The organism is Nonomuraea rubra (genome assembly GCF_014207985.1).
Lineage (GTDB): Bacteria > Actinomycetota > Actinomycetes > Streptosporangiales > Streptosporangiaceae > Nonomuraea > Nonomuraea rubra.
In genome coordinates this window covers 1709805-1823994 of record NZ_JACHMI010000001.1, presented here as the reverse complement: position 1 = coordinate 1823994, position 114190 = coordinate 1709805, and the positions used below count along the sequence as shown (strand labels likewise).

At 69.6% G+C, this 114190-nt stretch carries 105 protein-coding genes, 1 tRNA gene and 1 pseudogene (2 of these 107 only partly in view); 48 read left to right on the top strand and 59 right to left on the bottom strand.

What is annotated here, in order from left to right:
* The 10 genes from HD593_RS08525 to HD593_RS08480 all read left to right on the top strand — a co-directional run.
* Window positions 1–554, top strand: the 3' portion of a protein-coding gene (locus HD593_RS08525) for a hypothetical protein (RefSeq protein ID WP_185101648.1). It extends 274 nt beyond the left edge of the window; the window shows 554 of its 828 coding nt (coding positions 275–828); its start codon lies off the left edge, out of view; it ends in the stop codon at window positions 552–554.
* Between the two features lie 290 nt (window positions 555–844).
* The gene (locus HD593_RS08520) at window positions 845–1273 is read left to right on the top strand and encodes a pilin (RefSeq protein WP_221524661.1); all 429 of its coding nucleotides are present in this window, start codon (window positions 845–847) and stop codon (window positions 1271–1273) included.
* 230 nt (window positions 1274–1503) lie between these two features.
* Window positions 1504–3042: a TrbL/VirB6 family protein gene (locus tag HD593_RS08515; RefSeq protein ID WP_185101647.1), complete on the top strand. Its 1539-nt coding sequence runs from the start codon at window positions 1504–1506 to the stop codon at window positions 3040–3042.
* Entirely contained in the window at window positions 3039–3995 is a 957-nt protein-coding gene (locus HD593_RS08510) for a PrgI family protein (RefSeq protein WP_185101646.1), read from the top strand. The genes HD593_RS08515 and HD593_RS08510 overlap by 4 nt, the downstream gene beginning before the upstream one ends.
* The gene (locus HD593_RS64250) at window positions 3992–5848 is read left to right on the top strand and encodes a VirB4 family type IV secretion system protein (RefSeq protein WP_312903395.1); all 1857 of its coding nucleotides are present in this window, start codon (window positions 3992–3994) and stop codon (window positions 5846–5848) included. Before HD593_RS08510 ends, HD593_RS64250 begins: the two co-directional genes overlap by 4 nt.
* Complete coding sequence (locus tag HD593_RS08500) at window positions 5845–7893, top strand: type IV secretory system conjugative DNA transfer family protein (protein WP_185101644.1); 2049 nt, start codon at window positions 5845–5847, stop codon at window positions 7891–7893. The genes HD593_RS64250 and HD593_RS08500 overlap by 4 nt, the downstream gene beginning before the upstream one ends.
* On the top strand, window positions 7890–8393 hold the full coding sequence (locus HD593_RS08495) for a type IV secretory system conjugative DNA transfer family protein (protein WP_185101643.1): 504 nt from the start codon (window positions 7890–7892) through the stop codon (window positions 8391–8393). The genes HD593_RS08500 and HD593_RS08495 overlap by 4 nt, the downstream gene beginning before the upstream one ends.
* 43 nt (window positions 8394–8436) lie before the next feature.
* Complete coding sequence (locus HD593_RS08490) at window positions 8437–9468, top strand: replication-relaxation family protein (RefSeq protein WP_185101642.1); 1032 nt, start codon at window positions 8437–8439, stop codon at window positions 9466–9468.
* On the top strand, window positions 9465–10511 hold the full coding sequence (locus HD593_RS61175; protein ID WP_185101641.1) for a C40 family peptidase: 1047 nt from the start codon (window positions 9465–9467) through the stop codon (window positions 10509–10511). The genes HD593_RS08490 and HD593_RS61175 overlap by 4 nt, the downstream gene beginning before the upstream one ends.
* 254 nt (window positions 10512–10765) lie before the next feature.
* Window positions 10766–11488: a GIY-YIG nuclease family protein gene (locus HD593_RS08480; RefSeq protein ID WP_185101640.1), complete on the top strand. Its 723-nt coding sequence runs from the start codon at window positions 10766–10768 to the stop codon at window positions 11486–11488.
* Between the two features lie 87 nt (window positions 11489–11575).
* Here HD593_RS08480 and HD593_RS08475 read toward each other — a convergent pair whose 3' ends face one another.
* From HD593_RS08475 to HD593_RS08450, 6 genes are all read right to left on the bottom strand, one after another.
* Window positions 11576–12046 carry a hypothetical protein gene (locus tag HD593_RS08475; RefSeq protein WP_185101639.1) on the bottom strand — a complete coding sequence of 157 codons (471 nt, stop codon included), beginning with the start codon at window positions 12044–12046 and terminating at the stop codon, window positions 11576–11578.
* Window positions 12043–12552, bottom strand: a complete 510-nt coding sequence (locus HD593_RS08470; protein WP_185101638.1) for a hypothetical protein — start codon at window positions 12550–12552, stop codon at window positions 12043–12045. The genes HD593_RS08475 and HD593_RS08470 overlap by 4 nt, the downstream gene beginning before the upstream one ends.
* A 68-nt stretch (window positions 12553–12620) precedes the next feature.
* Window positions 12621–13196 carry a hypothetical protein gene (locus HD593_RS08465; RefSeq protein ID WP_185101637.1) on the bottom strand — a complete coding sequence of 192 codons (576 nt, stop codon included), beginning with the start codon at window positions 13194–13196 and terminating at the stop codon, window positions 12621–12623.
* Window positions 13197–13296: 100 nt separating this feature from the next.
* Window positions 13297–13749 carry a hypothetical protein gene (locus tag HD593_RS08460; RefSeq protein WP_185101636.1) on the bottom strand — a complete coding sequence of 151 codons (453 nt, stop codon included), beginning with the start codon at window positions 13747–13749 and terminating at the stop codon, window positions 13297–13299.
* Window positions 13750–13929: 180 nt separating this feature from the next.
* A complete protein-coding gene (locus HD593_RS08455) occupies window positions 13930–14934 on the bottom strand; it encodes a DUF932 domain-containing protein (RefSeq protein ID WP_185101635.1) in 1005 nt (334 codons plus the stop codon).
* 249 nt (window positions 14935–15183) lie between these two features.
* Window positions 15184–16359: a hypothetical protein gene (locus tag HD593_RS08450; protein WP_185101634.1), complete on the bottom strand. Its 1176-nt coding sequence runs from the start codon at window positions 16357–16359 to the stop codon at window positions 15184–15186.
* Window positions 16360–16805: 446 nt separating this feature from the next.
* On the opposite strand from HD593_RS08450, the gene HD593_RS08445 reads away from it, so the two are divergent.
* The gene (locus tag HD593_RS08445) at window positions 16806–17549 is read left to right on the top strand and encodes a hypothetical protein (RefSeq protein ID WP_185101633.1); all 744 of its coding nucleotides are present in this window, start codon (window positions 16806–16808) and stop codon (window positions 17547–17549) included.
* 707 nt (window positions 17550–18256) lie between these two features.
* Here HD593_RS08445 and HD593_RS08440 read toward each other — a convergent pair.
* Window positions 18257–19831, bottom strand: a complete 1575-nt coding sequence (locus HD593_RS08440) for an ATP-binding protein (protein ID WP_185101632.1) — start codon at window positions 19829–19831, stop codon at window positions 18257–18259.
* 265 nt (window positions 19832–20096) lie between these two features.
* On the opposite strand from HD593_RS08440, the gene HD593_RS08435 reads away from it, so the two are divergent.
* Window positions 20097–20489: a hypothetical protein gene (locus HD593_RS08435; protein WP_185101631.1), complete on the top strand. Its 393-nt coding sequence runs from the start codon at window positions 20097–20099 to the stop codon at window positions 20487–20489.
* A gap of 57 nt (window positions 20490–20546) precedes the next feature.
* Here the strand turns inward: HD593_RS08435 and HD593_RS08430 are convergent, their stop codons facing one another.
* Window positions 20547–21278: an AfsR/SARP family transcriptional regulator gene (locus HD593_RS08430; RefSeq protein ID WP_185101630.1), complete on the bottom strand. Its 732-nt coding sequence runs from the start codon at window positions 21276–21278 to the stop codon at window positions 20547–20549.
* 1290 nt (window positions 21279–22568) lie between these two features.
* Between HD593_RS08430 and HD593_RS64245 the strand changes: the two genes are divergently transcribed.
* Both HD593_RS64245 and HD593_RS08420 read left to right on the top strand, forming a co-directional pair.
* Entirely contained in the window at window positions 22569–23570 is a 1002-nt protein-coding gene (locus HD593_RS64245) for a LuxR C-terminal-related transcriptional regulator (protein WP_221524660.1), read from the top strand.
* A gap of 18 nt (window positions 23571–23588) precedes the next feature.
* Entirely contained in the window at window positions 23589–25421 is a 1833-nt protein-coding gene (locus HD593_RS08420; protein WP_185101628.1) for a S9 family peptidase, read from the top strand.
* 47 nt (window positions 25422–25468) lie between these two features.
* Here HD593_RS08420 and HD593_RS65015 read toward each other — a convergent pair.
* The 12 genes and pseudogenes from HD593_RS65015 to HD593_RS08365 all read right to left on the bottom strand — a co-directional run.
* A pseudogene (locus HD593_RS65015) lies at window positions 25469–25635 on the bottom strand (IS5/IS1182 family transposase); the annotation flags it as partial.
* 431 nt (window positions 25636–26066) lie between these two features.
* On the bottom strand, window positions 26067–27209 hold the full coding sequence (locus HD593_RS08415) for a pentapeptide repeat-containing protein (protein WP_185101627.1): 1143 nt from the start codon (window positions 27207–27209) through the stop codon (window positions 26067–26069).
* A 238-nt stretch (window positions 27210–27447) separates the two neighbouring features.
* A complete protein-coding gene (locus HD593_RS08410) occupies window positions 27448–27756 on the bottom strand; it encodes a hypothetical protein (RefSeq protein WP_185101626.1) in 309 nt (102 codons plus the stop codon).
* Window positions 27757–28036: 280 nt separating this feature from the next.
* Entirely contained in the window at window positions 28037–28639 is a 603-nt protein-coding gene (locus HD593_RS08405; protein WP_185101625.1) for a YdcF family protein, read from the bottom strand.
* Between the two features lie 300 nt (window positions 28640–28939).
* Window positions 28940–30082 (bottom strand): hypothetical protein, encoded by a 1143-nt coding sequence (locus HD593_RS08400; protein ID WP_185101624.1) that lies wholly within the window; start codon window positions 30080–30082, stop codon window positions 28940–28942.
* A gap of 19 nt (window positions 30083–30101) precedes the next feature.
* On the bottom strand, window positions 30102–32153 hold the full coding sequence (fxlM, locus tag HD593_RS08395; RefSeq protein ID WP_185101623.1) for a methyltransferase, FxLD system: 2052 nt from the start codon (window positions 32151–32153) through the stop codon (window positions 30102–30104).
* A 49-nt stretch (window positions 32154–32202) separates the two neighbouring features.
* The gene (locus HD593_RS08390) at window positions 32203–33267 is read right to left on the bottom strand and encodes a lanthionine synthetase C family protein (protein ID WP_185101622.1); all 1065 of its coding nucleotides are present in this window, start codon (window positions 33265–33267) and stop codon (window positions 32203–32205) included.
* A complete protein-coding gene (locus HD593_RS08385) occupies window positions 33264–35306 on the bottom strand; it encodes a lantibiotic dehydratase family protein (protein WP_246547731.1) in 2043 nt (680 codons plus the stop codon). Before HD593_RS08385 ends, HD593_RS08390 begins: the two co-directional genes overlap by 4 nt.
* Before the next feature lie 77 nt (window positions 35307–35383).
* Complete coding sequence (locus HD593_RS08380) at window positions 35384–35572, bottom strand: FxLD family lanthipeptide (protein WP_185101621.1); 189 nt, start codon at window positions 35570–35572, stop codon at window positions 35384–35386.
* Between the two features lie 234 nt (window positions 35573–35806).
* A complete protein-coding gene (locus HD593_RS08375; protein ID WP_185101620.1) occupies window positions 35807–36130 on the bottom strand; it encodes a hypothetical protein in 324 nt (107 codons plus the stop codon).
* A gap of 101 nt (window positions 36131–36231) precedes the next feature.
* Window positions 36232–36738, bottom strand: coding sequence for a hypothetical protein (locus HD593_RS08370; RefSeq protein WP_185101619.1), 507 nt, complete (start codon window positions 36736–36738; stop codon window positions 36232–36234).
* On the bottom strand, window positions 36735–37526 hold the full coding sequence (locus HD593_RS08365; RefSeq protein WP_185101618.1) for a TauD/TfdA family dioxygenase: 792 nt from the start codon (window positions 37524–37526) through the stop codon (window positions 36735–36737). Before HD593_RS08365 ends, HD593_RS08370 begins: the two co-directional genes overlap by 4 nt.
* A gap of 167 nt (window positions 37527–37693) precedes the next feature.
* Between HD593_RS08365 and HD593_RS08360 the strand changes: the two genes are divergently transcribed.
* Both HD593_RS08360 and HD593_RS08355 read left to right on the top strand, forming a co-directional pair.
* Window positions 37694–38107, top strand: coding sequence for an NUDIX hydrolase (locus HD593_RS08360; protein ID WP_185101617.1), 414 nt, complete (start codon window positions 37694–37696; stop codon window positions 38105–38107).
* A gap of 5 nt (window positions 38108–38112) precedes the next feature.
* Window positions 38113–39354 (top strand): helix-turn-helix domain-containing protein, encoded by a 1242-nt coding sequence (locus HD593_RS08355; protein WP_185101616.1) that lies wholly within the window; start codon window positions 38113–38115, stop codon window positions 39352–39354.
* Here the strand turns inward: HD593_RS08355 and HD593_RS08350 are convergent, their stop codons facing one another.
* Together HD593_RS08350 and HD593_RS08345 are read right to left on the bottom strand one after the other, a co-directional pair.
* On the bottom strand, window positions 39355–39840 hold the full coding sequence (locus HD593_RS08350; protein ID WP_185101615.1) for a DUF5615 family PIN-like protein: 486 nt from the start codon (window positions 39838–39840) through the stop codon (window positions 39355–39357). It lies immediately after the preceding gene.
* Between the two features lie 8 nt (window positions 39841–39848).
* Window positions 39849–40475: a DUF433 domain-containing protein gene (locus HD593_RS08345; RefSeq protein ID WP_185101614.1), complete on the bottom strand. Its 627-nt coding sequence runs from the start codon at window positions 40473–40475 to the stop codon at window positions 39849–39851.
* A gap of 356 nt (window positions 40476–40831) precedes the next feature.
* Between HD593_RS08345 and HD593_RS08340 the strand changes: the two genes are divergently transcribed.
* Together HD593_RS08340 and HD593_RS08335 are read left to right on the top strand one after the other, a co-directional pair.
* The gene (locus tag HD593_RS08340) at window positions 40832–41185 is read left to right on the top strand and encodes a PPC domain-containing DNA-binding protein (RefSeq protein ID WP_221524658.1); all 354 of its coding nucleotides are present in this window, start codon (window positions 40832–40834) and stop codon (window positions 41183–41185) included.
* A gap of 892 nt (window positions 41186–42077) precedes the next feature.
* Window positions 42078–42905: a hypothetical protein gene (locus tag HD593_RS08335; RefSeq protein ID WP_185101613.1), complete on the top strand. Its 828-nt coding sequence runs from the start codon at window positions 42078–42080 to the stop codon at window positions 42903–42905.
* Window positions 42906–43318: 413 nt separating this feature from the next.
* Here the strand turns inward: HD593_RS08335 and HD593_RS08330 are convergent, their stop codons facing one another.
* Window positions 43319–44173: a hypothetical protein gene (locus HD593_RS08330; RefSeq protein WP_221524657.1), complete on the bottom strand. Its 855-nt coding sequence runs from the start codon at window positions 44171–44173 to the stop codon at window positions 43319–43321.
* 318 nt (window positions 44174–44491) lie between these two features.
* On the opposite strand from HD593_RS08330, the gene hsdR reads away from it, so the two are divergent.
* From hsdR to HD593_RS08310, 4 genes are all read left to right on the top strand, one after another.
* Entirely contained in the window at window positions 44492–46951 is a 2460-nt protein-coding gene (gene hsdR, locus HD593_RS08325; protein WP_185101612.1) for an EcoAI/FtnUII family type I restriction enzme subunit R, read from the top strand.
* A gap of 86 nt (window positions 46952–47037) precedes the next feature.
* Complete coding sequence (locus tag HD593_RS08320) at window positions 47038–47511, top strand: type IV toxin-antitoxin system AbiEi family antitoxin domain-containing protein (RefSeq protein WP_185101611.1); 474 nt, start codon at window positions 47038–47040, stop codon at window positions 47509–47511.
* A 5-nt stretch (window positions 47512–47516) separates the two neighbouring features.
* A complete protein-coding gene (locus HD593_RS08315; RefSeq protein WP_185101610.1) occupies window positions 47517–48992 on the top strand; it encodes an HsdM family class I SAM-dependent methyltransferase in 1476 nt (491 codons plus the stop codon).
* Window positions 48992–50128, top strand: a complete 1137-nt coding sequence (locus tag HD593_RS08310; RefSeq protein WP_185101609.1) for a restriction endonuclease subunit S — start codon at window positions 48992–48994, stop codon at window positions 50126–50128. The genes HD593_RS08315 and HD593_RS08310 overlap by 1 nt, the downstream gene beginning before the upstream one ends.
* Window positions 50129–50226: 98 nt before the next feature.
* Here the strand turns inward: HD593_RS08310 and HD593_RS08305 are convergent, their stop codons facing one another.
* The 4 genes from HD593_RS08305 to HD593_RS60180 all read right to left on the bottom strand — a co-directional run bounded on the left by HD593_RS08305 (window position 50227) and on the right by HD593_RS60180 (window position 54431).
* On the bottom strand, window positions 50227–50385 hold the full coding sequence (locus HD593_RS08305) for a DUF397 domain-containing protein (RefSeq protein WP_185101608.1): 159 nt from the start codon (window positions 50383–50385) through the stop codon (window positions 50227–50229).
* 226 nt (window positions 50386–50611) lie between these two features.
* Window positions 50612–51265, bottom strand: coding sequence for a JAB domain-containing protein (locus HD593_RS08300; protein WP_185101607.1), 654 nt, complete (start codon window positions 51263–51265; stop codon window positions 50612–50614).
* Window positions 51266–51341: 76 nt separating this feature from the next.
* Entirely contained in the window at window positions 51342–53036 is a 1695-nt protein-coding gene (locus tag HD593_RS08295; RefSeq protein ID WP_185101606.1) for a DUF262 domain-containing protein, read from the bottom strand.
* Window positions 53037–53243: 207 nt separating this feature from the next.
* A complete protein-coding gene (locus HD593_RS60180) occupies window positions 53244–54431 on the bottom strand; it encodes a hypothetical protein (protein WP_221524656.1) in 1188 nt (395 codons plus the stop codon).
* Window positions 54432–54983: 552 nt separating this feature from the next.
* Between HD593_RS60180 and HD593_RS08285 the strand changes: the two genes are divergently transcribed.
* On the top strand, window positions 54984–55838 hold the full coding sequence (locus HD593_RS08285; protein ID WP_185101605.1) for a hypothetical protein: 855 nt from the start codon (window positions 54984–54986) through the stop codon (window positions 55836–55838).
* Here HD593_RS08285 and HD593_RS08280 read toward each other — a convergent pair.
* Window positions 55765–57288 carry a hypothetical protein gene (locus HD593_RS08280; RefSeq protein WP_185101604.1) on the bottom strand — a complete coding sequence of 508 codons (1524 nt, stop codon included), beginning with the start codon at window positions 57286–57288 and terminating at the stop codon, window positions 55765–55767. The two genes, HD593_RS08285 and HD593_RS08280, sit on opposite strands and share 74 nt — an antisense overlap.
* A gap of 463 nt (window positions 57289–57751) precedes the next feature.
* Here HD593_RS08280 and HD593_RS08275 point away from each other — a divergent pair, with 463 nt between their 5' ends.
* The 3 genes from HD593_RS08275 to HD593_RS08265 all read left to right on the top strand — a co-directional run bounded on the left by HD593_RS08275 (window position 57752) and on the right by HD593_RS08265 (window position 61826).
* Window positions 57752–58408 carry a hypothetical protein gene (locus HD593_RS08275; RefSeq protein ID WP_185101603.1) on the top strand — a complete coding sequence of 219 codons (657 nt, stop codon included), beginning with the start codon at window positions 57752–57754 and terminating at the stop codon, window positions 58406–58408.
* 151 nt (window positions 58409–58559) lie between these two features.
* Window positions 58560–58910 carry a hypothetical protein gene (locus HD593_RS08270; protein WP_185101602.1) on the top strand — a complete coding sequence of 117 codons (351 nt, stop codon included), beginning with the start codon at window positions 58560–58562 and terminating at the stop codon, window positions 58908–58910.
* Between the two features lie 1350 nt (window positions 58911–60260).
* Window positions 60261–61826, top strand: coding sequence for a site-specific integrase (locus HD593_RS08265; RefSeq protein WP_185101601.1), 1566 nt, complete (start codon window positions 60261–60263; stop codon window positions 61824–61826).
* A gap of 208 nt (window positions 61827–62034) precedes the next feature.
* On the opposite strand, the gene HD593_RS08260 is transcribed toward HD593_RS08265, so the two are convergent.
* Window positions 62035–62108, bottom strand: a tRNA-Arg gene (locus tag HD593_RS08260).
* A 54-nt stretch (window positions 62109–62162) separates the two neighbouring features.
* Entirely contained in the window at window positions 62163–62663 is a 501-nt protein-coding gene (locus tag HD593_RS60175) for a ZIP family metal transporter (protein ID WP_221524655.1), read from the bottom strand.
* A 65-nt stretch (window positions 62664–62728) separates the two neighbouring features.
* On the opposite strand from HD593_RS60175, the gene HD593_RS60170 reads away from it, so the two are divergent.
* From HD593_RS60170 to HD593_RS08245, 3 genes are all read left to right on the top strand, one after another.
* Window positions 62729–62992: a hypothetical protein gene (locus HD593_RS60170; RefSeq protein WP_221524654.1), complete on the top strand. Its 264-nt coding sequence runs from the start codon at window positions 62729–62731 to the stop codon at window positions 62990–62992.
* Window positions 62993–63067: 75 nt separating this feature from the next.
* On the top strand, window positions 63068–63925 hold the full coding sequence (locus HD593_RS08250) for a phosphotransferase (protein ID WP_185101600.1): 858 nt from the start codon (window positions 63068–63070) through the stop codon (window positions 63923–63925).
* Window positions 63909–64877 carry a cobalamin biosynthesis protein gene (locus tag HD593_RS08245; RefSeq protein ID WP_185101599.1) on the top strand — a complete coding sequence of 323 codons (969 nt, stop codon included), beginning with the start codon at window positions 63909–63911 and terminating at the stop codon, window positions 64875–64877. Before HD593_RS08250 ends, HD593_RS08245 begins: the two co-directional genes overlap by 17 nt.
* A gap of 51 nt (window positions 64878–64928) precedes the next feature.
* Here the strand turns inward: HD593_RS08245 and HD593_RS08240 are convergent, their stop codons facing one another.
* The 3 genes from HD593_RS08240 to HD593_RS08230 form a co-directional block, all read right to left on the bottom strand.
* The gene (locus HD593_RS08240) at window positions 64929–65162 is read right to left on the bottom strand and encodes a hypothetical protein (protein ID WP_185101598.1); all 234 of its coding nucleotides are present in this window, start codon (window positions 65160–65162) and stop codon (window positions 64929–64931) included.
* Window positions 65163–65254: 92 nt separating this feature from the next.
* Window positions 65255–66052, bottom strand: coding sequence for an exodeoxyribonuclease III (locus tag HD593_RS08235; protein WP_185101597.1), 798 nt, complete (start codon window positions 66050–66052; stop codon window positions 65255–65257).
* 81 nt (window positions 66053–66133) lie between these two features.
* On the bottom strand, window positions 66134–66907 hold the full coding sequence (locus HD593_RS08230; RefSeq protein ID WP_185101596.1) for a hypothetical protein: 774 nt from the start codon (window positions 66905–66907) through the stop codon (window positions 66134–66136).
* Between the two features lie 211 nt (window positions 66908–67118).
* On the opposite strand from HD593_RS08230, the gene HD593_RS08225 reads away from it, so the two are divergent.
* Complete coding sequence (locus HD593_RS08225) at window positions 67119–67847, top strand: AfsR/SARP family transcriptional regulator (RefSeq protein ID WP_185101595.1); 729 nt, start codon at window positions 67119–67121, stop codon at window positions 67845–67847.
* 31 nt (window positions 67848–67878) lie between these two features.
* Here the strand turns inward: HD593_RS08225 and HD593_RS08220 are convergent, their stop codons facing one another.
* The 3 genes from HD593_RS08220 to HD593_RS63265 are packed head-to-tail and all read right to left on the bottom strand — an operon-like array spanning window position 67879 to window position 74438.
* The gene (locus HD593_RS08220) at window positions 67879–70926 is read right to left on the bottom strand and encodes an AfsR/SARP family transcriptional regulator (RefSeq protein ID WP_185101594.1); all 3048 of its coding nucleotides are present in this window, start codon (window positions 70924–70926) and stop codon (window positions 67879–67881) included.
* 19 nt (window positions 70927–70945) lie between these two features.
* Complete coding sequence (locus HD593_RS08215; RefSeq protein WP_185101593.1) at window positions 70946–71917, bottom strand: inositol-3-phosphate synthase; 972 nt, start codon at window positions 71915–71917, stop codon at window positions 70946–70948.
* Between the two features lie 7 nt (window positions 71918–71924).
* Window positions 71925–74438: an ATP-binding protein gene (locus HD593_RS63265; RefSeq protein WP_185101592.1), complete on the bottom strand. Its 2514-nt coding sequence runs from the start codon at window positions 74436–74438 to the stop codon at window positions 71925–71927.
* 92 nt (window positions 74439–74530) lie between these two features.
* Here HD593_RS63265 and HD593_RS08205 point away from each other — a divergent pair, with 92 nt between their 5' ends.
* Complete coding sequence (locus tag HD593_RS08205; RefSeq protein ID WP_221524653.1) at window positions 74531–75655, top strand: MFS transporter; 1125 nt, start codon at window positions 74531–74533, stop codon at window positions 75653–75655.
* Here the strand turns inward: HD593_RS08205 and HD593_RS08200 are convergent.
* A complete protein-coding gene (locus HD593_RS08200) occupies window positions 75618–76250 on the bottom strand; it encodes a hypothetical protein (RefSeq protein WP_185101590.1) in 633 nt (210 codons plus the stop codon). The genes HD593_RS08205 and HD593_RS08200 overlap by 38 nt on opposite strands.
* 18 nt (window positions 76251–76268) lie before the next feature.
* On the opposite strand from HD593_RS08200, the gene HD593_RS08195 reads away from it, so the two are divergent.
* Window positions 76269–76436, top strand: a complete 168-nt coding sequence (locus HD593_RS08195; RefSeq protein WP_185101589.1) for a hypothetical protein — start codon at window positions 76269–76271, stop codon at window positions 76434–76436.
* On the opposite strand, the gene HD593_RS08190 is transcribed toward HD593_RS08195, so the two are convergent.
* Window positions 76412–77971, bottom strand: a complete 1560-nt coding sequence (locus HD593_RS08190; protein ID WP_185101588.1) for an ABC transporter substrate-binding protein — start codon at window positions 77969–77971, stop codon at window positions 76412–76414. The genes HD593_RS08195 and HD593_RS08190 overlap by 25 nt on opposite strands.
* A 175-nt stretch (window positions 77972–78146) precedes the next feature.
* Here HD593_RS08190 and HD593_RS08185 point away from each other — a divergent pair, with 175 nt between their 5' ends.
* The gene (locus tag HD593_RS08185) at window positions 78147–80048 is read left to right on the top strand and encodes a sensor histidine kinase (RefSeq protein WP_246546387.1); all 1902 of its coding nucleotides are present in this window, start codon (window positions 78147–78149) and stop codon (window positions 80046–80048) included.
* A complete protein-coding gene (locus HD593_RS08180; RefSeq protein ID WP_043630385.1) occupies window positions 80041–80397 on the top strand; it encodes a DUF742 domain-containing protein in 357 nt (118 codons plus the stop codon). The genes HD593_RS08185 and HD593_RS08180 overlap by 8 nt, the downstream gene beginning before the upstream one ends.
* Here HD593_RS08180 and HD593_RS08175 read toward each other — a convergent pair.
* On the bottom strand, window positions 80375–81769 hold the full coding sequence (locus HD593_RS08175; RefSeq protein ID WP_185101587.1) for an MFS transporter: 1395 nt from the start codon (window positions 81767–81769) through the stop codon (window positions 80375–80377). The genes HD593_RS08180 and HD593_RS08175 overlap by 23 nt on opposite strands.
* A 73-nt stretch (window positions 81770–81842) precedes the next feature.
* Here HD593_RS08175 and HD593_RS08170 point away from each other — a divergent pair, with 73 nt between their 5' ends.
* Entirely contained in the window at window positions 81843–82325 is a 483-nt protein-coding gene (locus HD593_RS08170) for a MarR family winged helix-turn-helix transcriptional regulator (RefSeq protein WP_185101586.1), read from the top strand.
* Here the strand turns inward: HD593_RS08170 and HD593_RS08165 are convergent.
* Genes HD593_RS08165 through HD593_RS08135 form a run of 7 tightly spaced genes read right to left on the bottom strand, consistent with a single transcriptional unit; the run spans window position 82292 to window position 90207 of the window.
* Window positions 82292–83167 (bottom strand): ABC transporter ATP-binding protein, encoded by an 876-nt coding sequence (locus HD593_RS08165; RefSeq protein ID WP_185101585.1) that lies wholly within the window; start codon window positions 83165–83167, stop codon window positions 82292–82294. The genes HD593_RS08170 and HD593_RS08165 overlap by 34 nt on opposite strands.
* Window positions 83164–83922, bottom strand: a complete 759-nt coding sequence (locus tag HD593_RS08160) for an ATP-binding cassette domain-containing protein (protein WP_221524652.1) — start codon at window positions 83920–83922, stop codon at window positions 83164–83166. The genes HD593_RS08165 and HD593_RS08160 overlap by 4 nt, the downstream gene beginning before the upstream one ends.
* Window positions 83919–84824 (bottom strand): ABC transporter permease, encoded by a 906-nt coding sequence (locus HD593_RS08155; RefSeq protein ID WP_185101584.1) that lies wholly within the window; start codon window positions 84822–84824, stop codon window positions 83919–83921. The genes HD593_RS08160 and HD593_RS08155 overlap by 4 nt, the downstream gene beginning before the upstream one ends.
* Window positions 84821–85837, bottom strand: coding sequence for an ABC transporter permease (locus HD593_RS08150; RefSeq protein WP_185101583.1), 1017 nt, complete (start codon window positions 85835–85837; stop codon window positions 84821–84823). Before HD593_RS08150 ends, HD593_RS08155 begins: the two co-directional genes overlap by 4 nt.
* A 3-nt stretch (window positions 85838–85840) precedes the next feature.
* Complete coding sequence (locus HD593_RS08145) at window positions 85841–87457, bottom strand: ABC transporter substrate-binding protein (RefSeq protein WP_185101582.1); 1617 nt, start codon at window positions 87455–87457, stop codon at window positions 85841–85843.
* A 22-nt stretch (window positions 87458–87479) separates the two neighbouring features.
* Window positions 87480–89159, bottom strand: coding sequence for a hydantoinase/oxoprolinase N-terminal domain-containing protein (locus HD593_RS08140; protein WP_185101581.1), 1680 nt, complete (start codon window positions 89157–89159; stop codon window positions 87480–87482).
* A complete protein-coding gene (locus tag HD593_RS08135) occupies window positions 89152–90207 on the bottom strand; it encodes a DUF917 domain-containing protein (RefSeq protein ID WP_185101580.1) in 1056 nt (351 codons plus the stop codon). Before HD593_RS08135 ends, HD593_RS08140 begins: the two co-directional genes overlap by 8 nt.
* Before the next feature lie 103 nt (window positions 90208–90310).
* Here HD593_RS08135 and HD593_RS08130 point away from each other — a divergent pair, with 103 nt between their 5' ends.
* The gene (locus tag HD593_RS08130) at window positions 90311–90745 is read left to right on the top strand and encodes an RpiB/LacA/LacB family sugar-phosphate isomerase (protein ID WP_185101579.1); all 435 of its coding nucleotides are present in this window, start codon (window positions 90311–90313) and stop codon (window positions 90743–90745) included.
* 66 nt (window positions 90746–90811) lie between these two features.
* On the opposite strand, the gene HD593_RS08125 is transcribed toward HD593_RS08130, so the two are convergent.
* On the bottom strand, window positions 90812–91369 hold the full coding sequence (locus HD593_RS08125; protein WP_185101578.1) for a TetR/AcrR family transcriptional regulator: 558 nt from the start codon (window positions 91367–91369) through the stop codon (window positions 90812–90814).
* 74 nt (window positions 91370–91443) lie between these two features.
* On the opposite strand from HD593_RS08125, the gene HD593_RS08120 reads away from it, so the two are divergent.
* From HD593_RS08120 to HD593_RS08095, 6 genes are all read left to right on the top strand, one after another.
* The gene (locus HD593_RS08120; protein ID WP_185101577.1) at window positions 91444–91848 is read left to right on the top strand and encodes an organic hydroperoxide resistance protein; all 405 of its coding nucleotides are present in this window, start codon (window positions 91444–91446) and stop codon (window positions 91846–91848) included.
* Window positions 91849–91911: 63 nt separating this feature from the next.
* Window positions 91912–93078, top strand: coding sequence for an amidohydrolase (locus HD593_RS08115; RefSeq protein WP_185101576.1), 1167 nt, complete (start codon window positions 91912–91914; stop codon window positions 93076–93078).
* Window positions 93079–93105: 27 nt separating this feature from the next.
* Window positions 93106–95604 carry a Tex family protein gene (locus HD593_RS08110; protein WP_185101575.1) on the top strand — a complete coding sequence of 833 codons (2499 nt, stop codon included), beginning with the start codon at window positions 93106–93108 and terminating at the stop codon, window positions 95602–95604.
* Between the two features lie 311 nt (window positions 95605–95915).
* Window positions 95916–97175, top strand: a complete 1260-nt coding sequence (locus HD593_RS08105) for a carotenoid oxygenase family protein (protein ID WP_185101574.1) — start codon at window positions 95916–95918, stop codon at window positions 97173–97175.
* Window positions 97176–97207: 32 nt separating this feature from the next.
* The gene (locus HD593_RS08100) at window positions 97208–98089 is read left to right on the top strand and encodes a GntR family transcriptional regulator (protein ID WP_185101573.1); all 882 of its coding nucleotides are present in this window, start codon (window positions 97208–97210) and stop codon (window positions 98087–98089) included.
* A 38-nt stretch (window positions 98090–98127) separates the two neighbouring features.
* Complete coding sequence (locus HD593_RS08095; RefSeq protein WP_185101572.1) at window positions 98128–99117, top strand: hypothetical protein; 990 nt, start codon at window positions 98128–98130, stop codon at window positions 99115–99117.
* On the opposite strand, the gene HD593_RS08090 is transcribed toward HD593_RS08095, so the two are convergent.
* Window positions 99114–99875, bottom strand: coding sequence for a DNA-formamidopyrimidine glycosylase family protein (locus HD593_RS08090; RefSeq protein WP_185101571.1), 762 nt, complete (start codon window positions 99873–99875; stop codon window positions 99114–99116). The two genes, HD593_RS08095 and HD593_RS08090, sit on opposite strands and share 4 nt — an antisense overlap.
* A 10-nt stretch (window positions 99876–99885) precedes the next feature.
* On the bottom strand, window positions 99886–100584 hold the full coding sequence (locus tag HD593_RS08085) for a TetR/AcrR family transcriptional regulator (protein WP_185101570.1): 699 nt from the start codon (window positions 100582–100584) through the stop codon (window positions 99886–99888).
* Window positions 100585–100685: 101 nt separating this feature from the next.
* Here HD593_RS08085 and HD593_RS08080 point away from each other — a divergent pair, with 101 nt between their 5' ends.
* The 3 genes from HD593_RS08080 to HD593_RS63260 all read left to right on the top strand — a co-directional run bounded on the left by HD593_RS08080 (window position 100686) and on the right by HD593_RS63260 (window position 103843).
* Window positions 100686–101906: a saccharopine dehydrogenase family protein gene (locus HD593_RS08080; RefSeq protein ID WP_185101569.1), complete on the top strand. Its 1221-nt coding sequence runs from the start codon at window positions 100686–100688 to the stop codon at window positions 101904–101906.
* Between the two features lie 75 nt (window positions 101907–101981).
* A complete protein-coding gene (gene ilvD / locus HD593_RS08075; protein WP_185101568.1) occupies window positions 101982–103631 on the top strand; it encodes a dihydroxy-acid dehydratase in 1650 nt (549 codons plus the stop codon).
* A gap of 83 nt (window positions 103632–103714) precedes the next feature.
* Window positions 103715–103843, top strand: coding sequence for a hypothetical protein (locus tag HD593_RS63260; RefSeq protein ID WP_281402447.1), 129 nt, complete (start codon window positions 103715–103717; stop codon window positions 103841–103843).
* Window positions 103844–103903: 60 nt separating this feature from the next.
* Here the strand turns inward: HD593_RS63260 and HD593_RS08070 are convergent, their stop codons facing one another.
* The 7 genes from HD593_RS08070 to HD593_RS08040 all read right to left on the bottom strand — a co-directional run bounded on the left by HD593_RS08070 (window position 103904) and on the right by HD593_RS08040 (window position 109354).
* Complete coding sequence (locus HD593_RS08070) at window positions 103904–104293, bottom strand: hypothetical protein (protein ID WP_185101567.1); 390 nt, start codon at window positions 104291–104293, stop codon at window positions 103904–103906.
* Between the two features lie 160 nt (window positions 104294–104453).
* Complete coding sequence (locus tag HD593_RS08065; RefSeq protein ID WP_185101566.1) at window positions 104454–105347, bottom strand: sigma-70 family RNA polymerase sigma factor; 894 nt, start codon at window positions 105345–105347, stop codon at window positions 104454–104456.
* 9 nt (window positions 105348–105356) lie between these two features.
* Window positions 105357–105743 (bottom strand): STAS domain-containing protein, encoded by a 387-nt coding sequence (locus HD593_RS08060; protein ID WP_168010020.1) that lies wholly within the window; start codon window positions 105741–105743, stop codon window positions 105357–105359.
* A 41-nt stretch (window positions 105744–105784) separates the two neighbouring features.
* Window positions 105785–106762, bottom strand: coding sequence for a phosphotriesterase family protein (locus tag HD593_RS08055; RefSeq protein ID WP_185101565.1), 978 nt, complete (start codon window positions 106760–106762; stop codon window positions 105785–105787).
* A gap of 59 nt (window positions 106763–106821) precedes the next feature.
* Window positions 106822–108102 carry an APC family permease gene (locus tag HD593_RS08050; protein WP_312903394.1) on the bottom strand — a complete coding sequence of 427 codons (1281 nt, stop codon included), beginning with the start codon at window positions 108100–108102 and terminating at the stop codon, window positions 106822–106824.
* Window positions 108103–108198: 96 nt separating this feature from the next.
* Window positions 108199–108660, bottom strand: coding sequence for a universal stress protein (locus tag HD593_RS08045; RefSeq protein ID WP_185101564.1), 462 nt, complete (start codon window positions 108658–108660; stop codon window positions 108199–108201).
* Window positions 108661–108733: 73 nt separating this feature from the next.
* Entirely contained in the window at window positions 108734–109354 is a 621-nt protein-coding gene (locus HD593_RS08040) for a DUF998 domain-containing protein (RefSeq protein WP_185101563.1), read from the bottom strand.
* A 215-nt stretch (window positions 109355–109569) separates the two neighbouring features.
* Here HD593_RS08040 and HD593_RS08035 point away from each other — a divergent pair, with 215 nt between their 5' ends.
* Together HD593_RS08035 and HD593_RS08030 are read left to right on the top strand one after the other, a co-directional pair.
* Entirely contained in the window at window positions 109570–109926 is a 357-nt protein-coding gene (locus HD593_RS08035) for a MerR family transcriptional regulator (RefSeq protein ID WP_185101562.1), read from the top strand.
* Entirely contained in the window at window positions 109923–110897 is a 975-nt protein-coding gene (locus HD593_RS08030) for an aldo/keto reductase (RefSeq protein WP_185101561.1), read from the top strand. The genes HD593_RS08035 and HD593_RS08030 overlap by 4 nt, the downstream gene beginning before the upstream one ends.
* Here HD593_RS08030 and HD593_RS08025 read toward each other — a convergent pair.
* Window positions 110894–111814 (bottom strand): sensor histidine kinase, encoded by a 921-nt coding sequence (locus HD593_RS08025; RefSeq protein WP_185101560.1) that lies wholly within the window; start codon window positions 111812–111814, stop codon window positions 110894–110896. The two genes, HD593_RS08030 and HD593_RS08025, sit on opposite strands and share 4 nt — an antisense overlap.
* A gap of 180 nt (window positions 111815–111994) precedes the next feature.
* Between HD593_RS08025 and HD593_RS08020 the strand changes: the two genes are divergently transcribed.
* A complete protein-coding gene (locus tag HD593_RS08020) occupies window positions 111995–112546 on the top strand; it encodes a DUF1707 SHOCT-like domain-containing protein (RefSeq protein ID WP_246546384.1) in 552 nt (183 codons plus the stop codon).
* Here the strand turns inward: HD593_RS08020 and HD593_RS08015 are convergent.
* Both HD593_RS08015 and HD593_RS08010 read right to left on the bottom strand, forming a co-directional pair.
* Window positions 112516–113628, bottom strand: a complete 1113-nt coding sequence (locus HD593_RS08015) for an aromatic ring-hydroxylating oxygenase subunit alpha (protein ID WP_185101559.1) — start codon at window positions 113626–113628, stop codon at window positions 112516–112518. The two genes, HD593_RS08020 and HD593_RS08015, sit on opposite strands and share 31 nt — an antisense overlap.
* 62 nt (window positions 113629–113690) lie before the next feature.
* Window positions 113691–114190 carry the 3' portion of an FAD-dependent oxidoreductase gene (locus HD593_RS08010; protein ID WP_185101558.1) on the bottom strand. 592 nt of this gene lie beyond the right edge of the window, so the window shows 500 of its 1092 coding nt (coding positions 593–1092); the start codon falls outside the window, past its right edge — the gene reads right to left on this strand; the stop codon is at window positions 113691–113693.

Here is a 114190-nt window from a genome sequence, read left to right as displayed (position 1 = left end):
ACGTGTGGCGGCACCTGATCCACGAGGCACGCGATCGCCGAGGCGCATGGATGGTCGCCGCCGTCACCCTGGCGATCCCGATGCTGCGCCGTCTCATCATCGCGCTCGTCGGCGTGATCCCGGCCCAGCGGGTTGACCGCGAGGACCTGGAGTCCGAGGTCCTGACGGCCTACCTGGAAGCCCTCCATGAGGTGAATCTGGCCTGGTCACATCCGCTGCTCCGGCTCTCGCGGCTGACCCACGCCACCGTTCTTCGTGCGCACGCCGCCGATCACCCCAGTCTGCTGGCCGATCCCGACCTCACCGACCGGGCCGACAGCGGCATGCAGACCCTGGCCTACCCGGCTGGTCATCCCGATCAGCTTCTCGATCAAGCCGTCGCTCAAGGGATCATCACTGCGGCGGAGGCCCAGCTGATCGTCTGCACCCGGCTGGAGGGCATCCCGCTCAGTTCCTACTGCCGCCGCGACGGGCTGCTCTACTGCACCGCGATCAAGCGCCGCCAACGCGCCGAAACCGCTCTCCACCAGGCAATCCAACGCGGCGACCTGTAGCGATCGCAACCGGCGCGGCCAGCAAAGGGTTCACAAAATCCGCTGGCCCTCATGTCCTAACTCGGCCGTTCACCCAGGTCTTTTAGCAGGTGAGAAGGCAGCGCGGAGGGCGCCGGCCCGGCAGCGAGACCCGTACCTGGTCACCGGTCCCTGTCACCCGGCCCAGCCCATCCAGCCCCGCCCACTGAAGGAGGACGCCCACCCGGTCTCGCAACCGGCCGGCACCTCCGCGCCGCCCTCACCACCCGCCGTCATCCGACCCGCACCCGCCACCGTCTGGGAGGCAGCACATGACATCCCGCCAGCGCCGCACCACCGCATCGTCCCAAGCCCACAGCCTCAAGATCGTGCTCATCGCCTTGACCATCCTCGGCGGCATCGTCCTGGGCACCCTGCTCGAATACGCCCTGGCCCACGCCGTCACCGCCGCAAGCTCCGTGCCCGCCGCCATCACTGCTCCCGTCACGGGCGCGGTTCTGGCCGCGCCGGCCTCGCTGAATGCGGTGATCGACAACCTGCGCAACGTCATCGTCGGCCTGCTGGTCGCCCTGGCCACCCTGTTCCTGACCGTCGGCGGGGTCCGCTACATCCTGGCCGGCGGCGACCCGGGCGAGGTCGAGGCGGCCAAGAAGACCCTGCGCTACGCCGCGCTCGGCTACGGCATCGCCGTGCTCGCACCGCTGCTGGTCAGCGTGCTCAAGGGCATCGTGGGTTCCTGACCGTGACCCGCCACCCGCCGCCTTGTCCGCCCACGGCGAGCACGCTCCTGACCGTCCAGCGCTGCCTGGCGCACATCCTCGCCATCATCGCCATCACGCTCACCGTCACCGCCACTCAAGCCACCGCCGAGCCAGATCCGCCACCAGCGCCCTCACCAACCTCGAACCCGCAGCCCACATCGCCCGCCACACCTGCTGCGAGATCGACGCCGTCGACGCCGACCGGGCCAATGCTCACGCCACCACCGCACCCGCAGCCGAGTTCAAGGCCCACCACTCCGGCATCGGAACCGCAGCCTGCCTCCGAGCCGACGCCGCAGCCGGACGGCGGGGCGGAGGAGTGCGGCTGGCTGGACTTCGGCTGCAAGATCAACCGGGCGCTGAACGGCTGGTTCAACTCGATCGTCACCGAGGCGATCCAGCCGGCCTTCCAGACCGTGGGCACGCTGCTGCTATCCGCGCCGCCGCCGGACATGGTGGAACGGGTGCAGGAGCTGTCCGCGCACGTGCGGGTGGTGGCCAACGCGCTGCTGGTGCTGTTCGTGCTGGCAGGCGGAGTGATTGTGATGGCGTACGGCAGCGTGCAGACCTCCACTACCGCCGCCGAGGTCGCACCCCGTCTGGTGGTCGCCGCCATCACGCTCAACTTCTCGCTCACCCTCTGCCAGTACGCCATCGAGCTGGCCAACGGCCTGGTCGCCGCACTGCTCGGCGACGGCGTCGACGCGGGCCGGGCGGGCGACCTGATCGCCAACAAGCTCGCCAACCCGGTCGGCCAGCTGGCGGCTCCGCAGATGTTCTTCATCTGGATGGTCGCGATCGCGGTGGTGATGGGCCTCATCCTGGCCTTCATCGCGGTCGTACGGATCGCGCTGCTGCTGTTCCTGATGATCGCGGCGCCGCTCGCGCTGCTGTGTCACGCGCTGCCGCAAACCGAGCACATCGCCCGGCTGTGGTGGCGCGCCTTCACCGGCGTCCTGGTCATGCAGGTACTGCAGGCACTCGTGCTGATTCTGGCGTTCAAGGTGTACTTCACCGACGCCACCGACGCCTTCACCACCGGCCCCGACCAGCCGGTCCTGGCAGCGGTGAAACCGATCGTCATGCGCGTCATCGACACCCTGGTGCTGATCGGCCTGCTGTTCATCCTGATCAAGATTCCCGGCTGGGTGGCCCGCTCCGTCTGGCAGCCCGCCCAACCCCAGCTGCTCAATCGCCTGGTCAAGGCGCTGATTGTCTACAAGACCCTCGGCCTGGCCAAGACCGCGCTGGGAAAGGGCGGCCGAGCCGCCCGTACCACTGCCAAGGCCAAGACCGCGCACCGGCCCGGCCGACCGCCCGGCACCCCTGGCAGCAGACGGCGGGGCCCTGCAGGGCCCCGGCCGCGTGGCGGACCAGGCGCACAGCCCACCGGCGCACCCACCACGACAGGAGGAACACCACCGGTGAACACACCCAACCCGGTCGGACCACGCGCACACCAGCAGCTCCAGTTGCCGCTCAACCTCTCGCCCACCACCACGGGCCCGGGATCGCGGCGGCCAGGCACATCCACCGCGCGGGGACGCCAGCTCGCCCTGCCGTTTCCGGTCACCCGCGTGCCCCGCCCACCCGCGCCCTCTGTCCCGGCCACGTCGACGGGCCCGTGGATCCGCCCGAAACCGCCCTGGACCCAGCCGATGCTGCCCGGCATGCCCACCCGGCCGCCCCGGCCCCGGCAACTCCAGCTCCGCCTTGATCCTCCGCCCCGCCGGAAGGACGGCCAGTGAACGAGCCCGAACCGCTGATCACGAACATACCCGCCGACCTCAACCGCCCTGACAAGATCGCCTACGGGCTGAACCTCCGCCAGATCCTCATCATCGCCCTGACCGGTGGCATCGCCGCCGCCGTCTACTACCTGTTCCACCATCTCCTGCCGATCGTCATCCTCGCCGCCATCGTCCTGCCGCTGCTGGCCCTCGGCCTGGCCATCGCGCTCGGCCGCCGTGACGGGCTCAGCCTCGACCGCTTCACCCTGGCCGCCCTGCTCCACACCCGCGCCAGCAAACGACTGGTAGCCGCGCCCGAGGGAATCATCGAACCGCCCCAGTGGTGCCGGTTGCGCGGAACGCTGCCTGCCCCGCTCCGCCTGCCGGTGCGGGCGATCCGCACCGACGGTGCTCTCGAGCTCGCCGACGGAGGCGTAGCTGTCCTGGTCGAGACGAGCACCCTGTCCTTCCATCTACGCACTACCGGCGAGCAGGCGGCCCTGGTGGGGGCGTTCGGCCGGTGGCTGAACTCGCTGGAGGCACCCGTGCAGATCCTCGCCCGGGCTCGCCCCGCCGACCTGTCCGGCTTGGCCCAGACCGTCGAGCAACAAGCGCAGGTGCTGCCGCACCCTGCGCTGGCCCACGCCGCCCGCGAGCACGCCGAGTATCTGGCCGAGCTGAACAGCTCCAGCAAGCTGCTGTGCCGGCAGGTGCTCGTCGTGCTCCGCGAGCACCCGGCCAGCAACAAGGGACGCCGCTCGGTACGCCGGGACACCTGCGCCGCCGTCGTCCTGCGGCACGCCGCCGAAGCCGAGCGCAGCCTGGCCGCGCTCGGCGTGGCCGCCCGGGTGCTCGACGCCGATGCGGCCAGCCAAGCACTGGCCGAATGCCTCGACCCCGGTGGCCGGCACCCCGCTGGCCAGGTCCTGCCCGACGAACTGATCACCTCAACCACGGGGAGTACGCCGTGAAGCTACGCCGCCGCCAGCGCGACCACCAGCCCAGCGTCCTCGCCCATCCGGGGTCGGCGCACGTCGGCGTCAGAACCCTGACCTTGCCCAGCGCCGTCTGCGCGTCGTTCGCCATCACCGGCTATCCGCGCGAGGTCGGCGCGGGGTGGCTGGAACCCTTGCTGACCTACCCCGGCCACCTGGACGTGTCCCTGCACATCGAACCGATCCCGCAGCAGGTCGCCGCGATGCGGCTGCGCCGGCAGCTCGCCCGTCTGGAATCGGCCAGCCGCTCCGACGCCGCTCAGGGCCGACTGCAAGATTTCGCCGCCGAAGCCGCCGCCGACGACGCCACCCAGTTGGCCGACCAGCTGGCCCGAGGCCACGGCCGCCTGTTCAAGGTCGGCCTCTACCTGACGGTCACCGCTCCATCGGAGCCAGAGCTGGCCGCCGAGGTGGAGCGGGTCCGGGCGCTGGCGTCGTCCCTGCTGCTCGATGCCCAACCGGCGACGTTTCGGGTCTTGCAGGGGTGGACGACCAGCCTCCCGTTGGGGGTTGATTCCCTGCGCGTGACGCGGACGTTCGACACCACCGCGCTGGCGGCGGCCTTCCCGTTCGCCTCCCCCGACCTCCCGGCGGACGCCGGTGAGAGCGCAGTGCTGTACGGGTTGAGCGCCACCGGCTCCGGCGTCATTGTGTGGGATCGCTTCGCCCAGGACAACCACAACTCCGTCGTCCTGGCCCGTTCCGGCGCGGGCAAGAGCTTCTTCACCAAACTCGAAGCCCTGCGCCTGCTCTATCAGGGAGTCGAGGTCGCCGTCGTCGACCCCGAAGACGAATACGCCCGCCTGGCGCACGCCGTCGGCGGCACGCACCTGCGGCTCGGCGCCTCTGGAGTGCGGTGGAACCCGCTCGATCTGCCCGTCAGCCACGGAGCACGTGATGACGTGCTGTCCCGGCGGTCCATGTTCCTTCAAACCCTCATCGCCACCATGCTCGGCGGCACTCCGCTCACCCCGCAGGCGCGAGCGACCCTGGATGCCGCGATCATCGCCACTTACGAGGCCGCCGGGATCACCCGCGATCCCACCACCTGGACGCGTCCGGCGCCGCTTCTCGCTGATCTGGTCACCACGCTTACCGGAAAGACGAGCGGTCAGACGGGGACGGACCTGGCCGCGCAGCTCGCCCCGTACGTCACCGGCTCCTACCGGGAGCTGTTCGACGGCCCCACCACCACCCACCCGGCCGGGCATCTGACCGTCTTCTCCCTGCGGAACCTGCCCGAGGAGATGAAGGCAGTCGGCACCCTGCTCGCTCTCGATGCGATCTGGCGGCGCATTGCCAACCCGCACGACCGCCGAAAGCGCCTTGTCGTCGTGGACGAGGCATGGCTGCTGATGAAGGAACCGGAAGGCGCCCGCTTCCTGTTCCGAATGGCCAAGGCGGCGCGCAAGCACTGGGCCGGACTCGCCGTCGTCACCCAGGACGCCGCAGACCTGCTCGGCTCCGAGCTCGGCCAGGCGATCGTGGCCAACGCCGCCAGCCAGGTCCTGCTCCGCCAAGCACCGCAAGCCATCGGCGCGGTCGGGGACGCCTTCGACCTGACCGACGGCGAACGCCAGTTCCTGCTCGCCGCCGAAAGAGGCGAAGCGCTCCTGGTCGCCGACCCCGCCAACCGGATCGCCCTGAGCATCGTCGCTTCACCTGCCGAGGCGGCGCTAGCGACAACAGACCCAAAGATCCTCGCCCAACTCGACCAGCACGATCCACACCACCCGCTCCCAGCACCAGCAGCGCAACCGCCAGGCCCGCCAGGCTTCACCGAGAACACCGGCGGCCCAGACGAGGACGAGGAAGGCGACCCGCTATGACCGCCACCCCATCGGCCCTCCAGGAGGGGCCGTGCCTGCTGTGCGACATCGACGACCACAATGTCCAGACCGCCCTCGACTTTCTCGCCGAGTTGCCCACCCGCCTGCCTGAACTCGCCCTTACCTACGGGCCTAGCCTCGCAGCGGCCGCTTCCGCACTATGGGCGGTGACGGCTGCCGTACGCTACGTGCTCGGCTGGCTCCAGCAGGCCGGCATGACGCCCGACGCCCGCCTGATCGAAATCTCCAGCCCGCCGCGCAGCGATCCGGAAGGCGCCGTGGTGTTGTGGCGGCAGCTCGTCGGCCTGCTCCGGCCCGCGTGGAAACGCGCCTTGGCCGGCCAGCCGCACCTGGTGTGGGAGTATTGCGGCAGCGACGCGGGCGTCCGGATCCGGCTGTGGGTGCCCGGCACCATCCCGCCGGGCATCGTGGAGAAGGCCGTCCAAGCCGCCTGGCCGGGAGCCACCACCACGACCGGCCCCGCCAGCTCGCCCCTGCCGGTGGAAGCCGAGGTCGCGGGCGGTCGGCTGATGCTGGCCGCGCCCGAGCATCTCCCGCTCAAGACCGACCACGATCACGACCCCGTCCGCTCGCTGCTGGAAGCCATGGGCGGACTGCGCGAGGGCGAGCACGCCGTGGTGCAGGTGCTGGCCCGTCCGACGACAGGCAGGCGGCTGCGGCACGCCTACCGGGCAGCCGCTCACCTGCGCGGCGGAGGGAGCCGCCGCCTCTTCGGCCGCGTCTTCGACGAGGTCCTCCCCTTGCCCGACGCTCGCGATCACCACCGTCCCGGCGACCTGGCCCGCGACTTCCCCGAACGCGCCGAACAAGTCCGCGCCATCCTCGCCAAGGCGGGCCAGTCGCGCTACACCGTGGCCCTTCGCTACGCCGTCGCCACCAGCCGCGAACCCCTCTCCACGGCGCCAGTCCGCCGGGAGCCTGCTGATCTGGCTCGTGGCTGGCTGCGCGGCCATGCGCACGCGTTGGCCGGCGTCTTCGCCTTGTACACCGACAGTCACCAGTACCTGCGCCGAGCCCGTCTCTGGCGCGCCCGACGCGTGGTCACCTCGCGGCGCCTGGACTCCGGCTACCTGCTGTCGGTGGCCGAACTGGCCGCGCTCGCCCACCTGCCGTGGGACATCGACGCCCCCGGCATCACCCGCGCCGGAGCCCGCCCGGTAGCGCCGTCCCCGGCCGTACCCCGCACCACGGCGGGCGGAACCGCCCGCATCCTGGGCGACGCCGACAGCGGCCCACCGCGCCCCGTAGCGCTACCCGTGGCCGACGCACGCCACCACACCCATGTCCTCGGCGGCACCGGCGTCGGCAAATCCACCCTGCTCGCCAACATGGTCCTGGCTGACGCGGCAGCGGGCCGAGGCGCCCTGGTCATCGACCCGAAGGGTGACCTGGTCACCGACATCCTCAACCGGCTCCCGCAACGAGCGGTCGGCAAGACGGTCGTGTTCGACCCGCAAGACCCCGCGCCGCCGCCCTCGATCAACATCCTCGCCGGGCGCGATCCGGCCTTCGCCGTCGACTCCGTCGTCACCATCTTTCACCGCTGCTTCTCCTCCGCCTGGGGGCCGCGGGTGGATGACCTGCTCCGCTCCACCTGCCTGACCTTGACCAGCGTCCTAGGCCGCAAGGCCACCCTGGCCGACGTGCCCCGGCTGCTGACCGATGCGGCGTTCCGTGCCCGCACCACGGCTGAGCTGCGTGATGAGCTGCTGGCCGGCTTCTGGGACTCCTACGAAGCCCTCACCCCAGCCGGGCAGGCGACCGTCATCGGCCCGGTGATGAACAAGCTCCGCGCTGTCCTGCTCCGCCCGTTCGTGCGGCAGGCGCTGCCAGCCCGGACACCACCGTGCCCATTGGCCGGCTCCTCGACCGAGGCGGCCTCATCCTGGCCCGCCTGCCCAAAGGCATCTTGGGCGATGACGCCGCCCGGCTGTTCGGCTCCATCCTGCTCGCGCACACCTGGCAAGCCGCTACCCGCCGCTCCACCCTGGCCGAGCCGGACAGGCCGGATGCCTCGCTCGTGATCGATGAGTGCCACAACTTCCTGAACCTGCCTGGCCACGTCAATGACGTGCTCGCCGAGGCACGCGGCTACCGCCTCTCCCTCGTACTGGCCCACCAGCACCTCGACCAGCTCCCTGCCGACCTTCGCGAAGCGCTCTCAGCCGACGCCCGCAACAAGATCTACTTCAACGCCTCTCCCAAGGACGCGAACGAGTTGAAGCACCACACCGCCCCGCTGATCAGCCCGCACGACCTCACCCACCTCGGCGCCTACCAAGCCGCCGCCCGCCTCATCATCGACGGCCAGCAGACCTCCGCCTTCACCCTGCGCACCCGGCCCCTTCCTGCCCTGGTCGAGGGCCGCGCAGAAGCGGTCCGCCAAGCATCTTGCCAGCGGTTCACGGGAACGGTGGTTGCCCGGCGAGCAGGCCAGGCACCCGAATCAACCGCAGGCAGAGCGTCCGGCCATGCCTCTCGTGAGGGTGACCCCGGCGCGCCCTCAGCCTCCAGCCGCTCTTGATCCGATCCCACGCCCTTGTCCGACCACGTCACGGAGGTTCGCCATGTCCGATAAGCCCTGCGGTTGCTCGTGCACCTGCCAGCCGGCCCAGCAGCCCGCCACCCGCCGAGCGGCAGCTCGCAAGCTGCCCCGGTTCGCGATCCAGCCCATCCCGGCAGCCCAGCCCAGGCTCGATCACACCGCGTTGATGACGCTCTCCGCGCGGCTGACGGAGCGCGACTACCAGATCCTCGACCATCTGCACCGCCACCGCGTCCTGACCACCCACCAGCTGCAGCGCATGTTCTTCACCATCGCCCAAGCCACCCGCGCCCGCATGACCATCCTGTTCCAGCTCAACGCCGTCACCCGCTTCCGCCCCTGGGCCGGATACGGCGCAGGCTCGGCTCCCATCCACTGGGCCCTCGGCAAGGCCGGAGCCGCCGCCCTGGCCGCCCGCCACGGCATCCCTCTCAAAGAACTCGGCTACAACCCCGACATCCCCGTCGCCGTCTCCTCACGCCTGAACCACCAGGTCGGCGTCAACGACTTCTTCTCCCACCTGCACAGCCTCGCCCGCCACACCCCGCACGCCGCCCTGCGAGCCTGGCTGTCAGAAAAGCAGTGCGCCGAAAGGTGGGGTGACCTGGCCCGCCCTGACGCCTACGGCTGCTGGTCGGAGAGCGGCCACCAGATCGACTTCTTCCTCGAACACGACACTGGCACCGAAACCCTCAAACGTGTCGCCGACAAGCTCCACGACTACCGCGACCTCGCCGATGCCACCGGCATCACCACCCCGCTGCTGTTCTGGCTGCCCAATCCCACCCGCGAGACCAACCTGCGCAAACTCCTCACCAGCAGCGACCTTCCGATCGCCACCGCCGTGCACACCACCCACGGCGACGGACCCGCCGGACCCGTCTGGCTGCCCATCCCCACCGAGCCGGGACAGGCACGCCTGCGGCTGGCCGACCTCGACAACGGCTGGCCACATCTCACCCTCGGCCAAGACCCCGAACAGAACACCGCCACCGACGACAACGACGACGAGTTCCTCGACCGCATCTTCCAGGACGAGACCGAGAGCAGGTGAAGGCCGCCGCGGCCGGCGCCGCCCTCCTGCTGCTCCTCATCTGCGCGTTCATCGCGGCCGCCACCAGCATCCTCACCGGCTCCGGGACACCCGGCGGCCTGGCCTGCGCAATCACACCCGCGACGACCAGCAGCCCAACGAGCAGCACAGCGGGCGGGTCGGTCGCGGCCGACGCATCGACCAGCGTGGCCTCCACGTTGGCCTTGGACGTCGAGCAGCAGACGCACACCGCCCTCATCGTCCAGGTCGCTTTGGAGCGCGGCCTGCCCGCGCGGGCAGCCGTCATCGCGGTCGCCACCGCTCTGCAGGAGTCGCAGCTGCGTAACCTGCGCTACGGCCACCTCGACAGCCTGGGCCTGTTCCAGCAGCGCCCCTCGCAGGGCTGGGGAACCACGGAGCAGATCCTCGATCCCCGGTACGCCACCAGCACCTTCTACGAGCGCCTGGCCAAGGTGCCCCGCTGGGAGCAGCTCCCGCTCACCCGAGCTGCCCAAGCCGTCCAACGCTCAGCCTTCCCCGACGCCTACGCGCAGTGGGAGCCCCTCGCCCAGCACACCGTCGATACCCTGACCGGGGCCTGCGTCCCGCTCGTGCCGGGCGAGCAGGTCGCCGCCATCCTCACGTATGCGCACGCCCAACTCGACAAACGGTACATATGGGGCGCCGAAGGCCCCGACGCGTTCGACTGCTCCGGCTTGACCATGCGCGCCTACCAAGCAGCCGGCATCACCATCCCCCGCGTCGCCGCCGACCAATGGAGACACGGACCACCCATCCCAGCCGGTCAAGAGCAACCAGGCGACCTCGCCTTCTTCAACATGCAAGCCGACGGCCCCGGACACGTCGGCATCGTCCTCGGAGGCGGCCAGATGATCCACGCCCCCAACCGCCGAACCGTGGTAAAGATCGACAGTTATCAACGGCGGGACTTGATCGGTTCACCCGTCCCACCGCCCACGCCGTCACCGGCCAACCCGATCCCCGCTAACCCACCGCCACACCCGCTGCAACGCCACTACGGCACCGCTCAGCACCGACCCTGAGGAACACCCTGCGGCCGCCGTACGGCCCCCACAGGCTTGGGGGACGCCCCACCGCATCCCCGGCCGCAGCCACGACTGATCACGCGACTGACAGCCTAACCACGACCGTCACAGCGCCAGCCAGAACGCCACCAGCATGGCACCTATCCGGCGGTGAGCTGCTCGTTTCTTCCTGAAACCCGCAGTCACGCAGAGGCATGTATCCGATACTGTCCGGGAGATCTCCGTAGGTTCGCAGGTAAAGGAGGCACCTCGTGTGCGCGATGCGGTTTGCCCCGTCCCAGCTCGTGGTCAGCCTCTCCCACGACCTCAACAACCCGATCAAGATCCGCGCCAAGCACAAGGTCGCCGGCATGCTCCTGCTCGACCGCGACCACGCCAACCGCCTCGAAAAAGGCTGGAACGTCCCCGGCGCCTACATCCTGCTCGACCGGCCCAACCCGCAGGGGCGGTGGGGAGCCTACGTCGGCAAAGCCACCAACCCCGGACTACGCCATCGCGTGCTGCAGCAGCTCAAGGACCGCGCGCACTGGTATCGGGCGTTGCTCATCCGCTACGAGTCCAACGAGGACGAGACGCTCAACAGCAGCGAGGCCGGGTGGCTGGAAGGACAGCTCTACGACCATCTCGCCAAGGCCGGACAAGTCGACCTGCACAACCGCAACCGGCCGGACGACCCCACCCTGTCAGACGACGACGAGACCAGCCTCATCGACTACCTACTGCCCATCGAGTCCGTACTCCGGCTCATCGGGCACACCCTCCACCCCCGCCCAGCAGGCGCCCCCGACGGCGGCGGACCTCTCGCCAGAGAAATCAGGCCCAGGCCCGAGGCGAGCAAGCCCCCCTCCCGCCTCAGCCCGGTCGGATCGGCCCCCGACGCCAGCCCGCCGTTGGGCCCGCCAAAGGATGTCAAGAAGATCATCGCGCAGATCAAGGCGGGCACCTTCGTCTATCAGGGACCGCTCAGCCGCTAACGTCATGAGACCCGGTGGCGGAGGAGGTGTGCCCCGGCCAGCGCACTTTCTCTGTGCTGGACGGGGCGCACCCCCTACGCCACCGGATCAGGCGCTACCGAACATATCCTCGTCCGCCGTGTCCCCCTCCCTTTCTCCCTCCGCCTCGTCCTCGTCGTCCTCCTCTTTGTCGTCGAAGATCCGGCAGGCGAGCTCCTCCTCTTCCGTAAGGACCACGGCGAACAGCTCCTCAACCTCAAGGGCCAGAGCTTTGCACAGGCGGTGCCAGCCGTCGATGATCAGCATGCCGCCGTTCGGTACCGTGGCCATGATCAACGGCTCGGACAGGTCCACCTGGGTCGCGTGCTCGGCGTCGATGGCGATCAACTGAATCATGGCCGCCCACCGCTCAGGGACGATCCATCCATCCGGGGCCCGGCCTTGAGTGAGCTTCTTGGCCTTGGTGATGTCCCAGCGCCAGCCGAGCATCTGGAAGACCTCCACACCTGTGCTATCCGACCGGTCCGATCTGGACGTGGCGTCGCCGGTGCGGTGGGGGTTGGGGTGGGGGTGGGTCATGCCGTGGCCTCCTGCCCGGGAGAAGCGTCGGGGGTCTGCTGGTGGGAGCAGGCCGGCGCGAGTGTCTCGGCTTGGGTGAGGAAGGCGCGGGCGGCGTTCTGCCGGATGAGCGCCAGGCTGCGCTCGAGCTGGTCGAGGGCGGCGCCGCGCTCGCTGTCCGCCCCGGATGCCGGTGCCTGCGTCGCGGGTTCGGGTGGGGTGGGGTCGGTGGCGTAGGGGGCGATCCAGGAGATGAACCTGGCGATGGTCTGGGACCGGCGCAAGCCGCCGCTGTCGGCGTACTCGATGTGCCGGGCCACCAGCAGCCACCAGGTACACACGGTGTGCGCGTGCAGGGTGTCGTAGATCTGCTCGGCGCTCAGCCGCTCGCCCCGGCCCAGACGCCGGAAGGTGTCCTCGGTGTGATGCTGGCGGGCGCTGCGGGCCTGCTCGATGATCGCCTCCAGCGAAGCCGGGACCGCTGGGGTCGGCGTGCCGGTGGCGGGGGGCTGCTGAGCGTCGTTCATGACGGTGCTGTCCTTTCCTGCGGGGTTCGCGCCAGCGCCGGGATGCGCTCGCGTGGTCGGCTGCTCGGTCACGGCGCCACCACCGTCGGTGCGGGCGGGGTGGGGTGGACCGGTCGAGGGTGATCGTGTTCTGCGGGTGTGGCGGAGGGGGCCGCCGGATGGGCTGCCTGGTGGATGAGGTGCTGGGTGAGCAGGTGGCCGCTGTCGTTGAGGAAGTCGCGGGCGGCCATGCGGGCGGCGTGGGCGAGGGCGTGATCGAACAGCGTGCCCGGCCGGGCGGCCGGAGGTTCGGCGGTGAGGTAGTGGCGGGCCCAGGAGCGCACCCGCCGCAGGGCGTGATCGGAGCTCAGTTGCTTGCTGGTGATCTCCTCCTGCACCAGGTCCCACCAGGCGCGTGCTGCCTGGGCGTGGGCGGTGACGAACAGCTGCTCGCCGGTCAGCCGTTGGCCGTTCTGCAAGGCGAAGATCGCTTTGGCTGCCGCGGTGTAGCAGGTGTGACGGACAGTGGTGATCTTCTCGGTGGTCAGCTGATCGCATGAGGGCCACGCTTGTTCGTGATGGCCGGTGGTGGTGTCCCGCGCGGCGGTGATGCTGACCGGGCGACGGGGTGGCGGCAGGGTGCCGGGCTGGCAGGGGTCATCCATCGGTGGTCGTCCTTTCGCTGAGTTGCAGGGATGGGTGAGGGGTGGGTCATGGGGTGAGCGCCCGGCTGGCGGCTCGACGCCGCGCCCGCCGGGCGCGGCGTCACGGACGGCGGCCCTCGGCCGGGGCCTGTTCGGTCGCGGGCGTGATCCCTTCGGCCGGGCGGGTGTCGTGATCGGAGAGGAGAGCGAGCGCGTCGGCGAGTTTCTCGGTCGCGTCGAGAAAGGCGCGCGCGCCGCCCCGGCGGGCCTCGGCCATCGCCAGGACGAACAAGCCGCCGTTGTTCACCGGGCGGGCGTTGATCAGCAGGTCCTGGGCGCGTTGCCGCACGGTGAGCAACGCGGTCGCACCGTCCACGGTGTCCTCGCGGCCGTGGGTCAGGTCGGTGACCTGCTGCCACCACGACATCCGCTGGTAGGCGTAGGCGATCCGGGCCAGGTCCTTGTCGTGCAACGTGCCCTCGTCGTCCAGGGTGGCGATGCGGTTGAGCGCCTGGCTCAGTTCCCAGCGGGCGGCGTTGGCGTAGTGAACGGCTAGATCTTCGAGTCGTCCCATGACGGTCTCCTTCGGTGAGCGGTTGATGACGTACGCGGCGTGAGGCCTGGCGTGGCCCGCCCGGCAGCCCGGGGCCGGGCGCAGCCGAGGTCACGCCGGACGGTCTGTGCGGCGGGTTCGGGGGTGGTGTCCGGTACGGCCCCCGGGCTGGGGCCTGTACCGGATGCCACGGGCTGTGGGTCAGGCGGTGGACAGGAGCCGGAACGCGCGGGTCTTGATCTTGGCGTGCTCGTGGTCGTCGAGCAGGGCCCGCTCCGCGCGCACGGCCGCCACGTCCCGGCTGCCGAACACGGGGCTGCGGTGGTCCAGCCGCTCGGTCACCGCGTTGTAGGCGGCCCAGCGGGTGTTGCGGATCGGCTCTTGGGTGGGCGCGTGGGCGAACAGGTGCTCCAGCTGGCGCAGGGTCAGTTCGCGGTTCTTGCGCGCCAGATCCTTCGCGCCCGGCGGGATCGGGTACAGGACGTTGGTGAACTGACGGAACTCGGAAAATGTCATCGGGGTCGCGAGGAGCTTCTCGGCTTCGGCGGCGAACGCCTGACCGTGCCGCCAGGTCAGCTTCAGCGCGTCGCGGGCCTCGGCGATGCGCCCGGCCATCCGGCCGGTGTGCCGGACGGTGAACTTCGAGGCGTGGTTGGCCAGCGCCGCCCGTTCGGTGTTCGCACAGACGACCCGGACCGGGGTCGCCACGGTCACGAACGACCCCCACCCGTCATGCCGGGAGAACGCCGCCAGGTACAGGTCCACCTGATCGAACCCGCCCACCATGAGCGGCTCGGGCAGCCGCATGGTGACGAAGATGCGCCGCCCGTTGTTCAGCGACCCGCCGGTGTCGAACACCGCCCCCGACTCATCCACCAGGGTCTGCAGGAACGCGGTCACCTCCTCGTTCTGCAACACCTCGTACTCCTTGCCGACACGGCCGAGCCGTTCCGGCACCCCGGTGACCGGGTTGGTGCGCACCACCAGGAAGTCCTCATCCGTGGTGACCGGCTGTCCGGTGACGGGGTCGGTCACCTGACCGACCGGCACCTTGCGCACGTTCCATCCAGCGAGCTGGGCGTTGACCAGCAGGTCCTCGGCGGTCATCGGGCCAGGCGCGGTGTAGCCGAGCCCGTGCCAGCCGGGCTTACCGGCGGCGGCGAACCCGGCCGAACCGTTGGCGAAGATCTCGATTTCGTGAGCCATGACAGGGCCTTTCTGATGTGTGGGCAGGCGAAACAGACGCGATGACGAACAGATGTGGGGGTTGGCCCCTCAGCGTCAGGGCCAGTGGAGCGGGGATCGATGGAGGTGGCCCGGGGTGGCCGGACGGTGTTACCGCCCGGCGTGTGAGCTGGGGGTGGGCCGTGGGTTGCGGTGGGCGTCGGTAGGGCGACCGGCCGGGCTACGGGGTCCGGGGCGGGCCGACATGGGATAGCCCGCCCTGACCCTCGTTCAGCCGGTGTAGGTGTCCGCCGCGCTGGCCTCGGACGGGGCGCCGGTCGGGGCGTCGGTGGGGGTGAGGGCGAACCGGCGGGGCCGCTCACAGGTCAGCACCGCCAGGCCGAGGTTGACCAGCCGGTCCAACGCGTTGGCCACCGCACCGGATGAGGCGTCCAGCACCTTGCCGATCTCGTACGGGGTGAAGTCCTTGCCCGGGTACTCGATCAGGTGCGCGTACACCCGATCCCGCAGCGCCCCCGGCCGCACCCCACCGGGGGCGCTGCCACTGGTTCCCGGACGGACGGCGGTCCCACCTCGGGCCGGGGCGGGGTCGGTGCCGGTCAGCACCGCGCGCGCGTTACGGTGCGCCGTAGCGACCTTCGCCATCGCCATCTCCAGGCACCCCAACGCCATCACGGCGTTGCCGTCATCCTGTGCCGAGATCACCCCGCCGAACAATTCGATCAGTTCCGTCAGGTCCGCCCGCGCCCGCACCCATGCCGGATCATCGGCCACCGACTCCGACACCACCTCGGACATGTCGGCGTCGGGAACCGAGCTGTCTCCGCCGCCCAGCTGATCCGGACCGTGACCGGCCGGGTCGTCGACGCTCAGACCCTCCGGCTGGCCACCCGGCGCCTCGGCCAGGCCCGCCTCGCCGGTCGGCTCGTCCGCCATGGCCGGGTCGGCCGACACAATGGCGGAGGGGACCACCTCCTCATCCGAGGCGAGTACCACGTCGGCGTTCGGGGTTTCCGCCTCCGGCACGGTGATCGCGCCGGGCGCGCCATCCGACGGCTCCAGGACCGGGCCCAACGCGTCAGCGGCGCCGGTCGGTACGGAGGTGTCAGCGATGATCGGGAACCACCGGTCAGCGGCGCGGCCCCGCGTCTGACCGTCGCTCACGCCCGGCTCACGGCGGGCGCGCCCCTCGGCCTCGAACTGGTTGAGGATCTTGCCCGCCACCATCCGGCTCAGCCCGGCCGCCGCCCCGATCACCGTGGCCGACGAACCCGGCTCGGCGTTCAGCGCCACCCACACCGCCGCCACGCGCCCGTCCGCGTCCAGGGCATTGCCGGTGTCCGGGGCGGCGGCGTCGGGGCCGTCAGGGGCCGCCAGGGGCGCGGCGTCGGCGGGAATGACGGCGGCGGTTTCCGCGTCAGCGGGGGCGGTGTCGGTAGCGGTCATTTCCGCGATGTGAATAGCCATTTCGTGACGCCCTTTCCGGTCGCTACACCGGCCCCGTCCGGCCGGTGTTTTTTCGTTTGCGTCACGACCATCCCTCGCACATAACGCAGACAGCAAGTCGACCGGCCAACAAATTTAGTCACCCCAACGGCTGGAGAGGCTAACCTAACAAACCAACCGGCGACCTGGCGAAACACCTCACAGGAAACTCACGGGATTGGCTTGACATCCGGCGCACGTCCAGCTCTTCACCTATTTCACCGGACGACGGCGAACGGTACCCGATTACCCGAATATCGCGCGAAAGAATCTGCGAGGTTAATACGCATCCCGGTTGACAAACATACGCGGGTCGAGCGTCCATTGAATTAGGCGGTAAACACCGCCGACACGGCACCGGAATAAACGCCGGGGACATCGAAAGGCACACCCACATGACACACCGCATGACACTCGCCACCACGGCCGCCCGCCGCCGCATGGTCAGCCCCGCGCACGCCCGCGCGCTAGCCAACTACGGCCCCGGATGGGCGATCATGTGGGACGACCGCCACGCGCAACCCGTCATCGTCCGCGCCGAACGCGGCGACGACGGCAGCCTCCTCGAGATCTGCACCTACGAGGACATGTTCACCCTCGGAGGCAAGTGCGACCCCGGCGAAGACACCTCCACCTGCCCGGCATGCACGCCGGGCGCACCGCCCGACTTCTACCTGATCGCCGCCCACATGACCGACATCCTCGGCGACTACTACCACGACCGCGCCGACATCGCCGCGTGCATGCCCCTCACGCTGCCCTACACCCGCGCCCTGACCCAACACGGCTACCAACGCCACGCCCAGGGCAACCGGCACCACCGCAACGAAAACCGGCCATGCGACACCTTCGACCAGCTCTACCGCTCACCGGACCACCACCTCGTCCAACTGATCATCACGCTGCCCCCGGCCGATGCCGCCACCGATGCCGCCCCCCTCGCGCCACCGCTCACGATCGAATGGACCTACCTCGGCCACACCGGCCCCGATGGCACCTACCCCGTCACCGACATCCCCGCTGACACCCCGCCCGCCGACGTAGCCGAACTGATCGCCGCCCACGTCGCCCTCCACCCACCCACCACCACGCCGGACGGCACGAACGACACGAACACGCCTGACAGCGCCGACATGCCCGCCACCGCGTAAGCCCGCGTAAGTCCGCCCCGGTAACCCCACGGCTCCGGTACCGCCCCCATGGCGGCACTGGGGCCGTACGCGTCCCCCCCGGCGGTCAGCCAACCGTCAGCGACCGCGTGTCCGGCCGCACCATCCCCGCGCCGCCAGCCCGACACCCGCCTCGACGGGTCCCCGGCCACGCATCGCACCCGTCACCCGCTCCACCCAGGCCGGCTCACGGCCAGCCGCGAGCCGGGCGAGGGGTCGGCAGTCCAGGAAGATCCAAGGGATACAAGGCGGCCGGCGAGCAGGACACGAGCATGGTCAGCCCCTCAACGCATGCGCACACATATTCAAAGGACTCGTCTTTAGACGAGTCGGGCCGTCCAGCGCACTGTCCGAAACCGGGAAGACCTGCGAAAACAACACCTGCGCGGGGTAGCGGCCTTAATCGCGAGAGGGAACACCACCCCTATTTCCAGGAGGGAGATCTGCCCCCATCTGACAGACCTCCGCTGCCGCCCATGCCCGCACAGTGCACCCGGGGAACCGAGGTTGACACGGCCTTCTGCGTGGCCCCAGGCGAGTTCGCCTCGCCGCCGACGCGAGGCGACCCCCCTCCAGGTCCTGAGTCCAGCACCACTGCCCCCGGATGGGCGGACTGGTATCAACGCCCACCTGCACCCCAGGTGTCAAGCCGGTACACCCCCGCCCATCACACGCGGGCACCTCACCGTTCAGGCGGCAACAGCAGCGGCCAGCACCGCTGCGGCAGGCTTCGACCGGACCCGGCGGCGACGACGCCCTCGCTCCGGCTCGCCCCGGCCAGCCGGGCGAACCTGTTTCCCGACATGCGCCGCTGAACAAGATCGGTCCCGACGCTTGCCCCACGGCCACAACGACCATCCATTCGGCCACTGACGCGCCCGCGTCACATCAGCGGCAGCAACAGCCCACGTGCCCGTCCCCGACCGATCAGCGGCCAACACCCCTGGCAGCGGCGCAACCGCCGCCACGATGCCGCTCAGCCCCATACCGGCACCCCCACACACCCCATCGCCGCCGGGGCCTGTCGTACACTCCGAGCCCAATCGTGGCGCGCCACCTACCCCCGCCCCACCCACATCAGGTCCTCCCACCAACAGCTCGGCCACCAGCGGCAGCACCGGGCCAGGTTCTGACACTCCACCCTCAGCCAGGCCCGGCACAGCCGATCCGGACCCCGGCAACAGCCCGGTCACGTTCGGCCCTGCTGGGATGGATAGCAGGGCCTGACGGAGTTCCTGCGGCCCAGCCGCACTGATCACCACCTGCTTGCCGCGCATCGCGATCCACCGGCACCGCACCACCAGGAACGCCCAGCCCGGCCAGTCCTCGCGCAGCCCAGCCAGCTCCTGCCGCGCCCACGACTCCTGACCGAACGCCGACACCTGACCCGCCGCCTGCCCCGACACCCCTCCCGCAAGCGGCCGGAAGGGTCCGGGCCAACCACCCTCCTCCCAATCCGGGTCCGGTGCGTTGCCCGCTCCACCGGCCGATACCGGCGGACCACCCACCCCTCCACCCAGGTCCTCACCGGAGATTCCTCCACAGCCCACCGGCGACAAGCCGCCACAGACCACCACGAGTCCCGCTTCCTCGGTGACCGTCCCGCAGGCCACCGGCATTGCCTCGACCCCACCGTCCGGCTCCGACTCTCCCGCACCAGCACCGGCCGCATCACCCACTTCTACCGCCGTGGTCGCCGCACTCGCCTCCTCGGGGAGGGCCAGCTCAACCCACACCGCATGCCCGGTACTCGCATCACCTGCCACCCCGAATCGGACCGCCAGCTCAGCCACCCCGACCAGCCCCCGCCCATGCTCGGCCAGCTCCGGCACTGAACCCGGCGTCCGAGCGAAGTCCGGAACCGAACCCCCGCCCAGGTCATTGACCACGATCCGGGCCACGCCCACGCCGCGCAGGACCTCCACCACAAAGAACCCCCGTGCCTGCCCCGAACAGGAGTGACCCGAAAGCGAGTGCTGCAGCGCGTTTGCGACCAGCTCGGCCGTCACCCACTCCGCGTCCTGCCTCCGGCCGGTGTCCGCCAGCAGCTGGCCCACCATGCGGCGCGCGGGCGCCGACTGATCGTCCCGTCCCGGGAACGCCTGCCGCCAGGCCATCCCGCCCCACACCGTCCGGGAGCGGAAGGTCGACATCACCAGCCCCGGCGCCAGATCCGGGAACTCCTCCCCACCCGGCTGCCCGTGCGTCCGCGGCGCGAGGAGCTGCCTCGGCTCGCCCGAGAGGTGCTGCGTTCGGTTATCCATGCTGGCGGGTCCCTTCGGGTCACGTCCCCGGCACGTCCGGGAGCGACCAGCACGATCACTCACCTCGCCGCCCGAATCACACCCCCAACCCGCAACCCCGCCCCCACCCCGCCCCGACCTGCGGCCATGCCCCGCACCACCCACCGACGGCCCTCATGTCCGTCCGATCGATCCCCCCACGGGAGACTGGAGCCCCTCCCGAGAGTCCGCCTACCGTCCCTGGACCATGCGCCGCCCGCGCGCCACAGGAAGGGGACGTCAACGCATGTCCGGAAGCGGATACCAGACGCTGCTCGACTGCCGCCGCCGCAGCCGCTACCTGCGCCAGCACGGTTTCACCATCGACCAGATCGCCATCGTCCTGCACCTTGACCATCCCGCCACCCCACTCCGGCTCTACCGCCACGCCGTCGGCCTCACCGCTGCGCAGGTGGTCAACGCCTTCCACCGGCTCGCCAACACCGCTGGAGCGGGACTGCGCGAATCGCGCCTCTACGAGTACGAGAACTGGCCGAAGACAGGCCGGCGCCCCTCCCCTTACACCCTGCGCCTCTTGGCCCGCATCTACGGCACCCAACCTGTCTGCCTGCTCACCCCCGCCATGCTGGCCACCTATGCCCTTCGTGACCAGTACGAGCTACGCCGAACAGACGCATGAGCCCCCGCAGGGCCAGGGCTCCTCTGTCGCCTGGTTTTCACCCACAGGACTGGCTGGCTAACGCACCCATCGCTCATAAACCTGCCGCGCCTGCGGGCTCGGCACCGCGTCGATCTCCGCCAGCCGCTCCCTCAACAGCTCGAACGAACGCCGTACCGCGGGCAGGCGCCCGAGTTCGCCTTGAACCGTCATCAGCAGACACCACAACGTCTCGCTGTACGGATCGATGCACTCGACCGCCAGCCTCAGTACGTCCACGGCCCGCCCTGGATCGTCGGCTCGCATCAGCTCGGCCAGCCGCTCGGCGGCGTCCGCCGCCTGCCGCTGGGCAGCCTGCCGCAATGGGAGCACCCATAGATCGTCACACCCGGCCAGCAGCGGCCCTCGGTACAAGGCCAGCACCTCGTGCAACGCCGCCGCCCGCACGGTGTCCTCGGCCGCGATCGAGGCCCGCTTGCACGCGTTCTCGAACCGCCAGAAGTCCGTATCGAAGGATGCCGCGGGCAGTAGTCGCCGCTCCCCGGACTTGAGCACGAACCGTACGCCGGCCGCGCAACCAACCGCCTGCCGCATCGCCCGGTTGATCTCCCGTACCGCCGAATCCAACCGGCGCCCGCCGACTTCCCCCGGCCACAGCGTCTCGGCGATCGCCTCCGCCGAAACGCCATCCCGTGACACCGCAAGCAACGCCAGCAACTCCCGGGCCTCGGCACGAGCGAAACAGATCTCCGCCCCGCCGTACGACAGCCGCGGCACCCCCAGCACCTCGACCTTCGCCTTACCCGCCACCGCTACGAACCCCGACCCCAGCCCGGCTGAAGCGCTCGATTTGAAGGGCGCCTCAGCCTCCGTATCTGCAACCGCCGGGCGGAAGCCGGGCTGGTCAGGCTGAGACGTAGTCGCCACCACGTGCTCACTACGGTCAGGCTCGGCAACCGACTCCGCCATCTCGCAGGTGACGGCAGGCGCCTGCACCCCAGCGGATGACGGGACAACCGCCGAGGATGCTTCAGCGTCCTCACAGTTGCGATCATCGATCCCGCGTGGACAAGCAGCACCGCCAGACAGGCCCGCAGCAAACGAGCGCGCGCCCGCCTGCGCCGGCCAGGGCCGTAGCCGACCGATGAGCGCAGTGGTCAGGACCATGAGCATGAGCCCGAACGCCAGCGCGCCGCTCAGCGGGCCCATCGCCTCAGGGAGATGCTGCGACCGCGGCCTCATCGCATCGACCAGTGCGGGCGCAGGGGAACCCGCTGCGGGCAAAGGAGAAGGTGTCGGGGCCGTTGCCAAGGGCGTTTCCGATGGAGCCGATGATGGGGGAACCGTCTTGGACGATGGCTTCCTACCGTCCTTACGCGGGTGCTGCTGACGATGGGCCCTTGTCTGACGATCTCGGCTCAAAACCCCAGCCCGGCGAGCTTCTCCTCTGCTTTGAACAGGCGGGCGCGGCTCGGGAGCCGTCCTGCGAAATTGAGCTGGGTCGGCTATGGGCTGCTTTCTCGTCGATATCGCATCGCGTGGCTTCGACACCTTCTGCGGCTTAGAAGTAAGCGTGGTATACGCCGGGTTGCGCTGCGACCGCGCCAGATACTCCAGGAGATCCGAGAGGGCTGGCATTCGGCCTTCCACCAGGTCGCCATACACCAACGCGCAGACCTTCTTGATGTCGTACACCTGATGCGGAATTTGGCCCACGGACGGGCAGTAAGCCCCCGCGTTAACCAGCGCGCTGGCTGGCGAACTCGCGGCCCACATCATGGACGCCGCAACCACTGCGCCCAGCTTCTTCACCACGTCTCCGACGAGCTGCCGCCGCATAGTGCCTCCCTGCCGCTCTTGAGCCTTCGCACTGATCAGACCGCGCGAGGCCCTGCAACAGGGGCGGTGAAACCCTCCACGGCAGCTACTGACCGAGGCCGCCGCGTCCAGGCCGGCGAGAACCCCTACGACAGCGGGCCTCTGGCACAACGCGCGCGATGGTGAGAAGTCACCATCGCGCGGAACCACTCATCACCCGACACGACAAGAAGGACCATCACAGAGAGCGCCTGCGCCACTACTCTCTGATCGGAGGTGGCGGTGGACGAACAGGATCAGGTCAAAGCGCAGCGCCTACTGGAAGGCGTCGTCCCGAATGAGATCTTCGTGTCGTACTCCATCCTGCTCACGGAGGGCAGCTGCCCGGAGGACGACGCCGCTGCCCTGCTGGGAAGCAAGGAGCAGGTCGCGGAGCTTACGGCCCGCGGGATGGCGCATCGCCGGCCGGACGGTCCCGCGATGCCGCCACGCCTCGTGCCCGCTCCCCCAGAACTCGCGCTGCAGGGCGTCCTGACGGATCTCTCACGGCGTCTCGTCAGCGATCAGGAGCGGCTGCTGGCAGGACACAAGCGCCTGAGCGAGTTCCACCAGACGCCGGCCTTGGCATCCTCGAACTCGGCGATGGACCGGCTCGTGCGCATCGTCACCGACCGGGACGAAATCAGTTCCCTGTCCTACGCCCTTATCAACGCCGCGCGGCACGACTGGCTCACGCTGGACAACTACGTCCTGGAAGCGCCGGTCGAGGACTCCACCGGGTACGCACCGCTACCGGTCTTCGAGGGCCAGGTGCGATGCCGGGCGATCTACGAGACCCGCTGCGCAGAACATCCGATCGGCGCCAAGACGATCGAGGCTGCGGTCGAAGCCGGGGAGCAGGCGCGGCTCCTGCCCCGCATCGGGATGAAGATGAAGCTCGCCGACGAGACAGTCGCGCTCGTCCCCTTGACACCGACGGGCATGGGAGGCGCACTGCTCGTGCGCTCCCCCGTCATCGTGGGAGCGCTACGGGAGTACTTCGAGCTGCTGTGGGAGAAGGCGATCCCGTTCGGCAGCGCGAAGGCCACCGCGCCGCTCACGCCCGCGCAGTTGCAGGTGCTCCAGCTGCTCAACCAGGGACTGTCCGACGAGGCGATCGCCCGGCGGATGGACATCAGCGTCAACACCATGCGCCGGCACTGGACCGCCATCCGCGAACAGCTGGGCGTGGAGACCCGCTTCGCCGCCGGAGCCGCAGCAGTACGCCGCAGCTGGATCGACTGAACCCGAAAGGTCTTTGTCATGCCCGGATACCTGGACTTTGTTCCCCAGCAACGATTCCAGCCCACCCTCGCGCTGTCCCCGGACGGCCACCTGATCGCCTACTCCAGCCACGTCTCCGGGCACTACGACCTGTGGGTGGCTCCCGTCGCCGGTGGCGAGCCGCGCCGCGTGGCGGGCTTCGACGACCGGACCGTCCGCCAGATCGCCTGGACACCCTGCGGCGAGCGGCTGGTCTTCACCGCCGACGAGAACGGAGACGAGCAGTTCCGCCTCTACCTCGTAGCTGCAGATGGCAGCGGCCTGACCGAGATCAGCTCCGGCCCGGACTGCCAGCGCGTCCTGGCCACCTCGCCGTTCGACCCGACCGGCCGCTTCCTGGCCTACACCGCCAACGACCGCGACCCCGCCGCCCAGGACCTCATCATCCACGACCTGCAGACCGGCGAGCTGCGCCGCTTCACACCCCCCGACGGGGTCGCCTTCGAGGCCGTCAGCCTCTCCCCCGACGGCCGCTGGCTGCTGGCGACCGGGTTCCGTTCCAACACCGACATAGCCATCTACCTCACCGATCTGAGCGACCCGGACGCCACTCCGGTCTGCCTGACGACCGCCCTGGGCGAGGGGGTCTTCGAGCCCGGAGCCTGGGCGCCGGACGCCAGCGGCTTCCACCTGCTCACCGACCACTGGAGCGAGTTCACCGCCGCCGCCTTCTACGACCTCGCAGCCCGTTCCCTGCAGGCCATCGCACGCCCGAACTGGGACGTCGAGGTCCTCGACGCCGCCGCAGGAGTCCGCATCTGGTCCGTCAACGAAGGCGGCAGCTCCCGCCTGCACGCCGACCGCGACGGCAGCCCCATCCCGCTGCCCGACATCCCGCCCGGCGTCATCTCCGCGCTGTCCCTGGCGCCCGACGCCTCCTTCGCGGTCATCCTGATCAACTCCGCGGCCAGGCCAGCGGAGATAGCGGTCGTGGACCTGGCCCGCCACGAGTTCCGCTACCTCACCGACACCCGCCCCCCGGCCCTGCACGTCATCGACCCCATCGCCCCCGAGCTGATCACCTACCCGGCCCGCGACGGACGCGACGTCCACGCCCTGCTCTACCGCCCGGACGGCCCCGGCCCGCACCCGGTCCTGCTGTTCATCCACGGCGGCCCGGAATCCCAGGAACGCCCCATCTACGCCCGCTCCGGCCTCTACCAGCATCTTCTCCACCAGGGCATCGCCATCCTGGCCCCCAACTTCGCCGGCTCCACCGGCTACGGCACCGCCCACCAGAAGCTCATCTACTGCGACTGGGGCGGCATCGACCTCGACGACCTGGACCACGCCGTCCAATACCTCCACACCCTCGACTGGACCGACCCGAACCGCCTGGCCGTCATGGGATCCTCCTACGGCGGCTTCGCCGCCCTGTCCTGCCTGGCCCGCCTCCCCTACCCCTGGGCCGCAGGCGTCTCCATGTGCGGCCCGAGCAACCTCCTCACCCTGGCCAAGGCCTCACCCCCCACCTGGAAGACCTTCGTCGCCACCGTCCTCGGCGACCCCGACACCCGCGCCGAACACCTCCTGCAACGCAGCCCCGTCACCCACGCCGACAACATCACCGCCCCCCTGTTCGTTCTCCAGGGAGCCCATGACCCGCGCGTTCCCCAGGCCGAATCCGACCAGATCGTCGCCCGGCTACGCGAACGCGGTGTCCAGGTCCGCTACGACATCTATCCCGACGAGGGCCACGGCTTCACCAACCGCGCCAACGAACTGACCGCATACGAAGCCATCAGCGCCTTCCTCCACACCCACCTGATCGCCACCACCGCCGACCACCCCGAACCACTCCAAGTGGGCTGAACGCCCCACTCAAGAGGGCATTTGAGCAGATTGCGGCTTACGCCCTCGTAGGTGCCTCGCGAGGTTGGAGTGGTCTCGTCCGTTAGTCGCTTAGTGAGGTCGTCGATCGATGCAAGGTAGATCACGCTTCGGAGCTGGGAGGGTTTCATAATCGCGAGTTAGCGCGGTATAGCATGAGCCAGCCCAGGCTTCGTTCGACGACCCAGCGCCAACATGGACAATGCCGAGTTTCGACAATTTCTGGGCGATTCCGGTGCGGTTGATGCACAGGGTCGCATGAAGACGTCCCGTAGGGTGACGGAAGCCGACTGGTTGACGAGTCGGCGGTCGAGTCGGGCCTGTCGCCAGCCGGTTTAGGCAGGATCGATGAGGGCCCAGCATGTATCGGATATATCGCTCGGGTACGGCTTTCGCTCGCTCACGGCCGGGCCTTTACCCGTAACACGCGAATGATAATGATCCTCGGCTGACCAAGAGCGTCTACCTCATCTCTAGACCCAACGGAATTCGAGAGACTTATGCTCGTCAAACAGCAACTTTCGTGATCGCGACGGAACGCGCAGATGTCCCATAAGAGGGCAAACCAGCCCGAAAGCCTCTAGTCGCAAGATCGGCGCATCTACATGGAGTATAGAAGATGCCCTCTCAGAACTGGGTGGTCGAATCAACGAAGGCTACCGTTCGTATTTGCTGGCCCGTTATTCCATGAATATCTCGCAGATCCGCGCCACGCAGGTCAGCGCCGCCCACGTATGCGCCATCCAAGTAAGCACCTCGCAAGTCCACGCCGACTAGGTTTGCGTTGCTAAGATATGCGCCGCTCAGGTCTGCGCCACTGAGGTACCCGTCGCGCAGGTTCGCTTCCCGAAGGTCCGCGTTCGCCAGATTCGCCAAGCGCAGATCCGCGCCACCCAAGTCTGTTCCCCGTAAGTCCGATTCACGGAGGTCCGCGAGGCGAAGATCCGCCACGCGTAGATCAGCGTTGGGTATATATGCATTACTTAAGTTGGCATAGCGTAAATCTGCACCGTTTAGGTGAGCGCCGCGCAGGTTCGTGTCGGGCAAGTACGCGCCGAGCAGATCTGCTCGCGGAAAACGTACCCATGAGTAATCGGCAAGTCCGGCGATGAGGATGTTACTGTCGGTGGCCTGCTTGGCGAAAGTGGGGGCGATGGTGAGGGCTGCATAGACATCAGCCCCAGGTCTGCTGAGCGGGATTGCGACGAGAGCTTGTCGATCCGTAACAGTGCAGGCCTTGGAGAGCCTCACCTGCCCCGTCGGCGCGATGCAAAAGTCGCGGTTGCGGACAAAGGCGGCGAGCACATTGCGGATGGTTTCCTTATCACGAGGAGAGTCGGCGGCCAGGCGCTGAAGCGCGTAGATGCCGCCCAGTCGTACATCTTCTTTGGCGGATCCGAGTTGTTCAACGGCCTTGGTATACCGGTCGGTGATCTGGCTTTCCTGAGCGGTCTCCACAGTGCGAGCGGTGTACCAGAGGCCGAGTGCGGTGAAGGCGACACCACCGATGACGACGAGGCCGGTGGCGGCTTGTATGAGCGTGTGGCGGGCGGAGCTGAGAGCTTCGATACGTTCAGTGACAGTCATCTGGTTGCGTTCGGCCTCGGTGAGGCGTGCTCGTTCCCCTGATAGGTATCGGGCGGCTGGACCGATGAGGAATGCGACGACCATGCATGCGGCTACAGCCACTGCAACACCAGCCAGAACGTAACGTGCCCAGGTCGGCCCTCCTTCCCAGAGAACTGCAACGCATGTGGTGGCGGCGATCACGATAAGGAGGGTGCTTAGCAAGAGCAGTCGCCGAATCCACTGCCCGCGCCGTTGCGGAGCTGGTGCCGCCTCTTCAACGGATCTCGGCGGGGGAATCGACGCCTGCGGACCAGATGGACGTGGGGATGGCGATGTGGTTCGGGCGGATGCTAGGGCAGCGCCTGCAGCGGCTGAGGCGAGAAGCGAGGCCGCCATCAGGGCCACGCTTAGTACTCGAGGGCGTCGGACCGTCATATTCTCATTGCACTGCTTTACCCGTCTGCGCGGCAGGAATAGTTACCCTTAGGCAGCGTTCTGTGAGCCTCCGTCCAGTCTGGCTTGGACAGCGGCTTCTATGCGTCGTGACCGATCGGGGTAGCATGAGCAGCCCGGGTTCGGGTTCGCTGAGAATGGCCCGAGCGACGAGGCGCTTGAGTTGGGCGCGCAGGCTCTCGGTGTGCTTGGGCTCCATTCCCAGGTTCAGCATCCGGCAGATGTCCTTGGCACGCAGCCCGTCCGGCGCCTGCGCCACGATCGCCAGGATCAGCCGGTAGACGGGCGAGAGCATCGGCGCTCCCGCGGTCGTCCCGCCGGCTCGGCGGTCATCTCCAGGATCGTCTTGCGGGGGACACCCAGCCGGGCCAGCAGGTGTTTAGCGCCGCCCAGGCGCGGTGAGATGCCGTCGCTGCTGGAGATGCAGTGTGACGAGATGTTCCCCACACAAGTCGGACTTTCGGCTGCGTAACATCGCGCGCCATCGCCTTGGGCGCCTGAATACCCATGAGCATCGCGTGTTGCCGTCTCCGGTTGTTGCGGCCCGATCTGCGCGGCTGGTCGGGTTGCAGGGGTCAGCTCCACGTTCCGTTCACACGTTCCAGGGTGGCGAGTCTGCCGTCTGCCACCCGGCGAAAGACCTCTTCCCATTCGCGGAGCACCCGCCGCCTCCCGTCGGGGATGGATGGCCAGTTAGCCCGGGTCACCGGCTTGCCCGCGTAGATGGGCTCCCAGCCGATGGCGTAGAAGGCGCCGATGTCGTGGAGCAGGGTCTTGAGTATGTGAACGGTACGGCGGTGGTACCACTTCGAAACCGTCGTGATCGTCAGTCCGACCTGAAGTGCTTCATGAAGGTGCGCAAGCGAGAATTCGACGTTCTGCCAGGTGTTGGCGGACCGGTCCTCGCAGCGGATCACACCCTCGGGGATGCCTCGGTCCATCAGTTGACGCTGGAATGTCCGGCCTTCGACGATGCCGCTGTGCCGGTTCACACCGCCGGTGACGATGATCAAAGGTGCCAGGCCCGCGTGGTAGCGCTCGGCGGCGATCTCTGCGGGCGGCGCCTGGTTGGTGCCGAACAGGAAAAGAGCGGTCGCCCGGTCAGCTGGCGGTGGAGCCTGGATGTCCACGAACGCGGTGATTTCAGCTACTTGCTCAGGGCTGGTTTCGTCGGTCATTCGCGGTCCTCAACAGCGTGCGGAAACTGCAATTGGTGTGCTGTGGAGCTATCGATTACAGGCGTGTACTCGGCTGCCTGGGGATCGGCCAATCGCTGAGCAAGCACCGTGTCGAGCTTGCCAGCCAGGACCATGGTCGGCCATGCCAGCGCCTACCGGAAGGTGCGGCGTGGCCAGCCGCCACAGTTTCGTCCAGCCGGCCCAGTGCGGCCTGAGCCAGCGTTGAAGCAGGCGAATGGCCATGCAACCCAAGGCCAGCGCGGCGTACCTCCTGTCGGGGCCGAACCGTAGTAGCCGCCGTCAGGGCTTGAAGGAAGATTCATCGTGTATTCCGGAGCTCGATGAGGGGCCGTCCTGGCTGAGCAGCGCTCGCAGCTGGTCTTCGGCATGATCCACAGCCGCGACCATGGCGTGCTCATGAACCTGGGGGAGACGCCCGGCTCCGAGCCCGGCAGCAGTGATCACGGCGTCGAGGTTCTGCTGGTGCCGGTCAGTCATGTGGCAGCGCATCCCCTGATGGCCGAGGACGTCTCGTGCGGCGTAGGCGTCAGTGGAAGCCACCTCGACGAGCGCTGTGCCCAGTCGGGAGGTCGATCCGGCGGCCAGGTCGAGCGCGGTCAGGCCAAGTCGGGCCCGGAATGCCGCTGTCGTCGGTTCGTGGTGGGTGATCAGAGGCAGTGCCTTCTGCACGACATGGTGTAGTTCCTCCGGTGGAGTGGTGGTACCGGGCGGGCGGCAGGCTATGCGCAACAGCGCCGCGACGGTGTCCTCCCACGGTTCCACAGGGACGGTGTCGTCGATCACGGCGGCGGCCTCGTCGGGGAGTCCCTGTTCCATCAGTGCCATGATCTTGAGTTGGCGTCCGTCGAGCAGCCGTTCTCCGATGCCGCGGTGGGCGGCCATGGCGTCGGCGGCTTCGCTCCAGCGGCCTTGCTGGGCGAGGGCTCGGGCGCCGTCGATGAGCAGGGCCATCCACAACTCCGTGCAGACCGCACGGTGGTCGTCGTGGCTGTGGATCAGGGGCGTCAGGTTGACGTCGTGGCCGTGGATCACGGTGGCGGTGCGCTGCTGGGCGGCGCGGTAGAGCTGGTCGAGCACCTCGTAGGCGGCTTTGCCGTCGCCTTCGCGGATCAGCAGCCGGGCGATGTTGATCAGCGGCATCAGCGACATGACCGCGATCTCCTGGTCGAGGCTCCCGCTCTTGGCGAAGATCGTGTGCTGTCTCCAGCACAAGTTTGCGGCCAGGTCGGGCAGTCCGGCGTCGGAGGCGATGAGCGCGGAGATGTTGAGGACCCCGCAGGCGCGGGCCACCAAGTCATGGTGGTCGGCGCCTGCGGGTTCGATGGTAAGCGCGGTGAGATCGGCGATGCGTGCTGCCAGGGGCTTGCCGGGTGGTTTGGTACGGCAGACCAGCGGGATGCGGGCGGCGATCGCGGGGTTCATCACGACGCTTGTGTCCCTTCTATGGCCAGTCGATGACGAGTCGGCTGGCGGGCTTGTCGATGATGAAGCGCGGGTCGGCCGCCTTGAGCTGGTCGCGGTTGTCGCCGGTGGCCATGCGGAAGCCGGGGGCGGGAGCGTGGTTGCCGTGGTCGCGGTCCCATTCCTCGATCGCGGTGGCGACCTGCTCGGCGAGGACGGCGGAGCGTGGGCCGTGGCCAATGACGCCGATGGCCCAGAAGCGTCCTTCGGTGTCCTGTCCTTCGCGGAGGGTGAGGTAGGCCAGGGTGTCGCGGTCGAGCGCGGCCATCGAACCCCACGCGAAGTGGGGGGTGAACCCGGCTCGCTGGCCGGGCATCCGCGACAGCCCGTTCGGCAGGACGCATGCCAGCCACAGGTACACCCACTGCCACGGGTCGCCTTGCCGGAACTTCACGCCCGTATAGATGGGGTGGGCGGGGGTGTCCAGGATCGTCCGCATCGCTTTGCGGTCGACGAGCTGTTCGCTGAAGGTCTCCAGGTGGACATCGCCTTCCCCGGCGATCTGGACGCGCGTGTAGATGTCGTCGCAGATGCCCTTGCGTAGCGGCACGAAGGTCGCCATCTCACACGACACGGTTCTCCAGGTGTCGCCGTCGCGTTCGAAGGCGAAGGAGCGGGAGATGCTGCCGCGGATGCGCATCGGGATGACCAGGCGGCCGTCGGGGGCGAGCTGGTCGAGCACCGTGGTGGGGATGTCGCCGGTACCCACGGTGAACTGGATGCGGTCGAAGGGGGCGTGATCCGGCAGCCCGGCCGCGCCGTCGCCGAGTACGGCGGTCACGTTGCCGACTCTGGCGGCTGCCAGATGTGTGCGGGCGGTGTCGACGAGGTCTTGATCGACGTCGATCGTCCACACGCGGCCGGTCGGGGCGACCAGGTGGCCGAGGAGCGCGGCGTTGTAGCCGGTGGCTGCCCCGGCCTCCAGGATGTTGTGGCCGGGGCGGGCGCCTACCTGCTCCAGTTGGGTGGCGACGATGGACGGCGCGGAGATGCAGGAGACCATCTCACCACCGGTGTCGTGCTTGATCGGCACGGCGTCGTCGACGTAGGCGGCCTCCACATCGGCGTCGGGGACGAACGTGTGGCGCTCGACCGTACGGAAGGCCTCGATGATCTCCTGGGTGCGCAGGTGGCCGGTGTCGATGTACCTGGCCACCATGGCCTCGCGCAGCTTGGTGGGATCGGCGGGGGTGCTGATGGCGGTCTCCATCCTGGTGAAGGTAGGGGTTGCTGGTGGCGACTGGCTGGTAGAGGCGGCCGCCGGTCCGGAATCTCCGAAGGCGGCCTGCCAACCGAGCCACGCAGCCGCGGCTTGCTCGGCTACGGGCGTGTTGTTCCGGTTGAACGCGAAGATCGCGTGGTGGGCGAGGACGGCGCGCAGACCTCGCTTCAAGTGCCCCTCCTTCGCGAGGCGGGCAAGGTGGCGGCCGGCGTTCTCGAACGCGGCGACGCGCTGGACCCAGCCCGGTTCGGGGTGGGACCGTTTGGCGGCGTCGGCGTTCATGAGGCGCCGCATCGTGGTGATCGCCGCCGCCCGGCGGTCCTCGGCGGGTGCGTCGATCGGCGGGCGGAGGTCGCCGATCTTCGCCCACACGTCGCCGACCTCGAACGGATCGAGCCCGGCTGCCCGGTACATCGAGGACAGCAGCAGGATGCACCGCTCCCTGTTGTCGCGGCTACCGGTCTCGGCCAAGGCGGCGGGGCTGTCGGCGCAAAACAGCGCGTGGGCGATGGCCATGCCCTGCGGGCCACCGAATGCGTCGGTCTCGGCCTCGTATATGCCGCTCACCCACCCGGCCGCTACCTCGTCGGCGACAAGTTGGTCGAGCAGGGTGTCCACGGGGCGGTCCGTACGCAGCCGTAGCCCTCCCTCCTTGCGCAGGAAGTGGAAGCGCCGTCCGGTCCCAGTCAGTGCGGCCGAGAGCTTGGCCGCCGCTTCGGGGCTCACCTCGGCATCTCCGGGGAAGCGGATTGTGGCGTGCCACCACTCCGGCTCGGCCGGTGGGGCGACATTGTCCTCGTAGTTGTCCATGTCGTCGTTGTTGCTCCTGCATCGGTTCGATACGGCGTGTACGGCGGGGTCAGTGGATCAGCAGGGCGTTGGTCCAGCCGGTGGTGTTGGAGCCGTCCAGCGCCAGTTGCGCCCCGGCGCGCCCTTCAAGAAACCCGGCTTTGGGCAGCTCGTTGATTCCTGCGGCCAGTTGCTGGCGAGCGTGCTGGGTGCTCGTCGTGAACCGGTCGGGGGTGGCGCTGTCGGCGGCGAGGGCGGTGGTGACGGTCAGGATTCCGGCCCAGCCGTGGCAGAGGGAGGCATCGTTCACCCGGTCGAGACGGTCGGGGTCGGCAAGTGCCACCAGAGCGATGCCCTCGGCCTTCTGCCCACGAGCAGGGTCGCCGTGCGCGAGCGCGGCCAGCTGCAGGGCTCGGGCAATCCCCAGGTCCCCGTAGCACCAGGACGGCCGCAAGGGCGGCACCTGCGAGGGCTCGTCGGCGGTGAGCTGGTCGAGGGTGATCCAGTAGGAGCTGCCGAATTGTTCCAGCCAGGTCGCGAACGTGGTGATGGCGTTGTTCTGGCCGTCGACGCGAATGCCGCGGCGGGCGGCCAGGGACAGCAGCGCCAGCGGTCCGGCGATGCCGTGCGCCATGCCGTTGTTGCTGTGGCCGCCGGGGATGTCCACCTCGTGTGTGGGGCTGTCCGGCGACCACCACCCGGGCAGCGTACGGCCCTTGGCTTCGACCGGGCACGCCAGCGACACCAGATGGCTCAGGACGTCGTCGAGCAGCGGCGAGGGGCCTCGACGGGCCAGGAGGAGTGCCCCTAGTCCGGTCAGTCCGCGGATGAGGTCGAATTCCGCGAGCGTCGGCAAGTGGCGGGCCAGCCTTCGCTGGCGGGCGGCGGCCAGGCGGGCGGTCACGACCCGGTCGACGCCTGCCTGAACTTCGCGGTCGATGCGGCCGGCACGGCCGAGAACGAATTCCAGGGCCGGGGCTCCGTGAAAGAGGCTGGCGTTGGAGCCGGTACTGACCCCATCTGCAACCGCCTCCTGCAGCAGGGGGCGCGCGGCCGCCAGGTCGGCGCGCTCGATGTGCAGCAGCGCCGCACCGAGCGCACCCTCGGCCAGGGCTTGCGGTGCGAGGGCGCTCATCGGCTCGACTTCAGGGAGACGACCATGCTGTGCGCCCGCCCGTCGATCCACCCATCGGCGTCCCGTGGCGGTGCCTCGAACAACACCGCGACCGGTGTCCCGCCCAGGTGCGCGCGCAGCAGGTCCACGTCCATCTCCCGGGTCAGGTCCAGCGGCAGATGCTGGTCATCGACGGCCAGCAGCACCCGCTCAGGCACCCCGGCACGGCGTCGCCAGGCGTGCAGGCGCCCGGCCCACTCCTGCAGGTGCGCCGTACGGCCGGGCAGCGTCCGGGCGTAGAGCTGCCAGCGGGCGGCGACCAGGACGGTGCGCCGGTAGTGCAGGGCTGGGGTGAACGGCAACGTCCACGCGGCGCCCCAGTCGAACCACGTCACCTGCGCTGCGGCGGCGCGGCTGATCTCGGCCAGGAACCGGACCAGTGGGGGCGTGTAGTTGTTCCAGAGGAAGTTGATCGCCGTGGGTGCCAGCAGCTCCAGGCGTTCCCCGGTCGCGGCCACCGCCAGATACAGGTGGCCGTCACGGGCGCCGACGACCAGATCACGCGGATGCAGCACGTCCTCTTGCCCGCTGTCTCGGTACTCGCCGACGCTGACCAGCTTCGGCACGACCTGTGGTGCCCGCGTGAGCAGGTCGGCCTCGGCCCGCGTGGGGTGGAAGGACAACTGCGCCAGCACGGCACCGGCCGCGACGGTGGGCAGAGCGACATACCCCGCAGCCAGATCCGGCAGCAGATGCCAGAACCGTCCGGACATGGCGCCGGCCGCGCGGGAGACGGTATGAACTCGCAGCCGGAAGTCGCCCGCGTCCAGAGCGGCGATCGAGCGAGCCTGAACCTGGGCGCACAGCTCAAAGTGGGGCGCGGGCGCGAGGTTGGTGAACGGCTCAGCCGCAGCGGCTTCCAGCTCCTCAACCATCGCCTCCGGCAAGATCACCGCTCGATTGCCCTGGACGGCGGCGGTCCCGGCGAGATCCAGCAGCAGCCGATCACGGCGCGACATCGGTCTCGGCGGCTCCGACAGCAGGCCGAACCCGTCCGGCAGCCCCAATCCGCGGACGGAGTCAGTGACCTGCTCCACAGGAACCTCGGCCCCCTCGCCGAAACGGTCGACGAACCGTTCGGCGTAGCGCCGCCAGGCCGGCGTACCAGCCGGATGAGTCGCGAGCCGAGCCAGCACAGTCGCCGCCGTCTCCACCTCGAGCGCCACCGTTTCCGGCAGCCGCACCTCGGTGTCCAACCGCACATCCACCGCTGTGCGTTCGCACGTGGCAAGTAGTGCGGGCGGTAGGACGGCGGCCGGGTCGGTGACGGTGGCGGCGGCACGCAGCCGGGAACGCAGCAAACGCGTGCGCAGCAGCTCAGCGACCAGCTCGGCCCGGCGGCAGGGTTCGACGTGCGGGAACTCGGCGGCCAGCTTTCCCAGCAGGGCCGCATGCGGAATCGGAGAGCCGGCCGCCTGCAGCACCAGCTCCACCGCCGCCGTCAATGCCAGGGAGAACTCATCCGCGCCCTCGGCCGGAACATGGACGCGGCCGTCGCGCACGCGGGCAAGGTTGTTGACGCACACCTCAACGTCGGCCATCCGTTCCCGTTCTCCGCCGGTCTCCCACGCGATGATCGCCGCGTCCAGGGCTGCCGGGTCGGGCCGGGTGACGGCCTCGTGCGCATCCCCGACGTGCACGAGGGACCTGTCGCCAAACTCGACCAGGGCGACACCGGCGAACAAGCCGAACGGTGTGGATCGGTGCGCGTAACGCAGGGCGTATCGCGCGACGGCAAGCGCGGCGCGCCGGGCCCGGCGAGGGTTGTCCACCTGCCCGTCGAGCACGGCCCGGACCTGGCGGGCCAGGTCCGGGCTGGCATGGGTGACCGCCTGCCGGAAGGGCTCATCCACCCACACCGGGGACAGCCACGACCGCCACTGCTCGATCGAGCAGCCAGGCTTCGGCCAATCCGGAAGCGTAGGAGGAGACAGATGCACTGAGGCGCGCAGCATCCCGGCGCCGGTGCGCCGATACCGTCTGATCCGCGTCCGCGTCATCGTGTTCACTCCGTTCCTGTTCACCATCCGGGAGGGCGCAAGGCCCGGTTCGGCCGATAGGGACCGGGCCGATGGGGTTATGACGTGGTGCAGGCGCTCGGGCAGGAGCTCCCGCACGTGTCGCCGGTGCCGCACCTCAGCGACGTGTTGGCCGCCGGAGTGTTCTCCACGAGCTTGATGTCGAGGTTGAACGGGTCGAACGCTGCTTCCGCGCTGGTGACCTCGTTCACCTGTTCGGTGCCCTGCTCGATGGTTGAAGTGCTCATGGCTTCTGCTCCTATCCGGGTTGGTGTTCCTGAAGGGAGGGGGTTCACGTTGGCGGCGGGACTTTCGTCCCATAAGCTGCCACCGCTGCGTGACGTCACCATCGGCACCGCCGTGCCCACTGCGAAGAAGGAATGACGCATGCGCGGGAGTTGCCGGTAATCACGGACAGGTCCCCTCTTCGTGGTTGTGATGGGCAACTGGTCGATGGTGGATGTTGGCGGGCTGCCTCACGTTCAGCCGCGCTGTCCTCTTCGCGCGAGGAAGGTGTCGGGCTCCGGCGTTTCTCCGCGGCGTATGTGCTCGGCGTTGTGCGTCTCGGCGAGAGCGATGTAGACGTCGAGGGCATAGCGGTAACGGCCGCGCCCGGTCTCCTGGTAGCCGTCTCCCGTAGAACGCAACACGAAGAAGCTCCCACCCTCGCGGCCCCACTCGTACCGGCCGCAGCAGGAGGTGTGCGACACCCGGAGCGTGCCACCGGACGGCCTGTACGGCGCCCACTCGAACGCGGGCCCCTGCTCGTGGCCCATCGTCTGCGGTTCTTGCGCCCTGGCCGTCATCTGTTCTCTCCGCTTGAGGTGCGTTCTGGTCAGCCGCTCTGGGACGTGAAGAGCTGCTGCGTAACCTGCCGATAGGCGTCGTGGTCTCACGCTGGTCGTGATCATCGGCTGGCGTCTTCGACGGGAAACACAGGCGGCATGCCGGGCGCATCGACGGCCGAGGATGGCCTAGCCGTGAGAGGCGGAAGGGAACCTGCCTGCCAGTTCGGCGGTGCAACACGACTCATGAGCTGCCACAACTCGGCCGGCGTGGCCGCCCGCAGGATGATGCCGTGATCGCATTCGCCCATATAGATGGCCACAAAGCGGCGCCAGTAGAGCGAGTACATCAGCAGGAACAGCCCACAAGCACGTTGTTGAAGGTCCATGACATGCCTTTCGGCCACCGCATCAGCGGCAGTATCGGCCTGGCCCGCCGGCAAGACCTCCTCCGTCGCAAGCGTGGGCCGCTGATGGCGCCGTCCGAGGTTCTTCGCGGTAGGGCCGCCATCCGTGCCTTGGGTGCGGCGGCGAGCAGATGGTGAGCCGCCGCATGCCCACCAGACGGCGGACGCCGCTCGGACAAGGCGCTGCATACCTGCCCAGCGGGCTGCCACTGAGATCGTCATGGACGATCCCACCCGTCAGAGGACGCTCCCACCACGGCAAGAGAGCCCGGAACGAACCCAGAGGGCAGCACACAGCTCGTCACGGGATCGCCTAGCACGCGATACATCAGACGAGATCCTCGAAACTCGCAGCGCCCATGCAACATGCGCCAGTTGTCCAGCAGATAGCCCTGTCCGGGCCGCAGCGGGAGTTCGCGCACATGCCTGCTGATCATCGCGCGTAGCACCGGAACGGCTTCGTCAACGGGCTCGGTAAAGTGCTCCAGACCGTCAAGACGGAGTCGAACCGTCATCCGGCCATCCGCCGTCGGCTCAAACACCGACCCCCAGTAACCAGGATCGCCAAATCGGACCGTTCCAGGCCGTTTCAACGCCTGCAAGAGACCAGGCGCATGAGTGGCCAGGTCCGCGTAGACGGCGGCCCCGTCCACCACAGAGGACTCGCCCCCGCAATCGGCAGGTTGGACGCACACCAGCATCACCAGCCTGGGCGGCCGGGCCAGCGCGGAAGAGTCCGTATGAGGACCCAACTCCCTGTGCCCGAATCCGGCATAGCCGAGACGATCCGCCACGGAACCCCGATCGGCGATCATCGTCACACCGTCCGCCCCAGCGTCCCGGTGCTCCCGCATGGTCAGCAGCCGCGAGGCGAGATCGACTACCGACCGCCGGTCGTGAACCCCGTCGAACGTGACCAGGCCATCGCGCGCCAACATCTCGACGGCTCGTACCGGCCCATCACTGCTCGTCAGGCTCACGTAGTGGCTGGCGAAAACCTCGTGGTCCACCGTCATCACCTCCGATAGCTGCCCGGACACGGGAGTCACGGCTTCAGCGTCCGGTAGACCCTGCGGATTGGACAAGTGACAGATTGTCAACCTCCGGAACCCCGGCCAGCAGCGATTGATCGTGTTAGGTTCCAGGCACAGCCATCAACCCAGAGAGGCCGCTGCTGATGAATTACCGCCCCCACACCTTTCCCGTGTCGGTGAAGGGCGTGATCGTCCGCGATGGCAAGGTGCTGCTGCTGCGCAACGAACGCGACGAATGGGAACTGCCCGGCGGCAAACTGGAGCTCGGCGAAGACCCGCCGGCCCGCCTTGAGCGCGAGATCAGCGAGGAAACTGGCTGGGATGCGCAGATCGGGCCGATCCTGGACTCCTGGCAGTACCACATCCGCGACGGCGTCGACGTGCTGATCGTGACGTACGGCGCGACCGTAACCACCGACAAGCCGCCCGTGGTTAGCCACGAGCACAAACAGGTCGGCTTGTTCGCCGAGCATGAGGTAGAGAACCTGCGGATGCCGCAAGGCTACAAGCGGTCGATCGCCGACTGGTTCTCCAGGCTGCGTGATCCAGTGAGGTAGAGCCCATGCTGTGCGCCGCGTGCGCAACCACCGTCGATGACGGATGGAACGCCTCCCATCTGTGCCCAGCGTGTCACGCCATCAGCGGCGCACCACTGCCCAGCCTCACCTCCGCAGGCTCACCGATCTGGCTGTGGACATCTCCGTCCGCAAGCCCCGCGCTCGCCTCCGGCAACCTGGCAGTGATCATCAAAGCGTACCGACGCACCGCCCGAATCACCCAGTCCGCCCTTGCCACGGCGCTGGGCTACGACACGACCTACATCTCGATGCTCGAGAACGGGCGGCGAGCCATCACGGACGTGCCCACCCTTCGACGGGTGGCCCAATACATGGGCCTACCCCCACACGTTCTCGGCGTGACCGACCCCACGGATGCCGACTTCATCTCCATGATCAAGTTCGGCGAATCCACCATCCGCCTGGCCTCCATCGCTCGCGAGTCAGGACACAGCGCCGAGGCCATCAACGAACTGTGGCCCCTCGTCTGGCGTCTCGAAGCACGACTCGCCGACGGGCACGCCGACCGTGCCGCCGCACAACTCCTCGGACAAGCCCGCGCCATGCTAGGTGTCGCCCTCGGCGACGTCCTTCCCGAGGAAAGCCTCGCCTCCGCCGCGCGCTGGACCGGCCGCGCCCTCCTCATCGCCCACCGCCTCGACGACGTAGCCCTTCTCACCCGCGCTCTACGCGTTCACGGCAACGAACTACGCAAGATTGGAAAGAAGCCGGCAGCCGCTGCTCGTCTCCAACGAGCCTCCGACATCGCGCCACCCTCCGAACGTGGTGCAGTCCTCATCCCCCTGGCTCGTACGCTCGCCGAACTCGGCAACGCCGAGTACTTCGACACCACGATCACCGACCTGCAACGCTTCGTGGACTCTCACCACGGCACACCGCTGGTCAACCCCTTCGTGGTGCGAGAGGTACACCTCCGGGGCTTGCTCGCCACAGGCCGTCTCCAGGACGCGACACGTCTCGCAGGAGCGGACACACCAGATGCGGCTGGTGTCGCGCCGCAATGGCAGACGATCGAACGCGTCACGGTCGCCGAGGTCTTCCGCGCCAACGGCGACGAGGCCGCAGCCTCCCACGCACTTCTGCAGTCGATCGCGACCGCGGAGAGCACACGGCTACCTCATCAGATCCAACGCGCCATGCGAGCCGCACGAGGAGCCCTGCCAGAAGTCGAGGAGGCCGGCGCAGCAGCTCTCCAACGCCTGTACCTCACGTTGCCAACGGCCTAATCACTCACCGGAGCGTTCGCCGCGAGAGGGCTTATGGTCGCCATGCTGTTTGCGTGGCCAGATCGACGACGGGGCTTGGCGTCGTGGGTCGAAAGTCGTGTACCTCGGCTCGGCGCGTAGAGGCGGCACGACAACGATCCGCTGACCATCGGCCTGCTCCAGCTCGTTGATGATCCCTCGGATACTGTGGATGATCGCGCCAGCGGCCGCCGCCAGCGAGCGTAACCCCCCGCTGCTCGTCTCAATGAAGACAACGTGTCGTCCCGAGCGCTGGATGGCGCGGCAGATGTCGGGGTCGAGAAGTTGCTGACTGTCGTTCGAGATGACGACGTCATAGCCCTTGCGTTTTGCTTTGTCGTACAGCTGCCGATCTTTGATGCCCTTCCACTGCGCGTTGACGTGGGTCATCTCGTGCTTGCGCACCAGCAGCCATGACAACGGCTCCGCGAGTGGCTCCGGAACGTTTTCATCGAGGAGGATCTTCATTCAGTCGCTCAGCCAACCTGGTCCTGAACATCGAATCTGCGGACGTAGTCCGCGAACTGTTGCGCAGCGAGGGCCGCCTCAGCGCCGACGGATGGGAAGAACCGCGAGATTTCCTCAGCGGGCACATCATCGTCCATGAGGCTGGCGACCTGGTCGTAGCCAATCCTGGTGCCCTTGACCACAGGGAAGCCGGAAAGGACCTCGGGGTCGACTACTACACCGGGCACGGGCTGTTGGAATGGCAGGACGCGGCCCATTCGGCCGTCGAACTCTCCGAAGATGTCCACCAGGTCTGCCAGCATCGCGTTGCCCGGCGCTCGCAGGAGGTCGATGGCTTCGTCCCCGTCTACGAGGACGATGGTGTTGCCGCTACGAACGAGCTTGTACTCAGACAGGTGCTCGATCTTGCCCATGGCTCTCAAGTTCTTGATCGACTTCCGGATGTCCTGCAGCGACGTAACGTCCTTCTGCCGCAGATAAGTGATCGATCGGAGCGCCACAACATCTCTGTACGAGTAGAGGACCTTGTGAGGTGTCTGATACTCGGGCGCGAACACTGGGGGCTGACGCCGCCAGTACCTCAACTGCCCCACGGAGGCGCCAGAGAGCGCAGCCGCGAGCACGGTGCTGTACATGTTGCGCCCCTCTCTCTAACTCGTTCCTCAGCTAGACGTTAACGTCTCGACTTTGGTTTACATATGGCGATTTGCTCACAATTGACTCAACCGTCCGGGCAGGAACGTCTCGCACGCCTTCTTCTACCTACGGTACTCAGAGCATCACGGAATGCACGCAACATTGCCAATGCGGCAACCTCTAGCGAGCCCACACGCTGTATGGCTCCGATCACCGGCCGCTTGTACCCACGCAGTCGCCCCACACGGTCAGCCCGCCCGAGCAGGCACCAGCCACGAACGCACCACCGGCCGCACCTTCGATCACGGCGAGGACTTCTTCACCGCGCTGAGCGACTTCTGCCGCATGCCGGCGTATGGCAGGGATACATGCCCATGTTCCTGGCCGACCTCGCCGAGGCGGACATCGTCAGCACCTGCGAGAAACCTCCCAATCCTCAGGCACCGGTCTGGTCAAGGTCCATCTGGCCAACATCGAGGCCCTCGGCTGCGGCACCATCGCCTGGGATGCTGAGGCCAACCAGATCCTTCCGCACATCCACGTCGCTGTCGGGCTCAAGCAGCACTCTGCCGACGGCTACACCAGCCACCTACTCGCAGCCAACGTCCAGTTCCTCACCGAACTCCTCATCGTCGAAGTCAGCGCCCCCGCCATGCGTCGCCCCGCAAACCGACCTCTACAACGTGCCCTGCTGACATTCGGCGAGTGAGGTTACCGCTGGACTGAGGGCTCGGAGATTCCGGACCGCACCTGGCGGCCTCATTTAGGCTGCGTACTGCCGGATCACGGACCGGTGTCTTCGGCCTTGGCGGGTCTGATTTCTCCTTCCTGAATGCACGCGCCGACCGGCAGCCTCCGGCTGATCCGGTCAGACGGCACGCGCAATGCGGTGCCCGACAAGGCGCTCGGCCTCTACAAGCGGATACCAGGCAGCCCCCCTCACCTCGGATTCCTGGATGCGCCCCACCTCCGCTGCCGTCACGAAGGAGTACCCGATGCGCGATCAGCTCGCGGTCGGCCCTGCTCGGGCCGGATCTGGGCTTGGACCTCATCTTCGTCCTCACAACTCCGCGAGGTGACCCTGAATCGCAAAATTCGTCTCTGGCTCACTGGACTCCACGGTTTCCGTGCCGCATCGGCGCGGCCCCGGGACCGGTGAAGGAAAGGGCTGGTGCAATGAGTTGCGGACGTGGGGTGCGGCCAGGCGATGGCCGCCGACGGATCAGGGTGTGGTCCTGCTGGGTGATCACACCAGGGGCGATCGTCTGCCTGCCCGCCGGCCGAATCGCTGTACTGCTCGTGGCTGCGGGGCTGGCGCTCATGCTGGCCGTGGCCGCCGCCGTTGTCCTGGGTGCGGCGTTTGCTTCCCGCCACGGTGTACGCCGCGCGGCGGCCCGTACCCTTGATCAATTGCTGAGACTCATCCCTTGGTCGCTGCCGCGGTAGATGGGCAGCGAGACCAGCGTCAGGCGGTACGACACCACAAGGACGCGATGGAGATGCCCCGCGAATCGGGCGGGGGGCGCCGGTACCCTTCGCCTTTTCGTGGACAACTGCCGATACGTCCGTCGTCGAGGCATGCGATGTGCCTCAATAGAGGCATGGAGCCTGTTGCGGCTGGAACTCGAGTTGCAGAAGACGCGGCGGCGGATGTCGCCGCGTCTTCCCGCCGTATCGGCGGCGTTTACGCTGAGCGGCCTGCGTGCGTCTACGTCATGCATCACGACGAACTCGGCGCGGTCAAGGTCGGAATCACAGGAGCGAAGTCGTCACGCCTGGAGGTCTTTCGCCGGCGCGGATGGACGCTCGTCGGAGCTCTGCCCGTTGCGTCCGGCGACCACGCCTGGGAGCTTGAGCAAGTGGTTCTCCGGCATCTGCGGCAGCTGGGTTTGACGTTCTTCCTCTCGCGGGCACAGGTGCCGAGCGGCCGCTTGGAGACGTTCAATGCCGATCAGATGCCGCCCGGGCGGCTGTGGCAACTCGTGCAGGAGGCGCCGACCTGGTTGGCAGAACGGGACGCCCAGGAGGCCGAGGCGCATCGGCGCGCCCGGGGGGCACTTGACGCGATGGTCGAAATGGCCGCGGCTGAGGCGAAGGCCGCACCTCCGTTGGCCATGCGGGAGGATTTGACGCGCGGGCAACTGTTCGCGCTGTTCGGGCGCAACGGGGTGAAGTGGCATCGCGCTCTGTTGATCGCCCGATTCGATGACGGTGACGTACGCCTTCGCAACGGGCCGATCATGCTCGGCGCCATCGCCGTCGATCCTGCCACCTTGACTGTTACGGGGAGGTACCGGGTGTTCCTGATACGGAGACCGTTCAGTTCGGCCTACTTCGAGGTGCCGCTCGCCCAGGGTGTGATCCCAGCCGACCCGGTGAATGAACGACGTCGTCGGCTTCCGCCTGCTGGCCCACGTCCTGTCCGCTGAGATCGTGCCCGCCACGAGCGACTGCTGGGGCAGCTTTCCCTGAGGACAATCCGAGGGTCACGGGCACCGGTGAGCTTGTGTCCTCTTCTCTCAGCAGGACACCTTCAGGAGGACGCTGCCAGAATCGTCGCCTGGCGGCTCTGCGCTTGCCGATAATTCCATCCATGCTGATCAAGCGGCAGGTGAGTACTCGTGGAGGATGCCGCCGAGCCGGTCTCGTCGGCGTACATTCAGGCGATTCGCTCTGGACCCGTGATCGGATGGGGGACGGCGCGCAGCGGGGCTGCTTGGTTCAGGGCTTGGTGGGCTCGGTGCTGGTTGTAGAAGTGTTCGTATTCGCGCAGGGCGTGCCGAAGATGGTTTTCGTTCCATATGAGGCAGCGGTCGAGGAGCTCGTGACGGCAGAACTGCACCTACCGTTCCATGATGGAGTTCATACGCGGCCTCGGAGTGCCGGTGAGCACCATCGTGATGCCGACCTCTGTAAGGAGCTCGTTCATAAGGGCCGGGAACTTCCCGTCCCGATCTCGGAGCAGAAAGCGCGCCCGGCAGCCCACATTGTCCAGGTCCATCACCAGGTTCCTGATCACTTGGATGACCCAGGCTGCGCTCGGGTGAGCGGTGGTGCCGAGCACACGGACGCGCCTGGTGGCGTGCTCGATGACCGCCAGGACATACTGACGTTGCCCGCCAAGGGTGGCGGTTTCGATGAAGTCGCAGGCCAGGATGGCGTCGGCTTGCGAACGCCGGAAGTCGGCCCACGTGGTGGACGCCCGCTCGCGCGCTGGATCAAGACCTGCCTGCTTGAGAATCTCCCAGACCGTGGACGGCGCGACCTTGATGCCAAGCATGGCGAGCTCACCATGCACCCGTCGATAGCCCCAGCCAGGGTTCTCCCGAACCAGGCGCAGGACGAGTGTGCGGATGGAGCGGACCGTGGGCGGTCGCCCTCGCCGCTTCGGCCGACAGATACGGGCGTGACGACGTCTCATCAGATCACGGTGCCAGCGCAAGACAGTGTCAGGACGGATGAGAAGCCGCAACTGGCGCAGGACCTCGTGGGGCAGCGATGTCAGGAGAGCGGCAAGGTAGGCCCGGTCCTCAGGCGCAAATCGCACTTTGGTATCAGCGCCGAGTTGGCGTTCAAGGACGGTGATCTGATGACGCAGGACGAGAATCTCCACGTCTTTGTCCCGATCGCCCATAGGCAGCAACCGCAGCGCGGCGAACGCGTTCGTAACGGCGAGGTAGGCCAGGCGAAGGAGCACAACGGATCATCCTGCCGTACGCACTTCCGCCTTCCGAGTGGGCGGAGCTCGTGTACGCCACGCGAAGTCCCCGCAGAGCCATGACCTGGCCGGATGCAATTATCCGCAGGCGCACTGCCGAACCTGCTGGCTTCGTTGCTGACAATCGAGGATGAGGCGCTGACGACCGACCTCCGGTGGCTGGCTAGCCAGGTGATTCGGCAGGTCTGCCGGTCTGAGGTAGTTTCCGGTCATCCTGCCGAAGATCCAACCCGCGTTCAAAGGGGGTTTGGGATCGATAGTCCGGAAATTGTCACACCCTCCAGGTAGAAATGAGGGGTGACTTCCAGTAGCGGCAATCCCACCGAGGACGAGACCTGCAAGCGGTTCGTCCTGCCCGCTCTCGTCCGGACCGGTTGGAATGTAGAAGACCAGGTCAAGAGCCAGTACCGGATCAACCGCGGCCGGATCCAGCCGACCGCCCGCCGCCACCATCAGCAACGCCCACTGATCGCCGATTACGTGCTGGAGCACTCCGACGGCCTACCGCTCGCCGTCGTCGAGGCCAAACGCTCCCGCATTGATCCCGCTGAGGGTTTCGAGCAGGCCAAACGCTACGCCGAGCTACTGGACGTCCCATTCGCCTACTCGACGAACGGCACCCGCACCATCGAGATCGACTACCGGACTGGCCTGATCTCAGAGATCTCAGAGTTCCCCACACCGGAGCAGCTCTGGGCCCGGTACCGCGATGACCGATCCCTCGCCGACGACGCTCATGCCGACTTGGCATCCGCGCCGTTCATACTGACCCGCAACTGGGACGGCACTCCGAAGGACCCCCGCTACTACCAGCGCAACGCGATCAACCGAGCCGTCCAGTCCATCGCCAAGGGGCAACGACGGTTGCTCCTCGTGCTGGCCACCGGCACGGGCAAAACTCTGGTCTCGGCGCAGATCGTCGCGAAACTGTGGAACGCAAACTGGCCAGAAAAGGGGCGGCGGCCCCGTGTCCTGTATCTCGCCGACCGGAACATCCTCATCGACCAGCCCAAGGACGACTACTTCACCGAGATGTTCGGCGAGGCCGTCCACCGGCTCGGCCAGGGCAGAGTGCAGAAGAGCCGCAACATCTACTTCGCGCTGTATCAGTCACTGTCACAGCCTGGCGGGGCGCAGGACTTCTACACGAGGTTCGACCGGCACTTCTTCGACCTCATCATCGTCGACGAGTGCCATCGGGGCAGCGCCGCGGAGGGCTCGCAGTGGCGCGAGATCTTGGAGTACTTCGAGCCCGCCGTCCAACTGGGACTGACGGCCACGCCGATCAGCCGTAAGGACGTCGACACCTACCACTACTTCGGCGACGCGATCTACCAATACTCCCTCGCCCAGGGCATTCGCGACGGTTTCCTCGCCCCTTACCGGGTCCGCAACGTCCGGATCGACATTGACTTGTACGGCTGGCGGCCGGACACAGGTCAGCTCGACATGTACGGCAGGGAGATCCCCGACGAGCTGTACGGGCCGAAGGACTTCGAGCGGGTCGTGGCGATCCTCGACCGCACCGACGAGGTAGCCCGCTACCTGACGGAGTATCTACACAAGACCGGCCGCATGCACAAGACGATCGTGTTCTGCCAGACCAACGACCACGCGATGCGCATGGTCGAGGCGCTGACCCGCGCAAACGCCGACCTGTCGCAGCGGTACGGCCACAAGTGGGTCTGCCGGATCACCGGAGACGACCACGAGGCCGGCCGAGAGCGTCTGGATGAATTCCGCGACGACGCCTCCGAGGTCCCGGTCATTGCGGTGACGTCGCGGATGCTGTCGACGGGCGTCGACATCCCGACCGTCCGCAACATCGTGTTGTTTCGGGTGATCCGCTCGATGCCGGAGTTCAAGCAGACGATCGGTCGCGGCACCCGCCTGTCGCCCGAGACCGGCAAGTTCGCGTTCGACATCATCGACTTCGTGGACGCGACCCGCTTGTTCTACGACCCCAAGTTCGATGGCCCGCCGCTCCGACGGCTCCGCGACGAGGCAGACCCGGACGGCAGCTTCATCACCTTTCCCGAGGACCTCGACATCGAGCCCGACCCGGACCCCGACGAGGCGGCCGAGCCCGAGGCTGGGTATGAAAGTAACGACGGCGGTGACCTTCCGCCGATGATCACCGACGGCGAGGAGATCGACGACATCCGCGCCGAGGGCCGCACCCTCTATATAGACGACGTCGAGGTGAACATCCTCGGTTCGGCCGTCTACATCACCGAGGCTGACGGAACGGGCCTGCGGCTGCGCCTCGTGCGGCTGGAGCAGTTCATCAAGGACAAACTGCACGAGCTCGACCTGTCCCCGCACCAGCTGCTTGCCCAGTGGGCGCACAGCCAGAGTCGTAAAGAGCTGCGGGAGCGCCTGGAGGACATCGGGATCAGCACAGCCGACCTTGGTGAGCTGACGGGCCGTCCCGACGCCGACGCCATCGACCTGCTGATCTATCTCGGCTGGGGCCTCCCCGTGCTGTCGCGCTCCGAACGCGCCCTCCGCTTCAAGCTCCAGCACCGTGAGTTCCTGGAGTCGTTCGCCCTTGAGGCCCGCGCGATCCTCGAACGCGTGCTGGCACAGTATTCCGCACACGATGAGAGCGAACTGGAAGTTCAGTCCATGGACTCCCCTGCCTACCAGGAGTTCGGCACGGTCGTCGAGATCGCAGAGCTCTTCGGTGACCGCTCCGGCGCCGGGCTGCGCACCGCCGTCGACCACCTGCGCACTCAGCTGTACGAAGCCTCCTAAGTTCTTTTGGGGCGGACCAGACGAGATCCGCATCGTGCACAAAACTAAAAGCGACTATAAGTTTCATATGCGCTAGCCTTGTGGCCGTGAGGCAGCGGGAAGAGGAACCCCGGACCCGGCTCTGGCGCCGGGCCGCCCGTCAGCGCGGCTTCTTCACGGCGGCCCAGGCGCTGCTCGACGGCTACTCCTATCAGTCGCAGTACTTCCACGTCCGCCGGGGCAATTGGACGCGCATCGACCGGGGCCTGTACCGCTTCCGCGAATACGCCGACCTCCCGCCGAGCGACCTCGACCATCTGGTCCGCTGGTCCCTGTGGAGCCTAGACCGCGCGGTCTTCTCCCACGAGACAGCCCTGAGCGTCCACGGCCTCGCGCCGGTCGACCCGGCTGTCGTGCACATGACGGTTCCGCCCGGATTCCGCCAGCGGGACCCGGCCGTGCTCACCCACCGCGCCGACCTGTCCCCCGCCGACGTCGAACACCGCGATGGCTTCCGCGTGACGACTCTCGCCCGCACCCTCATCGATCTGAACATCCAGCCGACGAAGAAGGATCTCTGACGACAATGGCCTCACCCGCGAAGAAGCAGGACGCGACCTCCCGCGCCCGTCTGTCGGCCGTCATCAAGTCGGCCCGCGACATCATGCGCAAGGACGCGGGCCTCAACGGCGACCTGGACCGCCTGCCTCTACTGTCCTGGCTGCTGTTCCTGCGCTCCTTCGACGCGCTGGAGGCCGAACGCGAGGTGTTCGGCGAAGACCCGATCATCAAACCGGAGTACCAGTGGCGGGCCTGGGCCGACGACGAGACGTTCACTGGCGCGGAACTGCTGGCGTTCGTCAATGGCAAGCTTCTGCCCGAACTCGCGAGCATGCGCAGTGACGTGCCTGGCGACCCGCGCAACGTCCTCGGCCAGGTATTCGCCGGCGTCCAGAACCGCATGCTGTCGGGTTACCTGTTCCGCGACCTGGTCAATCAGATCCGCGGCATCGACTTCAACAGCAGCGACGACATCCACACGATGGCGTTCCTGTATGAGGACCTGCTGAAGCAGATGCGCGACGCCGCGGGCGACTCCGGCGAGTTCTACACCCCGCGACCCGTCATCCGCTTCATGGTCGAACAGACCTTCCTAAAGCTCGGCGAGTCGATCATGGACCCGGCGTGCGGCACCGGCGGCTTCCTCGTCGAGGCATACACCGAGCTGATCCCGCAGGCCACCAGCAGGGTCCTCCAACAGCAGCTATTCAACAACATCCGCGGCATCGAGAAGAAGCCCCTGCCGTTCCTGCTCTGCATGATGAACCTGACCCTGCACGGCATCCCCTCCCCGAAGGTCCTCCACGCCAACTCCCTCCGTGTGATGATCGACGAGAAGGGTCCCGGCTCCCAGGTCGACGTCATCCTCACCAACCCGCCCTTCGGCGGCGAAGAGGAGGACTCGATCGCCAAAAGCTTCCCCTCCGGCTACCAGACCCGCGAAACGGCCTGGCTCTTCCTCCACGCCGTCATCAAGAAACTGAAGCAGGGCGGCCGCTGCGCCATCGTCCTTCCCAACGGCGCCCTCTTCGGCGAGGGCATCGGCGCCAAGATCCGCAAACAACTCCTCGAGGAGTGCGACCTCCACACCGTTGTCCGCCTCCCCCAAGGCGTCTTCGCGCCCTACACCCAGATCCCCGCCAACCTCCTCTTCTTCGACAAGACCAGCCCCACCAAGGAAACCTGGTTCTACGAGATCACCCCACCCGAGGGCAGCCGCGGCTACGCCAAGACCAGGCCCATGCGCTACGAGGAATTCGAGTCCACCGCCGCATGGTGGGGCGGCCCGGAGCGCGCCGACCGCACCGAGAACGACCGCGCCTGGCGCGTTCCGATCGCCGACCTCCTGGCCTCCGGCTTCAACCTCGACCTCACCAACCCGAACACCATCGACAACCTGTTGCACCGGTCGCCAACCGAACTCCTTGCCGAGCTGATCGAAACCGAGCAGGAGGTCCTCAGCCTTCTCACCTCTCTCCAGAAAGACGTGGAGGACCGCTGATGGCGCTTCCGGAACGCCCCCTCGGTGAGGCCATCACGCTCGCGCGTTGCTCGGTCTCTGTGAATGCCGACCACGAATACCGCATCGCGGGCATCTACAGCTTCGGCAAGGGCCTGATCAAACGCCCGACCATCACCGGCAACGAAACCGCCTACAAGGCGCTCAGCCGTCTCACCACCGGTCAGCTCGTGATGAGCAAACTCAACGCCTGGGAAGGGGCACTGGCCGTCGTCCCCGAAGAGTTCTCCGGAGCGCACGTCTCCCCGGAATACCCGGTCTTCGACATTATCGAGGCGGAAGCCGACGTCCGCTACATCTCCCACCTCGTCAGCTGGCCCCCACTATGGGACCGCCTCACCCCGCGCGGCTCCATGGTGCGCCGCAAACGCACCACCCCCGCCACCCTCATGTCCACCCCAGTCCCCCTGCCAGACCTGGACGAGCAGCGCCGCATCGCCGCCCGCCTCGACGCGGCCACGGCGAAGCTTGGTGAGCTTGCCAAGCTTCGCTCTCGCGCGGAAGCTCTCCGCGTCGCAATTCGCGATTCCGTGTTCCATGAAGAGCAAGGCAATGCGCCGACTCGTCTGGGGAACGTGCTAAGCCTCGAGCGGATCCCTGTGACACCTCAACCAGACGCGCAGTACTCGCAGATTGGAATCCGCTCATTCGGAAAAGGCATATTCCATCGCCCGCCAGTTCTCGGCAGCGAGCTCAGCAAGCTCAAGTACTTCGAGATCCATCCAGACCGTCTGATAGTAAGCAACATAATGGCTTGGGAGGGCGCAATTGCCATCTCCGGCACCAACGAGTCAGGATTCATCGGGTCGCACCGCTTTTTGACCTACCGCCCGTCGGATGCAGTTGATATCCGATACCTCAATTACTTCTTTCAGACTCGCGCGGGCCGCGACCTCATCCGGAGCACATCCACGGGAACGGTACTTCGGAACCAGACCCTCTCGATGAAGGACTTCGAGTCTCTCTCGGTTGCTCTTCCCAGCAAAAGGCGGCAGGAGGAAATCGCGCAAATGCTGGACCGGCTTGGGGACACGCAAAACCGTTCAAACCAGCAGGCGGACCTGGGCGTTACTCTAACCAATTCGCTGCTGAATGCGGCGTTCAGTGGGCGGTTGTGAGTGGGGGCGCAGCTTGCCCGACCTCGCACGGATCGTTCGTTAGGGCCGGTGGGCGCAGATCGCGACGAAGAGCGAATGGGAGTCGGTGTCCGTGACATTCAGAGGCCCTCGCCGGGTTTCCTGGCATCGCGGACCAGGATGTGGTGCCGGAGAGAGGCGAGCTCGACGCATGCGGCGCTGGAACCGCTGTAACTGATCTTTCGCCACTCCAGGTCTGCGACCTCGCGAGTCACTCGTTGTCCTTCCGTTAACTTCATCCAAGTGACGGCCTTGAGCTGCGAGAGGAGCTCACCGAACGGGAGTGCGAGGGAGTCCGTCGATGGAGCCTCGTCTACGGACTCCTGGCGTGTGGGCTTGGTGCGGGCGTGCGACGGGCAGCTGGTGGCCTATCTGCCGGGGCCGCCCAACAGGCTCGTCGAGGCCGGCGACCGGATGGGCTTGTGCGAGCCGTCCCCACCGGTTGGACCGGCACCGGTGCGATGGTCACGGGATCCTGGCCCACGAAGTCTCGGTGACGATGACGTGGTCGAGCAGGCGGAGCCCGACCGTGGTCGCGGCCTCGCGGAGGCGGGCGGTCACTCGGACATCCGCCTCGCTCGGTTCCGTCCGGCCGCTCGGATGGTTGTGCGCTACTGCGAAACGGGCGCCGCCCAGAGCGAGGACCAGGCTCAGGACGTCGCGGACTGGGATCTGGGTGCGATCCGCCGCGCCATCAGTGAGCGTGGCCGTCTTCAGGATCCGGCCGCCGGCGTCGCAGACGACCACGACCGCCCTCTCGTGCCGGAGACCACGCAGCAGCGGTGCGGCGGCGACCGCTATGTCCTCGGTGGCCGTGATCCGGCCGAGGCGCGGCGGCGTGGCCGCGCGTCGCGCCAGCTCGAACACCGCCGTCAGCCGGGCCGCCCTGGCCGGGCCTATCCCCGCCGACCGCTGGAGCGCGCCCGGATCGGCCGCCGCCACCGCGGCCAGCCCGCCATGGTCGGCGAGCAACCGGGACGCCAGCTCGATGACGTCCACGCCGGGACGGCCCTCACCCAGCACCAGCGCCAGCAGCTCCCGCTCGGCAAGCGCACGCGGGCCGTGCTCAAGCAGCCGTTCCCTGGGCCGATCGGCCTCGGGCAGATCAGTGACGCGCATCGGACTCACCTCCCGCCACTAGGAGACCATCCGGCACCGACAGAACGTGACCGGCCCGGACACCGCCGCCCGGACCTCAGTCGTCGGTGTCCTCGTCCACGACCTCGACCTCGTTCGCGAGCCGCAGGCTCTCCTCGTCGAGCTCAACCGGCGCGGCCTCCGTCGCCAGGCCGCGCTGGATGAGATCCCTAGCCCAATCCAGCAGGGTCTCCGACCGGGCGGCGAGAAACGCCTTGTAGTCGCCACGCATGGCCGCGTCGAAAGCGGGCGCGGAGACGAGGCAGGTGTCGAGCCGCTCGCGGATCGTCCGTTCGTCACTGAAGTCGATTTCGGCCTTCAGGTAGGCGGACGGCGGCAGGTCGGAGATCTTCTGGTTGCTGATCGCGGTCAGCATGACGATGTTCGCGAGGACGTTGGCCTGCTCGAACCTGATGCCGTCGCGTAGGAGGGCCGCTTTGGGAAAGAAGTGGTGGAACTGCAGGTAGTTGTCCCCGGCCAGCGTCTTTCCCACGTCGATTGCTGCCCCGGTGATCAGGTCGACGGGGCCCCGTGCCGCGAGCATGAGCGCGAACGTCTTCTGCGGCGCGGTGCCCCGATCGTACTTACCCGCCCACAGCCGCGTGCTGGGCGGCGGAACGTCCACCTCGATGCCCTTGGTCTCGCCCTTCGCGAACGCCGTCACCGCCGCGAGGTCCGCCGCCATCTTCCGGGGATTCCAGCCCTCGTAGTAGCCGCCGAGGACCGTCCGCCAGAACCAGCTGCGGAGCTGGGCGAACTGCTTGCCGTTCGGCCTCGGGATCTGCCGGAAGATCTCGATGACGACGGCGAGCTGGTTGGCGTGGGGAAGCGCGGCGGCCGTCGGAGTGCCTATCTCGGTGGTGAGGAAGTCCACGGCCTTCTTTGCGGCCTCCTCGGTCTCCTCGATGGCCGCCAGGAGACGTTCATGGCCAACGGACGGCAGCTGCTCCATGTCGGACTTGGCGAACCCGAGCCCGGCCGCCGCCGAGATCGCGCGGAGTAGCAGCATCTGGTCGATCAAGCCGTAGTTCTTGGCCGCGAGCACGTCGCGGACGCCGTCGATGGCGTCGAGGAGATCGAAGTCGCTGCGCCAAGTCACCGCGCGGATGACCTGGACCGCCGTCAGCGGTGTGCCGCGAGTGTTGACCCGTTCGAAAATCCGGCCGACCTCAGTGATCGAGGCCGTCTTCAGCGTCACGACCGAGGTCTCGTAGTTCGAGAAGTTGTCGAACAGCTGCCCCGCCGCCTCCTCGAACTCATCAGGAAGCCGTTTCGAAGCCCACTTGGCGTACTGGTAGGGCTGGGCGAGCAGCCTCAGCGGAATCTGGTGCGCGGGCGGCTCGTCGAAGTCCTTCCGGTGCGCGAAACGCTCCTCCTCGAAGTCATAGACCAGGTTCCAGAGGCTCTTCGGATCACCCTTCGGCTCCCAGTACAGTGCCCCGCAGATAGTCGACAGACGCTGGCAGCCGTCGAGCAGGTAGGCAGTACGTTCACGGTTCGGCGCCTGGTCGATCTCGATGCCCGCGATGTCGTGGTCGCTCGCCAGCCGCAACTCGCTGTCCCACAGCAACAGGCTGCCGATCGGGTAGTTCCGTGAGATCGAGTCGAGGAGATCGAGGACCTGGTGGCCCTTCCACACGAACTGCCGCTGGAACTTCGGAAGCCTGATCTCCCCCGCTTTGACCCGCGACGCGAGCTCGGTGATCTTCTCTAACTGGGGGCGGTGAGCGCGCTCATGGGGGATCGGCGACATACCCCAAGATTTTCACGAACGCCCCGCCGTTGTCACCCGAAGCACCGGAGGGGTGACCTGTCCGGCTTCGTCGGAACCGTCGGGGTGACCACGATCATCTGGCGTGAGGACTACTGGAGCGACGGCAACCTGCCGACCGCTCTCGACCGTTTGCGGAGCTGACAAAGGTCATAGCCCCTCGCGACATCGTCATCCGAAGGGCACAAGCTATTCCAGGATGTATCTGCTCGGCTCCGTGAGGGGCGGCAGCAGGTCACGGGCGCGTGAGTTCAGGGGATTGAGCCTGCCCGTCGCGGGGTTGAGGCCGTACACGAATGCTTTGGCCTTGTCCGCGAACTCCGCTGCTGGTCCGCTGATCCTGCCATTGGTGATCACGATCAGCCTTTTCGGCAGGTCTTCGCCAGCCGCTGCGGCCAGGCCGTTCAGCCGCTGGATCTCGGACGTCGACAGGTCCTTGGTCCGGCCGCTCCAATCGACGTGATAGGTGTCGGAGTGAATCAGGCTGTCCGGTCCGCCTTCGCGGATGTCTCCGAAGCCGAAGGTCGCGAGCTGCTCCAGAACGGCGTCCAGGTGTTCCCTTGCGCCTGCCGGCCGTAGGGCCGGCTCGGTGAGGAACAGAGATTCCTCTACGTCGGACCACGTCTCGGCGGATGCTCGCGACGGCTTGGACGTCTCCCAGGGAACGCCGCTCTCGACCCACGCCTTCGGCCCGTCGCAGATTAGGTCGGCGATCCGACTCACAGGGACGTCGGCGCGCGGCATGCCCGGCGTCGGGAGTTTCCCGCGCCCTAGGGAACCGCCGAGATCGACACGCGTCCAAGCTTCACGCTCCGGGTCGTATATGTCGACCAGCCAGCCGACGCTGGCCTTGATGGAGACCCGGACGAAGATGTCGGAGAGCCTGGCCTCGACGTAGGCTCCTTCGTGCCCGTCTGCGATGTGGAGCTTGGGCTCGTAGCGCGGTCCATAGGCGAAGTATCGGTTCCCGGCCGCCACCCGTTGGACGTGTACTCCTCGTTCGGACAGGAGGTCGGCGAGCTCGGTCATGTCCGACGGTTCGCTCTCGTGCCAGCGCCAAGGCGACGCTACCGGCACTCCGGCGAGGCGGGCAGTAGCGTGGGCGTGAATGGCGTCGACGAGCACCTCGCTGGATGTGTCCAGCGGCCAGATGGAGGGCTCACTCCCTAGCACTGGATCGACGATCAGCCATACCAATGCGTGGCCGAGCCTTGACTGGCTCAGCACGACCCCTCGGTCTCCTGGCAGTTTGACCATCAGGTACGGCTGGGATCCGGTGGAGTTGAGGTGGACTCGGTCGCCCAGATCGAGGTGGCGTTCATGCAGCAACCGCTCCAGTCTCTGGAAGTGCAGGTGCGTGCCGACGGCGGCGCCCATGTCACCGGGAGGGAAAGACAAGGAAAGAACGCTCCTCTGAAGTGGCCGTGCGATCCGCGATGCAATCATCTGCGAAAAGTGTAGAGCGGACTGACTTTCTTGATCAACGCCCCTTTTAATCCGTAGGTTCCGGGTTCGAGCCCCGGGCACCCTCCCACTCCAACCTGCAGGTTCACCCACCACCTCGTTCGCAGAGTCAAGAGGTGGGTCATAACTGGGTCACTTCTGGGAAAAACAGCACCACCAGGCCTTTCCGGCAAAGCAGTCAGCGTAGCGGCTGGTTCGTGGGACGACGCCGAAGCTGGATCGCTATCTTTTGCAACCTATGACCTGTTTTTCGCACTGTGGTGAGGACCAGGCGTGCCGTGGCCTCAGCTGCCTCGTGATGGAGTTCGGGCAGGACCGAGGTGTAGGTGTCAGCACGGCTGCTGCCTGCTGCCGATTGATACAGCTCCGCCCGTCGTGTACAGGAATCACCGGTCGCAGCAGAGCAGCCGACCGCATATCGCGCAAAGTGACCGTGCGGTAACACCGTCGGAGTTATTGTCAGGCATGGAGGTTGGAGAAGAGTGGGCTTATCGCGAGCGGCCGAGGGCGCTGGGCGATCCCGTGCACCGCGTCACGATCGTGAAGATTCGGGATAGCGACGACTCGATCAGGATTCGCCGGCTGGACGGCGACGACGCTGGGCTACAGGAATGGGTCTCCTACACCTCTCTGCTCGACCGCTGGACCGACATCGAACCGCGGCTCAACGACGAGCGGCGCCTTTTGGCCGTCAGAGAAGCATCGTCTGCTGCTGGCGACACGGTGGAGTACGAAGCCGCGTTGCTCGTCGTGAAGGTCTGTGGGCTTGGCCGACGGGTGATCCTCGGACGAAGCAAGACCGAGACGGGGGTCCTGCGGATCGACAAGCCTGCTGGGGTAGCTGATCGTCTGGGACTCACCGTCGAAGAACTAGCCGACGACCCTCTCGCCTTCCATGATCGTCATGGGACGCTGATCAGCCCTTGGCGGGCAGCACGGCGGCTGATGCCGACGATTGCTACGACCTTCTCCGAAGGGATCATAGAAGCGATCCACCGGGAAGAAGCGGAACTGCGTTCGGAGAACCTCTACGGGTACCCTTACCGGCCGTCCTGGGCGGACGCCCGGGAGGAACGCAAGGTACGGCTGCGCGAGCGCGAACCTGTGCACGCCTTGGTGCGGCAGTGGTGCGGGCAGGAAGCCGTTGAGCGGTTCGATGAGCTGATCGCCTTGCGCAATGAGGTTGTGCGGCTTGGCAAGCTCCTGGACCGGGCGGTCGAGGCACTACGCAAGCGCGGGGCTACGGCTACCGCCGCCACCATTGAGAGCGACCTGGGCGTCCCCATTGCCATGCTGATGGGTAGAGATCGTCGTACCTGACGCCGGCGGGTTCTTCTGGTCGTGGTTCTCGTTCGCCTCGACTTTCCTCCCGCAGGTAGCGGTGCAGGGCCTCCGGCGTCGGTTCGATGTCGAAGTTCGCCTCGGTCAGCACGCTCGGCGTGTGCAAGGGATCCATGTGATCTGCCTGTGCTCGCGCCCACGTCACCCACTGCGTAATCGTTGCCTCCTGTGCAGGCAGAGTCGCCGCAAGTGCTTCCAGCCCCCGGCAGAATTCGCGGATCTCCGCGGCGCGGGCCCATCCCTCTAGTGCCTGGCCGAAGACTCGCCGTCGATGCTCCTCCCTTGCCTGGTCGGCGGCCTGCGCACGTTCCTTATCGCGCGCTGCTTGCCGCTCCGCCTCCCGTCGATGCCGTTCCTCCTCCTGGCGTCGCCACTTCTCAGCGCGTTCGCGCTCAGCCTTCTCTCGCGCCAGGCGTGCCTGCTGGTCAGCCTCAGCGCGCCGCTCAATCTCCTTGACGGCCGCTCGTATCTTGTCCTCCACGCGTGAACGCTTGTCGTCCGCCCAGCACTGCAGACCGCGTCCTTCCCCCAGCTCAAGCCTGAGCCGGCCCGAAGGGACCTCGTCGTACTCGGGCGTGACCCGTTGCCAGGTGTAGAGCTTTCGGCTCCGGAGTTCCTCTTCGGTGTACACGTGAGGAACGCGGTCGAGTTCCTCCTTGATGTGCAGCGCGTACTGGTGCCCACGCGCGTGCGCGTAGAGGCCCCGTGGTTTGCCCCGCCTGGATATGCCGATGCAATGGCCCCGCTTCAACAGGTCCTCTGCTAAGGCGCGTACCACTTCCAACGCGCGGCCGAACATCGCGTCGGTGACGTCGATCGAACGACGATCTTCCCTAAGCCAGTCCGCAAGCTCGTGAGGATCGGTGATCAGGTCACGGGCGCTCAATCGGATGCGGTTCCACTCCGTATCATCGGGATGTGTAGCATCCTCCAGCCGAAGGATGAGATCCCCGCGGTCGCGACCGGTATGCAGGAGGCGGAAGCCTTCAGGGATCAATCCCTGGCGCTTGGCCGCGTCCAATGCCCGTCGATGAAGCGCCCTGGTGGCCTCGTCCGGGTCACGGACATGCAGCGTCCCCCCTTCGTCCTGCAAGCGCTTAATCAGTTCAGCCGCCAAAACGTGAGGTGATGGCGGCCCCGGGCTGGCAGTTCGTCTTCCGCCCTTGGAAGTCACGGTGGGAGATGTCAGAGCCGCAGCGCCCTGATAGTAGCCATGCTCGAGGTAGAAGCGTCCTGCCTCGGTTACCTCGGCGATCCAGACCCCGTCTCGCCGTGGGGTCGAAACCAGTCCCCTGTCCCGGAGTGCATACACGGTACGAGCTAAATCACTGTCCTTGGCGGTGATCGATTCGCCCTCCGCGATGCGGCGCAGGGTCGCCATCTGGCGCTCGTTCAGCTTCGCCCACCGACGCATATCACCAGATGACATCAGGCCGCCACCGTACGCAACTAGATTTCGCGACAACGGGTTCCCAACTCGAGGTTTCACGATCAACCACGCTGTTGTTGACGCTCTCTTGTCCCCGATCTGGTCGACGGGTGTCTTACCGGGAACCTCCCATCACCCGCCACCGCTCTGTGCACACCTACCGTGACCAGCCTCATCAGGATTAAAGAGCTCATGGAACGCTTCGCAAGGGAAGAGGTTGACTTGGTCGATTCTTCGCATTTCACCAAGCAGGGTAACAGTTACCCATAATCGTCGAGCTACAAGAAATATCTCCCCACAGGACATAAGAGACCATTTGAGGAATATTCATGTCCAGTGCGACAAGAGGCAGTCATATCGGTGTAGCTTTGTCGTCTTGTGTATTCGAGGTATAACTACTCGTAGCGCGTACGCACCCGCGCCTTAGTCGGCAACCGGTTCCAACCGAGAGGTGCGTAACTAGATGAGTATCAGCACGAGCGCCCGCACGCGAGTTGACGACGCCTCCGCCGTTAGCCCGGCGGGCTGGCTCTCGGTGAGTATGTGCCCCGCCTGGTGCAGCGACAGCCACAACGGCATGGACTACCCGGAGGACCGAGAGCACGGCTGCCGCTACCTCGAGACCGATCTGCAGACGATGCCGTACGACAACTACGGCACGGACGGCAACCCGAGGTACAGGCCCTGTCAGGCCATGGCCAACCTCGTACAGCATTATCGTGAGGGCGAACCTCGTGTCTGCTTCGCGGACAGCAGCGACAAGGCCACGTACTACATGACCCTCGACGAGGCACAGGAGATCGCTTTCCACCTGCTGACCTTGGTCGCGGCTGGACGTAACCGAGCCGAGATCGGCGAGATTCCGCAATCGGTCAGTGTGGCGGAGGGCTGTCAGCCTTGGTGTAACCGCCACCGGCCTGGCGACTGCTGCGCCAGCGGCAACGTCGATGGGGCGTGGCTGACCTACGACGACGAACAAGACGGCGCCTTGATCTGGTTCCACACCTCCGGCGATGGAGGGCTGCCAGTGAGTGAGGCTGAGAGGCTCGCGCTCGCAATCTCCCGCGCCGCTGTCCTGGCCCGGCGCAGCCGACTGGTCGAGTCAACGAGCGGCCACTAGCAAAGTCGCGGGAGCTTCACGTTCGACAAGACCGGGCAGACATCCCTGGACAATTCGACCCTGCCTGCAAGGCAGAAGAAGGCGATTGATCATGACTAGCAGTCCGCGAGGTGTGCTTGACCTGCCCACTCCTCTCGCTCGACTCTATGGCATGGCCATGGAGGGCGGCATCGAGGTTTCGGACTTCGAGTGCATCGACGGCCCATGGCCGGATGACGACATCACGGCACTGGTCGCCCCCAACCGGATCGTGTTCAATCCCTCACTCGAGGACGACGATCTGCGAGCGGACGTGCTCGCCTTCGCTGCCGCGTTGTGCTGTTCTTTGGTGCTGAGCGATTCGGCACCTGCCGGCCACGTGGCAGCGCCTGGCGGTCTCGTTCTCATTGGGCGGGAAAAGCTTCCGGAGCCGCCTACGGGTCCTGGGCGGCTGGCGGGAATGTTCGCTCGTAGATGTGGCAAAGACACAACGTCGGCCACCTTCAAGATTTACATCCCCTAGGAGTTGCTGGTGACTCGCATGCTGGGGTTGCTCGCGCACCCCCGATGAGCGCCGGGGCAGATGCTAACAACAGCACCAAAGCAGCCAGGATCGTCCCCGCATCCTTCGATAGTCCTGCCATCCTTAAAGAGGACAATGTCAGCTCCCTAGCGCCTCGACTACGGCCTCTGGGCTGACATCAGGTTAAAGAACCGAAGATGCAAGAAACTGTCAACGGACGCGATCCACCCCTGCGGTTGCTCGGTGGATGCTCGTCAGCACGCGATACGGCGCAGTGCCGACTGGCATTCTTGGGCATTTCTAGGGATGACAATGGTGACTGCAGTGGTACATTCAAATACAGAATGATAGTGCACGGCACTTTAGCTGCCGACTTTTAATTCGCAGGTCGCGTCAGCTTCTCACCATCACCGCCCGCATCCTGCACGCCGCCATGCCTGCGGCGTCTACGACCAGGGGCGGTCCCCGTCCGTCCGCGGGCACGACGTGCACCGAATACGAGTGCTTTGTCCGGTAATGATAGTCAAACCTTTGCTCTGCCTGCTGTCCAAAATCGGGCCTGACCGCAGGTATTTATAAAGGTGACAGGGACCAGGTGGCCCAGGTAATCGGGCCGCACCCACATGGCTTCACCGCAGAGCAACGCGACATCACCAACCACATCATCCTCCGTACCAGGCAAACGGCGAAACCGTACCGCTCAGCACGACCGACGCCTCCCGACTGCCGCGAAAGGTGTCCATCGAGCCGGCAGCGACGACACACGCCATCCCCGGCCGGCGTGCTGGAAACGGCTTCTCATCTCGCTCGCACGCGTGGGTGCGCTCCCGCGCACGGGAGTTGTCCTTAACTCTGTGGTGCTTCAAGCGATGCAGCGGCGGCGAAGCGGTGCGGAAACCGCCAGCACCCGGGACCGGTGTTGACCGTCGGATTCGGCCTTGACCAACGCCATCCAGGTGGGCGTCGATACGCCCTGCCCGGCACGGCCATCGATGCGGCGGGGTGACGACCACCGGCGTGCTCGCCCGGCCCACACCCACCGCATCGGCCGCGCCGGGCGGGAACACGACGACCCGGCGCCCCACGCCGTACCGACGGCGCCAGGGGGCGACAGGGCCGCTGTGCGCCCGTGCCCAGCGACCCCCGGGGCCGCGACCGAGCGGGACATCGCGGGACGAGTGCTCGGAACCGGACTTATCCAGCTCCGCAGGTGGGCGAGGGGCGGCCAGCGCCTTCGCCAGCCATCAGGAACTGAGCGCAGCAACCCCGCGCCGAACTCCATCCGCTTCCCTGCTCACCGTCACAGCAGCCCCACCCAACAGCACCGAAGAGAAGAGGACGACACACATCATGGCCGAGGGACGCACCTTCAAACGCTGCTCCTGCCGCAACAGCGACGGCAAGGCACTCGGGCAGCAATGCCCCAAGCTGCGCCGCGCCGACGGCGGATGGAGCTACCGGCACGGCATTTGGAACTACCAGATCGAACTCCCACCCGGCAGCGACGGTAAGCGGCGCGGGCCGCTGCGGCGCGGTGGCTTCGCCACCCAGGACGCCGCCAAGGCCGAGCTTGGGCAAGTGCGTGACCTGCTCGCGCTGGCCGACCCGCGTGAGCCCGCCACTCGCATCCAGATCGCTGACCTGATCAAGCGGACGCTGGCCGAGACCGACACCCTCCCGGACGCGGAAACGGTCCGACGCAAGATCAAGACCGGGCAGCATCTGACCCAGGAGATCACCGTCGCGCAGTGGCTGGCCGAGTTCCTCAACCGCAAACGGAAGATCGAAGAGACCACCCGCCGCTCCTACGAAGGCCACATCCGCCTCTACCTCACCCCCTACCTGGGGCGGCTGCGGCTGGATCAGCTCAAGGTCAGCGACATCGCGTTGATGTTCGAGCAGATCGAGGAGTTCAACGACACCATCGCCGAACGCCGCGCCCACCCCGACCCGCAGATACGGGCCACGGTGAAGTACCGGCGGCCGATCAGCATCGCCACCATGCACCGCATCCGCGCCACCCTCCGGCACGCACTTAACGTGGCCATGCGGCAAGACCGGCTGATCGACTTCAACCCTGCCGCTGTCTTGGAGATGGCCGCCTACACCCGGCCCAAGCCTCTGGTGTGGACTGACGACCGGGTCCGCGCCTGGCAACAGGACTTCCGCGGCTACCGGGAGAGGGAGAAGCAGCGACGAGGCGGGCGGCGGGTCGATCCCATCGACGCCTACACCAGCGCGCCCCGCCCCTCCCCGGTCATGGTCTGGACGCCCGCCCAGACTCGACTGTTCCTCGAAGAAGCACGACGCCACCGCCTGTTCGCCCTCTACCAGCTGATCGCACTGCGTGGGCTGCGCCGAGGCGAGGCGTGCGGGCTGCGGTGGAAGGAGGTCGATCTCGACGGCCAGACCTTGACCATCAACTGGCAGCTCGTGCAGCTGGCCTGGGACGTTCGTGAGGGCACCCCGAAGACTGACGCCTCGGTGCGGACCATCGCCCTGGACACCGACACCGCCCGGGTGCTGCGCGCCCACCGGCAGCAGCAGCTCCAGGAACGCTTGGCCATGGGCGAGGCATGGGCGGACACCGGATTCGTGTTCACCCAGCCCGACGGCAACCGGCTGCATCCCCAGCACATCTCCGACCAGTTTCTCTGGCTGGCCTACCTCGCCGGCCTGCCACCCATCCGCCTGCACGATCTCCGCCACGGCGCGGCCTCACTGATGCTGGCGGCCGGGGTGGAGATGAAGGTGGTGCAGGAAACGCTGGGGCACACCTCCAGCGCGTTCACCGCCGACACCTACACCTCCGTCTATCCGCAGGTGGCCATGGCCGCGGCCGAGAAGACCGCGGCTCTGCTGTTCGGCAAGGAAGACCAGACCGCGCCCGGGCAAGTCATCTCGCTGAGGAGCTGAACAGTCGGATTAAGCATCCGGCCCCGCATTCGCCGCCTGCTCGCGGCGAGGCGGGGCCGCTGCTCTTGTACCGAGTGGGAGGATGACAAATGGATCATGGTGTGTGCGGGGTTGGTGCGGGCGAGCACGTATGGAGCGCGCAGCCGCTAGACGAAAATTCTAGAACGAGTCCGATCCCGCAAAGCCGCAGGTCAGAACATGATCAAAGCGCGCCCTGCAGGATTCGAACCTGCGACCGTCGGATTAGAAGTCCGGTGCTCTATCCAGCTGAGCTAAGGGCGCTCCCGCCTTATTGTGCATGATCCGGCGACATGTCACGTACACGTTTTCCCCGTGTCAGCCTGTCAACCCGATCACACCCCACATGAACAACGTTCCCAGCACGGTCGCCGTCAACGTCCATCTCGTCGCCCGTCTGGGCGTGTGGGCCTCAGGGAGGATATCGGACGTGGCGAGGTAGAGGAGGAATCCGGCGAAAAGGCCGAGGTACGCGCCCAGGGCGGCGTCGGGGATGGTGACGAGGGTGGTGATGGTGGCGCCGGCTACGGGGGCGAGGGCGTCGAGGGTGAGGAGGGTGAGGAGGATGAGGGCGCGGCGGCGGGCGTTGCCGTAGAGGGAGGTGACGGTGTAGGTGTTGAAGCCGTCCGTGAAGTCGTGCGCGATGGCGTCTAGGGCTACGGCCACCGCGAGGGAGGTGTCCGTCTGGTAGGCGGCGCCGATCGCGGCGCCGTCCAGGAGGCTGTGGATGACGAGGGCCGAGCCGGCGGTGAGGCCGACGCCCGCACGGGCGTGCCGGTGGGTGGCGTAGTCCGTTTCGTGGGTGTCGTGCATGCCCATCGAGCGCTCCACGATGTGATGCCGAGGAAGGCGACGGCGAGCGTGAGCATGGGCAGGGGGACGCCGTGCACGCGCAGGGGTTCGAGGGCCAGGGCCTCCGGGAGGAGGTCGAAGGCGACCACGCCGAGCATGACGCCGGCCGCGAAGCCGGGGACGAGGTGGCGGCGCCTGCCGACGCGGCCGGCGACAAACCCACCGAGCAGCCTGCCGACGCGGCCACCGACGAAGCCACCGAGCAGCCTGCCGACGCGGCCGGCGACGAAGCCGCCAAGCAGCGTCGTCACGAACGCGGCCGGCGACAGCAGGATCGGCATGAAGGTGCAGGCTAGCGGGCCGCGGTGGCAACTTCCTGAGTTGAAAAAGGCCAGGCGGGGGTGGGGCATATAGGTCTAAGCTGTCTGGGCATGGTCGCGACGCTCCTGCATGAGATTCCGCTGCAGGGCGGGGACGTGACAGACGGGGTGGTGCGCGTCGGTGACACCGTGCGCAGACCGGCCAGTAGGTCCACGCCCGCCGTTCATGCCCTGCTCAGACACCTTGAGGCCGTCGGGTTCGACGGGGCGCCGAGGGTGGTGGGGATGGATGAGTTCGGCCGGGAGATTCTCACCTATGTCCCTGGTACGACCGGGTTGCGGCTGGAGAGCGTGACCGATGAGGCGTTGGCCCAGCTTGCCGGGTTGTTGCGGCGGTTTCATGATGCGACCGCCGGGTTTCCGCTGACGGAGTTGGGGTGGGAAGGGGGGTCGAATGATGATCGGTCGCCGGAAGTGATCGGGCATTGTGATTTAACGCCTGAGAACGTGATATTTCGGCATTGCTCGGGTGGCCGCTCGGGCAGTCGCTCAGGCAGTCGCTCGGGTGGTCGTTCCGGGGACGCAGGGGGTGGCGAGGCCGGTCCGTACGCGTTGATTGATTTTGATCTGGCCCGGCCGACCACCAGGCTCTTCGACATCGTGACCACGCTGCGCCACTGGGCCCCCATCTCCGACCCCGTCGATCGCGCGCCCCTCCTCCGCTCCGTGGACGTCGGCGCCCGGCTCCGCCTGTTCTGCGACGCGTACGGCGTGCTGCCCCGCGACCGCCGCCGCCTCCTCGAACTGGCCAGGCTCCGCTTCCACCGCTCCTACACGGTCATGCGCACCCGCGCCACCGTCGGCGGCAACTGGGCCAAGATGTGGGCGGGCGGCGCCGGTGAGCGCATCCGGCGGGCCGCCGCGTGGCTGGATGTGCACGAAGATGAGCTTCATGCCCATTTGGTATGACCCTCTGGGGCTCGCCCTCGGCGTCGCCCTCGACCGGCTCCTCGCCGACCCGCAGAGCCCCGCCCACCCGGTCGCGGTGTTCGGGCGCGGGGCGGCGCGGCTGGAGCAGGTCCTGTACGCGGACGACAGGCGCCGCGGCGTGCTGCACGTGGCCGTGTGCGTCGGCGGCACGGCCACGCTCGGCGTGCTGGCGGTGCGGGCGACCTCGCGCAGCAGAGTCCTCCGTACGACCCTGACGGCCCTGACCACCTGGGCCGTGCTCGGCGGCACCACCCTGGCCAGGGAGGGCGCGTACATGTCCGACGCCCTGGAGCGCGGCGACCTGGAACGCGCCAGGGCCCGGCTCCCCCACCTGTGCGGCCGGGACCCCAGCGGGCTGGAAGCCCCCGAGCTGGCCAGGGCCACGGTCGAGTCGCTGGCCGAGAACACCTCCGACGCCGTCGTGGCCCCCCTGTTCTGGGGCGCGGTGGCGGGGGTGCCGGGGATGCTGGCGTACCGGGCGATCAACACGCTGGACGCCATGGTCGGGCATCGATCCGCCCGTTACGAGAGGTTCGGCTGGGCCGCCGCCCGGCTCGACGACGTGGCGAACTACGTGCCGGCGCGGCTGACCGGCGTGCTCACCGTGCTGACCGCGCCCGATCCGGGCGCGGCGCGGGCCATGCTGCGCAGGGACGGGCATCGCCATCCCAGCCCGAACGCCGGGCGGTGCGAGGCCGCGTTCGCCGGCGCCCTCGGGGTCACGCTCGGCGGGAAGAACGTCTACGGGGGGAGGGTGGAGGAGCGGCCGACGATGGGTGACGGGCCTTCGCCTCGGGTGGGTGACATCCCCCGTGCGGTACGGCTGACGCGGGCCGTGAGCCTGGCCGCCGCCTGTGTGGCGGGGGTGGCCATGGCCGGGATGTCGTCGTTCGCGGGCGCCTGGATACGCCGCCGCCTGGCCGGGGGATAGGAGCGTGGTGCGCCGTACGGCCCCGCCCAAGTGCCGTACAGCGCGCCCCGCCTACATGATGCGGTTGAGGTTGAGCACGAGCCAGATCACGAAGATCACCACCAGGGTGACCCCGATCATCGACTTGGTGGCGTTGTGCGCCGTCGTCCTCCGCGCCGTCACCTGCCTGGCGCTCTGCTTGTACACCTGCCGCATGATGATCATCGCCTGGAACCGGCGTCCCAGGGCGAACACGGCGAGCCCGATCAGGATGAATAAGATGACGCGGCCGTCTGCAGATTCCACGGGAATCCCCCCTGTGGTCCTCTGAAGTTGCTTACAGCCCCCGAAACTGTGAGAACACACGATACTCGGACGACAGCGATTTGTGACTATATTTATGTGTCCAGGTCAACCACGATCGGCGCGTGATCCGACGGCCCCTTCCCCTTGCGGGCCTCCCGGTCCACGTACGCGGACCGCACCCGCCCGGCCACGTCCCCGCTCGCGTACACGAGGTCGATCCGCATCCCCTTGTTCTGGTGGAACATCCCGGCCCGGTAGTCCCAGTACGTGAACGGATGCGGCCCCTTCATCGGCGTGGGCACCACGTCGTGCAGCCCGAGGGCGCGCAGCTCGGCCAGCGCCTGGCGTTCTGCGGGCGTGACGTGGGTGGCTCCGGCGAAGAGGGCGGGATCCCACACGTCGGCGTCCGTCGGCGCCACGTTGTAGTCGCCGCAGGCCACCACGGGCCCGGCGGCCACCTCGGCGGCCAGCGCGTCGCGCAGCGCGGCGAACCAGTCGAGCTTGTAGGCGTAGTGGGGCGAGTCGGGCGTGCGGCCGTTGGGCGCGTACAGGGACCAGACGCGCATCCCGCCGCAGGTCGCGCCGATGGCGCGGGCTTCGGGGCGGGCGGCGCCGACCCCTTCGAGCTCTCCGAAGCCGGGCTCGCCGGGGAAGCTGAACGTCACCTCCGACAGCCCGGCCCTGGACAGCAGCGCGACACCGTTCCAGCGGCCGTCGCCGTGGGCCGCGGCGGCGTAGCCGAGTGCCTCCACCTCCGCCACCGGGAACGCCTCCGCGGGGCATTTGGTCTCCTGCAGGCACACGATGTCGGGCGCGGTCTCCGCCAGCCAGTCGAGCAGCCGGGGCAGCCGTGCCTTGACGGAGTTCACGTTCCAGGTAGCCAGGCGCATCCCCCCAGCCTGCCACCACGGCCCACAGGAGACCCGCAAGTACGGGCCGGAACGGTTGCCCGGCCCGTCACGCGGCCGTGGTCAGCGGCTGGTCCAGAGGGGCTTGTTGTCCTTGGAGTAGATGATGACCCGGCCGTCGTTGCTGACCGCGAGCCAGGCGCCGGGGTTGCCGGCGGTCTTGGTGCTCCACAGCGCCCTGTTGTTACGGTCGACCACCACCCAGTTGCCCTCGGCCTGCATGATCGAGCGGGCGCCCGGGTGCCCGGCCGTCGGCGTGGTGAACAGGCTGCGCTGCCCGTCGTACAGGACCGCGTTGCCCTCCTCCTGCTGGATCAGCTTGTAGCGCCCGTTGGCCGACTGGATCGACTGGCCGGCCCGCAGCACGTCCCCTGAGGGCAGCTTGCCGCCGAGGTACGCCTTCGACGACCACAGCGGCTTGTTGTCCTTGGAGTAGATCACCAGGTTGCCGCTCTGCTTGGGCAGCAGCAGGTACGCGCCGGGGTTGCCGGCGGTCGGCGTGGACCACAGGGCCTTGTTGGAGGCGCTGTAGATGACGAGGTTCCCCTCCTTCTGCATGGTCGCCTTGGCGCCGGGGTTGCCCGCGGTGGGCGAGGTCCACAGGGCCTTGGTGCCGTCGTAGAAGACGAGGTTCCCCTGCGACTGCTGGACGAGCTTGAACCGGCCCCCGACCGAGGTCAGCGACTGCCCGGACAGCAGCCACTCGCCCGGGGTGAGCCGGTCGTCGGCGGCGACGGCGACAGCGGCGTTGCCCGGCTGCGCCATGGCCGTGAGGGCGACCGGGCCCGCGAGGAGCGAGCCTGCCATGGCGGCGATCGCGGCCTTCTTCGTGATCAACTTTCGTCTCTTCCTGATAGGCGAAGATCGTGAGGCAAAGACCCTGACAGAGCCCGTTGGCGTTCTGTTGGCGCAGCGGGCAGGGTGCCGCCGGCCCGGCTGAACAAACCGAACCGACGCACCGCCGGCCCGGCTTAACAGACCGGACCCACGCGCCGCCGGCCCGGCCTCATTTAGCCGGGTTTTAGCGTGCTGCGGCATCCTGTGACGGGTGGATCACTTGGAGTTTCGCCTGCTCGGGTCCATTGACGCCTGTGTCGGGGGACGCCGCCTGGAGCTCGGGCCGCGTAAGCGTCGTTACGTGCTGGCCGCCCTGCTGCTGGACCTGAACCGTCCGGTAGCGGTGGAGCGGCTGATCGACGCCGTGTGGGAAGGCGACCCCCCGGACAGTGCGCGGATGACCGTGCAGGGACATGTGTACAGGCTGCGCCGCACCCTGGTGGGCGCGCAGGTGGAGACCGATGCGTCCGGCTACGTGCTGCGGGCGGACCCCGAGCAGGTGGACGTGCTGCGTTTCCGCCGGCTCGCGGCCGAGGCCGCCGTGGCGGGGGACGAGGCCGGCGCCGCCCTGCTGGAGGAGGCGCTGGAGCTGTGGCTCGGGCCGGCGCTGGGCGAGCCGGGGGGCGGCACGTCGCTGGCGGTGGCGGCGGTCGAGCTGGAGGAGGCGCGGCTGGCGGCCGTCGAGGAGCTGGCCCGCCGGCGGCTGCGGCTGGGCCAGCCGGAGCGGGCCGTCGCGCCGCTGCGCGCGATCGTTACCGCCGCGCCGCACCACGAGCGGCTGGTGTCGCTGCTGATGACGGCCTTCTTCCGGGTGGGGAGGCAGGCTGAGGCGCTGGAGCTGTACGAGCGCACCCGCCGGCTGCTGGCCGACCAGCTCGGGGTGAGCCCGGGGCGGGAGCTCCAGGCCACGTTCGAGTCCGTGCTCACGGCTCGGGTCTGATTGAGCGAAAGGCCCGTTCGTCAGTGACGGCTCAGGGCCGGTCGAGGAGCCGGTCCAGTACGGCCTGCGCCGCCGCCTCGTCCAGCCGGTGCCCGAACTCGCGGTGCAGCTCCACGGCTCTCCGCGCGTCATGGATGCCGTCGGGGCACGCCCTGGCCAGCACGGTCAGCGCCTGCCCTTCGAGCCGCCGCATGCCGTACCGGACGGCCGCGTCGCGGGCCTGGCGGGCGTGGCGGGCGGCCTCGACCGGTCGCCCGCCCTCCACGAGCACCTCCGCCAGCCACACGCGGGCCCGGGTGTCGAGGAAGGGGTAGGCCCTGTCGCGGTAGGCGGCCAGCACGTCCTCCAGCAGCCGGACGCGCTCGTCGAGGCCGAGCGAGACGTCCACGCGGGCGAGCGTGCCGCTGGCCTCGTCGTACCCGCTGCTCGGCCGGCGGTCCTCGCCCGCGGCCCGCACGGCCAGGCGGGCGAGATCTGCGGCGCGCGCGGCGTCGCCCTTGAGGTACCAGGCCAGGGCGGCGCCCGCCAGCGTGCGGGCCACCTGAGAGCCACCGGCCGCCGGACGCCCCGCCGCCCGGTCCTGCCCGGAGCCGCCGGACGCCGCCTCCAAGCCCCGGTCGAAGGCGTCGATGGCGGCCTCGACGTTCCCCAGCGTCAGATGGATGTCGCCGAGCACGGTGTGGGCCCTGGCCTGCCCGCCGGGCGGCTCGGCCAGCGCCTGCCGGACGCGGAGGGAGCGGAGCTGCCGGTCCAGCGCGTCGCCGGCGCGGCCGGCCCACAGCAGGGTGATCGCGTAGTTCTCCAGCGCCATGGCCAGCTTGGTCGTGGGCTCGAACGCCTCCCACAGCCGGATGATGCGCTCGTGGTTGGCCAGGCTCTCGTGCAGGTTGCCGAGGCTGGTGGTGCCCATGACCAGGTTGCTCAGCGCGAGCAGGGTGCCGGTCTTCCAGCCGATCTCGTCGTAGAGGCGGGCGGCGAGCTGGGAGTGGCGGATGGCGGGGCGCGGCTCGTTCAGCATGAACCAGGCGTTGGCCAGCGTGTGGCGCATCGCGGCCTGCCCGGCGCGGTCGTCCGCCCGCTCGGCCTCGGCCAGGGCGCGGCCGGCCAGCGCGATGATCACGTCGGGCTGGTAGCCGTCGTACATGAAGGCCCGCAGGCTCTCCACCAGCCGCCACAGCAGCCGGCCTCGGGCGTGGTCGATCACGGCGAGCAGGTTGAGCTGCTCGGCGCGGAACCAGGTGCTCGCGGCCTCGGCGCCGGCGAACCGTTCGGCGTCGTCCGGCGGGTCCTCGGGGGTCAGCGGGAGCAGCTCGACGGAGGGGGCGAGCAGCCGCCCCGCGGCCCGTACGGTGTGCAGGTAGTACGCGTGCAGCGGCGCGGGATCGTCGTCCCCCTCGGTGCAGTGCTCGCGGGCGTACAGGGCGACCAGGTCGTGCAGCCGGTAGCGGCCGGGCGCGTGCTCCTCCACGAGGTGGGCCGAGGCGAGCCTGGACAGCAGCCGCCTGGCCGTGCCCGGGTCGCCGCCGGCCAGCCGGGCGGCGGAGGCGGCGGTGAAGTCGCAGCCGGGCACCAGCCCGAAGCGCCGGAACAGCACCTGGGCGTCCGGCGGGAGCGCCGCGTACGAGCCGGCGAACGCCGTGGCCACCGTGGCCTGCGCGTCGCCCTCGACGGCCAGCGTGCTCCAGCGGTCGGCGTGCAGCTCCTGGATGTAGTCGCGCAGGCCGGCCCGGCCGAGGAGGTTCGCGCCGGCGATGGCCAGGGCCAGCGGCAGGTGGCCGCAGAGCTCGGCCAGCTCGGCGGCGGCCTCGGGGTCGGCCTGGACGGGCTCGCTGCCGACCAGGCCGGCCAGCAGGTCGCGGGCCTCTTCAGGGCTGAGCGTGCCGAGCCGTACACTCTGCGCCCCTTGCAGGGCGAGGCCCCGGAGCGCGTCGCGGCTGGTGACGATCACGCCGCAGGTGTCGCCGCCCGGCAGCAGGGGGCGTACCTGCTCGGCGGAGGCGGCGTTGTCGAGGACGAGGAGCACGCGGCGGCCGGCCAGCGTGGACCGGTAGAGGCCGAGCTGCTCGGCGGCGCCGTTGGGCGCGGGCACGCCGAGCGCGCCGAGCAGGCGGGGCAGCACCCGCTCGGGCGGCAGCGGCTCGCCCTGGCCGTGGCCGCCCAGGTCCACGTGCAGCTGGCCGTCGGGGTAGCAGGGGGCGACCTGGTAGCCGACGCGCACGGCCAGCGCGGACTTGCCGATGCCGGCCGCCCCGGTCACCACGGCGACGCGCCCGTCGCGCAGCAGGCACCGCAGCCGTTCGGCCTCGGCCCGCCTGCCGACGAACCCGGCCACGTCCCTGGGGAGCTGGCGCGGCACCATCGGCCGGTGCCCCTGAACGATGCGCTGGTGCAGGTCGCGCAGGCGGGGGCCTGGATCGACGCCCAGCTCCCTGGCCAGCAGCCGCTGCACGTCGTGGAAGAGCTCCAGCGCCTCGGCGGTGCGGCCGTCGTGCCACAGCGCCGTCATGGCCAGCGCGTGCGGCGTCTCCCTGAGCGGCTCCTCGTGCCTGACGCCCTGCAGCAGCGTGGGCACCTCGCGGTGGCGGCCCAGCTCGATGAGGGCGGCGGCCAGCTCCTCCAGCAGGTCCCACAGCTCGCGCAGCAGCGGCATGCGGACGCGCTGCTCGACCCAGCCGGTGCCGACGCCCTGCAGCGGCTGGCCGCGCCACTGCTCCAGCGCCCGTTCCCAGGCGGCCACCGCGAGCTCGGGCCGGCCTGCCGCGTGCCCCTCGGCTGCAAGGCGGCGGAAGCGGACCAGGTCCACCTCCTCCGCGGGGACGGCCAGGGAGTAGCCGGCCGTCGTGCTGGCGATGCGCTCGCCGAGCGTCTTACGGAGCTGGGAGACCTTGAGCTGGACGATGGTCTTGGCGGTCTTGGGCGGGTCCTCCTCCCACAGGGCGTCGATGAGCCGGTCCACCGGCACGTACGCCCCGTGGTGGGCCGCCAGCATCCCCAGCACGCACTGCTGCTGCGCGCCCTCGACCGGAACCTGGGCGCCGCCCTCGCTGACCTCGACCGGGCCGAGCACGCGGATGTCCATCCCGGCCGAGCATAACGGGTCAGACCGCCTTCATCAGCGCACCCGACACCTCCTCCAGCAGCCCGCCGACGCCCAGGTCCATGGCCTGCCTGGCGTGCCGCGCGGCGTCCAGGGCGTTGCCCGCGGCGCTGGGCGAGTCCTCGACGACCAGGCGCAGCTCCAGCTCCAGCGGGGATCCGCCGAACCCCTCGCCGTCCAGCCTGATGTAGGCGACCTTGCGGTCGTCCATGAACGGGACGTACTGGGCGCCGACGTGGATGGACGCGCCCGCGCCCGTCGCCTTGGTCGCCTGCTTGCTCGCCATCCGCCCGGGGTCCTCCAGATTGACGAAGTCCATGTTGCCGCCGCCGAGGAGCTGGTGCCCTCCGGTGAGGCGGACCCCGCTGCCGGTCAGGGCGTCGACCAGCGCGCGGTGCACCAGCGTGGCGCCGAACGAGCTCTTCAGGTCGTCGCCGACCAGCGGCAGCCCGGCGGCGGCGAAGCGGGCGCGCCATTCGGGCGAGCGGGCCAGCACGGCCGGCATGCAGTTCACGAACGCGCACCCGGCCTCGATCGCGGCCTGCGCGTAGAGTTCGGCCGCCCGCTGCGCGCCGGTCGGCAGGAAGTTGAGCACCACGTGGCTGCCTGTCTCCCGCAGGTGGGCGGCGACCTCGGCGGGCGTGGCGCCGCCGCGCGGGTCGACCAGGCCGGCCGACCCGGGGCCGACGCCGTCGGCCAGGATGCCCTCCACCACGGGAACGCCCAGGTGCGGCACGTCGGCGAACCTGCGGGCGTTGTTCGGCGCGGTCCAGATGGCCTGCGACAGGTCCTGGCCGAGCTTGGCCCGGCCGACGTCGAAGGCGGCGGTGAAGCGGACCTGGGAGATCGCGTAGCCGGCGCAGATGGGGTTGGGCAGGCCGGGGGCGTCGCCGTCACGGTAGTGCTCGACGCCCTGCACCAGCGCGGACACGCAGTTCCCTACGCCGATCACGGCGAGGTTCACAGAGTTCATGCCCGGATTAGATCAGGCCCGTACGCCGGGCCCGCGCGACGGCCTCCACCCGGGAGGACGCGCCCAGCTTGCCCATGATGTTCGAAACGTGCACGCCCGACGTCCTGGCCGAGATGAACAGCCGCTCGGCGATCTGCCGGTTGCTCAGCCCCTCGGCCACGAGCACGAGCACCTCCCGCTCCCTGGCCGACAGGAGCGGCTCGTCGCCGAGTGGCACCCGCAGCGTGGCCGCCGCCGCCTCGGCCGCGTGCCGCAGCGGCTCCGAGCCGAGGCCGCCGGCGATCGCGACCGCCTCGCGCAGCCGCTCGCGGGCCTGCCCGGGGTCCTGCTCGGCCGCCCGCACCAGGGTCTGGCCCAGCGCGTACGGCTGCCCGACCGCCCGCCAGGACGCCACGGCCGCCTCCCAGAGACCGCCGCACTCGGCCTCGAACGTGGCCCGGTGCGCCTGCTGGACCCGCCCGGTCGTGGCCACGCCCCCGGGCGCCTCGCGGACCCGCCCGAGAGAGGCCGCCAGCGCCAGCAGCGGCCAGGCGTAGCGGCGGCTCAGCGTGAGGTCGTGCTCGGCCAGCACGTGGTCCACCACGCGCCCGGCCCGTCGCTGATCGCCGCCGGCCAGGGCGAGCCGGCATTCCAGCAGGTCGGGCTCCAGGCAGGAGTCGTAGCCCCGCGACCGGCCGCGCATGAGCGGCCTGACCCGGCCCACGATCTCCTCTGCCTCGCCGAGCGCGCCCTCCCAGACGGCGACGGTGCCGAGCACCATGAGGATCCAGGCGCGGTGGATGGGCGGCGGGTCGAGCGCGAGCGCGGTCCGCATCACCTCGCGGGCCTCCTTCCAGCGGCCCATGGACGCCAGGGGCTCGGCCAGGTTGGCCGCCAGGTGGCCGCCCCTCGACCTGGCCAGGCCCAGGCGGCGGGCCCTGGCGATGCCCTCCCTGGCGACGGATTCGGCCCTGGCGTGCTCTCCGGCCGCCTCCAGCACGTCGGCCTCGCTGGCGTAGGTGATGAGCAGGCTGTCGTCGTCGGGCGCGGTCGCCCTGGCCTCGGCGTACAGGCTGGACGCGGTCCCGAGGTCGCCGTCCAGGGCGGTGAGGGCGGCCAGGGTGGTCAGGGATCTGGTGTCGCCGAGCGCGAGCGCCTCCTCGGCGTGGGCCCTGGCCTCGGCGTCCTGGCCGTTCCAGGCGAGCACGGTGGCCAGGGAGCCGATCAGCCTGGACTCGCGCGGTGCCAGCCGTACGGCCGCGCGCAGGTCGTCCAGGCCCTCCTCGCCGAGCAGGTCGCGGATGGCGACGCGCAACTCCAGCAGGCGCGCCGCGCGCAACGGATCGGAGTGCGGGCCGCCCGCCTCCTCCAGCGCGCGGGTGGCCAGCTCCTCCGCGCGCTCGGTGTCGCCCTCGCCCAGGGCGTCGCGGGCGGCCAGCTCCAGGACCTGTACGTGATCGGTTCCGCTCTCGGCCTGGTCCCACAGCTCCAGCACCCGTTCCCAGCGCCGGGCGGCCCAGGCGGACTCGAAGGCGCGCCGCCGGTCCCCCGCCGCGTACCAGTGGTCGGCGGCCAGCTCGGGGTGGGCCTCGGCGCAGCGGGCGTGCAGCCGCCGCCGTTCGCCCGGCAGCAGGTCGTCGTAGACGGCGTCGCGGATGAGCGCGTGCCGGAAGGTGTAGCCGTCGCCGTCCACGAGCAGCAGCCGGGCGCGTACGACGGGCCGCAGCGCCTCGTCCAGCGCCAGGTCGTCGAGCCCGGCGACGGCGCGCAGCACGTCGTGCGGCGTCCTGCGCCCGGCCACGGCGGCGATCCGCAGCACGTCCAGCCCCTCGGCGGGCAGCCGCTCGGCCCCGGCGAGCAGCAGCTCCCGCAGCGAGGCGGGCGTGGCGGCGCCGGCGTCGGCGAGCGCCTCGGCGAACAGCGGGTTGCCCTCGCTGCGCGTCACGATCAGGTCGAGGTCCTGCGGCTGGTGCTCCTGCCCGAGCAGGCGGGCCACCTCGTCCCGCCCGAGCGGCGGCACCCTGATCACCTCGGCGCCCGGCAGCCGCAGCGGCTCGCGCGAGGTCGCGACGACGAGCACGCCGGGGGCCATCAGGTTGCGCGCCAGGAAGACCAGCAGGTCGACGCTGGCCTGGTCGGCCCAGTGCAGGTCCTCCAGCACGAGGACGAGGGGCCGCCGCTCGGCCGACCGCTCGACCAGCAGCAGCACCTCCTCGAACAGCCGGGCCCGCCCCAGGTCCGGCAGTTCCTCGACCTCTCCCAGCTCGGGCAGCAGCCGGGCCAGGCCCCGGCGCCCGCCGCCCGGCACGAGGCCGGCGCCGTACTGCCTGACCAGGCCGCGCAGCACCGGGACGAACGGCGCGTACGCCACGCAACCCGGATCGGCCCCGCCTTCGGCCACGAACGCGTCCACCCCGGAGGCGAACTCGCCGACCAGCCGCGTCTTGCCGATGCCCGCCTCGCCGACGACCAGCACGACGCCCGGAGCACGCTCCCGCGCCGCCGTCAGCCGGGCCAGCTCCGCCGCACGTCCCACGAACACCACCCCATTATGAAGAGGCGGCCCCGTTATGAAGAGGCGGCTACGCATCATGCCCGATGTGCCGGGAACGCGCTTCCGCGACCGTCGAAGGCATGATGACGCGCGAGATGAACCTGATGATGGCCGCCTCGACGGCCGGCCTGCTCGGCTTCTACCTCCTCTTCTCCTCCGCACCGCTGTACGCCGCGACCGGCGGCGGTGGCGGGCTCGGCGCCGGGTCCGTCACCGGCGCCATGATGCTCGCCACGGTCGCGGCGGAGCTGGCGGTCCCGTGGCTGCTGTCCCGGCTCGGCTATCGGGCGGTGATGGGGCTCGGGCTGGTGCTGCTCGGCCTGCCCGCGCTGCTGCTGCCGCTGTCGGCGGAGCTGAGCTGGGTGCTGGGGATCAGCGTGCTGCGCGGCGCCGGGCTGGGCGTGCTGGTGGTCGCGGGCACCGCGCTCACCGCCGAGCTGGTGCCCGAGGAGCGCCGCGGCGAGGGTCTGGGCCTGTACGGCGTGGCCGTCGGCATCCCGTCGGTGCTCGGGCTGCCGCTGGGGTTGTGGGCGAGCGACGCGCTGGGGTTCGGGCCGGTGTTCGCCGTGGCGGGGCTGGTGCCGCTGGCCGGGCTGCCGGCCGTGCTGGGACTGCCCGCCACCAGGCCCGCGTACGGCACGAAGCCCGCGTCGGCGGCGGGGCCCGCGGCGGGCGGGCTCGCGAGCCTCGCGCTGGTCTTCGCGGCGGTGACGACCGCGACGGGCGTCCTGGTGACGTTCCTGCCGCTGGCGGGCTCGCCGGAGCTGGCCTCGGTGGCGCTGCTCGTGCAGTCGCTGGCCACGCCCGCGGCCCGCTGGTGGGCGGGCAGGCACGGGGACCGGCACGGCTCGGCCGGGCTGCTTGTACCCGGCGTGCTCGCCACCGCCGCCGGTGTCGCGCTGCAGGTCTGGGCCGGCAGCCCGGTCGCGGTGGTGGCCGGGATGGCGCTGTTCGGGGCGGGGTTCGGGGTGCTGCAGAACGCGACGCTGGCGCTGATGTTCGAGCGGGGCGGCGCCGCCAGGGTGAGCGCGCTGTGGAACCTGGCCTACGACGCGGGCATGGGCGCGGGGGCGATGGGGTTCGGGCTGGTGCTGGGGCACACCGGGTACGCCGCGGGGTTCGGGCTGGTGGCCCTGCTCGTCCTGGCGACGCTGCCGCTGGCCAGGGTCAGGACCGCCGCCGGGTACGCTCCACTCCCACGGTGATCTCGTTGCCGAGGCGGCGGCCCAGGAGCAGCTCCAGGTCGTCGCCGCTCCAGAACCTGCCGGGGTCGTACCAGTTGGGGCGGCGCCCGCCGGGCAGCAGCCCCATCGCCTCGTAGGTGACGGCCACCACCTCGGCGCAGTAGGCGCTCTCCAGGGTCTGCTCCTTGCGGCTCCTGCGCGGGACCCGGCCCCGCATCCAGCGCGCGGCCAGCCGGGCGGTGGAGGGGAACGGGGTGCCGTCGAGCCTGGCCACCGTGCGCAGGGCGGCGTCCTCCATCTCGGGGGTGGCCTCGGGGTCGAGCTGGCGCAGCCAGGCCCGCTGGTCGTAGCGGTCGGCCCACACGGTCACGGCGGCACGCAGGTCGTGGAGCTGCACGCCGCGCTGGTGGGTGCCGGACCACAGGTCGAGCAGGGACTTGCCGAGCTCGGCGTGCCACATCATCGGCGGCATGTCCTCGATCACGATGGCCATGCCCACGTGGTTGACCGGGCTGTTGGTCATGGTCTGGATGGCGCGGTCGGGCACGGAGCGGCCGCGGAAGATCCACAGGTCGCCGGTCCTCGTCAACTTGACGGCCTCGTCGAGAGTCAGCACAGGGCTAGCCTAGGCAACATGCGCTGGTGGAAGATGCTCGGATTGGCCGGAATCATGGGTGTGGCGGCCACGGGAGTGGTGATCGCGCGGGCGGAGCGGCGGCGCCGCGCGTACACGCCCGAGGAGATCAGGGCGCGGCTGCGCGAACGGGTGGCGGACGATCAGCCCGAGGGCCGCAGGTCGTAGCCGAAGACCACGTCCGGGTAGGCGGGGTTGTCCTCGTAGCCCTGGATGCCGCCCAGGTAGGCCCGCCGCGCCTTGACCACCCAGGGCAGCGCGGCGGCCGCCCGCTGGTCCAGCACGCGCGTCGTGGCCTGCTCGTACGCCCGCTGCGCCGCCGGCTTGTCGGTCACCGTCAGCTCCGGCACCGTGCCGAGCAGCGCGTCGAGGGTCCGGTCGTTGAGGTAGGACAGGTTGAACACGGGCGGGTTCGCGCTGTGGAAGACCTGGCCGAAGTAGGAGTAGCCGTCGGCGTAGTCGGGCCACCAGTACATGACGAAGATGTCCTGGCCGCGCTTCTTGCCCAGCTCCCACTGGGCGTTCCAGTGCATGCCCCGGGCTTCGAGGGTGACGTTCAGCTTGCGCAGCGTGGCCCGTAGCCGCCGGGCGAGCACCTGCTCGTCGGCCTCGCCCTCGCCGTAGGTCAGCCGCAGGCGCAGCGGCCGGCCGCCGGGGCCGTAGCCGGCCTGCTGGAGCAGCCGGGTGGCGCCGGCGAGGTCCTGCTCGGGGATCCGGCCGGGCACGTGGCCGAGCAGCCCTTCCGGCACGACGCCGCTGGCCGGCATCACCGAGCCCTTGAGCGCCTTGACCAGGCCCTGGTAGTCGACGGCCTTCTGGACGGCCTTGCGGATCCTGATGTCCTTCATCGGCCCGGAGGCCGTGTTGAACAACATCATGGCCGTCGTGAACGACGGCCGGTCGGAGGTGCGCAGCCCGGGCGCGGCGGAGGCGCGGGCGAACAGCCGCGGGTCGAGCCGGTCGACGAAGCTGGCCTCGCCGCTCTGCAACATCCGGTACGCCCGCTCGGTGTCGGGCACGACCTTGTACTTGATCGTGTTGTAGTGCGGGCGCCGCCAGCCGCCCCAGTACCCGTCGTACGCCGAGAGCGTGAGCTCGTCCTCCTTGCCCTGGTTCCACTTCGTCACCGTGTACGGGCCGGACCCGGCGTCCCTGCCCTGCCGGAAGAAGGCGGCCAGGTCGGGGGCGGCCTTGGTGTCGTAGATGTAGGCCGCGTACCCGGCGGAGGCCACCAGGTCCAGCGGCACGGGGTACTTCAGCGCGAACGTCACCGTGAGCGGCCCCTCGACCCTGATGGAGGAGACGGCGTCCCAGATGTAGGAGGCGCCGGTCTTGGCCCTCATCGTGCGCTCGATGGACGCCTTGACCGCCTCGGCGTCCAGCGGCCTGCCGGTGTGGAAGGTGACGCCGGAGCGCAGGGAGAAGGTCCAGGTACGGCCGTCGGCGGAGGAGCGCCAGGACGTGGCCAGGCGGGGGGCGGACTTCTTGGTGACGGGGTTCCAGAGCGTGAGGGTCTCGTAGACGTTCTGGAAGGCGATGATCTCGTTGGAGTAGGAGCGGCTGGGGTCCCACTCGGTGACGATGTCGGTGTTCTTGACGTAGACGAAGGGTGACTCCCCCGCCGGCGCCCGCTGCGGCTCTTGGGGGGTCGAGCAGGCCGCCAGGAGGACGAGCGCGGCGGCCGCTACGAGTCGACGGCGCAACGCAGGCTCCCTCTGTGGCCGATGTGATTCCCGGGAAACCTACTCCAAGATCCCGTAGAGGCGTGACACGTGTCCAAAAGTCCCGAAAAATTGGGCATTCAGGTGATCGAATTGCTATTCTCGGGGCTTGTCCCGTCCGGGGTTGCCAGCTTGGGACCGACCGGAGTGAGGTGCCATGGGTCGTAGCCGAACGATCCGCATGAAGATCATCGGACTACTACTGGTGCCGCTGACCTCCATGGTGGTGTTGTGGGGGGTCATCACCGCCGTCACCGCCGGTGAGAGCCTGGAGCTGCGTCAATACAAGACGGTCTGGACGAACCTCCGCCTGCCCGCGTACAAACTGATCAGCGAGATCCAACGCGAACGTCTCAGCTCGGCCCAGCTCCTGCGTAACGTGGCGGACGAATCCACCGTCGCCGCGCAGCGCACCAGGACCGACGCCGCCCGCGACTCCTTCACCCAGCTCTCCAGCACCTCCAAGGACAGATCGGAAGAGATCCGCACACAGGTGGACGCGGTGTACACGCAACTCGACAGGCTCGACTCGGTCCGTGGGGAGATCGACGCGGGCCTGTCGGACCGTCTGCACAGCGTGGAGGCGTACAACGCGATCGTCGACTCCCTGTACGGCCTGCACCGCAAGGTCGCGCTGATCGACGACATCCCGATCTACGAGCAGTCGCGCGTGGTCATCGACATGGGCTACGCCAGGGAGCTGCTGAGCAGGGAGCAGGCCATCGGCCTCGGCCCGGTCAACGCGGCCGAGCGCAGGCTGTTCACCCAGATCGCGGGCAACCGGCGCTTCCTCATCGACCAGGGGCTCGCGGAGCTCGACCCGGCGCTGCGCGACCCCCAGGTCGCCCTCATCAGCTCTCCCGCCTACCAGCGGATGCGGATGATGGAGGACCAGATCATCGCCGGGGGCACGCCGCAGGGCTGGCTGAGTACCACCGAGGGGCTGGCCAAGTCGTTCAACGAGGCCCAGCTGAAGGCCAGCACGCTGCTGAACGAGCGGGCCGAACCGGTGGCCGACGAGGTGCTGTCGCGGGCGTTCCTGCTGGCGGGCACGGCGCTCGCGCTGGTGATCGTGTCGATCGCGTTCTCCCTGCGCATGGGCGACCGCCTGTCGAAGGAGCTCGGCGCGCTGCGGCTGGCGGCGCTGGAGGTGTCGCAGGAGCGGCTGCCGCACGTGGTCGCCAAGCTGCGTAGGGGCGAGAAGGTCGAGATGCCCGAGCTGTCCCTGGCCAGCACCACGGTCGAGATCGACGACGTGGGCCAGGCGTTCTCCACCGTGCAGCAGACGGCGGTGGAGGCCGCGGTCGGCCAGGCGCAGCTCAGCGAGGGTGTGGGGCACGTCTTCCGCAACCTGGCCAGGCGCAGCCAGACGCTGCTGCACCGCCAGCGCATCCAGCTCGCCGACATGCAGCACCGGGCCACCGACCCCGAGCAGCTCGACGACCTGTTCAAACTGGACCACCTGACGACGCGCATGCGCCGCCACGCGGAAGGCCTGATCATCCTGTCGGGCGCCACGCCGGGACGCGGCTGGAGCCGGCCGGTGCCGCTGCTGGACGTGGCCCGCGGCGCCGCCGCCGAGGTGGAGGACTACCAGCGCGTCGTCGTCGAGCCGATGTCCGGCCAGCGCCTGGCCGGCGCCGTGGTCGGCGACGTGATCCACCTCATCGCCGAGCTGATAGAGAACGCCACCGTCTACTCCCCCGCGCACACCTCGGTCATCGTGCGCGGTGAGGGGACGGCCCGGGGCTTCGCCTTCGAGGTCGAGGACCGGGGATTCGGGATGGAACCAGAAGAGCTGGCCGACTACAACGAGCGGCTGGCCAGCCCGCCGGAGTTCGACCTGGCCGACAGTGACCGGCTCGGCCTCTTCGTCGTCTCCCGCCTGGCCGCCAGGCACGACATCCGCGTGACGTTGCGCGGTTCACCATATGGAGGGACCACCGCGATCGTGTTGATCCCGGAAGAGCACGTGGCAGAGCCGGAGCCAGAAGCCCCGGCGATCGCCGTGCAGAAGGAGCCCGCCGCTCGCCCCATGCGGGTGGTGCGAAGTGACTGAAGAGCGCTGGCTGGACGAGGACGCCGGTCCGATCGTCCCCGCCTACCTGCTGACCAGGGGCCGCACGGTGCCCGCGAGCGAGGCCATCGACCTCATCGCGGTCATCATCACCGCCGGCGGCCTCACGCCGCCCCGCGGCCTCGACCCCGAACACCTCATCATCCTGCAGAAGTGCACCCAGCCCACGCGGCTGGTGGACGTGGCGGCCGAGCTGAACCTGCCCATCGGCGTGGTCCGGGTGCTGGTCGGCGACCTGCACGCCCAGCAACTCGTGCAGGTCGAGCTGCCGCCGCCGGCCCCGGACGCCAAGGTGCTGCTGGAAGTGATCAGTGGCCTGAAGGCGCTGTGACCGGCCTGCGGTTGAGATAGCCGTACCCGGCCGCGAACAGCGCGGCCACGACGCCCGCTCCGGCGGCTGCCCCGAAGACCCAGGGGTAGCCGCCGCCCGCGGCGAGCACGGCGGCGATCGCGGCGCCGGCCACGCTGCCGCCCACGATGCGCACCAGCGCGTTCACCCCCGCCGCCACGGCGGTCCTCTCCGGAGCCACGTGCTCCACGGCCATGGTGCCCAGCGCCGCGTAGCCGACGCCGAGGCCCACGCCCATCAGCGAGGACGCCACGTACAGGTGCGCCGGGGCCGTGTGCTGGATCACCAGCCAGAGCCCGGCCAGCGCGGTGACGCCCGAGCCGATCGCCACCATGGCGGCCGCCGGGAGCCTGCGCATGATCCGGCCCGCGAACAGCGAGATCACCAGCATGAAGAGCGTGCTCGGCAGCAGGTAGACGCCGACCTGGAGGGTGGTGGCCGCGAGCCCGCCCGCCGCCTCGGACGCCTGGGCGAAGCCGGACATGCCGGTCAGCAGGGTGAAGAACGAGAACCCGAGCAGGAACGAGGACACCGTCGCGCCGACCGTTCCCCTGTGCACCAGCATCGCCATCTCCACCAGCGGCTCGGCCACCCTGCGCTCGACCAGCACCCAGACGACCGCCAGCACGACCGCGGCGCCGAAGAGCCCGAGCACGCCCGGCGAGGTCCAGCCCCATGAGCCGCCCTCGCTGACGGCCAGCAGCAGCGCGACCAGCCACGCGGTCAGCAGCGCCGCGCCGAGCAGGTCGGGGCGGCCCTTGACCGGCGGGGCCGAGTCACGCACGAGGAAGGCCACGACGATGCCCGCCACCAGCGAGATGCCGCCGGTGATCCAGAAGACCAGGTGGTAGTCGCCGGAGGCGAGCCCGGCCAGGATCATCCCGCCTCCGCTGCCGAACCCCATGGTCGCGCTCAGCACCCCGATGCCGGTGGCGAGCTGCTGCCTGGGCAGGGAGTCGCGGACCACCCCGATCGACAGCGGCACCAGCGCGGAGACGAAGCCCTGCAGCACCCGCGCCACGATCAGCCAGGTGAGCGAGGTCGCCAGCGCGGCCATGACCGAGCCGATCACCAGGAGCGTCAGGGCGGCGAGGATCATGCGGCGCCTGCCGTACATGTCGCCGAAGCGCGACAACAACGGCGTGGACACCGCGCCCACCAGCAGGCTCAGCGTGAGTGTCCAGCTCACGGCGCTCAACGAGGTGTTCAGCTCCCGTTGCAGCACGGGAAGCAGCGGAACCACCGCGGTGTTCTGCAGAGCGGCGATGGAGGCGGCGAAGGCCAGTGAGATCACCGCGGGCCAAGGGTTCCGGCTGGTCGTTGCCCGCGACGCGGGCACGACGACTGTCGCCATGTCGGCTCCTTTAGATAACTTGGGTAAGTAACCGAGAACCGATAATACATACGTAAGTTAGGTAATCAAGCGGATGGACGAGAATCTGCACCGAACGGTCGACTCCTATCGCCGGCTCGCGACCTCACTCAACCGTGCCAAGACGCACGAGCGGCTGACCCAGGCCGCGGGCATCCGCCTGGACCGGCCGGACGTCCAGATCCTCGTCGACCTGCTGGACGCGGACGAGCCGCGCAGGATCGGGAAGATCGCCGAGAGCCTTCAGGTGGAGAGCCCGCACGTGACGCGGCACGTGGCCGCGCTGGAGCGGCGCGGGCTGGTCGAGCGGGTACGCGACCCCGACGACGGGCGGGCCTGGCGCATCGCGCTCACCGAGGACGGCGGCCGGGCGGCGCTCGCCTGCCGCCGGGCCGCCTCCCAGTGGTTCGAGGCCGTGCTGGCCGACTGGCCCGAGCAGGAGCGGGCGGACCTGGCCCGGCTGATGGAGAAGCTCGCCGACGACATGTGCGGTTACCTGAAGAGTCAGGTGGAGAGCAGCACGTCCTCCGCCCGGTGACAGGCCACCTGGCGGCCTGCCACGTCCCGCGTCGCGGGCGCCCGCTCGCACTCGGGGACGGCTAGCGGGCAGCGCAGCCTGAACGGGCAGCCCGTCGCCGCCGGGACCGCCTCCGTCCTGCCCCTGGCCTGCGGAGGCGGCCCCCCGAGCTTCGGCACGGCGTCGCGCAGCGCCCTGGTGTACGGGTGGGCCGGGTTCGCCAGGAGCTGCGCGGTGGGGCCCGACTCGACCACGCGGCCCGCGAAGAGCACGTGGGAGGTACGGCAGAGCCGCTCCACGACGGCCAGGTTGTGGGTGATGAGCAGGCGCTCGGTCTCCAGCGAGGCCAGCAGGTCGAGGATCCTGGCCTGGACGGTGACGTCGAGCGCGCTGGTGGGCTCGTCGAGGATGAGCAGGCGGGGGCCGACGGCCAGCGCCCTGGCGATCACCACGCGCTGGCGCTGGCCACCCGAGAGCTCGTGCGGGCGGCGGCCGGCCAGCTCGGGATCGAGGCCGACCTGTTCCATCAGCTCGCCGACGCGGGCGCGGGCGGAGCGCGGGAGCGCCTCGGCGATCGAGTGGCCGACGCGCATGCGGGGGTCGAGGGCCTCGGCCTGGAAGACGGGCTGCACGTCCTTCCTGAACGCCCTCAGGTCCGCCTTCTTGAGATCCTGGTCGCCGTACCAGATATTTCCGGACATGGGGCTCAGGAGGCCCAGGAACGCGCGCGCCAGCGTCGTCTTGCCCGAGCCGCTCTCCCCGATCAGGCCCACGCCGCCCTCGGTGATGTCCAGGCTGACCTCGTGCACGACGGGGCGGCGGCCGTACCCGAGCGTCACCCGCTCGGCCCTCAGCGTGGTCACGGCAGCGCCTCCAGCAGCTCTCGGGTGTAGGGGTGGGACGGCTCGGCCAGCACCTCGGCGGCGGGCCCCGACTCCACGACCGCGCCGTCCTTCATGACGAGCACCCGGTCGGCGATCGTCGAGACGAGGGCCAGGTCGTGGGAGACCAGCAGGAGCGCCAGGTCCCGCTCGGCCCGCAGCCGCCGCAGCACGCCGACCACCTCGGCCTGCACGGTCACGTCCAGCGCGCTGGTGGGCTCGTCGGCCAGGACGACCTCGGCGCCCAGGGCGATGGCCAGCGCGATGGCGAAGCGCTGGGCCTGGCCGCCGGAGATCTCGTGGGGGTAGCGGCGCAGGATCTCGCGGTCGAGCACGACCTCCTCCAGGGCCCGCGCCATGGCCTCGTCCGTGGCCTGCCTGCCGTGCAGCTTGAGCGCGCGGCGCATGAGCGTGCCGAGGCGGGTGGCGGGGCTGAGGGCGGCCTGCGGCGACTGCATGACCAGGGCCGCGCGGGCGCCGCGGATCTCGCGCAGCGCCTTCTGGGAGGCGGTGAGCACGTCCACGCCACATACCCGCACTTGTCCCGAAATTTCGGCATTCTCGGTGAGGCCGAGGAGCGAGAGCAGCGTCGTGGACTTGCCCGACCCGCTCTCCCCCACGATCGCCACGCACTCCCCCGCGCCCACGTCCAGCTCGGGCACGTCGGCGACGAGCCGGCCGCCGTACCGCACCTGGAGGTCGCGCACCTCGATCACTTGACCACCCTGCGTGCTCATGGTCGCGGCCGCTTCGGCATCCGTTGGCTCCTTCGTCGCTCTCTCCTGCCGAGCTCCTCCGCTCGGGGATCCAGCGCGTTGCGCAGCCCCTCACCGAGCACGTTGAACGCGAACGCCGTCACCAGGATCGCCAGCCCGGGAAAGGCCACCACCCACCAGTTCGTGGTGAACAGCGTCTGCCCCTGCTGCACCATCAGCCCCCACTCCGCCGTCGGCTCCTGCGCGCCCAGCCCCAGGTACGACAGCGCCGCCGAGGTGAGGATCACCCCGCCCGCGTCCAGCGAGAGCTGCACCAGGACGGGGGTGAGCGAGTTCGGCAGCACGTGCCGCAGGATGATCAGCGGGGCGGGCACGCCGAGGCAGCGGGCGGCGTCCACGTACGGGCGGGTGGCGATCGAGGCCGCCGTGGAGGCGGCCAGCCGGGTGTACCACGGCCACCAGGTCACCGCGATGGCCAGGATCACGGTGTTCACGCTGGGCTGCAGCACGACGGCCAGCGCCAGGGAGAGCAGCAGCGCGGGGAAGGCCAGGAACACGTCCGTGACCCGCATGATCACGTCCCTGAGCCAGCCGCCCGCGTAGCCGGCGACCACGCCCAGCGTCACCCCGACGGCCGCCGAGATGCCCAGCACGGCCACGGCGATGGTCAGCGAGGTGCGCCCGCCGTACAGGATGCGGGTGAGCACGTCGCGCCCGACCTGGTCGGTGCCGAACCAGTGGGCGCCGCTCGGCGGCAGCAGCCGCTCCAGCGGGCGCGGCTCGTCCAGCGGGTACGGCGCCAGCCACGGCGCCAGCAGCGCCGCCAGCACGACGACGGCGAGCAGCACCGCCCCGAACACGGCGAACCGGTCGGGGACGCGGGGCAGGAGGCCGCGGCGCAGCGGTTGCACATCCGTCGTCATCGGGACCTCGTACGGGGATCGACGAAGCCCTGGAGGATGTCCACGACCAGGTTGGCCAGGACGTACACCAGGGCGACCAGCAGGGTGACGCCCGCGATGCCCGGGGTGTCCAGCGAGCGGATCGACTCGGCGGCGTACCGGCCCAGGCCCGGCCAGTTGAAGACGGCCTCGACGAGGAAGCCGTTGACGATCGCGTACGCGAAGACCAGCGCGATCAGCGACAGCACCGGGCCCAGCGCGGGCCGCAGCGCGAACCTGGTCAGGATCGACGTCTCGCCGAACCCGAGCGCCCGCTCCAGCCTGGCGTGGTCCTGGCCCGACTCCTCGATCAGCGCGGCCCTGGTCATCTGGGCGATCACGCCCGTGGGGTAGGCGGCCACGACCAGGGCGGGCAGCACCAGGTGTTCGAGGGTGCTGGTGAAGATGGGCCAGTTGCCGGTGATGAGGGCGTCGACGATGGTGATGTTCGTCCAGAGGGTGAGCGGGCTGGTGGTGTCGAGCGAGGTGTCGTACTCGCCGGCGATCGGGAACCAGCCGAGGTTGCCGGCGAACACCGTCTGCAGCGCCAGGGCCAGCCAGAAGACCGGTACGGAGACGGCCAGCATGCTGCCCAGCCGTACGCCGAAGTCCGGCAGCCGCCTCTTGTGGCGGGCGGCGAGCACCCCGAGCGGGATGCCCAGCGCGATCGCCACCAGCAGCGCCGCCCCGACCAGCTCCAGCGAGGCGGGGAAGGCCAGGTAGAGGTCGTCGCGCACGGGCTGCCTGGTGCGCAGGCTGGTCCCCCAGTCGCCGGTGACCAGGTCGCGCGCGTAGTTCAGCAGCTGCACGGGCAGCGGGTCGTCCAGGCCGAACCGCGCGCGGGCCTCGGCGAGCTGTTCAGGCGTGGCCTTCGGCCCGGCGAACGCGACCGCCGGGTCGCCGGGCACCAGCCGCATGATCGCGAACGTGAGCACGACCACGCCGGCCACGACCAGGAGCGCCTGGCCGAGCCGGCGAGCCAGATAGCGGAGCACGGCCTAGCCGGCGCGCGTGAGCTCGTAGAAGAAGACCACGCTGGGATAGGCCGGGTTGTCCTGGTAGCCCTGGACGTCCGCCGACAGCGCGCGCTGGTAGCGCTGCACGTACGGCACCGCGACCGCCGCCTCCTCCTGGATGATCTGCTGCTGGAGCTTCCTGTACTCCTCCTCGGCCGCCGCCCGGTCCGTGGCCGTCAGCTCGGGCAGCTTGTCGATGGCCGCGTCGATCTCCGCGTTCTTCAGGTACGACAGGTTGAACTGCGGCTTGTCGGCGCTCTTGAACACGTTGAGGAACCAGGAGTAGGCGTCCGGATAGTCGGGGTACCAGTACATGACGAAGAGGTCCTGGCCGCCCTTCTTGCCCAGGTCCCACTGCGCGCTCCAGCTCATGGGCTTGGCCCGCAGCGTCACGTTGAGCTGCTTCAGCGTCGAGCTGAGCAGCGTCACCAGCAGCTTCTGGTCCTCGTCGCCGATGGCGTAGGTCAGGTCGAGCTCCAGCTCCTCCAGGTCGGGGCCGTACCCGGCGTCGGCGAGCAGCTGCTGGGCCCTGGGCAGGTCCTGCTTGGGCTCCATGCCGTCCACGTGGCCGAGCAGGCCCTGCGGCACCAGGCCGCTGGCCTTCACGCCCGAGCCCTCCAGCGCCGCCGCCAGGCCGTCGTAGTCGATCGCGAGCTGCAGCGCCTGCCGCACCTTGACGTCCTTGGTGGGCCCGTCGGCGGTGTTGAACAGCACCAGCAGGTTCTGGAACGACTGCGCCTGCGCGCTCTGCACGCCCGGCGTGGTGCCGGCCTGGGCGAAGAGCTGCGGGTTCAGGCGCCTGACGAAGTTCACCTCGCCCTTCTGCAGCAGCTGCCAGGCGGTGGTGATCTCCGGCGTGACGCGGAAGGTCACCTTCTTGTACTGCTCGGGCTTCCAGCCGCCCCAGTAGTCCTCGTACGCCTTCAGCGCGAGCTCGTTCTCCTCGCCCTTCTTCCACGAGTCGATCGTGTACGGACCGGTGCCGGCGGTGGTCTTGCCGTCGGCGTCCACGGCGTCCACGTCGTAGATCCAGGCGGCGTAGCCGGAGGAGGAGATCAGGTCGAGCGGGGCGGGGTACTTGAGGGTGAACTTGAGCGTGCCCGCGTCCACCGCCTCGATCTCGTCCACCGGGTCCCAGATGTAGGCTGCGCCGCCCTTCTTCTCGATCGTCCGCTCGATCGCCTTCTTGGCGGCCTCGGCGTCCATCGGGTCGCCGGTGTGGAACTTCACGCCCTGCCGCAGCTTGAACGTCCACTCCTTGCCGTCGTCCGAGGAGGTCCACTCGGTCGCCAGGCGCGGCTCGGCCTGCTTGGTCTGGGAGTCGTACCTGGTGAGGCCCTCGTAGATGTTCGCCAGGGCGACGATCTCGTTGGAGTAGGAGGTCGCCGGGTCCCAGTCGGTGACCACGTCGGAGTTCGGCGCGTAGACGAACGTGCTGTCGTTGGCCTGCCCGCCTGTCTGATCTGCCGGACTGCCGCTGCTCGCCTGTGGCCGGGGCGTCCCGCCGGCGCCGCGCACCTGGCCGCCCGCGCACGCGGAGGCGGTCAGGGCGAGGACACCGGCTACCCCGGCGACGAGCAGACGCTTGTGCCAGCGCATGGTGGGGGGTCCTTTCGATGTGTCACCGGGCGAGGGGTCCGGCTGCTTTGACGTGCACCCGCACGGCGGGCTCCGAGAGATAGCTCAGCGGCACCTCGAGGAGGTCCACGATCTCGACTCCGGCGGGGTCGGCCCCCGCCGCCACGGCTCGCGCCCGCGCCTCCTCCTTGGCGCTCTCGATCGCCGCCGCCCGGCTGTCTCCCGCTGGCAAGATCGTATCGACTCTGCCGCTCGCGAGGGCGATGGCGGCGCCCACGGCGTTGGCCACCTCGGCGTGCTCGGGCCTGATCACGCGGCTCACCCCGGGGATGTGATCGGGCAGCAGGAACGCCCCGCCCCCCACCGCCACCAGGGGCCGGTCAGTCCTGCCGAGCGTCATCCGGTCCACGGCGTCGATCACCATCCGGTCGGCCCGGGTAACCGCGCTTTCCAGAATGTCTGCGTTTTCTTCCGACATGTCACCCTGCCTGCCTCCCTGGAGGCGGTCGCGCCAGTCCTCGGCGCCCGGCGGGATGCGGCCCGCCGCGACGGCCGCGTCCGTCATCGTCGCCGTCGCCCCGCCGAACACCAGCGCCTCGCGCACGATCCGGTAGCCGACCGAGTCGGGGCCGAGGCCGTGCGGGCGCACGACGGTGCCGCCGCCGAGGGCGATGGCCAGGATGTCGGGCATGCGGAAGTTCGTCAGCACCCCGCCGATCTCCACCGCCGCCGCCGACTCCCGGGGGAAGCCGCCTGCCAGCACCCCGAGGTCCGTGGACGTGCCGCCCACGTCCACCACGACCGCGTCGGCCACTCCCGACAGGTACGCGGCTCCGCGCAGGGAGTTCGCCGGGCCCGAGCCGATCGTGGAGACGGGCAGCCGGGCGGCGTGCTCCAGCGTCATGAGCGTGCCGTCGTTCTGCGCCAGGTACGGCCGCGCCCCCTGCCCCCGCGCGCCCTGCGCCCCCTGCCCTCGCGCGCCCTGCGCCCCCTGCCCTCGCGCGCCCTGCGCCCCCTGGCCCTGCTCACGTCGGCCCTGCTCACGTCGGCCCCGCTCTCCCAGGCCGCGCTCGGCCAGTGCCGTGACCAGGGCGTCGGTGACGTGGGCCGCGACGCCGTAGAGCGCGGCGTTCAGCACGGTCGCGTTCTCGCGCTCCAGCAGGCCCAGCGAGCCGATCTCGCTGCTCACCGAGACCGGCAGGCCGTACTCGGCCCTGACCAGCTCCTCGACCCGCCGCTCGTGCCCGTCGTCCGCGGGGCTGAACACGCTGGTGACGGCCACGGCGTCGGCGCGCACGCCGTCCAGGAAGCGGCGGACGGCGTCCAGGTCGAGCGGGCTGATCTCGCGCCCGTCCACGTAGTGGCCGCCGGGCACGATGGCCTCGCCCGCGGAGACGGCCTTGCGCAGGTCGTCAGGCCAGTCGGAGAGCGGGGGCACGGCGGTGGTGGCGGGCGCGCCCAGCCGTACCACGGCCACCCGGCCGAGGCCGCGCCGCTCCAGGATGGCGTTCGTGGCGTGCGTGGTGCCGAGCATGACGCGGGTGACGTGCTCGCGGCCGTTGCCTAGCTCAGCGAGCACGGCGTCGAGTGCCGCCCGCAGGCCCTCGGTCACCTCGGGGGTGGTCGGCCGCTTGGCCTTGGCGATCACCCGGCCGTCGGCGTCCAGCACGACCGCGTCGGTGTTCGTGCCGCCGACGTCGATCCCGATGCGCAGGTCAGCCATGCGACAGCTCCTCCACGGGCACGTAGCCCAGGTCGTAGCCGAACGCCCGCGGCCCGGCCGTCTCCAAACCCTTCGGGGTGCGCCAGAGCGGGTCGCAGGGCCAGGCGAGGACCGTGACGCGCTGGCCGTACCGCAGGGCCTCGGTCTGGATGGCGGCGGCGGTCTCGGTGTCCACGACCGTGATGAGGTCGGGCACCATGGCGCGGATCCGGCCGCCCTCGTCCGCGACCAGGTTCTCGTTCTGCAGCTCCAGGGTCAGGCGGCGGCCGCGGTCGTCGCCGGTGCCCTCGATCGTGGCCGTGCCCCTGACGAAGCCGCCCGTGGTGCGCCGCGCCACGTCGGTCAGCTTGCCGGTGATGAGCCTGGTGGCGCCGAGGCGGTCACGCAGGGCGGCCAGCGGGTCCGCCGCGCCCTCGGTGGCCCGGCCGATCTCCAGGGCGCGGGTGACCGTACCCTCGATGACCGCGCCCCTGGCCCGGTCGGCGGTCAGCAGGTAGTCGGACATCAGCGCGTGCGAGCCCGCCGCCACGCAGACGGCCCGCGCGATGCGCTCGGACCACAGCCCGTCGACCGGGCGGATCGTCACCACGTTGCCCGCCACGTCGGACATGATCACGAGGTCGGCCGGGATCCCCGCCACGTACATCGAGACCATCTGGACCTCGGGGAAGGCCCGGCCCATGCCGTCGGCGTCGAGCAGCGGCACCCCGAGCTGGGCGGCCCAGGCGACGGGCGCGACGCCGTTGGCGCCCCCGATCTCCGAGGACATGATCGCGCTCGGCGGGCGGCCGAAGATGCGCTCGGCCTCCTCGGCGATGCGCTTCGGCTCGTCCTCGCCGTGGATCATCTCGTGGCTGACGGTCGGCGCGCCGATGCCGGACAGCGGCAGGATCAGCGCGTCGCCCGGCAGGTCGTCGAGTTTCAGCAGGGGTACGGGGCCGTACTCGCGGATGGCTCTGATCGCGGCCAGCGATCCCGTACGCACGTCTCCCCCGCCGCCGGTGCCCAGCACGGCGCAGCCGCGGGCGAGGGCCGGAATGTCGTTCATTTCAAGTCGCATATGTCGCCACAACCAAGCACATAAGGCCTTCTGACGCCAGTCTCACGGCCGCGTGCCACCTCTACCCTGGAAGGTGAAGGAGGAGGGACGCATGCGGATTTCGGTGGCTGCCGACAGCAGGGACGGCGTGGCGGAGCGGGTCGTGTCCGAGCTGCGCCGGCGGGGGCACGAGGTCGTGACCCACGGCGCGCTCGACGACGGCGAGCGCGACGACTGGGCGTGGGCCTGCGAGCTGGCCGCCAGGGACGTCAGCGAGGGCCGCGCCGAGCAGGCGGTCGTCTGCTGCTGGACCGGCACGGGCGCGTCGATCGCCGCGAACAAGGTGCCCGGCGTGCGCGCGGCCCTGTGCGTGGACGCCTACACCGCCGACGGCGCCCGCAAGTGGAACGACGCCAACGTGCTGGCGCTCAGCCTCCGGCTCACCTCGGAGGTGGTGCTGGACGAGATCCTGGACGCCTGGCTGGCGGGGCGCCCGAGCACCGACCCGGCCGACGTGGCGAACGTCGCCCACCTCGACGCCATCTGATCAGCGCCGCGGCACGCGCCGTTCAGGGCCCCGGCACGCGCTGCTCAGGGCCTCGGCACGCGCTGCTCAGGGCCTCAGCACGCGGGCGAGCGTCTCGTCGACGGCGGCCCTGACGGTGGCGGGGTCGTCGAGGTCGAAGCCGACCACGAGGCCGTCCCTGACCAGCAGCAGCACGTCGGCCGTGCGCTCGGGGTCCGGGTGGCCGTCGGCGGCCAGGAGGTCGCGGTAGAGGTCGCGGTTCCAGCGCCGGTGCTCGGCGATGGCCTGGCGGACGGGATGCGCGGGGTCGGGATACTCGGCCGCCGTGTTGACGAACGCGCAGCCCCGGTAGGCGGGGCCGGCGCCGAACTCGCACATGAACGCGAAGACGGCCAGCAGCCGCTCCCGCGGTGATCCCTCGCGCATGCTCTCCGCCAGGCCGCGCTGCCTCGCGCTCTGATCGAGAATGTAGGCCCTGACCAGCTCGTCCTTGCTCGGGAAGTGGTGGTAGAAGGTCGCCTTCGCGACGCCCGCCTCCGCGATGATCCGGTCGACGCCCACCGCGTGGACGCCCTCGCCGTAGAACAGGCGGGCGGCGGTCTCCAGCACCCGGGTCCGCGCCGGGCTCCGCGTTTCTGCGCTCACCTGTTGACGGTACCAGACAGACCTGTCTAGTCTCAGATGCACAGACAGGTCTGTCTATCTAGGGAGCCGGGATCATGTACACCGCAATCGCCACCTCGTCCGGCCGCGACGCCCGCGCGGTCTCCTCCGACGGAAAGCTCGACGTCAAGCTCGCCCTCCAGAAGGAGCTGGGCGGCGACGGCGAGGGCACCAACCCCGAGCAGCTGTTCGCCGCCGGTTACGCCGCCTGCTTCGCCTCGGCGCTGCGGCTCGTGGCCGGGAGCAAGCAGATCGACGTCTCCGACGCCGCCGTCACGGCCGAGATCGGCCTGTCGCCCAACGGCAAGGGCGGCTTCCAGCTCGACGCCACGCTCAGGGTGGAGCTGCCGGACGACCTCGCGCCGGAGGTCGCGCGGGAGCTCGTCGAGGCCACCCACCAGGTGTGCCCGTACTCCAACGCCACCCGCGGCAACATCCCCGTCAAGCTGGTCGTCGAGTAGGTCTTCAGAACCGTCACACCAGAGGCAGCGAAATCGTCGGTCCCGCCCTTTAGGGTGCTGGGCATGACCGACGTGCTGCTGCGCGGCGGGCTCCCCTGGGGGCTCGGAGCGCCTGCCGACATCCTGGTCCGCGACGGCCGCATCGACCGGGTCTCACTCGGCCCGATCGACGCACCCGGCGCCCGGGTCCTCGACGTGGCGGGGCAGCTCGTCCTGCCCGGCCTCGTCGAGGCCCACTGCCATCTCGACAAGACCCTCTACGGCGGGCCGTGGGTGCCCCACTCCGCCGACGACACGCTCTCCGGCCGCATCTCCAACGACCTCGGCCGCCGCGCCGAGCTGGGCGTGCCGAGCGTGACCAGGATCGCCGCGCTGCTGGAGCGCATGAGCGCGGCCGGCACCACGCACGTGCGCACCCACACCGACATCGACCCGGAAGCGGGGTTGCGGGGGGTGGAGGCCGTGCGCGAGGCCGCGGCGGGCTCCCCGATCGACGTGCGCCAGGTCGCCTTCCCCCAGCACGGCGTGCTCACCAACCCGGGCACGGCCGAGCTGCTGGAGGAGGCGCTGAAGAGCGGCGTGGAGGCGGTCGGCGGGCTCGACCCGGCGGGCATCGACCGCGACCCGGTGCGCCACCTCGACCTGGTCTTCGGCCTGGCCGGGCGCTACGGCACCCATCTCGACCTCCACCTGCACGACGGGGGCTCGCTGGGCGGGTGGGAGCTGGAGCTGATCATCGAGCGGACGAAGGTGCTCGGGCTGGGCGGCAGGGTCGCGGTCAGCCACGCGTACGCGCTGGGCCAGCTCGACGACGCCTACCAGGACCGTCTGGCCGAGAGCCTGGCCGAGGCCGGCGTCGCGGTGGTGACGGCGGCCGTCTACAGCTTCCCCGTGCCGCCCGTCAAGAAGCTGCGGGCCGCCGGGGTCACGGTCGCGTGCGGGCACGACGGCATCCGCGACCTGTGGGGCCCGTACGGCAGCGGCGACATGCTGGAGCGGGCCATGCACCTCGCCTATCGCAGCACGTTCCGCAGGGACGACGACATCGAGCTGGCGCTGGAGGCCGCCACCGTCGGCGGCGCGCGGGCGCTGGGGCTCGACGACTACGGCCTGGCTCCCGGCGACCGGGCCGACCTCGTCGTGGTGCCCGCCGGGAGCCCGGCGGAGGCGGTGGTCGTTCACCCTGCGCGCACTCTGGTCATGAAGGACGGCGTCGTCCTGCACAATTGACCGGCGGGACCATCGAAAGGCAGGCAAGTGCTCTCTATTCACCAGCGGATCGCCGCAGAGCTCGGCGTACGCGAAGGGCAGGTGCAGGCGGCCGTCGACCTGCTCGACGGCGGCGCGACCGTGCCGTTCATCGCGCGATACCGCAAAGAGGCCACCGGCACCCTCGACGACGCGCAACTGCGCACGCTGGAGGAGCGGCTGCGTTACCTGCGCGAGCTCGAGGAGCGCAGGGCGGCGATCCTGGAGTCCATCGAGTCTCAGGGCAAGCTCGACGACGAGCTGCGCGAGCAGATCATGGCCGCCGAGACCAAGGCCAGGCTCGAGGACATCTACCTGCCGTACAAGCCCAAGCGGCGCACCAAGGCGCAGATCGCCCGCGAGCTGGGGCTGGAGCCGCTGGCCGACCAGCTCCTCGCCGACCCCACGCTCGACCCGGCGGCCACCGCCGAGGGCTTCGTCACCGAGGGCGTCGCCGACGCGGGCGCCGCGCTCGAAGGGGCCAGAGCCATCCTGATCGAGCGCTTCGCGGAGGACGCCGACCTCATCGGCGGGCTGCGCGAGCAGTTCTGGAGCCACGGGCGGCTGGTGTCGAAGGTGCGCGAGGGCAAGGAGGAGGCGGGGGCCAAGTTCTCCGACTACTTCGAGTTCGGCGAGCCGTTCACCAAGCTGCCCTCGCACCGGATCCTGGCCATGTTCAGGGGCGAGAAGGAGGAGATCCTCTCCGTCACCCTGGAGCCCGACGACAGCCCCGACTACGAGCTGCGCATCGCCTCCCGGTTCGGCGTCTCCGACCAGGGCCGGCCGGCCGACAAGTGGCTGAGCGAGACCGTGCGCTGGGCCTGGCGCACCCGCATCCTCGTGCACCTGGGCATCGACCTGCGCATGCGGCTGTGGCAGGCGGCCGAGGACGAGGCGGTGCGGGTGTTCGCGACCAACCTGCGCGACCTGCTGCTCGCCGCTCCGGCCGGCGCGCGGCCGACGATGGGGCTCGACCCCGGCTTGCGTACGGGCGTCAAGGTCGCCGTGGTCGACGCCACCGGCAAGGTCGTCGAGACGGCCACCATCTACCCCCACGAGCCCAAGCGGCAGTGGGACCAGTCGCTGGCGGTGCTGGGCGCGCTCGCGCAGCGGCACGGCGTCGAGCTGGTCGCCATCGGCAACGGCACGGCCTCGCGCGAGACCGACAAGCTGGCCGGCGAGCTGATCCAGCACATGCCCGGGCTCACCAAGATCGTGGTCTCGGAGGCGGGCGCCTCGGTCTACTCGGCCTCCCCCTACGCCTCGCAGGAGCTGCCCGAGCTCGACGTGTCGCTGCGCGGCGCGGTCTCCATCGCCCGGCGCCTTCAGGACCCGCTGGCCGAGCTGGTCAAGATCGATCCCAAGTCGATCGGCGTCGGCCAGTACCAGCACGACCTGGCCGAGTCCAAGCTCTCCCGCTCGCTCGACGCGGTCGTCGAGGACGCCGTCAACGCCGTCGGCGTCGACGTCAACACCGCCTCGGCGCCCCTGCTCACCCGCGTGTCCGGCATCGGCTCCACGCTGGCGGAGAGCATCGTCCGGCACCGCGACGCCAACGGCCCCTTCCGCACCCGCGCGGCGCTCAAGAGCGTGCCGCGCCTCGGGCCGAAGGCGTTCGAGCAGTGCGCGGGCTTCCTGCGCATCCGCGGCGGCGACGACCCGCTCGACATGTCGAGCGTGCACCCCGAGTCCTACCCCGTGGTGCGGCGCATCCTGACCTCCGCCAAGACCGACCTCAAGGCGCTGATCGGCAACACGGCGGCGCTGCGCACGCTGCGGCCCGACGACTTCACCGACGAGACCTTCGGCCTGCCGACGGTCACCGACATCCTGCGCGAGCTGGAGAAGCCGGGCCGCGACCCGCGTCCCGCCTTCAAGACCGCCACCTTCAAGGAGGGCGTGGAGAAGATCTCCGACCTCACGTCCGGCATGATCCTGGAAGGCGTGGTCACCAACGTGGCGGCGTTCGGCGCGTTCGTCGACGTCGGCGTGCACCAGGACGGGCTCGTGCACGTGTCGGCCATGTCGCGCAACTACGTCAAGGACCCGCGTGACGTGGTCAAGCCCGGTGACATCGTCCGCGTGAAGGTGCTCGACGTGGACATCCCGCGCAAGCGCATCTCCCTGACGTTGCGGCTGGAGGACGAGACCGCGGCCCAGCAGGGCGGCGAGGGGCCTCGCAAGGGCGCCGGCCGCCAAGGGCGCGGCGACGGCCAGCCTGGGCGCGGCCAGGGGGCGCGTGGTGACGGCGGTCGCGGGAGCGGCCGAGGTGACGGTGGTCGCGGTGATGGCGGTCGCGGTGATGGCGGGCGCGGGAACGGTGGCCGCGGTGACGGTGGCCGCGGTGACGGTGGTCGTGGCAGGGGCGATGGTCAGCGCAATGGCGACGGTGGCCAGCGCGGGCGCGGTGACGGCCGGGGCGGCCAGCGCCGTCAGGACCGGCCCGCACCGACCGGCGCCATGGCCGAGGCCCTGCGCAAGGCGGGCCTGACCGGCGACAACCGCTAGCACGAACGCACAACGGCCCGGGCCCTGCGCGCACCCCTGCGCGCAGGGCCCGGGCTGCGGCATGCACGAGACCGGGGTCGCGTGGACGTGCCGACAGGTGTGCGGGACGCCGTGCACGCGGGACGCCGTGCACGCGGGACGCCATGCACGCGGGACGCCATGCGGGCGCCGTGCGCCTCGCCGTGCGGACGCCACGCCGGTGCCGTGCGGGCGCCGTGCGCCCCGCCGGGCGCAGGCCTTGCACTAGTGCACAGCCCGGTGATGTTCCGCGTGGCGCCGGGGTGGGGCGCCGTGGTTCGTACGGTGCTCGCATGAAGTACCTGGAAGGGGCCTTCGCCCCCGTCACCGAAGAGGTCACCGCCTTCGACCTCCCCGTCACCGGCCGGATCCCCGCCGAGCTGAACGGCCGCTACCTGCGCAACGGCCCGAACCCGCTGAACGTCGAGGACCCCGCCGTGCACATCTGGGGCATGGGCCAGGGCATGGTCCACGGCGTGCGGCTGCGGGACGGCCGGGCCGAGTGGTACAGGAACCGGTTCGTACGGACGCCGGGCTTCGCGCCCATGGTGCACGTGTTCGAGCACGCCCGGCGCGTCTTCGCCCTGGCCGAGGGTGGCCTGCCGCCCGCCGAGCTGGACGCGGAGCTGAACACGGTGGGCCCGTGCGACCTGGGCGGCACGGCCCAGGGGTTCACGGCGGGGGCGCACTCCAAGCACGACCCGCTCACCGGCGAGCTGCACTCGCTGTCGTACATGCCGGGCCACGATTTCGTCCAGCACATCGTGACCGACACCGGCGGGAACGTCGCCAGGACCACCACCATCCCCATGACCAGGACACCGTTCCTGCACGACTTCGCGCTCACCGAGTCGCACGTGGTGTTGTGGGACACTCCGCTGGGGTTCGACGGGTTCGAGTGCCGGTGGCTGCCCGGGCACCCGACGCGGGTGGGCGTGATGCCGCGGGCCGGTGGTGAGGTGCGCTGGGTGGACGTCGAGCCCGTGCACGTCAGCCACACGCTCAACGCCTACGACGACGGCGACGGCGTCGTGGTCGATGTGGTCACGGCCGAGGGGCCGTTCGATCCCGCCGACCCCGGGGCGATCCGGCCCGCGCTGGACCGCTGGACGATCACGCCGGACGGCATCCGGCAGCGGCGGCTCGACGACCGGCCCCAGGACTTCCCCCGCGTGAACGAGGCGCGGGCCACCCTGCCGTACCGGTACGGCTATGCGGCCGCGACCGCCCTGTACGGGATCCCGTTCACGCCCGAGGGAAAACCGTCCGACGACGCCTTCACCAACGCCCTGGTCAAGCACGACCTGGAGCGGGGGACGGCCGAGGTGCACGGGTTCGGCAGGGATGCGGCGGTCGGGGAGGCCGTGTTCGCGGGTACGGGTGCGGGTGAGGACGAGGGGTTCCTGCTGACGTACGTGCACGACGCCGAGCGCGGGGCCGCCGACCTGGTGATCCTCTCGGCGCAGGACTTCACCGGCGAGCCCGTCGCGCGGGTCCACCTCCCGGCCAGGGTGCCCCTCGGCCTGCACGGCAACTGGCTGCCCGATCACTGAGCCCGATCGCCGGGGCATGGCAGCATGGCGGCGTGAATGATCCGCGACCGCCGTACCTGCGCATCGTGGCCGACATCGAGCGCCGCATCGCCGAGGGAGAGCTGCGGCCGGGCGATCCGGTCCCCACGACCAGGGCGATCATGAGCGAGTGGGGCGTCGCGATGGCGACGGCGACCAAGGCGCTGGCCGCGCTCAAGCAGGCGGGCGCCATCGAGTCCACGTCCCGGGTCGGTGCCGTGATCGCCTCGCGGAGGCTGCCGTCGCGTTCCGCCGGAGGGCTGGAACGTGACCGCGTCGTCCGCGCGGCCCTGGAGATCGCCGACGCCGACGGCCTAGCGGCGCTGTCCATGCGGGCGGTGGCGGCCAAGCTCGGGGTCGCCACCATGACCCTCCACCGGCATCTCGACGCCAGGGCCGAGCTCACCCAGCTGATCGCGGACGCCGCGTTCGCCGAGATCGAGTATCCGGAGCCGCCGCCGGGATGGCGTTCCCATCTGAGGGTGGCCGCTCAGCTGCAGTGGGCCGCCTACCATCGCCATCCCTGGTTGCCGCGGCTGGTGTCCATCACCCGGCCGGTCGCGCTGCCTGGGCTGCTGGCGTACGGGCAGTGGACCTTACGCGCGCTCGACGAGGTCGGCCTGGACCCGGGCACCCGGCTGCACGTCTACGGCACGCTGGTCAACTTCGTGCGGGGAACGGCGATCAACATCGAGAGCGAGGCGGGCGCCGAGCTGGACACGGGGCTGACCAGCAAGCAGTGGGTCGCGGCGCGGCTCCCGTTCGAGGGGCCGCTGATCGCCCGGATCACCGAGCCGGGCGCGGAGCTGGACCTGGAGTCGCTGTTCGCCTTCGGCCTGGAACGCCTGCTGGACGGCCTGGCCACCGTGATCACCCCGCGGGGCCTCCGGCGGTGACGACCGCCGCCGGTACGCCGTGACGATACGGTCTAAGGGTGAGCACGACTGCGTTCGACACGGCGATCACCCAGGCCCGCGACCTGCTCAGATGGTGTTCCCCGCTGCGCACCGAGCTGTGGGCGGCCGGGCTCGCGGCCGAGCTGGAGGCGTCGGAGCAGGCGGAGGCGTTCCTGCGGCGGTCGGAGGAGGACAGCGGCCGGGAGGCGCGCCTCGCCCTGGCCGCCCTGGCGGCGGTCGGCGGTCCGGGCCCCGAAGACCCGCACGCGGTGATCGAGAGCCTGCCCGGATGGGTGCGCCGGATGGGCCGCGTCACCTGCGACGGCGGCTGGTACGGCAAGGCCGACCCCTACGGCGAGCAGGTCCTGGCGGCCCTCTCCTTCCGGTACGACAACGGCAAGGAGCCGCACGTCCTCGTCGTCGGCATCGACCAGCCCAGCGGCGGCCTGGCCGTGGACGCGGTGGTCGAGGAGGCCAAGTTCCTCGACGAGCTGGACCTGCGGCCGACGCCGCCCGAGAGCGTGGCGGCGCGGATCCTGGACGCCTTCGAGCTGACCGACCGCGTCATGGGGGCACAGGTCGCCGACACGCTGCCCGCCGTGCGCCCGTTCGCCATCGCCCGCGCCCGCGCCGCCCTCACCCGCACGCACGACACCACGCCGGAACCCCGGGCCTCCGAGCCTGGTGAGCCCGGCCGCGCCCGTGACACGGCCACCGAGATCGTGCTGCCCGACGAGCCCGGGGCCCAGGAGGCGTTCGGGAAGCTGGTCGAGTTCGTCGGGGACCGCCCGCTGTGGTGGAGCCCCGCCAGGGCCGCGCAGTTCCTGACCCAGTGGCTGCCCAGGGAGGCGATCCTGTCGGAGGCGGCGATCGCGGCCATGCCCGACGTCGTCCGCGCCTGGACCCGTCATCAGGGCGGCCACCCCGCCGTGCTGCGCCAGATCGACCAGGACGCGCCCCGCCTGCCCGCCCTCATGGCCGACGACTCCCTGGCCTCGCTGCACAAGCGCCTGGCGCGCGACCGCTAGACCTCGTAAGGGGCGGGCTGGTCGAGTGGACAGGCGTACGCGGTCCTGGAGGCGAGCTGCCAGGTCTCGACGGGCGTGCCGCAGCGCCGGCAGCGCTCGCGCTTGTAGACCCAGCGCTCGTCGGGCGCGGCCGGGTCGCTGACCACCTGCCCCGCGTCCCGGCCCAGGGCGAGGTACGTGACCGCCGCCTCCCACAACCGCAGCGCCGTCTCCGCGTCGAGGCCACGCGTGCCGGGATGGAGCCCCAGGAGGAAGAGCAGCTCCGCCCGCCAGGCGTTCCCGAGGCCCGCCCACACCCCCTGGTCGAGCACCCCGGCCCCGATCGGCCCCCGGAACGCGGTCAGCCGCCGCACCGCCTCGGGCGCGGACGCGTCCTCGCGCAGCGGGTCGGGCCCGAGCGAGGCGAACAGCGCGCCGACGCCGGGCGCGCCGAGGGGCTCGCACCGGGAGGGGGCGATGAGGTCGTACGCCACCTCCCCCGTGGCCAGCCGCAGCCGGGTGCCGCGCCGGGGCTCGGCGGCCGGATCGTCGTAGCGCAGGAAGATCCCCCGCATGCCCAGGTGCACGTGGATCGCCGGCAGGCCGTCCTCGAAGTGGTAGAGCAGGTGCTTGCCGACCGCCTCCACCCCGGCCAGCGCCCGCCCGTCGTACGGCCGGGCGTCGAAGCGGCCCTGCGGGCCGGCGGCGCGCACGACGTGGCCGGCCAGGGCCGCGTGCTGCTCGCGGGCGTGGCGGTGGATCAGGTGACCTTCCGGCATGCCCGGGGGTCTACCCCGCGAGCTGGGCCGCCGCGCTGGCGAGCAGCAGGTCGAGCGCCGTCGGGTACGCGCTGTCGTTCATCCTGGCGACCAGCAGCGGCGCGGTGGCGGCGATGTTGGGGTGGGTGCTGGCCGGCAGCCGCGCGTACGTGTCGCGCCACACCTCCTCGTCGGCCTCCCTGGCGGCCTTCGGCAGGGCGAGGGTGGCGGCGTCGAGGATGGCGAAGGCCAGGCTCTGATCGATGAACGCGTGGTAGATCCGCACCGCGTCCCTGTCGGGGAACCCGGCGCCGCGCAGGATCCCGATGATCGTCTCGTCGCTGGCCACCTCGTTCGGCCGGCCGGTGACCCGGCTGGCGGTCAGCACGGCGGCCTGCGGGTGGGCCAGGTACGCGTTGTGGATGCGCGTGCCCAGCTCGCGCAGGTCGGCCCGCCAGTCGCCGGTGGGCCGGAACGAGGCCATGGCCCGGCCGAACAGCTCGTCCGCGATGGCCAGGAGCAGGTCGTCCATGCCGCGGAAGTACCGGTAGACGGTGCTGGCGTCGGCGCCGAGCGCCAGGCCGAGGCGGCGGGCGGTGAGCCCGGCGGCCCCGTGCTCGCGCAGCATGCGCAGCGCCGTCTCCACGATGAGCGCGTGGCTGAGCACCTGCCCCTGCTTGGTGGGACGCCGCCGCCGGCGCGCCGCCTCCGGCACCACCCGCTTGGCCATGGAACGCCTCCCTTATGCCAACACCATTGACGTTGATGAGCATACGAGCGTTTGATGTACGACACACCCCCCAAAAAAGCCATAAAAGGGGATCTATCGTCATGCGTATCCTTCTCGTAGGAGCAGGCGGTGTGGGAACCGCCATCACCCGGATCGCCGCCCGCCGACATTTCTTCGACCACATGGTGGTCGCCGACTACGACCTCCCCCGCGCCAAGGCGGCCGTCGCGGCGCTCGGCGACGAGGCCGCCAGATTCACCCCCGCCAGGATCGACGCCGCCGACACCGGCGCCGTCACCGCGCTGCTGGCCGAGCACCGCTGCGACGTCCTGCTGAACGCGACCGACCCCCGGTTCGTGCTGCCGCTGTTCGAGGCCGCCCTCGCGGCCGACGTGCACTACCTCGACATGGCCATGTCGATGTCCAAGCCGCACCCCGACCGCCCGTACCAGGAGGTGGGCGTCAAGCTGGGCGACGAGCAGTTCGCCCGCGCGCCCGAGTGGGCCGCCAAGGGGCGGCTGGCGCTGGTCGGCATGGGCGTCGAGCCCGGCCTGGCCGACGTCTTCGCCCGGTACGCCGCCGACGAGCTCTTCGACGAGATCGAGGAGATCGGGATCAGGGACGGCGCGAACCTGACCGTGGACGGCTACGACTTCGCCCCCTCCTTCTCCATCTGGACCACGATCGAGGAGTGCCTCAACCCGCCGCTCATCTACGAGAAGGGCCGCGGCTGGTACACCACGGAGCCGTTCAGCGAGCCCGAGATCTTCGACTTCCCCGACGGGATCGGCCCCGTGGAGTGCGTGAACGTCGAGCACGAAGAGGTCGTGCTGGTGCCCAGGTGGATCCCGGCGCAGCGGGTGACGTTCAAGTACGGGCTGGGCGAGGAGTTCATCGGCACCCTGAAGACCCTGCACGCGCTGGGCGTGGACCGTACCGAGCCGGTCGCGGTCAGGACCGACCAGGGCACCGCCAGGGTGTCACCGCGCGACGTGGTCGCCGCCGTGCTGCCCGACCCGGCCGAGCTGGGCGAGCGCATGCACGGCAAGACGTGCGCCGGCACCTGGGTGAAGGGCGTCAAGGACGGCAGGCCCCGCGAGGTGTACCTCTACCACGTGGTGGACAACCAGTGGTCTATGCGCGAGTACGGCTCGCAGGCCGTGGTCTGGCAGACCGCCGTCAACCCGGTGATCGCGCTGGAACTGCTGGCCGGCGGGGTCTGGCGCGGTGCTGGCGTGCTGGGGCCCGAGGCGTTCGAGCCGCGCCCGTTCCTGGATCTGCTGGTCGAGTACGGCTCTCCCTGGGGCCTGCGCGAGCAGTGAGGGGGGCGGGCGCCGCCACCGGATCCGGACCTTGGATCATTGAGGTGCCGAGACCCGTACACCGGAGGAACCCTCTTGAGCATCGCCGACGATCCCGACCGCGCACCGGCCCGCTCCCACCTGTACGCCATGGGCCTGTCGGAGGAGGAGATGCGCCGCCCCGTGGTGGGCATCGCCTCCACCTGGACCGGCACCATGCCGTGCAACCTGACCCACCGCGAGCTGGCCGCCGAGGTGGCCGAGGGCGTGCGGGCGGCGGGCGGGCTGCCGATGGAGTTCAACACCATCGCGGTCTCCGACAACCTCACCATGCACACGCCCGGCATGCGGACCTCGCTGATCAGCCGGGAGGTCATCGCCGACTCGATCGAGCTGATGGGCCGGGCCCACCAGTTCGACGCGCTGGTGGCGATCGTCGGCTGCGACAAGACGGTGCCTGCGGCGATCATGGCGCTGGCCCGCCTCGACGTGCCGTCGGTGGTGCTCTACAGCGGCAGCATGATGCCGGGCCGCTGGCGCGGCCGTGACGTGACCATCCAGGACATGTGGGAGGCGCTCGGCGAGCGCGAGGTGGGCCGGATGGACCAGGCCGACCTGGACGACCTGGCCAGGCACGCCTGCCCGGGCGCCGGCACCTGCGCCGCCCAGTACACCGCCAACACCATGGGCACGGTCGCCGAGTTCCTGGGCCTGGCCCCGTTCGGCATCGGTGACATCCCCGCGGTGGCCGAGGAGAAGGACGCCGCGGCCCGCCGCATCGGCGAGCTCGCCATGCAGGCGCTGGCCCGCGACGCCCGCCCCTCGCGGGTGCTGACCGAGGACGCGCTGCACAACGCGATCGTGTCGGTGGCGGCCATGGGCGGCTCCACGAACGCGGTGCTGCACCTGCTGGCCATCGCGCGCGAGGCCGGGCTGCCGCTGGAGATCGACCGGATCGGCGAGGTCTGCCGCCAGGTCCCGATCATCACCGGGCTCAAGCCGAGCGGCGGCGACGCCACCGCGCTGGACCTGTGGCGGGCCGGCGGCACCTCGCTGGTGGTGCGCCGCCTGCTGGAGGCGGGGCTGCTGCGCGAGAACGTCACGCTGGTGGACGGCCGCTCGCTGTCCGACGTGGCGGCGCAGGCGCGGGAGACGCCGGGGCAGCAGGTGGTGGCGAGCGCGGAGCGGCCGTTCAAGCAGCGTGGCGCGCTGGCCATCCTGCGCGGCTCGCTGGCGCCCGACGGGTGCGTGCTCAAGCTTGGCGGCAAGGACGACTTCCGGCACGAGGGCCCCGCGAGGGTATTCGACTCGGAGAGCGACTGCTACGTCGCCATCCAGGAGGGCCGGATCGTGGCCGGGGACGTCATCGTGGTCCGGTACGAGGGCCCGGCGGGCGGCCCCGGCATGCGCGAGATGCTCTCCATCACCGGCCCGCTGGTCGGCCGGGGCCTGGGCGGCTCCGTGGCGCTGGTCACCGACGGCCGTTTCAGCGGGGTCTCGCACGGGCTGGTGATCGGGCACGTGGCGCCGGAGGCGTACCACGGCGGGCCGATCGCGCTGGTGCGCGACGGCGACCCGGTGGTCATCGACAGCGCGGCCGGCACCCTCGACCTGCTGGTGCCCGAGGCGGAGCTGGCCGAGCGGCGGGCCGCCTGGGTGCGGCCCGAGCGGGCGGTCGAGCGGGGGGTGCTGGCCAAGTACGTGGCGACCGTCGGCTCCGCCTCCGACGGGGCCGTGACGGCGTGAGGCCGGCCGATCGAGCAGCGGGCGGGCCGTGACGGCGTGAGGGCGGCGGATCGAGCAGCGGGCGGGGGCGGCTATGCTGCGCATTGACGTTTGCCCCGCCCCCTGATGCGAAGGAGACCTGCGCGATGTACAAGGAGTTCGCCGGCGAGGTCGTGATGTGGCTCGTCCCGGTCGTGGTGCTGATCGGAGTGGCGCTCCTCGTCACCGCGTGAGCCTCGGAGGGGCCGGGCGTCCCGGCCCCTTCAGCCGTCGTCAGCGGTAGTACCTGGTCGTCAGCGGTAGTACCTGTACGACACGCGCGTGCTGGCGTAGAGGTCGAAGTCCCTGCGCCCGTCGGCGTAGGCGTCCCACGCGTCGGACAGCCGCTCGGTACGCACGGTGCAGCCCACGTGGCGTACCTTGCGCGCCGCGATGCGGCCCACGTTGGTGGAGCAGGAGCCGACCTTGCGGCCGTTCACCTTCAGGTTGACGTTGAGCTTGACGCTGAACAGGTTCTTGCGGGAGATGTTGGTGATCCGCACCTTGACGCGGCAGGTGTCCTCACACTTGCCCCAGTAGACCTTGGTCCGGATGAGCTGCGCGCTGGTGGCTTCCGCGGGTGCCGCCATGAGCGTGGTCGCGGCGGCGGCCACTAAGGCCGCGGCAGCAAGGCGTCTGAACATTTCGCCCCCATCGTCGAGACAGTCGCTTCCCCCTGTGGCAGCGACATGTCGGTGTCCCGACTACTACCCGACAGACCACTTAGTCGGACTTGCCGGGCATGATGTGATACGAAACGGTTATCCCTTTATGTCGGGCTTATCTGCCCCTGACCTGGCCTGGTCAAGACGCCCACGCCAGCAGCGGCCCGCCTTGCCTGAGCCGTCTCAGCGCCTGCTTCTCCAGTTGCCTGATGCGCTCCCTCGTGAGGCCGAGATGTTGTGCGATCTCCGTGTAGGTGCGGACCTCCTCTCCGGTCAGCCCGTACCTGAGCCTGATCACGAACGCCTCCCGCGGCGGCAGGGTCGTGACCACCTGGCGCAGCTCGGCGCTGAGCGCGCGGCGCTCGGTCAGCTCCTGCACCTGCAGCCCGTCCTCATCGGCGATCATGTCGCCGATGCGGCCCTCGCCGTGCTCGCCGACGGGAACGTCGAGGCTGACCAGGTCCTGACCGAGCCTGCGTAACGCGGCGACCTGGCCGATCGAGCGCTCGGCCGCCTCGGCCAGCTCCGTGTCGGTGGGCTCGTGGCCCAGCGCCGCCGAGAGCTGCCGCTCCACCCTGATCAGCCGCGACAGCTCCTCGGCGACGTGGATCGGCAGCCGCACGGTACGGCTCTTGTCGTGGATGCCCCGCTCGATGGCCTGGCGGATCCACCACATCCCATACGTGGAGAACTTGTATCCCCGCGTGTAGTCGAACTTCTCCACCGCCCTGATCAGCCCTAGGTTGCCCTCCTGGATGAGGTCGAGGAGCGGGAGCCCCCGGTAGGAGTACCGCCTGGCGGCGGACACCACGAGCCGGAGGTTGGACCTGATCAGCAGGTCCTTGGCGCGCTTGCCATCGAGCGCGACGAGTTCGAGTTCTGGCGTGCCCTTACCACGCTCGATGAGATGGCCCGCGTACAGGCCTGCCTCGATCCGCCGGGCGAGCTCCACTTCGTCCGCGGCGGAGAGCAAGGGGGTCTTTCCGATCTGCTCGAGGTACGTACCGAGCAGATCGGGCTCTTCGGCCGACATGAACGGGCACTACCCGGTAAACGGCGGCGAATTCCCCTCTTCGTTGAGCTCGGCGATGGCCAGCTCCGCCGTACTGCGGATATCGAAGAACTTGTCCAGCGCGGTGATCGCGAACAGATGCTTGCACCGGCCGTTCAGCCCCGACAGCAGCAGCCGCCCGCCCGAGGCCGTGACCGCCTTGTGCAGGTAGACCAGCACGGAGAGCCCGGAGGAGTCGCACACGCTGACGGCCTGCATGTCGATGACGAGCATCGGGGGCTGCGTGAGATCGAGCGCCTTGGTGACGCGGTCGCGCACCTCGGCCGCGGACCCGAAGTCGAAATCCCCCGTCAACCGCGCGATGACGCAGGGTCCCTGGAGCCCGAGGCTGATCGACAAGGCCTGCTCCGAAGTCACCCAGCTCCACCTACCCGCGTCGCTCTCCCGATCCACCCACTTTACGAGAAGTAGCGCTTCGGGTTGAACACCAGCATCTGCTCAATCTGGTCATCGGTCACACCCGAGTCCAGCAGGGCGGCCAAGACGTCGTCGTGAATGTGATCGTAGCGCCAGTTCGGCGCCAGCGTGGGGCGGGCCTCGTCCCAGGCGCCGCCGAAGTAGTCCATGAAGCAGGCGGCGTCGTGGCTGAGGACCATCCGGTCGGCGTATCCGCGCCGGCAGAGGGCCGCGATCGTGGCCACGCGCTGCGGCGTCGGGTTGTAGAGGTCCAGACCGAATCGGTCCATCCCGAGGATCGCGCCCGTGTCGGCCATCCGCATGAGGTAGTCGAGGTCGTTGCTGTCGCCGGCGTGCCCGACGACGACCTTCTCCAGGTTCACGCCCTCCTTGGCGAACAGGTCGAGCGCGAGCGGGCCGCTCTGCGTGAACGAGTTCGTGTGGACGGTGATCGGCGCGCCGGTGCGTACGTGCGCCTGGGCGACGGCCCGGCAGATGCGCTCGACGCCGGGCGTGAGCCCCTTGGCCTCGACCACGCACTTGAGGAAGGCCGCCTTGACCCCCGTGTCGGCGATGCCCACGGTGAGATCGCGGACGAAGTCGTCGATCATCGGGTCGGGGACGTCGATGACCAGGCCGGGGCCGCGGTGCTCGTACTGGTGGGGCAGCTCCTCGAAGGAGTAGATGCCGGTGGCGGCGATGATGTGCAGGCCGGGCACCTGCTCGGCGATCCGCTGGACGCGCGGGATGTAGCGGCCCAGGCCCCACACCGTCGGGTCCACGATCGTGCGCACGCCCTTCGCGGCCGCCGCGCTCAGCTTGGCGACCGCGTCCGCCACCCGGAACTCCTCGTCCCACCAGGCGCCCCTGCCGTAGTTGTCCAGGTGCTCGGTGGCCACCACGAAGACGTGCTCGTGCATCAGCGTCTGCCCGAGCTCGCCGACGTCCACAGGGCCGCGCAGGGTTTCGACGGTGGGCATGCACGCCTCCATACCGGCTGGTCGGTGTGGCGCAAACCTAGGCTCTCACCCGGCCTCCGTCAACCGGCGCGGGCTCTCCGTACCGCGTAGATCGCCAGCCCGGCCGCGAACACCGCCAGGCCCGCCACCACCGACGCCATCGGCAGCGTGGCCGCCAGCACCAGGCACAGCGCCAGCCCCAGCACGGGGACGGCGCGGGGCGGCGCGCCCTCGTCGCGGCCGAGTGTGAATGCGCAGGCGTTGGCGACGGCGTAGTAGACGAGCACCCCGAACGAGGAGAAGCCGATCGCCTCCCGCAGGTCGGCCACGAGCAGCAGCACGATCACCGCGCCGCCGACCGCCAGCTCGGCCCGCCTCGGCACCTGCCGCACCGGGTCCACGGCGGCCAGCACGCCGGGCAGGTCGCGCTCGCGCGCCATGGCCAGCACCGTACGCGAGACGCCCAGCAGCAGCGCCAGCAGCGCGCCCAGCGCCGCCACCGCCGCCCCGGCCCCCACCACCGGCACCAGCCATCCGAACCCCGCCTGCCTGACCACGTCGGCCAGCGGCGCACGGGACGTGGCCAGCAGCTCGGGCTGCAGCGTACGCAGCGCGGCCACGGCGACCAGCGTGTAGACGGCCAGCGTGATGCCCAGCGCGATGCCGACGGCCCGGGGGATGGTGCGGGCGGGATCGCGGACCTCCTCGCCGAGGGTGGCGATCCTGGCGTATCCGGCGAACGCGAAGAACAGCAGCCCCGCGCCCTGCATCACCCCCCAGCCGCCGGCCTGGGCCGGGTCCGCCGCGTTCCGCAGGAACACCTCCGCCCCGGGCGTGTAGGCGAACCAGCCGAAGCCGGCCGAGCCGTCGCCCGCCAGCCCGGCCAGGATCACGACGACCAGCACGGCCAGCACGAACGCCACGATGATCCGCGCCAGGCCCGCCGAGCGCTGCACCCCGAACAGGTTGAGCACGGTCAGCACGGCCACCGCGGCGATCGCGAGCGGCCGTTCGAGGCCGGGCAGGGCGTAGGAGCCGAACGTGAGCGCCATGGCCGCGCAGGAGGCGGTCTTGCCGATCGTGAAGCCCCAGCCCGCCAGGTACCCCCACAGGGGGCCGAGGCGGCGCCTGCCGTAGACGTAGGTGCCGCCCGACTCGGGGTAGAGAGCGGCCAGGCGGGCCGAGGAGGTGGCGTTGCAGTAGGCGACGACGGCGGCCAGCGCCAGCGAGGCCAGCAGCCAGTGGCCGGCCGCCGCCGCGGCCGGGGCGAAGGCGGCGAACACGCCCGCGCCGATCATCGCGCTCAGCCCCACGACGACCGCGTCGGTGGTCCCCAGCCGCCTCGCCAGCTCGTCCGGCACCGTCGGGCCTCCTCTCACGCTTCCAGGAGGCACCCACTCTGCCGCACAGCACCGGCGTCCCGCATCAACGCCCAGGTGAACGCCTGGGGCGGCCGGTCAGTCGCCCTTGCCGTCCGGACCCGGGACCACCAGCACCGGCCGGTGCGCGTGGTGCAGCACGCGGTCCGACGTGCTGCCCAGCAGCAGCGACCGCACCCCGCCCAGCCCTCTGGTGCCGGTCACGATGAGCTGGGCGTCGAGCTCGTCGGCGACGTCCACGATGGTCGACCAGACGGCCACGGAGTCCACGTCGCACCGCGGCGTCGCGTCCAGCCCCGCCTGGCGGGCCTGCTCGGCCCCGCGCCTGGCCAGCTCGGTCATCGCCTCCCTGATGGCTTCGTCCTCGGCCCCTGACTGGTCGAGCGCCACCATGAGCCCCGCCGACGCCCTGGCGGAGGTCATCGCCAGCCGCTCCCACACCGTCAGCACGACCGCCCGCTGGCCGCGGAACAGCTCGCCCGCGAAGGCGATGGCGGCCTTGGAGTCGTCAGAACCGTCGTACGCGATCAAAATCGTCATCTCAGCCACTCCTGGAAACGAGGTAGGGGCCCTTCCCCTTTCCAGAGCCGCGCAGTTCAAGCCTGGTGGGAGCTCACGCCATGACCGGCGACACCGCGCGCCGGGCCGACGGGTTGAGCAGCGACAGCCCGGCCAGTGCCAGCACGGCCAGCTCGGTCACGACCACGGCCCGCTGGGTCACCCCCGCCGGGATGTCGTCGTTGCTCAGCGGGATGCCGAACATGCGCACCACGTACGGGATCACGACCAGCACCAGCGCGGCCAGGGCCAGCCCGCTGAGCACCCGCATCGCCCCGGCGTACCGGATCTTCGCCCTGGCCAGCAGCAACCCGGCCACCGGCATCACCAGGAAGGCGGCGAAAGCGGCGTAGCGGTGGATGCCGCCCGACAGCGACAGCGGCACGCCCGGCCGGTCGGTGGGGAAGGCCCCGATCAGGAACATGCTCGCCCCCCACACCAGCAGCAGCGCGACGATCCAGCGGCTCAGGCCGGCCCGCCGCATCGCCTCGGCGATCAGCGCGGCGCCCGCGGCGAACAGCGTCAGCGAGGCAGGCAGCAGCCAGCCGGCCGACTGCCAGACATACTCGCTGATCACGCTGTGGAACGGGTCCAGGTCGGATCCGGCGTGCAGGCTGAGCATCGCGCCGCTCCCGGCGGCGATGGCCGCGAAACCACTGACAAGCAATCCCTTCATGCCTCCAAGCTCGTGGAACGCGGACTTTGCGAACATCGGAGATCGGCCCGAACGTGCCCTGAAGTACCCCCTAATACCTTGGTCTGACCGACCCCTAGCCGGGGCCGGTGACCTGCCCTTTCATGACCCCCGGTAGGGACAGCCCCCTCAGGGTGGCGACGGTTGCCCCGACGGCGATTTGACTTCGAGCGCGCTCTAAGGGCCAACCTGGACACATGACGATCCAGGAGGCCGCGCAGCGGTCCGGCCTGAGCGCTCACACGCTGCGGTATTACGAGCGGATCGGGCTGATCCACTCCGTGGGACGCAACACCAGCGGCCACCGCGACTACGCGGAGGAGGACCTCCAGTGGCTGGAGTTCCTCACCAAGCTGCGCACGACCGGCATGCCGATCGCCGACATGTGCCGGTACGCGGAGCTGCGCCGGATGGGGCCGCACACCGCCGGCGAGCGCAGGCAGATGCTGGAGCTGCACCGTGAGCGCGTCAGCGCCAGGATCGCCCAGCTCGGCCAGGACCTGAAGGTGCTGGACTACAAGATCGACAACTACCGCAGGGGGCAAGTGGCATGAACACCCGTACTCTCGGCAGGGAAGGCCTCCAGGTCTCCGCGCTCGGGCTCGGCTGCATGGGCATGTCCGAGTTCTACGGCCAGGGGGACGAGAAGGAGTCGATCGCGGTCATTCACCGCGCCCTCGACCTTGGCATGAATTTTCTGGACACCGCCGACATGTACGGCCGCGGCGCCAACGAGGAGCTGGTCGGCCGCGCCATCAGGGACCGGCGCGCCGAGGTCGTGCTGGCCACCAAGTTCGGCATCAAGCGCGACGGCGCCACCCGCACCGTCGAGAACAGCCCCGAATACATCAGGGCCGCGTGCGACGCCTCGCTCCGGCGCCTCGGCGTCGACCACATCGACCTGTACTACATGCACCGCCGCAACCCCGCCGTCCCCGTCGAGGAGTCGGTCGGCGCCATGGCCGAGCTGGTACGGCAGGGCAAGGTACGGCATCTCGGCCTGTCGGAGGTGAACGCCGACACCCTGCGCAAGGCCGTCGCCGTGCATCCGATCGCGGCCCTGCAGAGCGAGTACTCGCTGTTCACCAGGGGCCTGGAGGCGGAGATCCTGCCGGCGGCCAGGGAGCTGGGGATCGGGCTGGTGGCGTACTCGCCGATCAGCCGCGGCCTGCTGTCGGCCACGATGCCCAGCGCCGACGAGCTGCCCGCCGACGACTTCCGCCGCAACCTGCCGCGCAACACCGGCGAGAACGCCGAGCACAACCGGGCGCTGGCGGCCGAGATCAAGAAGATCGCGGACGCGGCCGGGGTGACGGCCGCCCAGCTCTCCCTGGCCTGGCTGCTCGCCCAGGGCGAGGACATCGTGCCGATCCCCGGCACCAAGCGGCTGAAGTACCTGGAGGAGAACGCCGCCGCCGCGGACGTCACGCTCACGCCCGAGCAGCTCGGCGCGCTGGCCGCCGCCGTGCCCGCGGACGCGGTGCGCGGCGCCCGTTACCCCAGCATGCAGGAGATCGAGCTCTAGGGCAGGTCGAAGTAGACGCGTACGGTGGTCGCGCCCACGCGGCTGTGCACGCGTACGAGATCGCTGAGGAGGTTGACGATGAGCAGGCCGCGCGAGCCCGCGTCACGCGGATCGACCGGCCTGCGGCCCACCAGCGGGTCGGTGATGTGCCCGGCGTCGCTGACCTCGCACACCAGCCGGTCGTCCGCCGCCCACACCCGCAGCACGCCGGAGCCGCCGCCGTGGTCGAGGCTGTTGGCGCCGAGCTCGGCCACCGCGAGCCGGATGTCGTCGAGCCGGTCGCCCTGGAAGCCCAGCGCGGCGGCCTCCCGGGCGGCCAGCCCCCGCACCGCCGACAGGTTGGTGCGGTCGAAGCGCAGCGCGGCGAACCGCTCCGGCTCGCCGAACGGCCGGTTGTGCCCGTCGACCACGAGCTGGGGCGCGTAGAGGTCGCTGACCCGCTCCCCCGCCGTGTCGCGCAGCACGGGGTGGGTGCGCGCCGCCTCGCGGATGACCTCGGCGGTCAGCCCCGCGAGGTCGTACGGGCACAGGATCGTCACCCTCCGCCCCGTGAACGACAGGTTGATCAGCGCCTCGTGCTGGGCGCAGGCCGGATACTCCGTCTCGGTGCGCCCCGGCCAGATCGGCTCGCCGATGATCCGCACGTGGTGGTCGGGATGCCGGTCGGCGAAGTCTCGCAGCACACCGGGGATGATCCGCCCCGGATTGCGGCCGGCCAGCGTCATGTCGAGCAGCAGCACGTCGCCGGCCTGCGCGCCGAGCTCCGCCTCGATCAGCGCGAGGTTCCACGGCGGGACGGCCACGGCGACGGGCTCTCCGGCCGCCAGCCCCTCGCGGACGAAGGCGGTCGTGGCAGACACGTACTCGCCGGCGCCCCGGTAGAAGAGCGCCGGATGCACGAACGGTTCTGCCGACATCGGGTCCACGCTACCCAACGTTGATGACTTCACGGCAATCTGTTGGGTACCTATTGAGATGTGAAGAGAGTCCAGCTCATCCGCCGCCCCCGACCCGAACGCCGTCCTCTCCCCCTCGACCTCCGTACCCCTTCCGGGCGACGCCTCCCGTTCTGACCCTGCCGCGCCTATGCTCGGGACATGTCGGAATTGCAGATGCGGGTCTCCGACGAGGACCGGGAGCGCACCGCGCAGCAGCTCCAGCAGGCGTTCTCCGAGGGCCGGCTGACCCAGCCGGAGCTCGAGGACCGGCTGGAGGTGGCGCTGTCCGCGAGGACGTACGGCGACCTGCTCGGCCTGATCACCGACCTGCCGAGCACGCAGCCGCAGGTCGACGACGTGGTGGAGCTGGGGTCGAAGAACGGCAACGTCAAGCGCGCGGGCGACTGGGCCGTCCCGCGCCGGCTGCGGATCGCCTCCAAGTACGGCAGCGTCGATCTGGACTTCACCGAGGCCGTCGTCCCCCACCAGGTCGTGGACGTCGAGCTGGACCTCACGTACGGATCCGCCAGGATCATCCTGCCCGAGGGCGCGGTGGCGAACGTGGACGGCTTCCAGAGCGACTGGGGCCAGCCGACGTCCAAGGTGCCGAGCAGGCCCCGCCCCGGCGTGCTCTGCGTGGTGATCACCGGCCGGGCCAAGTACGGCGGCCTCACCGTGCGCTATCCGCGCAGGCGCTGGTTCACCCACTGATGGAACTGGGCGATGTGGTGCTCGCTCGGCACGAGCACCCCGCCCTCCCGGTACGCCCGTGACGACATGCCCGGCTGGGTCCGCTCGCAGGCGTCGAAGTCCTGCTCGTTCACCCGGTGGAACAGCTCCACCGACAGCGTCAGGTCGGCCCCCGAGTCCACCACGTCGGGGTGGTAGAGCCAGTCGCACTCCACCACGGTGCGGTCCGCGGCCATGGGGAACATCCGGTGCAGGATCACGTGGTCGGGCACCAGGTTCACGAACACCTGGGGCTTGACGGTGATCGCGTAGTAGCGGCGGTCCTGGTCCTCCGACACGTCGGGCAGCCTGCCGAACCCGGCGCTGCCGTCCACCGTGAACCCCTCGGCCCGCTCGGCGAACTCGGCGCCGTGGCCCACGTAGTACTGCGCCGCGTAACCGCCGGCGAACTCGGGCAGCACCGCCGTCAGCTCCGGGTGGATGGTGGCGCAGTGGTAGCACTCCATGAAGTTCTCGACCAGGAGCTTCCAGTTGGCCTGGACGTCGTAGACGATGCGGCGGCCGAGGGCGAGCCGGTCCACGTGGTAGTGCTCGATGGCGGCGGGGTCGCCGAGTCGCTCGGTGGCCGCGTACGTCACGCTCTCCTCGAACGAGGGCGGCTCGGCGGCCAGGCACACCCACGCGTACCCGAGCCACTCGCGCAGGTGCACGGGCACCAGCCCGTACTGGACACGGTCGATGTCGGGCATCCTGGCCAGGTTGGGCGCGGCGGCCAGCCGGCCGTCGAGGTCGTAGGACCAGGCGTGGTAGGCGCATCTGATCGTCCGCCTGACCTCGCCCGACTCCTCCCTGCACAGGCGGGCGCCGCGGTGGCGGCAGACGTTGAGGAAGGCCCGCAGCAGGCCGTCGCGCCCGCGCACCACGATCACGCTCTCGCGGCCGACCTGGACCGTCCTGAACGCGCCAGGGCCCGGCAGGTCGCCGGATCTGACGGCGCAGAACCAGAGGCTCTCGAAGATCTTGGCCTGCTCCTCGGCGAAGATCTCGGGGTCGGTGTAGGCACGGCCGGGAAGCGTGGTGATCAAGCTCGACGTGGTGGTCAACCGACACCCCTTGTTGCGTATTACGCACCGAGTTGTCCTATATGCGACATCGTCAGGCGGCCTCAGGAGGCTGTCAAGAGGTAGTTGCTGTAGCCACGCAGCATCGAGGCGTACAGCCGCGTCGCGACCCCGTCGGGGATCAACCGCACGATCGGCCCCTGCCTGTCGGTGAGCTCCGTGCCCGCCATCCTGGCGGGCCTGCGCACCACCTTCGACCTGGCCCGTTCGTACGCGCGCAGGTCCCCGAGCGACCGGGCGAGCAGCCAGGCGTCCTCCAGCGCCTGGTTGGCGCCCTGGGCCATGGTGGGCGGCATGGTGTGGGCCGAGTCGCCGGCCAGCGTCGTCGGGCCCCTGCCCCACACGTCGGGGATCGGCTGCTTGTGGTGCGGGAAGAAGTCGACGTCGCTCATCGTGTCGAGGATGCCGGGCACCGGGTCCGCCCAGCCGCGGAACCGCTCCCGCAGCCGCGCCACCACGTGCGGGTCGTCGGCCCAGAAGGGCTCCCCGGGAGCCGACCTGACGTCGAACCACCACAGCAGCCGCCCCCGCCCCGCCGGGATCA

What these genes read in the sequence shown, in the direction of transcription:
- HD593_RS08245 (WP_185101599.1), top strand. Translation starts at nt 63,909, where the DNA reads ATGCCCATTTGGTATGACCCTCTGGGGCTCGCCCTCGGCGTCGCCCTC.
- HD593_RS08300 (WP_185101607.1), bottom strand. Translation starts at nt 51,265, where the DNA reads ATGCGCGTCACTGATCTGCCCGAGGCCGATCGGCCCAGGGAACGGCTG.
- HD593_RS08105 (WP_185101574.1), top strand. Translation starts at nt 95,916, where the DNA reads ATGAAGTACCTGGAAGGGGCCTTCGCCCCCGTCACCGAAGAGGTCACC.
- HD593_RS08160 (WP_221524652.1), bottom strand. Translation starts at nt 83,922, where the DNA reads ATGAGCACGCAGGGTGGTCAAGTGATCGAGGTGCGCGACCTCCAGGTG.
- HD593_RS08465 (WP_185101637.1), bottom strand. Translation starts at nt 13,196, where the DNA reads ATGGATGACCCCTGCCAGCCCGGCACCCTGCCGCCACCCCGTCGCCCG.
- HD593_RS08025 (WP_185101560.1), bottom strand. Translation starts at nt 111,814, where the DNA reads ATGTCGGCAGAACCGTTCGTGCATCCGGCGCTCTTCTACCGGGGCGCC.
- fxlM (WP_185101623.1), bottom strand. Translation starts at nt 32,153, where the DNA reads ATGGACAACTACGAGGACAATGTCGCCCCACCGGCCGAGCCGGAGTGG.
- HD593_RS08070 (WP_185101567.1), bottom strand. Translation starts at nt 104,293, where the DNA reads ATGTTCAGACGCCTTGCTGCCGCGGCCTTAGTGGCCGCCGCCGCGACC.
- HD593_RS08350 (WP_185101615.1), bottom strand. Translation starts at nt 39,840, where the DNA reads ATGAAGATCCTCCTCGATGAAAACGTTCCGGAGCCACTCGCGGAGCCG.
- HD593_RS08265 (WP_185101601.1), top strand. Translation starts at nt 60,261, where the DNA reads ATGGCCGAGGGACGCACCTTCAAACGCTGCTCCTGCCGCAACAGCGAC.
- HD593_RS08135 (WP_185101580.1), bottom strand. Translation starts at nt 90,207, where the DNA reads ATGAACGACATTCCGGCCCTCGCCCGCGGCTGCGCCGTGCTGGGCACC.
- HD593_RS08250 (WP_185101600.1), top strand. Translation starts at nt 63,068, where the DNA reads ATGGTCGCGACGCTCCTGCATGAGATTCCGCTGCAGGGCGGGGACGTG.
- HD593_RS08020 (WP_246546384.1), top strand. Translation starts at nt 111,995, where the DNA reads ATGTCGGAATTGCAGATGCGGGTCTCCGACGAGGACCGGGAGCGCACC.
- HD593_RS08500 (WP_185101644.1), top strand. Translation starts at nt 5,845, where the DNA reads ATGACCGCCACCCCATCGGCCCTCCAGGAGGGGCCGTGCCTGCTGTGC.
- HD593_RS08055 (WP_185101565.1), bottom strand. Translation starts at nt 106,762, where the DNA reads ATGCCCACCGTCGAAACCCTGCGCGGCCCTGTGGACGTCGGCGAGCTC.
- HD593_RS08470 (WP_185101638.1), bottom strand. Translation starts at nt 12,552, where the DNA reads ATGAACGACGCTCAGCAGCCCCCCGCCACCGGCACGCCGACCCCAGCG.
- HD593_RS08235 (WP_185101597.1), bottom strand. Translation starts at nt 66,052, where the DNA reads ATGCGCCTGGCTACCTGGAACGTGAACTCCGTCAAGGCACGGCTGCCC.
- HD593_RS08460 (WP_185101636.1), bottom strand. Translation starts at nt 13,749, where the DNA reads ATGGGACGACTCGAAGATCTAGCCGTTCACTACGCCAACGCCGCCCGC.
- HD593_RS08155 (WP_185101584.1), bottom strand. Translation starts at nt 84,824, where the DNA reads ATGACGACGGATGTGCAACCGCTGCGCCGCGGCCTCCTGCCCCGCGTC.
- HD593_RS08520 (WP_221524661.1), top strand. Translation starts at nt 845, where the DNA reads ATGACATCCCGCCAGCGCCGCACCACCGCATCGTCCCAAGCCCACAGC.
- HD593_RS08405 (WP_185101625.1), bottom strand. Translation starts at nt 28,639, where the DNA reads ATGACCGACGAAACCAGCCCTGAGCAAGTAGCTGAAATCACCGCGTTC.
- HD593_RS08335 (WP_185101613.1), top strand. Translation starts at nt 42,078, where the DNA reads ATGGAGCCTGTTGCGGCTGGAACTCGAGTTGCAGAAGACGCGGCGGCG.
- HD593_RS08205 (WP_221524653.1), top strand. Translation starts at nt 74,531, where the DNA reads ATGATGACGCGCGAGATGAACCTGATGATGGCCGCCTCGACGGCCGGC.
- HD593_RS08115 (WP_185101576.1), top strand. Translation starts at nt 91,912, where the DNA reads ATGACCGACGTGCTGCTGCGCGGCGGGCTCCCCTGGGGGCTCGGAGCG.
- HD593_RS08215 (WP_185101593.1), bottom strand. Translation starts at nt 71,917, where the DNA reads ATGAACTCTGTGAACCTCGCCGTGATCGGCGTAGGGAACTGCGTGTCC.
- HD593_RS08445 (WP_185101633.1), top strand. Translation starts at nt 16,806, where the DNA reads ATGACACTCGCCACCACGGCCGCCCGCCGCCGCATGGTCAGCCCCGCG.
- HD593_RS08285 (WP_185101605.1), top strand. Translation starts at nt 54,984, where the DNA reads ATGGAGGTTGGAGAAGAGTGGGCTTATCGCGAGCGGCCGAGGGCGCTG.
- HD593_RS08295 (WP_185101606.1), bottom strand. Translation starts at nt 53,036, where the DNA reads ATGTCGCCGATCCCCCATGAGCGCGCTCACCGCCCCCAGTTAGAGAAG.
- HD593_RS08420 (WP_185101628.1), top strand. Translation starts at nt 23,589, where the DNA reads ATGCCCGGATACCTGGACTTTGTTCCCCAGCAACGATTCCAGCCCACC.
- HD593_RS08085 (WP_185101570.1), bottom strand. Translation starts at nt 100,584, where the DNA reads ATGGCCAAGCGGGTGGTGCCGGAGGCGGCGCGCCGGCGGCGGCGTCCC.
- HD593_RS08390 (WP_185101622.1), bottom strand. Translation starts at nt 33,267, where the DNA reads ATGAGCGCCCTCGCACCGCAAGCCCTGGCCGAGGGTGCGCTCGGTGCG.
- HD593_RS08080 (WP_185101569.1), top strand. Translation starts at nt 100,686, where the DNA reads ATGCGTATCCTTCTCGTAGGAGCAGGCGGTGTGGGAACCGCCATCACC.
- HD593_RS08030 (WP_185101561.1), top strand. Translation starts at nt 109,923, where the DNA reads ATGAACACCCGTACTCTCGGCAGGGAAGGCCTCCAGGTCTCCGCGCTC.
- HD593_RS08045 (WP_185101564.1), bottom strand. Translation starts at nt 108,660, where the DNA reads ATGACGATTTTGATCGCGTACGACGGTTCTGACGACTCCAAGGCCGCC.
- HD593_RS08130 (WP_185101579.1), top strand. Translation starts at nt 90,311, where the DNA reads ATGCGGATTTCGGTGGCTGCCGACAGCAGGGACGGCGTGGCGGAGCGG.
- HD593_RS08490 (WP_185101642.1), top strand. Translation starts at nt 8,437, where the DNA reads ATGTCCGATAAGCCCTGCGGTTGCTCGTGCACCTGCCAGCCGGCCCAG.
- HD593_RS08090 (WP_185101571.1), bottom strand. Translation starts at nt 99,875, where the DNA reads ATGCCGGAAGGTCACCTGATCCACCGCCACGCCCGCGAGCAGCACGCG.
- HD593_RS08175 (WP_185101587.1), bottom strand. Translation starts at nt 81,769, where the DNA reads ATGGCGACAGTCGTCGTGCCCGCGTCGCGGGCAACGACCAGCCGGAAC.
- HD593_RS08145 (WP_185101582.1), bottom strand. Translation starts at nt 87,457, where the DNA reads ATGCGCTGGCACAAGCGTCTGCTCGTCGCCGGGGTAGCCGGTGTCCTC.
- HD593_RS08475 (WP_185101639.1), bottom strand. Translation starts at nt 12,046, where the DNA reads ATGACCCACCCCCACCCCAACCCCCACCGCACCGGCGACGCCACGTCC.
- HD593_RS08380 (WP_185101621.1), bottom strand. Translation starts at nt 35,572, where the DNA reads ATGAGCACTTCAACCATCGAGCAGGGCACCGAACAGGTGAACGAGGTC.
- HD593_RS60180 (WP_221524656.1), bottom strand. Translation starts at nt 54,431, where the DNA reads ATGGGCGCCGCCGTCGGCACGCACCTGCACTTCCAGAGACTGGAGCGG.
- HD593_RS08170 (WP_185101586.1), top strand. Translation starts at nt 81,843, where the DNA reads ATGGACGAGAATCTGCACCGAACGGTCGACTCCTATCGCCGGCTCGCG.
- HD593_RS08040 (WP_185101563.1), bottom strand. Translation starts at nt 109,354, where the DNA reads ATGAAGGGATTGCTTGTCAGTGGTTTCGCGGCCATCGCCGCCGGGAGC.
- HD593_RS08440 (WP_185101632.1), bottom strand. Translation starts at nt 19,831, where the DNA reads ATGGATAACCGAACGCAGCACCTCTCGGGCGAGCCGAGGCAGCTCCTC.
- HD593_RS08305 (WP_185101608.1), bottom strand. Translation starts at nt 50,385, where the DNA reads ATGAAGTTAACGGAAGGACAACGAGTGACTCGCGAGGTCGCAGACCTG.
- HD593_RS08195 (WP_185101589.1), top strand. Translation starts at nt 76,269, where the DNA reads ATGCGCTGGTGGAAGATGCTCGGATTGGCCGGAATCATGGGTGTGGCG.
- HD593_RS60175 (WP_221524655.1), bottom strand. Translation starts at nt 62,663, where the DNA reads ATGGGCATGCACGACACCCACGAAACGGACTACGCCACCCACCGGCAC.
- HD593_RS08450 (WP_185101634.1), bottom strand. Translation starts at nt 16,359, where the DNA reads ATGACCGCTACCGACACCGCCCCCGCTGACGCGGAAACCGCCGCCGTC.
- HD593_RS08360 (WP_185101617.1), top strand. Translation starts at nt 37,694, where the DNA reads ATGAATTACCGCCCCCACACCTTTCCCGTGTCGGTGAAGGGCGTGATC.
- HD593_RS08185 (WP_246546387.1), top strand. Translation starts at nt 78,147, where the DNA reads ATGGGTCGTAGCCGAACGATCCGCATGAAGATCATCGGACTACTACTG.
- HD593_RS08455 (WP_185101635.1), bottom strand. Translation starts at nt 14,934, where the DNA reads ATGGCTCACGAAATCGAGATCTTCGCCAACGGTTCGGCCGGGTTCGCC.
- HD593_RS08310 (WP_185101609.1), top strand. Translation starts at nt 48,992, where the DNA reads ATGGCGCTTCCGGAACGCCCCCTCGGTGAGGCCATCACGCTCGCGCGT.
- HD593_RS08370 (WP_185101619.1), bottom strand. Translation starts at nt 36,738, where the DNA reads ATGACGATCTCAGTGGCAGCCCGCTGGGCAGGTATGCAGCGCCTTGTC.
- HD593_RS08355 (WP_185101616.1), top strand. Translation starts at nt 38,113, where the DNA reads ATGCTGTGCGCCGCGTGCGCAACCACCGTCGATGACGGATGGAACGCC.
- HD593_RS08270 (WP_185101602.1), top strand. Translation starts at nt 58,560, where the DNA reads ATGGCCATGGAGGGCGGCATCGAGGTTTCGGACTTCGAGTGCATCGAC.
- HD593_RS08340 (WP_221524658.1), top strand. Translation starts at nt 40,832, where the DNA reads ATGGCAGGGATACATGCCCATGTTCCTGGCCGACCTCGCCGAGGCGGA.
- HD593_RS08410 (WP_185101626.1), bottom strand. Translation starts at nt 27,756, where the DNA reads ATGCTCTCGCCCGTCTACCGGCTGATCCTGGCGATCGTGGCGCAGGCG.
- HD593_RS08035 (WP_185101562.1), top strand. Translation starts at nt 109,570, where the DNA reads ATGACGATCCAGGAGGCCGCGCAGCGGTCCGGCCTGAGCGCTCACACG.
- HD593_RS08120 (WP_185101577.1), top strand. Translation starts at nt 91,444, where the DNA reads ATGTACACCGCAATCGCCACCTCGTCCGGCCGCGACGCCCGCGCGGTC.
- HD593_RS08435 (WP_185101631.1), top strand. Translation starts at nt 20,097, where the DNA reads ATGTCCGGAAGCGGATACCAGACGCTGCTCGACTGCCGCCGCCGCAGC.
- HD593_RS08280 (WP_185101604.1), bottom strand. Translation starts at nt 57,288, where the DNA reads ATGTCATCTGGTGATATGCGTCGGTGGGCGAAGCTGAACGAGCGCCAG.
- HD593_RS08515 (WP_185101647.1), top strand. Translation starts at nt 1,504, where the DNA reads ATGCTCACGCCACCACCGCACCCGCAGCCGAGTTCAAGGCCCACCACT.
- HD593_RS08400 (WP_185101624.1), bottom strand. Translation starts at nt 30,082, where the DNA reads ATGAACCCCGCGATCGCCGCCCGCATCCCGCTGGTCTGCCGTACCAAA.
- HD593_RS08275 (WP_185101603.1), top strand. Translation starts at nt 57,752, where the DNA reads ATGAGTATCAGCACGAGCGCCCGCACGCGAGTTGACGACGCCTCCGCC.
- HD593_RS08385 (WP_246547731.1), bottom strand. Translation starts at nt 35,306, where the DNA reads ATGACGCGGACGCGGATCAGACGGTATCGGCGCACCGGCGCCGGGATG.
- HD593_RS08345 (WP_185101614.1), bottom strand. Translation starts at nt 40,475, where the DNA reads ATGTACAGCACCGTGCTCGCGGCTGCGCTCTCTGGCGCCTCCGTGGGG.
- HD593_RS08315 (WP_185101610.1), top strand. Translation starts at nt 47,517, where the DNA reads ATGGCCTCACCCGCGAAGAAGCAGGACGCGACCTCCCGCGCCCGTCTG.
- HD593_RS08065 (WP_185101566.1), bottom strand. Translation starts at nt 105,347, where the DNA reads ATGTCGGCCGAAGAGCCCGATCTGCTCGGTACGTACCTCGAGCAGATC.
- HD593_RS08140 (WP_185101581.1), bottom strand. Translation starts at nt 89,159, where the DNA reads ATGGCTGACCTGCGCATCGGGATCGACGTCGGCGGCACGAACACCGAC.
- HD593_RS08220 (WP_185101594.1), bottom strand. Translation starts at nt 70,926, where the DNA reads ATGGACATCCGCGTGCTCGGCCCGGTCGAGGTCAGCGAGGGCGGCGCC.
- HD593_RS08375 (WP_185101620.1), bottom strand. Translation starts at nt 36,130, where the DNA reads ATGACGGCCAGGGCGCAAGAACCGCAGACGATGGGCCACGAGCAGGGG.